At 60.8% G+C, this 114,063-nt stretch carries 107 protein-coding genes and 1 pseudogene (2 of these 108 cut by a window edge); 70 read left to right on the top strand and 38 right to left on the bottom strand.

The features are described from left to right. The 5 genes from DVJ77_RS11615 to DVJ77_RS11595 form a co-directional block, all read left to right on the top strand. Window positions 1-303: the 3' end of an NfeD family protein gene (locus DVJ77_RS11615; protein WP_318530917.1), read on the top strand. 1,110 nt of this gene lie to the left of the window's left edge; the window shows 303 of its 1,413 coding nt (coding positions 1,111-1,413); its start codon lies off the left edge, out of view; its stop codon occupies window positions 301-303. Window positions 304-323: 20 nt separating this feature from the next. Beyond that, complete coding sequence (locus DVJ77_RS11610) at window positions 324-1,112, top strand: slipin family protein (RefSeq protein WP_114845656.1); 789 nt, start codon at window positions 324-326, stop codon at window positions 1,110-1,112. A 768-nt stretch (window positions 1,113-1,880) separates the two neighbouring features. After that, window positions 1,881-2,435, top strand: a complete 555-nt coding sequence (locus tag DVJ77_RS11605; protein WP_114845655.1) for a YaeQ family protein — start codon at window positions 1,881-1,883, stop codon at window positions 2,433-2,435. 9 nt (window positions 2,436-2,444) lie between these two features. Then, complete coding sequence (locus DVJ77_RS11600) at window positions 2,445-3,701, top strand: TIGR03862 family flavoprotein (RefSeq protein ID WP_114845654.1); 1,257 nt, start codon at window positions 2,445-2,447, stop codon at window positions 3,699-3,701. An 87-nt stretch (window positions 3,702-3,788) separates the two neighbouring features. Continuing rightward, on the top strand, window positions 3,789-4,820 hold the full coding sequence (locus tag DVJ77_RS11595; RefSeq protein ID WP_114845653.1) for an HDOD domain-containing protein: 1,032 nt from the start codon (window positions 3,789-3,791) through the stop codon (window positions 4,818-4,820). Window positions 4,821-4,833: 13 nt separating this feature from the next. On the opposite strand, the gene DVJ77_RS11590 is transcribed toward DVJ77_RS11595, so the two are convergent. Then, on the bottom strand, window positions 4,834-5,832 hold the full coding sequence (locus DVJ77_RS11590) for an LLM class flavin-dependent oxidoreductase (RefSeq protein ID WP_114845652.1): 999 nt from the start codon (window positions 5,830-5,832) through the stop codon (window positions 4,834-4,836). A gap of 108 nt (window positions 5,833-5,940) precedes the next feature. On the opposite strand from DVJ77_RS11590, the gene DVJ77_RS11585 reads away from it, so the two are divergent. Next, a complete protein-coding gene (locus DVJ77_RS11585; protein WP_114845742.1) occupies window positions 5,941-6,663 on the top strand; it encodes an rRNA pseudouridine synthase in 723 nt (240 codons plus the stop codon). A 50-nt stretch (window positions 6,664-6,713) separates the two neighbouring features. Here the strand turns inward: DVJ77_RS11585 and DVJ77_RS11580 are convergent, their stop codons facing one another. The 4 genes from DVJ77_RS11580 to thpR form a co-directional block, all read right to left on the bottom strand. Continuing rightward, window positions 6,714-7,223: a DUF1993 domain-containing protein gene (locus DVJ77_RS11580; protein ID WP_114845651.1), complete on the bottom strand. Its 510-nt coding sequence runs from the start codon at window positions 7,221-7,223 to the stop codon at window positions 6,714-6,716. A gap of 523 nt (window positions 7,224-7,746) precedes the next feature. Then, entirely contained in the window at window positions 7,747-7,887 is a 141-nt protein-coding gene (locus DVJ77_RS11575; protein WP_114845650.1) for an oxidoreductase-like domain-containing protein, read from the bottom strand. A gap of 63 nt (window positions 7,888-7,950) precedes the next feature. Further along, window positions 7,951-8,751, bottom strand: coding sequence for a class I SAM-dependent methyltransferase (locus tag DVJ77_RS11570; protein WP_114845649.1), 801 nt, complete (start codon window positions 8,749-8,751; stop codon window positions 7,951-7,953). Window positions 8,752-8,810: 59 nt separating this feature from the next. After that, window positions 8,811-9,449, bottom strand: coding sequence for an RNA 2',3'-cyclic phosphodiesterase (gene thpR / locus DVJ77_RS11565; RefSeq protein ID WP_114845648.1), 639 nt, complete (start codon window positions 9,447-9,449; stop codon window positions 8,811-8,813). Window positions 9,450-9,696: 247 nt separating this feature from the next. On the opposite strand from thpR, the gene DVJ77_RS11560 reads away from it, so the two are divergent. The 5 genes from DVJ77_RS11560 to DVJ77_RS11540 all read left to right on the top strand — a co-directional run bounded on the left by DVJ77_RS11560 (window position 9,697) and on the right by DVJ77_RS11540 (window position 13,391). After that, window positions 9,697-10,122 (top strand): YciI family protein, encoded by a 426-nt coding sequence (locus DVJ77_RS11560; RefSeq protein WP_114845647.1) that lies wholly within the window; start codon window positions 9,697-9,699, stop codon window positions 10,120-10,122. 29 nt (window positions 10,123-10,151) lie between these two features. Then, window positions 10,152-10,571, top strand: coding sequence for a VOC family protein (locus DVJ77_RS11555; protein WP_114845646.1), 420 nt, complete (start codon window positions 10,152-10,154; stop codon window positions 10,569-10,571). Between the two features lie 75 nt (window positions 10,572-10,646). Next, on the top strand, window positions 10,647-11,171 hold the full coding sequence (locus tag DVJ77_RS11550; protein ID WP_114845645.1) for an SRPBCC family protein: 525 nt from the start codon (window positions 10,647-10,649) through the stop codon (window positions 11,169-11,171). Window positions 11,172-11,266: 95 nt separating this feature from the next. Further along, entirely contained in the window at window positions 11,267-12,550 is a 1,284-nt protein-coding gene (locus DVJ77_RS11545) for an RNA polymerase sigma factor (RefSeq protein WP_114845644.1), read from the top strand. 160 nt (window positions 12,551-12,710) lie between these two features. Further along, complete coding sequence (locus DVJ77_RS11540; RefSeq protein ID WP_114845643.1) at window positions 12,711-13,391, top strand: class I SAM-dependent methyltransferase; 681 nt, start codon at window positions 12,711-12,713, stop codon at window positions 13,389-13,391. Between the two features lie 38 nt (window positions 13,392-13,429). Here DVJ77_RS11540 and DVJ77_RS11535 read toward each other — a convergent pair whose 3' ends face one another. Both DVJ77_RS11535 and DVJ77_RS11530 read right to left on the bottom strand, forming a co-directional pair. After that, the gene (locus DVJ77_RS11535; RefSeq protein WP_114845642.1) at window positions 13,430-14,629 is read right to left on the bottom strand and encodes a multidrug effflux MFS transporter; all 1,200 of its coding nucleotides are present in this window, start codon (window positions 14,627-14,629) and stop codon (window positions 13,430-13,432) included. Window positions 14,630-14,822: 193 nt separating this feature from the next. Next, window positions 14,823-15,239 carry a hypothetical protein gene (locus DVJ77_RS11530; RefSeq protein ID WP_114845641.1) on the bottom strand — a complete coding sequence of 139 codons (417 nt, stop codon included), beginning with the start codon at window positions 15,237-15,239 and terminating at the stop codon, window positions 14,823-14,825. A gap of 277 nt (window positions 15,240-15,516) precedes the next feature. On the opposite strand from DVJ77_RS11530, the gene DVJ77_RS11525 reads away from it, so the two are divergent. Continuing rightward, a complete protein-coding gene (locus DVJ77_RS11525) occupies window positions 15,517-16,014 on the top strand; it encodes a hypothetical protein (RefSeq protein ID WP_114845640.1) in 498 nt (165 codons plus the stop codon). A gap of 96 nt (window positions 16,015-16,110) precedes the next feature. On the opposite strand, the gene DVJ77_RS11520 is transcribed toward DVJ77_RS11525, so the two are convergent. The 3 genes from DVJ77_RS11520 to DVJ77_RS21110 all read right to left on the bottom strand — a co-directional run bounded on the left by DVJ77_RS11520 (window position 16,111) and on the right by DVJ77_RS21110 (window position 17,433). Further along, window positions 16,111-16,647 carry a DUF2058 domain-containing protein gene (locus DVJ77_RS11520; RefSeq protein WP_114845741.1) on the bottom strand — a complete coding sequence of 179 codons (537 nt, stop codon included), beginning with the start codon at window positions 16,645-16,647 and terminating at the stop codon, window positions 16,111-16,113. Window positions 16,648-16,727: 80 nt separating this feature from the next. Beyond that, window positions 16,728-17,168 (bottom strand): glutaredoxin family protein, encoded by a 441-nt coding sequence (locus DVJ77_RS11515; protein ID WP_114845639.1) that lies wholly within the window; start codon window positions 17,166-17,168, stop codon window positions 16,728-16,730. A 46-nt stretch (window positions 17,169-17,214) separates the two neighbouring features. Then, window positions 17,215-17,433, bottom strand: a complete 219-nt coding sequence (locus DVJ77_RS21110; protein ID WP_162791466.1) for a hypothetical protein — start codon at window positions 17,431-17,433, stop codon at window positions 17,215-17,217. Between the two features lie 298 nt (window positions 17,434-17,731). Between DVJ77_RS21110 and DVJ77_RS11510 the strand changes: the two genes are divergently transcribed. From DVJ77_RS11510 to DVJ77_RS11500, 3 genes are read left to right on the top strand one after another with little or no spacing between them, the layout of a single operon-like run. Next, window positions 17,732-19,048, top strand: coding sequence for a serine hydrolase domain-containing protein (locus DVJ77_RS11510; protein ID WP_162791465.1), 1,317 nt, complete (start codon window positions 17,732-17,734; stop codon window positions 19,046-19,048). A gap of 52 nt (window positions 19,049-19,100) precedes the next feature. Next, a complete protein-coding gene (locus DVJ77_RS11505; protein WP_114845637.1) occupies window positions 19,101-19,562 on the top strand; it encodes a VOC family protein in 462 nt (153 codons plus the stop codon). A gap of 30 nt (window positions 19,563-19,592) precedes the next feature. Further along, entirely contained in the window at window positions 19,593-20,453 is an 861-nt protein-coding gene (locus tag DVJ77_RS11500; protein ID WP_114845636.1) for an NAD(P)-dependent oxidoreductase, read from the top strand. 17 nt (window positions 20,454-20,470) lie between these two features. Here DVJ77_RS11500 and pdxR read toward each other — a convergent pair whose 3' ends face one another. Next, window positions 20,471-21,940, bottom strand: coding sequence for a MocR-like pyridoxine biosynthesis transcription factor PdxR (pdxR, locus tag DVJ77_RS11495; protein ID WP_114845635.1), 1,470 nt, complete (start codon window positions 21,938-21,940; stop codon window positions 20,471-20,473). A 344-nt stretch (window positions 21,941-22,284) separates the two neighbouring features. Between pdxR and DVJ77_RS11490 the strand changes: the two genes are divergently transcribed. The 3 genes from DVJ77_RS11490 (at window position 22,285) to DVJ77_RS11480 (ending at window position 24,634) form a co-directional block, all read left to right on the top strand. Then, on the top strand, window positions 22,285-23,190 hold the full coding sequence (locus DVJ77_RS11490) for a transporter family protein (RefSeq protein WP_225427958.1): 906 nt from the start codon (window positions 22,285-22,287) through the stop codon (window positions 23,188-23,190). Between the two features lie 8 nt (window positions 23,191-23,198). Further along, on the top strand, window positions 23,199-23,819 hold the full coding sequence (locus DVJ77_RS11485) for a hypothetical protein (RefSeq protein ID WP_114845633.1): 621 nt from the start codon (window positions 23,199-23,201) through the stop codon (window positions 23,817-23,819). 62 nt (window positions 23,820-23,881) lie between these two features. Beyond that, complete coding sequence (locus DVJ77_RS11480; RefSeq protein ID WP_225427957.1) at window positions 23,882-24,634, top strand: class I SAM-dependent methyltransferase; 753 nt, start codon at window positions 23,882-23,884, stop codon at window positions 24,632-24,634. Between the two features lie 3 nt (window positions 24,635-24,637). On the opposite strand, the gene DVJ77_RS11475 is transcribed toward DVJ77_RS11480, so the two are convergent. Together DVJ77_RS11475 and DVJ77_RS11470 are read right to left on the bottom strand one after the other, a co-directional pair. After that, complete coding sequence (locus DVJ77_RS11475; RefSeq protein WP_114845631.1) at window positions 24,638-25,495, bottom strand: PA4780 family RIO1-like protein kinase; 858 nt, start codon at window positions 25,493-25,495, stop codon at window positions 24,638-24,640. A gap of 134 nt (window positions 25,496-25,629) precedes the next feature. After that, a complete protein-coding gene (locus DVJ77_RS11470) occupies window positions 25,630-26,865 on the bottom strand; it encodes a carbohydrate-binding protein (RefSeq protein WP_225427956.1) in 1,236 nt (411 codons plus the stop codon). Between the two features lie 654 nt (window positions 26,866-27,519). Here DVJ77_RS11470 and DVJ77_RS11465 point away from each other — a divergent pair. The 4 genes from DVJ77_RS11465 to DVJ77_RS11450 all read left to right on the top strand — a co-directional run bounded on the left by DVJ77_RS11465 (window position 27,520) and on the right by DVJ77_RS11450 (window position 30,531). Next, entirely contained in the window at window positions 27,520-28,077 is a 558-nt protein-coding gene (locus DVJ77_RS11465) for a VOC family protein (RefSeq protein WP_225427955.1), read from the top strand. Between the two features lie 153 nt (window positions 28,078-28,230). Further along, window positions 28,231-28,632 (top strand): ExbD/TolR family protein, encoded by a 402-nt coding sequence (locus DVJ77_RS11460; RefSeq protein WP_114845628.1) that lies wholly within the window; start codon window positions 28,231-28,233, stop codon window positions 28,630-28,632. 141 nt (window positions 28,633-28,773) lie between these two features. Next, window positions 28,774-29,055, top strand: a complete 282-nt coding sequence (locus DVJ77_RS11455; protein ID WP_114845627.1) for a GIY-YIG nuclease family protein — start codon at window positions 28,774-28,776, stop codon at window positions 29,053-29,055. A 27-nt stretch (window positions 29,056-29,082) separates the two neighbouring features. Then, entirely contained in the window at window positions 29,083-30,531 is a 1,449-nt protein-coding gene (locus tag DVJ77_RS11450; protein WP_114845626.1) for a phytoene desaturase family protein, read from the top strand. 58 nt (window positions 30,532-30,589) lie between these two features. Here the strand turns inward: DVJ77_RS11450 and DVJ77_RS11445 are convergent, their stop codons facing one another. The 3 genes from DVJ77_RS11445 to DVJ77_RS11435 all read right to left on the bottom strand — a co-directional run bounded on the left by DVJ77_RS11445 (window position 30,590) and on the right by DVJ77_RS11435 (window position 42,320). After that, entirely contained in the window at window positions 30,590-34,324 is a 3,735-nt protein-coding gene (locus DVJ77_RS11445) for a hypothetical protein (protein WP_114845625.1), read from the bottom strand. After that, window positions 34,321-41,079, bottom strand: coding sequence for a DUF7507 domain-containing protein (locus DVJ77_RS11440; protein ID WP_114845624.1), 6,759 nt, complete (start codon window positions 41,077-41,079; stop codon window positions 34,321-34,323). Before DVJ77_RS11440 ends, DVJ77_RS11445 begins: the two co-directional genes overlap by 4 nt. Before the next feature lie 545 nt (window positions 41,080-41,624). Next, window positions 41,625-42,320: a response regulator transcription factor gene (locus tag DVJ77_RS11435; RefSeq protein ID WP_114845623.1), complete on the bottom strand. Its 696-nt coding sequence runs from the start codon at window positions 42,318-42,320 to the stop codon at window positions 41,625-41,627. Between the two features lie 218 nt (window positions 42,321-42,538). Here DVJ77_RS11435 and DVJ77_RS11430 point away from each other — a divergent pair, with 218 nt between their 5' ends. Then, window positions 42,539-44,338 (top strand): ATP-binding protein, encoded by a 1,800-nt coding sequence (locus DVJ77_RS11430; RefSeq protein ID WP_162791464.1) that lies wholly within the window; start codon window positions 42,539-42,541, stop codon window positions 44,336-44,338. A 64-nt stretch (window positions 44,339-44,402) separates the two neighbouring features. Here DVJ77_RS11430 and DVJ77_RS11425 read toward each other — a convergent pair whose 3' ends face one another. Then, window positions 44,403-44,747 carry a zinc ribbon domain-containing protein YjdM gene (locus tag DVJ77_RS11425; protein WP_114845621.1) on the bottom strand — a complete coding sequence of 115 codons (345 nt, stop codon included), beginning with the start codon at window positions 44,745-44,747 and terminating at the stop codon, window positions 44,403-44,405. Window positions 44,748-45,051: 304 nt separating this feature from the next. Here DVJ77_RS11425 and DVJ77_RS11420 point away from each other — a divergent pair, with 304 nt between their 5' ends. After that, entirely contained in the window at window positions 45,052-45,639 is a 588-nt protein-coding gene (locus tag DVJ77_RS11420; RefSeq protein ID WP_225427954.1) for a 2OG-Fe(II) oxygenase, read from the top strand. 45 nt (window positions 45,640-45,684) lie between these two features. On the opposite strand, the gene DVJ77_RS11415 is transcribed toward DVJ77_RS11420, so the two are convergent. Next, a complete protein-coding gene (locus DVJ77_RS11415) occupies window positions 45,685-46,557 on the bottom strand; it encodes a helix-turn-helix transcriptional regulator (RefSeq protein ID WP_162791463.1) in 873 nt (290 codons plus the stop codon). 319 nt (window positions 46,558-46,876) lie between these two features. On the opposite strand from DVJ77_RS11415, the gene DVJ77_RS11410 reads away from it, so the two are divergent. Further along, window positions 46,877-47,602, top strand: a complete 726-nt coding sequence (locus tag DVJ77_RS11410; protein ID WP_114845618.1) for a hypothetical protein — start codon at window positions 46,877-46,879, stop codon at window positions 47,600-47,602. A gap of 218 nt (window positions 47,603-47,820) precedes the next feature. Here DVJ77_RS11410 and DVJ77_RS11405 read toward each other — a convergent pair whose 3' ends face one another. The 6 genes from DVJ77_RS11405 to DVJ77_RS11380 all read right to left on the bottom strand — a co-directional run bounded on the left by DVJ77_RS11405 (window position 47,821) and on the right by DVJ77_RS11380 (window position 52,879). Continuing rightward, window positions 47,821-48,984 carry a glutathionylspermidine synthase family protein gene (locus DVJ77_RS11405; RefSeq protein ID WP_114845617.1) on the bottom strand — a complete coding sequence of 388 codons (1,164 nt, stop codon included), beginning with the start codon at window positions 48,982-48,984 and terminating at the stop codon, window positions 47,821-47,823. A gap of 6 nt (window positions 48,985-48,990) precedes the next feature. Next, window positions 48,991-49,548, bottom strand: a complete 558-nt coding sequence (locus DVJ77_RS11400; protein WP_114845616.1) for a DUF1190 domain-containing protein — start codon at window positions 49,546-49,548, stop codon at window positions 48,991-48,993. Window positions 49,549-49,567: 19 nt separating this feature from the next. Beyond that, window positions 49,568-50,221, bottom strand: coding sequence for a DUF2491 family protein (locus DVJ77_RS11395; protein ID WP_114845615.1), 654 nt, complete (start codon window positions 50,219-50,221; stop codon window positions 49,568-49,570). Window positions 50,222-50,330: 109 nt separating this feature from the next. After that, window positions 50,331-51,038, bottom strand: a complete 708-nt coding sequence (locus DVJ77_RS11390) for a PspA/IM30 family protein (RefSeq protein WP_114845614.1) — start codon at window positions 51,036-51,038, stop codon at window positions 50,331-50,333. Between the two features lie 10 nt (window positions 51,039-51,048). Then, window positions 51,049-51,609 (bottom strand): YjfI family protein, encoded by a 561-nt coding sequence (locus tag DVJ77_RS11385; protein WP_225427953.1) that lies wholly within the window; start codon window positions 51,607-51,609, stop codon window positions 51,049-51,051. A 325-nt stretch (window positions 51,610-51,934) separates the two neighbouring features. Continuing rightward, on the bottom strand, window positions 51,935-52,879 hold the full coding sequence (locus tag DVJ77_RS11380) for an RDD family protein (protein ID WP_114845613.1): 945 nt from the start codon (window positions 52,877-52,879) through the stop codon (window positions 51,935-51,937). Window positions 52,880-53,119: 240 nt separating this feature from the next. Between DVJ77_RS11380 and DVJ77_RS11375 the strand changes: the two genes are divergently transcribed. The 7 genes from DVJ77_RS11375 to DVJ77_RS11345 all read left to right on the top strand — a co-directional run bounded on the left by DVJ77_RS11375 (window position 53,120) and on the right by DVJ77_RS11345 (window position 58,395). Next, window positions 53,120-53,533: a DUF2846 domain-containing protein gene (locus tag DVJ77_RS11375; RefSeq protein ID WP_114845612.1), complete on the top strand. Its 414-nt coding sequence runs from the start codon at window positions 53,120-53,122 to the stop codon at window positions 53,531-53,533. 29 nt (window positions 53,534-53,562) lie between these two features. Beyond that, window positions 53,563-53,901 carry a hypothetical protein gene (locus DVJ77_RS11370; RefSeq protein WP_114845611.1) on the top strand — a complete coding sequence of 113 codons (339 nt, stop codon included), beginning with the start codon at window positions 53,563-53,565 and terminating at the stop codon, window positions 53,899-53,901. A 103-nt stretch (window positions 53,902-54,004) separates the two neighbouring features. Next, entirely contained in the window at window positions 54,005-55,036 is a 1,032-nt protein-coding gene (locus tag DVJ77_RS11365) for a 2-dehydropantoate 2-reductase (RefSeq protein ID WP_225427952.1), read from the top strand. 86 nt (window positions 55,037-55,122) lie between these two features. Next, entirely contained in the window at window positions 55,123-55,806 is a 684-nt protein-coding gene (locus DVJ77_RS11360; RefSeq protein ID WP_114845610.1) for a formylglycine-generating enzyme family protein, read from the top strand. 178 nt (window positions 55,807-55,984) lie between these two features. Then, the gene (locus DVJ77_RS11355) at window positions 55,985-56,791 is read left to right on the top strand and encodes an MBL fold metallo-hydrolase (protein WP_114845609.1); all 807 of its coding nucleotides are present in this window, start codon (window positions 55,985-55,987) and stop codon (window positions 56,789-56,791) included. A 525-nt stretch (window positions 56,792-57,316) separates the two neighbouring features. Continuing rightward, window positions 57,317-57,625 (top strand): response regulator, encoded by a 309-nt coding sequence (locus DVJ77_RS11350; RefSeq protein WP_162791462.1) that lies wholly within the window; start codon window positions 57,317-57,319, stop codon window positions 57,623-57,625. Between the two features lie 14 nt (window positions 57,626-57,639). Further along, on the top strand, window positions 57,640-58,395 hold the full coding sequence (locus tag DVJ77_RS11345; RefSeq protein ID WP_114845607.1) for a hypothetical protein: 756 nt from the start codon (window positions 57,640-57,642) through the stop codon (window positions 58,393-58,395). A 137-nt stretch (window positions 58,396-58,532) separates the two neighbouring features. Here DVJ77_RS11345 and DVJ77_RS11340 read toward each other — a convergent pair whose 3' ends face one another. After that, window positions 58,533-59,192, bottom strand: coding sequence for a hypothetical protein (locus tag DVJ77_RS11340; RefSeq protein ID WP_114845606.1), 660 nt, complete (start codon window positions 59,190-59,192; stop codon window positions 58,533-58,535). 300 nt (window positions 59,193-59,492) lie between these two features. On the opposite strand from DVJ77_RS11340, the gene DVJ77_RS11335 reads away from it, so the two are divergent. Both DVJ77_RS11335 and DVJ77_RS11330 read left to right on the top strand, forming a co-directional pair. Beyond that, window positions 59,493-60,653, top strand: coding sequence for a Vgb family protein (locus DVJ77_RS11335; RefSeq protein ID WP_114845605.1), 1,161 nt, complete (start codon window positions 59,493-59,495; stop codon window positions 60,651-60,653). Between the two features lie 169 nt (window positions 60,654-60,822). Then, complete coding sequence (locus DVJ77_RS11330; protein ID WP_114845604.1) at window positions 60,823-61,578, top strand: M90 family metallopeptidase; 756 nt, start codon at window positions 60,823-60,825, stop codon at window positions 61,576-61,578. Window positions 61,579-61,736: 158 nt separating this feature from the next. Here the strand turns inward: DVJ77_RS11330 and DVJ77_RS11325 are convergent, their stop codons facing one another. Continuing rightward, window positions 61,737-62,003, bottom strand: coding sequence for a hypothetical protein (locus tag DVJ77_RS11325; RefSeq protein ID WP_114845603.1), 267 nt, complete (start codon window positions 62,001-62,003; stop codon window positions 61,737-61,739). Window positions 62,004-62,446: 443 nt separating this feature from the next. On the opposite strand from DVJ77_RS11325, the gene DVJ77_RS11320 reads away from it, so the two are divergent. Continuing rightward, a complete protein-coding gene (locus tag DVJ77_RS11320; protein WP_114845602.1) occupies window positions 62,447-63,283 on the top strand; it encodes a restriction endonuclease in 837 nt (278 codons plus the stop codon). A gap of 354 nt (window positions 63,284-63,637) precedes the next feature. Here the strand turns inward: DVJ77_RS11320 and DVJ77_RS11310 are convergent, their stop codons facing one another. The 3 genes from DVJ77_RS11310 to DVJ77_RS11300 form a co-directional block, all read right to left on the bottom strand. Next, entirely contained in the window at window positions 63,638-63,928 is a 291-nt protein-coding gene (locus DVJ77_RS11310) for a HigA family addiction module antitoxin (RefSeq protein ID WP_114845600.1), read from the bottom strand. Between the two features lie 16 nt (window positions 63,929-63,944). Beyond that, window positions 63,945-64,226: a type II toxin-antitoxin system RelE/ParE family toxin gene (locus DVJ77_RS11305; RefSeq protein ID WP_114845738.1), complete on the bottom strand. Its 282-nt coding sequence runs from the start codon at window positions 64,224-64,226 to the stop codon at window positions 63,945-63,947. Window positions 64,227-64,319: 93 nt separating this feature from the next. Then, the gene (locus tag DVJ77_RS11300) at window positions 64,320-67,781 is read right to left on the bottom strand and encodes a methylmalonyl-CoA mutase family protein (protein WP_114845599.1); all 3,462 of its coding nucleotides are present in this window, start codon (window positions 67,779-67,781) and stop codon (window positions 64,320-64,322) included. A gap of 371 nt (window positions 67,782-68,152) precedes the next feature. Here DVJ77_RS11300 and DVJ77_RS11295 point away from each other — a divergent pair, with 371 nt between their 5' ends. Beyond that, window positions 68,153-70,042, top strand: coding sequence for a beta-ketoacyl-[acyl-carrier-protein] synthase family protein (locus DVJ77_RS11295; protein ID WP_162791461.1), 1,890 nt, complete (start codon window positions 68,153-68,155; stop codon window positions 70,040-70,042). A gap of 144 nt (window positions 70,043-70,186) precedes the next feature. Here DVJ77_RS11295 and DVJ77_RS11290 read toward each other — a convergent pair whose 3' ends face one another. The 3 genes from DVJ77_RS11290 to DVJ77_RS11280 form a co-directional block, all read right to left on the bottom strand. Beyond that, the gene (locus tag DVJ77_RS11290) at window positions 70,187-71,257 is read right to left on the bottom strand and encodes a PepSY-associated TM helix domain-containing protein (protein ID WP_225427951.1); all 1,071 of its coding nucleotides are present in this window, start codon (window positions 71,255-71,257) and stop codon (window positions 70,187-70,189) included. A gap of 253 nt (window positions 71,258-71,510) precedes the next feature. After that, on the bottom strand, window positions 71,511-72,449 hold the full coding sequence (locus DVJ77_RS11285; protein ID WP_114845597.1) for an alpha/beta hydrolase: 939 nt from the start codon (window positions 72,447-72,449) through the stop codon (window positions 71,511-71,513). Continuing rightward, the gene (locus tag DVJ77_RS11280; RefSeq protein ID WP_114845596.1) at window positions 72,446-73,078 is read right to left on the bottom strand and encodes a TetR/AcrR family transcriptional regulator; all 633 of its coding nucleotides are present in this window, start codon (window positions 73,076-73,078) and stop codon (window positions 72,446-72,448) included. The genes DVJ77_RS11285 and DVJ77_RS11280 overlap by 4 nt, the downstream gene beginning before the upstream one ends. A gap of 108 nt (window positions 73,079-73,186) precedes the next feature. Between DVJ77_RS11280 and DVJ77_RS11275 the strand changes: the two genes are divergently transcribed. The 3 genes from DVJ77_RS11275 to DVJ77_RS11265 all read left to right on the top strand — a co-directional run bounded on the left by DVJ77_RS11275 (window position 73,187) and on the right by DVJ77_RS11265 (window position 74,917). Further along, window positions 73,187-73,984: a M48 family metallopeptidase gene (locus DVJ77_RS11275; protein ID WP_114845595.1), complete on the top strand. Its 798-nt coding sequence runs from the start codon at window positions 73,187-73,189 to the stop codon at window positions 73,982-73,984. Between the two features lie 121 nt (window positions 73,985-74,105). Continuing rightward, window positions 74,106-74,438, top strand: coding sequence for a YXWGXW repeat-containing protein (locus DVJ77_RS11270; RefSeq protein WP_114845594.1), 333 nt, complete (start codon window positions 74,106-74,108; stop codon window positions 74,436-74,438). A gap of 110 nt (window positions 74,439-74,548) precedes the next feature. Next, window positions 74,549-74,917 carry a YXWGXW repeat-containing protein gene (locus tag DVJ77_RS11265; protein WP_225427950.1) on the top strand — a complete coding sequence of 123 codons (369 nt, stop codon included), beginning with the start codon at window positions 74,549-74,551 and terminating at the stop codon, window positions 74,915-74,917. Window positions 74,918-75,066: 149 nt separating this feature from the next. Here the strand turns inward: DVJ77_RS11265 and DVJ77_RS11260 are convergent, their stop codons facing one another. Next, window positions 75,067-75,501: a DUF6326 family protein gene (locus tag DVJ77_RS11260; protein ID WP_114845735.1), complete on the bottom strand. Its 435-nt coding sequence runs from the start codon at window positions 75,499-75,501 to the stop codon at window positions 75,067-75,069. 248 nt (window positions 75,502-75,749) lie between these two features. Continuing rightward, a complete protein-coding gene (locus tag DVJ77_RS11255; RefSeq protein ID WP_114845734.1) occupies window positions 75,750-76,457 on the bottom strand; it encodes an AraC family transcriptional regulator in 708 nt (235 codons plus the stop codon). A gap of 123 nt (window positions 76,458-76,580) precedes the next feature. Between DVJ77_RS11255 and DVJ77_RS11250 the strand changes: the two genes are divergently transcribed. From DVJ77_RS11250 to DVJ77_RS11210, 9 genes are all read left to right on the top strand, one after another. After that, window positions 76,581-77,522, top strand: coding sequence for a 4-hydroxyproline epimerase (locus tag DVJ77_RS11250; protein ID WP_114845733.1), 942 nt, complete (start codon window positions 76,581-76,583; stop codon window positions 77,520-77,522). Beyond that, on the top strand, window positions 77,519-78,625 hold the full coding sequence (locus DVJ77_RS11245) for an NAD(P)/FAD-dependent oxidoreductase (protein WP_114845593.1): 1,107 nt from the start codon (window positions 77,519-77,521) through the stop codon (window positions 78,623-78,625). The genes DVJ77_RS11250 and DVJ77_RS11245 overlap by 4 nt, the downstream gene beginning before the upstream one ends. Next, window positions 78,622-78,885 (top strand): 2Fe-2S iron-sulfur cluster-binding protein, encoded by a 264-nt coding sequence (locus DVJ77_RS11240; RefSeq protein ID WP_380038295.1) that lies wholly within the window; start codon window positions 78,622-78,624, stop codon window positions 78,883-78,885. The genes DVJ77_RS11245 and DVJ77_RS11240 overlap by 4 nt, the downstream gene beginning before the upstream one ends. Beyond that, the gene (locus DVJ77_RS11235; protein WP_114845592.1) at window positions 78,882-80,204 is read left to right on the top strand and encodes an NAD(P)/FAD-dependent oxidoreductase; all 1,323 of its coding nucleotides are present in this window, start codon (window positions 78,882-78,884) and stop codon (window positions 80,202-80,204) included. Before DVJ77_RS11240 ends, DVJ77_RS11235 begins: the two co-directional genes overlap by 4 nt. Window positions 80,205-80,206: 2 nt before the next feature. Next, entirely contained in the window at window positions 80,207-81,112 is a 906-nt protein-coding gene (locus DVJ77_RS11230; RefSeq protein WP_114845591.1) for a dihydrodipicolinate synthase family protein, read from the top strand. 1 nt (window position 81,113) lies between these two features. Next, window positions 81,114-82,706: an aldehyde dehydrogenase family protein gene (locus DVJ77_RS11225; RefSeq protein ID WP_114845590.1), complete on the top strand. Its 1,593-nt coding sequence runs from the start codon at window positions 81,114-81,116 to the stop codon at window positions 82,704-82,706. After that, window positions 82,703-83,905 (top strand): M24 family metallopeptidase, encoded by a 1,203-nt coding sequence (locus tag DVJ77_RS11220; protein WP_114845589.1) that lies wholly within the window; start codon window positions 82,703-82,705, stop codon window positions 83,903-83,905. The genes DVJ77_RS11225 and DVJ77_RS11220 overlap by 4 nt, the downstream gene beginning before the upstream one ends. Window positions 83,906-83,928: 23 nt before the next feature. After that, on the top strand, window positions 83,929-85,701 hold the full coding sequence (locus DVJ77_RS11215; RefSeq protein WP_114845588.1) for a DUF885 domain-containing protein: 1,773 nt from the start codon (window positions 83,929-83,931) through the stop codon (window positions 85,699-85,701). Window positions 85,702-85,835: 134 nt separating this feature from the next. After that, window positions 85,836-87,248: an amino acid permease gene (locus DVJ77_RS11210; RefSeq protein WP_114845587.1), complete on the top strand. Its 1,413-nt coding sequence runs from the start codon at window positions 85,836-85,838 to the stop codon at window positions 87,246-87,248. Window positions 87,249-87,514: 266 nt separating this feature from the next. Here DVJ77_RS11210 and DVJ77_RS11205 read toward each other — a convergent pair whose 3' ends face one another. Next, the gene (locus tag DVJ77_RS11205) at window positions 87,515-89,575 is read right to left on the bottom strand and encodes a hypothetical protein (protein ID WP_162791460.1); all 2,061 of its coding nucleotides are present in this window, start codon (window positions 89,573-89,575) and stop codon (window positions 87,515-87,517) included. A 229-nt stretch (window positions 89,576-89,804) separates the two neighbouring features. Continuing rightward, window positions 89,805-89,954, bottom strand: a pseudogene (locus tag DVJ77_RS11200) (IS30 family transposase); the annotation flags it as partial. A 552-nt stretch (window positions 89,955-90,506) separates the two neighbouring features. Between DVJ77_RS11200 and DVJ77_RS11195 the strand changes: the two are divergent. Next, entirely contained in the window at window positions 90,507-91,607 is a 1,101-nt protein-coding gene (locus tag DVJ77_RS11195; protein WP_114845585.1) for a Glu/Leu/Phe/Val dehydrogenase dimerization domain-containing protein, read from the top strand. 210 nt (window positions 91,608-91,817) lie between these two features. Here DVJ77_RS11195 and DVJ77_RS21605 read toward each other — a convergent pair whose 3' ends face one another. Then, window positions 91,818-91,946 (bottom strand): hypothetical protein, encoded by a 129-nt coding sequence (locus tag DVJ77_RS21605; protein WP_263853824.1) that lies wholly within the window; start codon window positions 91,944-91,946, stop codon window positions 91,818-91,820. A gap of 268 nt (window positions 91,947-92,214) precedes the next feature. Between DVJ77_RS21605 and DVJ77_RS11190 the strand changes: the two genes are divergently transcribed. The 21 genes from DVJ77_RS11190 (at window position 92,215) to fabG (ending at window position 113,684) form a co-directional block, all read left to right on the top strand. Next, on the top strand, window positions 92,215-93,507 hold the full coding sequence (locus DVJ77_RS11190) for a TolC family protein (protein WP_114845584.1): 1,293 nt from the start codon (window positions 92,215-92,217) through the stop codon (window positions 93,505-93,507). Further along, entirely contained in the window at window positions 93,504-94,805 is a 1,302-nt protein-coding gene (locus DVJ77_RS11185; protein ID WP_114845583.1) for an efflux RND transporter periplasmic adaptor subunit, read from the top strand. The genes DVJ77_RS11190 and DVJ77_RS11185 overlap by 4 nt, the downstream gene beginning before the upstream one ends. Then, window positions 94,802-97,996 carry an efflux RND transporter permease subunit gene (locus DVJ77_RS11180; RefSeq protein ID WP_114845582.1) on the top strand — a complete coding sequence of 1,065 codons (3,195 nt, stop codon included), beginning with the start codon at window positions 94,802-94,804 and terminating at the stop codon, window positions 97,994-97,996. The genes DVJ77_RS11185 and DVJ77_RS11180 overlap by 4 nt, the downstream gene beginning before the upstream one ends. 68 nt (window positions 97,997-98,064) lie before the next feature. Then, complete coding sequence (locus DVJ77_RS11175; protein WP_114845581.1) at window positions 98,065-98,427, top strand: hypothetical protein; 363 nt, start codon at window positions 98,065-98,067, stop codon at window positions 98,425-98,427. Between the two features lie 504 nt (window positions 98,428-98,931). Further along, complete coding sequence (locus tag DVJ77_RS11170; protein WP_225427949.1) at window positions 98,932-99,201, top strand: acyl carrier protein; 270 nt, start codon at window positions 98,932-98,934, stop codon at window positions 99,199-99,201. A gap of 18 nt (window positions 99,202-99,219) precedes the next feature. Next, window positions 99,220-100,017 (top strand): glycosyltransferase family 2 protein, encoded by a 798-nt coding sequence (locus DVJ77_RS11165; protein WP_225427948.1) that lies wholly within the window; start codon window positions 99,220-99,222, stop codon window positions 100,015-100,017. Further along, window positions 100,005-100,631, top strand: a complete 627-nt coding sequence (locus tag DVJ77_RS11160) for a LolA family protein (protein ID WP_114845579.1) — start codon at window positions 100,005-100,007, stop codon at window positions 100,629-100,631. Before DVJ77_RS11165 ends, DVJ77_RS11160 begins: the two co-directional genes overlap by 13 nt. A gap of 8 nt (window positions 100,632-100,639) precedes the next feature. Further along, complete coding sequence (locus DVJ77_RS11155; RefSeq protein ID WP_225427947.1) at window positions 100,640-102,979, top strand: MMPL family transporter; 2,340 nt, start codon at window positions 100,640-100,642, stop codon at window positions 102,977-102,979. Window positions 102,980-103,070: 91 nt separating this feature from the next. Then, on the top strand, window positions 103,071-104,294 hold the full coding sequence (locus DVJ77_RS11150) for a beta-ketoacyl-ACP synthase (protein ID WP_114845577.1): 1,224 nt from the start codon (window positions 103,071-103,073) through the stop codon (window positions 104,292-104,294). Between the two features lie 11 nt (window positions 104,295-104,305). Continuing rightward, entirely contained in the window at window positions 104,306-105,580 is a 1,275-nt protein-coding gene (locus DVJ77_RS11145; protein WP_114845730.1) for a beta-ketoacyl-[acyl-carrier-protein] synthase family protein, read from the top strand. Beyond that, window positions 105,577-106,317, top strand: a complete 741-nt coding sequence (locus tag DVJ77_RS11140) for a beta-ketoacyl synthase chain length factor (protein WP_114845576.1) — start codon at window positions 105,577-105,579, stop codon at window positions 106,315-106,317. The genes DVJ77_RS11145 and DVJ77_RS11140 overlap by 4 nt, the downstream gene beginning before the upstream one ends. Continuing rightward, window positions 106,293-107,087 (top strand): lysophospholipid acyltransferase family protein, encoded by a 795-nt coding sequence (locus DVJ77_RS11135; protein ID WP_114845575.1) that lies wholly within the window; start codon window positions 106,293-106,295, stop codon window positions 107,085-107,087. The genes DVJ77_RS11140 and DVJ77_RS11135 overlap by 25 nt, the downstream gene beginning before the upstream one ends. Next, on the top strand, window positions 107,084-107,383 hold the full coding sequence (locus DVJ77_RS11130) for a phosphopantetheine-binding protein (RefSeq protein WP_114845574.1): 300 nt from the start codon (window positions 107,084-107,086) through the stop codon (window positions 107,381-107,383). The genes DVJ77_RS11135 and DVJ77_RS11130 overlap by 4 nt, the downstream gene beginning before the upstream one ends. Further along, the gene (locus tag DVJ77_RS11125) at window positions 107,371-107,940 is read left to right on the top strand and encodes a COG4648 family protein (RefSeq protein ID WP_114845573.1); all 570 of its coding nucleotides are present in this window, start codon (window positions 107,371-107,373) and stop codon (window positions 107,938-107,940) included. Before DVJ77_RS11130 ends, DVJ77_RS11125 begins: the two co-directional genes overlap by 13 nt. Then, window positions 107,941-108,345 (top strand): ApeI family dehydratase, encoded by a 405-nt coding sequence (locus tag DVJ77_RS11120; RefSeq protein ID WP_225427946.1) that lies wholly within the window; start codon window positions 107,941-107,943, stop codon window positions 108,343-108,345. 62 nt (window positions 108,346-108,407) lie between these two features. Beyond that, a complete protein-coding gene (locus tag DVJ77_RS11115) occupies window positions 108,408-109,304 on the top strand; it encodes a lysophospholipid acyltransferase family protein (protein ID WP_225427945.1) in 897 nt (298 codons plus the stop codon). Next, window positions 109,294-109,776 carry an acyl-CoA thioesterase gene (locus DVJ77_RS11110; RefSeq protein ID WP_114845571.1) on the top strand — a complete coding sequence of 161 codons (483 nt, stop codon included), beginning with the start codon at window positions 109,294-109,296 and terminating at the stop codon, window positions 109,774-109,776. Before DVJ77_RS11115 ends, DVJ77_RS11110 begins: the two co-directional genes overlap by 11 nt. Continuing rightward, window positions 109,773-110,495 (top strand): class I SAM-dependent methyltransferase, encoded by a 723-nt coding sequence (locus DVJ77_RS11105; protein ID WP_114845570.1) that lies wholly within the window; start codon window positions 109,773-109,775, stop codon window positions 110,493-110,495. Before DVJ77_RS11110 ends, DVJ77_RS11105 begins: the two co-directional genes overlap by 4 nt. 792 nt (window positions 110,496-111,287) lie before the next feature. Further along, window positions 111,288-112,484, top strand: coding sequence for a beta-ketoacyl-[acyl-carrier-protein] synthase family protein (locus DVJ77_RS11100; RefSeq protein WP_114845569.1), 1,197 nt, complete (start codon window positions 111,288-111,290; stop codon window positions 112,482-112,484). After that, window positions 112,481-112,963: a hotdog family protein gene (locus DVJ77_RS11095; protein WP_114845568.1), complete on the top strand. Its 483-nt coding sequence runs from the start codon at window positions 112,481-112,483 to the stop codon at window positions 112,961-112,963. The genes DVJ77_RS11100 and DVJ77_RS11095 overlap by 4 nt, the downstream gene beginning before the upstream one ends. After that, window positions 112,956-113,684: a 3-oxoacyl-ACP reductase FabG gene (gene fabG / locus DVJ77_RS11090; RefSeq protein WP_114845567.1), complete on the top strand. Its 729-nt coding sequence runs from the start codon at window positions 112,956-112,958 to the stop codon at window positions 113,682-113,684. The genes DVJ77_RS11095 and fabG overlap by 8 nt, the downstream gene beginning before the upstream one ends. Before the next feature lie 6 nt (window positions 113,685-113,690). Here fabG and DVJ77_RS11085 read toward each other — a convergent pair whose 3' ends face one another. Further along, window positions 113,691-114,063, bottom strand: partial view of a cytochrome c oxidase assembly protein gene (locus DVJ77_RS11085; protein WP_114845566.1) — the 3' portion only. The gene runs 509 nt beyond the window's last position; the window shows 373 of its 882 coding nt (coding positions 510-882); its start codon lies beyond the right edge, outside the window — the gene reads right to left on this strand; it ends in the stop codon at window positions 113,691-113,693.

The following is a 114,063-nucleotide window of genomic DNA, read 5'->3' as shown; positions in this document are numbered from 1 at the left end:
GGCGTCCCCGGCTATGCGGTCAATCTCGGCGTAATCGCCGGCATCGCCTTTTGCGCGATCGCCTTGCTCGCGCTGATCCTGCGCTGGGTGATGCGCAGCCGTCAGACACAGCTATTCAGCAGTGATGTATTGATGTTGCAAGCCACGGGTCAATTGCTGCAGGCAGTGACCGCCGGTGGCGAAAGCTGGGCACACGTTCAGGGCGAGCGCTGGCGTGTGCATTGCGAGGCGGCGCTTCCCGCCGGTGCGCGCGTGCGGGTGCTACGGCGCCAGGGCCTCATGCTCTGGGTAACACCGGCATAAAGGGCGCAAAGGAGACTCCCATGTACGGATTCTTTGGCATCGTGGTGGTAGCGGTAATGGCGTTGCTGTTTTTGTCGATCAAGGTGTTGCCGGAATATCAGCGTGGCGTCGTGTTGACCCTGGGCCGCTATACCGGCACCAAAGGCCCCGGCCTGGTGCTTCTGATCCCGATCATTCAGCGCATGATGCGGGTGGACCTGCGCGTCACCGTCATGGACGTGCCGCCGCAAGATGTGATTTCACGTGACAACGTGTCGGTACGCGTCAATGCGGTGGTCTATTTCCGCGTGGTGGAACCAGACAAATCGATGCTGCAGGTCGCCAATTTCTTTCAAGCGACCAGCCAACTGGCACAGACGCGATTGCGCTCGGTGCTGGGCCAGCACGAGCTGGACGAAATTTTGTCCCAACGCGATTCGATCAACCACAGCCTGCAGCAGATCCTCGACGAGGCCACCGACCCCTGGGGCATCAAGATCACCAATGTCGAAATCAAAGATGTCGACCTCAACGAAACCATGGTCCGCGCCATCGCCCGCCAGGCCGAAGCCGAACGCGAGCGCCGTGCCAAGGTGATTCACGCCGAAGGTGAAATGCAGGCCGCCGAAAAACTACGCGATGCCGCCGCCATGCTGTCGCAGCAACCACAAGCCCTGCAATTGCGCTATCTGCAAACGCTGGCCGACATGTCCAGCAACGGCAAATCCTCCACCATCGTCTTTCCGCTGCCGCTGGACCTTATCAGGCCGCTGCTGGACAACCTGCCCCATATCTCGGTACCACCCTCATCCCACGAATCACGGGGGTAGGTCTCACGGTCGACTCTAAATTCTAGGTTTTTGTCTTAAGGTGTACGCATCGGCGACCTGGATCGCCTGCGGCGGGCTTTCGAACCCCTGCCGGGGCCCGAGTCACTTTTCTTTGCTTGCTCAAAGAAAAGTAACCAAAAGAAAGAGCACCCCGATGCAGCGCTCTACGGGCATCCTGCCCTGCGAGTGCGTGAGGCTTGGCCGGGCTTTTCGACAGGGCTTCCTGCCCTGGCGAAAAGTGGCAGGCATCCATGCCTGCCACCCTACGGGCCTTGTCGTCCAAGCCTCACCGCTGCATAGGGGCCCCGAAGAGCAGCGCGCGTCCTGCGCGCACTCGGGAGCGACTGCAGGCAGTCGCCGATGAATGAGATGGTGAGGCAGCGTGGCTCTCCCCTGCTCGCAGGGTGAGGGGCAAAAGCTGCGCGAGCGGCGGCTTTTGATCTTGCTTTTGACCTTGGGGCCCCTGTGCGTCGGTGAGGGTCGGACGACAAGGCCCGCAGGGGACTCGGCATGGATGCCGAGTCCTTTTCGCCAGTGCATGGATGCACTGTCGAAAAGCCCGGCCGACCCTCACGCACCCGAAGGGCGACTCACCGGGGTAGCCTTCTCTTTGGTTACTTTCTCTTGGCCACTCAAGAGAAAGTGACTCGAGCCCCGGCAGGGGTTCGAAAGCCCGCCGCAGGCGATCCAGCTCGCGGCACCCCTAACACACAAGCACACAAACAAGAGACAGGTAGAATAAGCGGCTGCAATCACCTGGCTCCCCCCATGGCACTCAACGCCACCATCTACAAAGTCGAGCTACAGATCAGCGACATGGACCGGCACTACTACGCCACCCATGCGCTCACCCTGGCGCGGCACCCTTCCGAAACCGAAGAACGACTGATGGTGCGGCTGCTGGCCTTTGCGATGTACGCCGGTGAGCGACTGGAATTCGGCAAAGGCCTCAGCAACGACGACGAGCCGGACTTGTGGCGTAAGGCCTACACCGACGAAATCGAGCTGTGGATCGACCTGGGCCAACCGGACGAAGCGCGTATCCGCAAAGCCTGCGGACGCTCGCAAAGCGTCGTAGTCATCAACTACAGCGGTCGTGGCGCCGATATCTGGTGGGAAAAAATCGCCAATTCGCTTAGCCGCAACAAGAACCTCACCGTGCTGGACATCCCCGCCTCCACCGTCGAAGAACTCACCCATTTGCTGGAACGCGGCGTGCGCCTGCAATGCCTGATTCAGGACGGCCAAATTCAACTGATGACCGAGACTACTTCGGTGGCGATCGATCCGCAGCAGCGGATGACGGCAACGGTCCCGGCCTAAGCCCGCATCATGTCTGCGGTAACACGGGCTACTACGCAACTCGCCATCATCGGCGGCGGCCCGGCCGGGCTGATCGCCGCCGAAGTGGCGCGCGCGGCCGGCATTCAAGTCGACCTGTACGAAGGCAAGGGCTCGGTCGGACGCAAATTTCTGCTTGCCGGCAAAGGCGGCATGAATCTCACCCATGCCGAGCCCAAAGCTGATTTCGTACAGCGCTATGGCGCCCGCGCCAAAGAAATCGGCAGGTGGCTAGAGGATTTTGACGCCGACGCATTGCGCACCTGGGCACGTGAACTTGGCGTGGAGACCTTCGTCGGCAGTTCGGGCCGGGTATTCCCCAGCGACCTCAAGGCAGCGCCGCTACTGCGGGGCTGGGTACATCGCCTGCGCGAGAATGGCGTACGCTTTCATGTGCATCACCGCTGGCTGGGCTGGACCGATGACCAGGCCCTACGCTTCGCCACCGCCGACGGCGAGCGCCACGTCCAGGCCAGTGCCGTCGTGTTGGCACTTGGCGGCGGCAGTTGGCCGCAACTCGGCTCCGATGGCAGTTGGCAGCCATGGTTGGCTGCGCGGGGCGTGGACGTAGCCTCGATGCAGCCCTCCAACTGCGGCTTCGACATCGGCTGGAGCGAACATCTTGTCCGCCGCTTTGCGGGGGCACCGCTGAAACCTGTCGTCGCGCATTGGCAAGACGGCGCCCAAATCGAACATGCTCGCCAGGGCGAATGCGTGCTGACCGCTACCGGCATCGAAGGCAGCTTGATCTATCCACTGTCCGCCCATTTGCGCGATGCCATCACCCAACACGGCCACGCGACGCTACAGCTCGACCTGGCCCCCGATCGCACGCTGGAAAGACTGGAGCGTGAGCTGGCAAAACCGCGCGGCAGCCATTCGCTCAGCGATCACCTGCGTCGCCATACCGGCCTTACCGGTGTCAAAACCGCCCTGCTCCATGAGCTGTTGAGCAAAGAACAGCTTCACGACAGCAAGACCTTGGCCCGAACGATCAAGCGCCTACCGCTACGCCTGAAACAAGCGCGCCCGCTCGCCGAGGCCATCAGCAGTGCCGGTGGCGTGCGACTGGAGGCCATGAACGACTCGCTTATGCTGCGTGCCCTGCCGGGCGTGTTCTGCGCAGGCGAGATGCTCGATTGGGAAGCGCCCACCGGTGGCTACCTGCTGACTGCCTGCTTTGCCAGCGGCCGCCGGGCCGGTCTTGGCGCAGTGGATTGGCTTAAGAGCTTGATTACGACCCCATAAGTAGCTCGCGTTACGCCACGCTACATTTCTCCGCCACCCTGCCGATACAAAAGCAACGCGGGGGCGTGCGAGGGGAAGGACCGCAACATGATGGGCTTATGGCAGCGGCTGTTCGCACGCGAACGCGTACCTGATCGGCATGCGTGGCAACCGCATGAACCGATCCTCGCTGCACGCCCTGTACCCGCCGCGCCCCAGGGCCATACCCTCGCTAACGCGCAGCTAGAAGACCGCTTCTACCGCTTTGTGTTCGGTCTGCCTGCATCCAGCCAAACTACGCTCGACACCCAAGAACAGATGGCACTGGAACGCCTGGATGCGCTCTGCGGTGGCGACCGCTACGACGTCAGCGGCCTGCCGCGCATGCCCAGCGTATTGCCACAGCTACTGCGCGCACTACGCAACGACCATCTCAGCGGGGCCAAGCTGGCCGAGCTGATCGGCCGCGATCCGGTGCTGGTGGGTGAAGTGATGCGCGTCACCGGCAGCGTGCATTACCGCACCTTGCAACCCATCGCCAGCCTGCAACACGCGGTGGTGCTGCTGGGCCAAGAGGGTCTGCGCCATGTGGTATCGCTGTATGTGATGAAACCGATCCTGCTCGCCAGCGGTGGCGGGTTTGGTCAAATAGCCGGCCAACGGCTGTGGGATCACGCCGAACGCTGCGCACATGCCGCCGTATTTCTCGGTAAAGGACTGTGCGACCCGTTCGAAACGTATCTTGCCGGCCTGGTCTGCCATACCGGTATCGGCGCGGTCATCCGCACCCTGGACATCGAGTTCGGCGGTACCTTCACCGCCTATACCCCGCCATTTGTCGCCGGCATCGCGCGTGTTGCCGCCGAACTGACACTGCAAGCGGCTCGCTATTGGGAGCTGCCCGTCCACGTACTCGACACGCTGGCCGAGCGCATCGAGTACACCGCCTCTGCGCCATCTTCGCTGATGGGCCAGATACTGCATGCCGCCGACCATGCCGCGATGATGCAGTTGCTGACCGAACACCGACTGATCGATCCGTACACCAGCATGAGCGCTGAAGCGTCTCATCGCTTCAGCGCTCAGCAACTTGCTCGCTGCCAGCAAGATCTACAGCGAAACTTCAGCGCGAATCTTTAGAACTTGTTCCGATCTATGCGGCGGCAGCCAGGCTCTCGCGCGCCTGTGCTGCAATCTCAAACGAACGACAACGCGCCGCATGCTCGAATATATTCGCCGTCACCATTAATTCATCGGGCTGATGACGCGCGATGAACTCGGCCAGCCCTTGCTTCACCGTGTTGGGGTCCCCTACCACCGAGCAGGCCAGAGTCTGTTCCACAGCGAGCTTCTCCGCTGGTGTCCAATGCGACTCGATGTCGTCGATCGGCGGCAGAATAAGCCCCGGTCGGCCACGGAACCGGTTGAGAAAACTCTGCTGCTGCGTGCTGAACAATCGGCGCCCTTCGCGATCAGTTGCGCCGGCCATCACATTCACCCCGAGCATGGCGTAAGGCTTGGCCAGGCGTGCGGACGGCTTAAAATCACGGCGATACAAAGCCAGTGCCTCATCCATCGCATCCGGCGCGAAATGCGAGGCGAAAGCGAATGGCAAGCCCATCGCCGCCGACAAGCGGGCGCTGAATAAACTCGACCCCAGCAACCATACCGGCACATCCACACCGGCACCCGGTACCGCGCGTACCGCCTGCCCCGGCTTCACCGGCTCGAAATAACCCAGCAATTCATTGACGTCATTCGGAAAAGCATCTGCGCTGTCGAAATAACGACGCAGGGCGCGCGCGGTGGCCTGATCGGTGCCCGGTGCGCGCCCCAAGCCCAGGTCGATGCGCCCCGGATATAGCGAAGCCAGCGTGCCGAATTGCTCGGCGACCTGCAGCGGCGCATGGTTCGGCAACATGATGCCGCCCGAGCCGACACGGATGGTCTTCGTGCCACCGGCCACATGGCCAATCAACACCGCCGTCGCCGCACTGGCAATGCCGGGCAAATTGTGATGTTCGGCCAACCAATAGCGCCGGTAGCCTAGCCGCTCGGCGTGCCGTGCCAAGTCCAGGGTATTGGCGAATGTCTGAGTGGCAGTGCCACCCTCGGTAAGTGGAGCGAGATCGAGTACAGAAAATGGAATCATGCAAACGTCCTCAGTGGCAAATGCCCTATCTGGGGCCGGTCACGGCAATTGCCATCCCCAGCATCGCAGGCGCCTACAATGGCGCATCCCCATCTGCTGGCTACCCCGATGACCGAACCCGTTCGCCTCGCCAAGCGTGTCGCCGAATTGACACAATGTTCACGGCGCGAGGCCGAAATGTATATCGAGGGCGGCTGGGTTCGCGTGAATGGTGAAGTCGCCGAAGAGCCGCAACTGAAGGTACTCGACGAGCGGATCGAGATCGACCCGAATGCTCACCTCGAACCGGCCGAGCCAGCGACGATCTTGTTGCACAAACCGGTCAGCCACGATGCCGGTCCATGGGCCAGGTCCGCGCTGCCGATGGTGACGGCGGCAACGCGATCGGCCGACGACGCCTCGGGCATTCGCACACTCAAGCGACATTTCTCACGCTTGAGCGCCCCGATGCCGCTGGATCACGAAGCCAGCGGCCTGTTGGTGCTGACACAAGACTGGCGGGTGGTTCGCCGATTGAGTGAAGACGCCGAACGCATCGAGCAGGAATATGTCGTGGAAGTCGCCGGCGCCCTCGCCCCCGACGGCCTGCAACGACTGCAGCACGGACTTAGCTACCACGGCCGTCCGCTACCGCCCTGCAAAGTCAGTTGGCAAAGTGAAAACCGTCTGCGCTTCGCGATCAAATCCGTCCAGCCCGGACAACTGCGCCAGATGTGTACGGAGGTCGGCCTTACCATCGTCACGATCAAGCGCATCCGCATCGGCCGCATCCCGCTCAGCCGCATGGCGGTGGGTGAATGGCGTTACCTGCCGGCGAGTGAACGATTCTGATAACCGCTTACTGCGCTCTCCAGCGGGAGCGCAGTAAGCACAAAAGCGACTTAGTAAGCGCCCATATAGTCGCGCTTGCCGATCTCGATACCGTTATGCCGCAATAACGCGTACGCCGTAGTCACGTGGAAGAAAAATTGCGGCAAGCCATAGCTCAACAAATAACTTTGCCCGCTGAAACGACGCTCTTTCGGCGTGCCTTTGCGAGTGATGATCTCCCGTTGCGCACTGCCTTCGAACTGCGCCGGTGTGAAGCTATCGACATAAGCTGTCGTCTTGGCGATCAACGCGCGCAACTCTTCAAAGGTCTGCGCTTTATCGTCATACGCAGGCACTTCGGCACCAGCCAGACGCGTCGGCACGCTTCTGGCGAAATCGCAGGCGATCTGCACCTGGCGAACCAGCGGAAACATGTCAGGAAACAATCGCGCCTGCAGCAAGGCCTCCGGATCGATCTTCTTCTCAACGGCATGCGCCTCAGCCTTAGCCAAGACCACACCCAAGCCACCGAGCATCTGCTTGAACACGGGGATGGAAGTGTCATAGAGGGAGGTCGTCATGCTGTACTCGCTTATATAAAAGAACGCGCAGCTTACCGCAGCTAAGAGCCACCCCTTCCCCTACAAGCAGCCTGACTAGCGCCTAATCTCAGCCGATGTGGGTCGCTGCTGGGGAGGGGTGAATCTATAAGAAAGCGCATCAGGAGAGGTTTTCGCAAGTGTTCACCCCCTCCCAACCTCCCCCTACGACCGAAGGAAGTCCCCTTTTCGGGACAAGTAGGGGGAGGGGCAAAAGCGACGCTCGCTGCTTTTGACGTTGCTTTTGATCTTGCTCTTGACCTTGGGGCCCCTGTGCGTCGGTGAGGGGCGGACGATCAGGCCCGCAGGGGACTCGGCATGGATGCCGAGTCCTTTTCGCCAGGGCAGGAAGCCCTGTCGAAAAGCCCGGCCGGCCCTCACGTACCCGAAGGGCGACGCACCGGGGTGCTCTTTCTTTTGGTTACTTTTCTTTGAGCAAGCAAAGAAAAGTGACTCGACCACCGGCAGGTGGCCGAAAGCCCGCCGCAGGCGACCCAACTTGCGATCACATCAAATGCCGCTCACGCCAAGCCGCCAACGCAACCACATACCGCTCCAACGCCTCCTCATAAAGATCATAAATACAAGGCACACACCCCTCACCGCAGCAATCGGCAATATCAGGCTCGATCGGCCGTACCGGCATAGGGTCATCAGAGGGCGCCGGCGCGCCCCCATGTTCAGTCTCCACCGCGATCTAGCCCAGACATCATCCCGCTGGTTTGCGGAAACGATAGATAAACTGATCGGTATGCCCGCGTATCGCCTTGTCGAACACCTTGGCCGTATGCGTATCGGCCGGGTTACGCAGCGCATTGCTTTCGCCGTCGAAGACAAAGCCGGCCGCTTCCACTTCTTTTTTCACGATAGCCGGATCGATGCGATGCAGCGTATCGGTGTCCCGCAAGCCGGAGCCAGCCTCGGCCACGTGGTCGACAATGACATACACACCACCGGGCTTCAGCGCAGCAAATACCTGTTTGTTCAATACTGCCGGGTCCACCTTGCCCATAAAGGGGTCCGGGTAGTCGTGGTAGTTCTGCGAGGTAAACACCACGTCGACCGGTTCGGGCACGCTTAACTGCGCTGCAGGCTGGGCCAGTACGACAACGTTGGCGTAATGCGATTGAGCAACCAGCTTGCGCGAGCCCAGCACATCCGATTCGTCTTCTTTGGCGTACTCGTTCGGCCACAACACATACACATGCCCTTTGGCGCCGACGATGGCGCTGAACACGCGGGTGAAATAGCCGGCACCGGGAATCAGCTCCAACACCTTCTGACCCGGCTTCACTTGGGTAAAGGTCGCCACTTCTCCTGCTTTGCGCCGGGCATCGATGGCCTTGTCGGCCTGACGCTCGGAATCATTGATGGCCGCGGCGACATAGGGCGGCAACAGCGGCTGTGTCATGACGCCCGGAACCGAAGGGGTTCGCGCCGAAGTGGTCTGGGCCGACACCGACGAAACCAGGCTAAGCGCAATCAGTGCAGCAAGAACGGTAGTACGCATGACGAACTCCGTAGCTAGGGTTGGGTAGGCGATTGTGCGCCAAAATCGAAACCACTTGGCTATGACTTTTGGCGCTCGTCGGCCAAGTGCCACGCCCCCAGGGTCTCGTATGTCCGCTGGGAGTCGCCCGCCTGGCCGACGATGCTGTGAACCAGTTCAAAACCGGCCACCGACCATACGATGGGCTCGATCGCGGTGGTCCCGAGTACCGTGCCATGGCTATACGCGAGTGTGATATGCGGCGTGAAACTTCTTTCCATATGCCGGCCCTGCCCGGCCAGGGTCAGCGCGTGGCGCAAGTCTTGCCATAGCTGCTGCATCGGCGCGGGAGTCATTGAGCCACCCACTACGCACGGCGGTTGACGGCCGCGAAAGCCGCTGGCCTGATCCAACCTCCATTCAAACGACGGGCTGCGGACCTTGTCGGCGGCGGCCTTGGCGGCATTGACCAAGTCCATGCGCAACGACGGATGATCCCCGAGGAAATGCAGCGTCGCGTGGTAACGCGCTGGATTTACCCAGCGAGCTCGGATATTGGATGCGAGCCTGAGGCTTTGCGCCGCCCCGACCAATTGACTGCGCACGGCTTCATCGGGAATCAGGGCGAAGAATAACCGATGGATCTCGGTTGATCTCGCCTGCTCGCTGCCGAGCAGATCTAACTGTGGTGCATCGGGAACCGAACGTTTGATGGCCATGTTGCAGTGCAGCCGAGCCTTGCGGGAATACCGAACTATACGAAATAAGCCGCCGCTTCATCTCATAAGAACCGGCCTAAGAAAATCTTCACCACCGCAAAACGGAAAAAAATCAAACCCAGGCAAATACTTAAAAAGCCGTACAAAAAAAGTCGCTACGCATGTCGATCCGGCTTCCGTTCGTTCGTCGCTTTCATTAGAGACCACGCTTCGGCCTCGCATACCTAAGCCCAACGGAGATAACACCATGCGCTTCATCGTGATGATAAAAGCCAACAAAGATAGCGAAGCCGGCGTATTGCCAAGCGAGCAATTACTCACCGACATGGGCAAGTACAACGAGGAGCTGGTGAAAGCCGGCGTGCTGCTTGCCGCCGAAGGGCTGCATCCGTCCTCTAAAGGCGCGCGCGTTCACTTCTCGGGCAATAAGCGCACGGTTGTCGATGGCCCCTTCACTGAGTCGAAAGAGCTTATCGCCGGTTTCTGGTTGATCCAGGTCAAATCGATGGAAGAAGCCATCGAGTGGGTCAAGCGCTGCCCCAACCCGCTCGAAGGCGAGGCCGAGATCGAAATTCGCCAGGTATACGAAGCGGAGGAGTTCGGCACCGAACTCACCCCTGAATTAAGAGAGCGGGAAGAGCGCCTGCGCGCACAAATGAACGCATTGCGATAATCCACCGACACGGCTTTCTGGGGTACCTCATGAAAATCAATGCTTATCTAAACTTCAACGGCGACTGCAAGACTGCTTTCGAATGCTATGCGCAGTGTTTTCGCGGCAAGATCACCATGATCTCGCACTTTGCCGATGCGCCTGCATCGATGTGCGAGCAGATCCCAGCCGAATTTCACGACAAGGTCATGCATGCCCGCCTCGAAATCGGCGATCAGGTGTTGATGGGTTCGGACAGCGCACCTCCATGCCCATACGAAGGCATTAAAGGCTGCTCCATGGCCATCGCCATCGACGACCCTGCCGAAGCCGAACGCATCTTCAATACCCTGGCTGAAAACGGCACGGTACAGATGCCGTTGGATGAAACATTCTGGGCGAAGAAATTCGGCATGTTGACCGACCGCTTCGGCGTGGCCTGGATGATTAATTGCGGCATGAAGAGCTGATATCGCCTCAATCCCTGCCATTTGTTTATGGCGGGGACCGCAGCTCTCCCTCATAGAACATAACGGAGCCACCCTATGCTCAAGTTGCTTACCATTGTCGTGGCGCTCATCATCGCCCTGCTCGTCTATGCATCGACCCGACCCGATACATTCCGCGTTCAGCGTACGGCGACCATCAAGGCCGCGCCAGAGAAAATTTTCGCGCTCATCAACGATTTTCACGCATGGAGTTCGTGGTCGCCGTATGAAAAGCTCGACCCGAACATGACCCGCGCCATCGGCGGCTCGGCCAGTGGGCAAGGTGCGATGTACGAGTGGGACGGCAACAAGAAGGCCGGCAAGGGACGTATGGAAATCATCGAATCGTCGCCGTCGTCCAAGATCGCGATCAAGCTGGATTTCATCCGCCCGTTCGAAGGCCACAACACCGCCGAATTCACCCTGGAACCCCGCGATGGCGGCACTCAGGTGACCTGGTCCATGTACGGCCCAAGCCCCTTTATGTCCAAACTGATAGGCATCTTTATGAACCTGGACACATTGATCGGCAAAGACTTCGAAGCCGGCCTGTCCAACCTCAAGGCAAATACCGAAAAGTAAGTGCCGGCGCCAGAGGTTCACAGTGGGGGTTCGCACGCGGGGTTCGCACGCGGTCGTCTTGCGTCGCGCCAGCGGAGATGATCTGATCTCGCGCTGTGAGCGCAAACGACACTTACCGCAGCATCGACGCCGTCTGGAGAATCGAGTCACCGCGACTCATTGCCGGACTTGCACGCATCGTGCGCGATGTCGGCCTGGCCGAAGAGCTTGCGCAAGATGCGTTAGTGATCGCACTCGAACAATGGCCTAGCTCAGGCGTACCGGATCATCCGGGCGCCTGGCTCATGACCACCGCAAAACGTCGCGCGATTGATCTATTGCGCCGAAAGAAACTGCATCAGCGCAAAGAGGTCGAACTCACTCGCGAGATCGAAGCCCAGCTTGAAATGGTCACACCCGATCCAGATGCGTGGGCCGACGATCAGGTGGGCGACGACTTGCTGCGGTTGATGTTCGTCGCCTGCCATCCGGTACTGTCCACCGAAGCACGTGTCGCACTCACCCTGCGCTTGCTCGGCGGCCTGACCACAGTCGAGATCGCTCGCGCTTACCTGGTTCCCGAACCGACCATCGCGCAACGCATCGTTCGCGCCAAGCGTACGCTCAGCGATAAGCAGGTTCCGTTCGAAGTACCACGCGGGGCCGAACTCACTGCGCGGCTGTCATCGGTACTGGAGGTTATCTATCTGGTCTTCAACGAGGGCTACTCGGCCACCGTCGGCGACGACTGGATGCGACCGGCGCTATGCGAAGACGCATTACGACTCGGACGCGTGCTTGCCGAACTCAGCCCGCATGAGCCCGAGGTCCATGGCTTGGTCGCCTTGATGGAAATCCAGGCCTCGCGAGCCAACGCACGGACCGGCCCAACCGGTGAACCCATCCTGTTATTTGAGCAGGATCGCGGCCACTGGGACCAACTGCTGATCCGTCGCGGACTCAGCGCACTCGATCGTGCCGAAAAACTCGGCGGCAGCCAGGGCCTATATACCTTGCAGGCAGCGATTGCCGCCTGTCATGCGCGTGCAGCCGCGGCGACCGATACCGATTGGCCACGCATCGCGACGCTCTACGGCGCACTCGCCCAGCTCACGTTATCTCCCATTGTGGAGCTGAACCGCGCCGTCGCCCTGGGCATGGCATTTGGACCTGCCGCAGGTCTCGCCCTTGTCGATGCGCTGACTGCCGAGCCATCGCTGGTGAACTATCATCTCTTGCCCAGCGTGCGCGGCGACCTGCTAGCCAAGCTTCTTCGCTTTGATGAGGCACGCATCGAATTCGAACGCGCAGCCTCGCTCACACGCAATGCGCGCGAGCAAACATTGCTACTCGAACGCGCGGCGACATGCGCACGTTCGAGTGCCTCGATACCGGAATAGAAGCAGACCGGCTGCCGCGCCGCGACGAAAGCCGCTCGCGTGCGGGCAATCAGCGTAAGATGGCGTTCGCTCCATGTTTCGCCTGCTTGGCGGTTTTCGCGGTCCCGCTCCCTTCTCCGCATCCCGATCACTCGGGAACATTACCCTTCTGGGAGCGCGCATGCCGGGATATACCACCCGCCAGCTAACGGTTCGCCTTGGCGGCCACGATTACCACATACGCGCATTAAGCGACCAGCACCAGTTCGCCGACCCGCATCGCCTGGCTGCGCGATCGGGCATCTCGTCCGCACTGTGGAGTCTATTTGGCCAGGTATGGCCTTCGGGCCGCGTGTTGGCCGAAGCCATGAGCGCGTACGAGATCGGCGGCAAACGCATTCTCGAACTGGGCTGCGGCTTAGGCCTTTCCAGCCTGGTGCTGCAGCGGCGCGGCGCCGACGTTACGGCGACCGATCATCACCCGCTGGCGGAATTATTCCTGCGCCGAAATGCCGTGCAAAACGCACTGCCTCCTATCGCCTATCGCGATCTGCGCTGGGATATACCTAATACCGAGCTGGGCCTGTTCGACCTCATCATCGGCAGCGATGTGCTCTACGAAAGCAGCCATGCCGACACGCTGGCGCGGCTGATGCTTCGCCATGCCAAGCCCGATACCGAAATACTTATTACGGATCCGGGCCGCGGCAACAGCGCATCCTTTACTCGCGCCCTGGTCAACCAAGGCTACGGCGTGATCGAAAAACGCAGTCGCTTCAACGAGAGCGATGTCGAGCCGTTTCGCGGCCGGTTGCTGAGCTATCGGCGCGACCTCGTTTCAGCACAAGCGCAGGCTCATTGAGTCGTCGTATCGGCCGGCTTCTGCTGTCGCCATGTCGATCAATCGGCGACAGCCTCGCGATGCTTAGAGCGGAGCGTGATCTGTGCCAGCACAAACGCCACCACGGCGCATAGCGCGATACCCGCCACCATCGGCCGCGCCGTGCCATCGATGAACCGACCGATCACCGCAATGACGCCTGCGCCGGTCATGAATTGCATCGTGCCCAACAGAGCCGCTGCGGTACCGGCGATCTTTCCATGGTTATCCATCGCCAGCACCGCCGAACTCGGAATGACCAAACCGAGAAAACCATAACCGACGAACAGCAGCGTCATCAGCACATCGAGCCGATCGACACCAGCAAGATTAAGCAACAACAGCAATAGCATGGTCGCCACATACCCGGTCACCGCCGTCTTGACCAAGCGCGCCAGCCCATAGCGCGCGCCCAGCCGGCCGGTAAACTGCGCCGCACCGATAAAAGCCGCCGCGTTGATCGAAAAGGCAAAGCTGTAATGCGTCGGCGTCAAACCATAGTGGCTTATCAGCACGAACGACGAGTTCGCCAGATAGGTGAAGAAACTGGCGACCCCGAAAGAGCAGATAAGGACCAGGCCGACAAAGTGACGGTCCTTCAGCAAGGTCACGTAGGCAGCCAACGCGGTACGCATATTGCTATCGACCCGCTGCTCGCGTGGACGCGTTTCCTTGAGCATCGTCCCAGCCAGCACCAGGCCAAATACCGCCGCCCCCATCACGGTCCAGAAAATACCGCGCCAGCTAGCCAACTGAATCACCAGGCTACCGCTCAACGGAGCCAGAATCGGCGACACACTGAACACCAGCATCAACAGGGACATCAAGCGCGCCGCATCGTGGCCGGTATGCATATCCCGCACGATCGCGCGCGGTATGACCGTGCATGCGCAAGCGCCCAGGCCCTGCACAAAGCGCAATACGATCAAGGTTTGAATATCCGGCGCGAGCGCGCAACCGACGCTCGCCAGCGCGAACAAGGCCAAGCCGAAATAGATCGGCGGCTTGCGCCCCACCATGTCCGATACCGGGCCATAAATAAGCTGACCGATACCCAGCGAGATAAAGAAAGCCATCAAGCTGAGCTGCACCATACTTACATCGGTATGCAGGCTTTGCTCGATAGTCGGCAACGCAGGCAAATACATGTCGATAGCAAACGGACCGATCGCCGACAGTAAACCGAGAATGAGCGCCGCCCCTAAAAACCGGGATGTCATGAATGGATTCCTTGAGCGATAGAGCCGCGCTGGGCACATTGCCCCACGACTGCGCCGAACGTCGTCCAGGCGCAGCATGCGCGCGGGACCCGGCGAGAACTGTGAATTATTAAACCAATCAGTGCTAAAACTCAAGCCCAAAGTTCACAAGCCTAAAGTTCAACTGTCACCTGATAGCTCGCTCAGGCAGGCTCTAAGCGTGCGTGCTAATCATTCCCGTCTTGGCGCCCGCTTTAAGCATCAACTCGGCCAGAGCGGCTGTCGCATGCTGCAAGGCCCCCATGACAGAGGCCACCTGCGACTGCAGACTCATGACCCTGACTTGTGCCCCGTGGTCATCGGGCGACGCCTGGCGCGTGGCCTCCGCCAACTGCTTCTGCAACTCGGCCAACTGCTTTTTCAGCTTTTCGATCGAAGCCTTCAGTTGCTCGACCGCCGGGTCGGACGGGCCGTCGGCCGCTGCTGCGGGTGGGGAAACAAGGCTCTTGCTTACATCGGTAGAGTTCACCGCGTCATCGACCGCGTTTGCTGACGGCTTGGTTGCCGATGCCACGGCGCTCGCCGCACTGATACGCGCCACCGTCATCGATATTTCGCTGCCGATATTCATTGACTGGCGCCCTGCCTCGGAGGTGAGGATCGCTACTGTTATCGGCAACGGGATGAAAATCTGCAGCCACCCTGCGGAGATTCCCTGAAGCGTCGTATTCCAGCGTCTGGACAAGCTTCGCGCGACGTTCCATGAGCCTGTTTCGATAACAACAAGTTCACACACCGCCGACGCCACTGCGAAAAGATAGCGCCATGAACCGGCTTCACTAACGCAGCCCTTCTTCCGGCACGGTCGCACACAAAAGGTGCTGCACCCTTGGTCGAAGGAGCGCCTGATGAAAACCCGATGCGTCTTCAGTACCCCTGACATGACCTCTGCCCGAGCCGCGATGGAGGCGGCCAAGCAGGCCGGTATCGACGATAACGACATCTCGCTGATCGCCCGCGAAGATATCGAACTGAAGCAAATCCCCGATCACCTGATGCCAGGCCGCAACGACTTCTACCCCGCCGCCGTGCGCGGCGTTGCCTGCGGTGGCGGCTCTGGTCTATTGCTCGGCCTGATCGCTCTGTCGGTACCTCCATTGGGCGTAACGCTTGCCGGCGCCGGCGCGATGGTTCTGGCAGGCGCAACAGTAGGTTGCTGGACCGGCGCACTGGTCGGCTCCGAAGTACCCGATGTCATCAGCCGCAAGTTCAAGAGCGAAATCGCCATGGGCCGCATCCTGGTCGTCGTCGACGGCAACAAGGAGAAGCTTGCTATCGCCGAGCCGGCCATCGCCGGCACCGGCGCCACCCTGTTGCCGTTCCATGCGCATACGGCGCTGACTTGAAGCGATGACCAGAGTGCGTTGATCGAAAAGTCGGTCGTGGGGAGGTCGGGAGGGGGGTGCTCTTGGCTCTAGTAGCGAACGTGCTGACGTTGCCCACTACCAGGTCAAATCGTCCGGCACCTGAAATTGCTTGTAGTACTCGTCATCACTACCGCTATCCGTGGCTTGGTCGCGCGCATGATCGAGCACAATCATCGCGGCATCGCGGGCGTAAATCTTTTCCGCGGCGGCGCGCGGCAACAGCTCATAGCCTTCATCATGGCGTGCGATGACCAGGATGCCTTTGGCTAACTGGGCGCGCAGAAGGTCGTTGACCAACAGACTCTTGATCTTGTCGTTGTCGGTAAAGCGGTAATCGATCTCGCCCTCGCGCTTGACCTTGTTGGTCTCGACGATCTGGCGGATCTGCGCACGCAGCTCATTCACATGAGCCTGTGCATTACGCTCCGCCGCCAGCGCGCGATCGCGTTCGGCACGTTCGGCCTGCAATTGTTTCGCATCGACCTGCTCGGGATTGGCCGCTGCCGGGGCCTTGCCCTGGCGCTGCTTGGCCTGCTCACGCACCACTTCGGCGACCTTGCCTTTCTTGACCAGACCGGCCTTGAGCAGTTGTTCTTGCAAAGGATTACGCATACGAAACTCGGCGAAAAGAAAGTCGCTGGATAGCAGGACAAGCATTGTAGCGCCGTGAACAGGTCTAAGGCCCTTAAGCTCTAAGGCCCTTTAAGATCGGACGCACCGCCTAGGCGCTCGGCTACGCCGTCCTGCTTGAAAACATCGGCATAGGCTTGCGGATGGTAACCACGGACCTTATGCCCGGTGGTGAGTACCACGGGAACGCCCGGCTCGTTCAATGTCTCGAACTTTATCCGTGCATCTTCCGACTCATCGATCACATAGTCGGTATAGACGATGCCATGCGCCGCGAAGTAAGCCCGCGTATCCCGGCAATGCGGGCAGGTGGACAGCGAGAACAAGACCACCGGCTTACCCGCCGGCTTGATGTACTGCTCGCGGTAATCGCCGCTAGACACCAGTTGCGGCAGCGCTGCCGCTGGACGCACGAGCGGGATCACATAACGCCCCACTCCCACGCCCGCGGCAACGCCAACCACCAGAAACACCGCCATGAACAGCAGGCTTTTCAAGCGCATGACTTATCTCGCCCAATCGCCGGCATGGCGGAAGATCGGTACATCGTCAGTTAACGCCACCGGCCGGACACGGGCCGTTACCCCCTGTGTGCACACAACACGAAAAACAAGCGCTATAGGCAGACCCGCTCAAGCCGGTACACGAGGCGGCAACGCATGCGGCCATTTGCGGGGTGATACTCGGTGGTGGCACGCTGGCCACGGCGGCGGCGCCTAGACCCATGCCGAACAGAAACACGCAAGCAACGCGAAACTTCATGCTCATACACTTCCTCCTTCCAGAGTTGCCCCTAGCCGGGGCAGGGCTATAGCGCGGCCGAACCTACGCGCCCCCTGTTGGCAGCGTCAATAAGACAGGGTCATAGAAGTGACGTGGTCGAGCATAGACACGATCCAATGCTGCAATGCACGACTGCCAAGCACTGCGCTTTCCTTTATTACTATCGGTCGAAACCCAGTTTGTACGCGGAGAATTGAACATGCCCTTGCGTTCGTGTCTGGCTGTACTTATTGCTACGTGTTCAGCGGGCACGGCGCTTGCCTCGCCTCTTTCGAACATGACGATGGCACGACAAGCCCAGCAAGCGCTTGAGCGGGCGGCCAGCCCAGAGGCTCCCGGTGTCGCGGTACTGATTGCGCAAGGCGACACGGTGATATTCCGCGGCGCCCGTGGCCGCGCCGAGATCGAGCTGGGTGTTCCGCTTTCGGCCGACCACGTGTTCCGAATCGCCTCGGTCACCAAGATGTTTACGGCGGCGACAATCCTGAAGCTGGCCGAGCTGGGCAAGCTGTCGCTCGACGATTCACTGGCAAAGTACCTGCCCGACTTTCCCAACGCCACCGGCATCACCCTGCGCGAACTGCTAAGCCACACGGCCGGCATTTCGGACATCACGAAAGACCCGACGCCCGGATTTACCCGGCGCGACGCCGATACCGCCACCCTCATCGCGGAAATCCGCAAGCGACCGCCTAGCTTCGCGCCCGGCACCGGCTGGGCCTACTCCAATGCCGGCTTCATCCTGCTCGGTGCGGTCATCGAAAAAGTCACCGGCGAACCGTGGTACGACGCGCTGCAAAAGCAGCTACTCCAACCGCTGGGACTGAAGCACACGACGTATGGCGGCAATGCCCTGCTCATTCCAGGGCGTACCGCGGGCTACACCACAGACTCGTCGACACACCAAGTCAGCAACGCCAAGTTCATCAGCATGACCGTGCCTGCGGCGGCCGGTGCGCTGGTATCCACGGTCGACGATCTACGGCTGTGGATGCGTGCCCTGGCAGATGGCCGAGCCATCGGCAAACAAGGCCTGCAGCAGATGACGACGCCGGCGCCGGACCTGCCCGGCACGCCATCGGCTTATCGCTATGGCCTGGGCATGTATATCTGGCATATCCGGGGCAACACGATGGTCGGACACACCGGCCAGATCGACGGCTTCGCTGCCGTCGTGGCGTATCTTCCGAAGCAGGACATCACGGTCATCGCCCTCGCCAACGACGATAATTTCGATGCGCGATCCATGGGCCGGCGCCTCGCGGCGATCGCGCTGGGAGAGCCCTTTCCCGAGGTCGTCGCCGTACCTGCGTCCGATGAGACATTGCAGGCACTTGAGGGCACCTACCGGATCGACGAGAACACCATCGAGACGCTGTCCGTCAAAGACCACACGCTCTATGCACAACGTGGCAATAAAAACGTGATTCCATTGCAGATGACGGCCGGCCAGCAGCTTCACTTCATCCCCGATGAGCTGAGCTACTTCGTACCGGTTCGCGACACCGACGGCAAGATCATCCGGCTGGACTACTTCGCGGATGGAGACGGCCCTGCCCAAGCCCTGCCGCGCATCTTGAAAAACAGCACGGCCCCATAGCTCTCCAACCAGCTTTCCAACCAAGCATTGTCATCATCAGGAGTTCACTCAGATGCCTACCGAGAACAGCTTCTTGCACGGCCCGGACAATCAATCCATGCCGGCGGCGACGGTCATCCCGGTACTCCATTACCCGGATGTGATCGCAGCATCGAAATGGCTGTGCCGAACTTTCGGTTTTACCGAGCGCCTGCGCATCGGCAGTCACCGTATTCAACTCAACGTCGGTCACGCTGCGATTGTCGTCGCCGAGAGCCCCGATGCCTTCTTGCATCCTGGGACGGTCAGCCACTCGGTGATGGTCCGTGTCGCCAGTGTGGATCAACACTGCAAGAAAGCCAGGAGCATGGGTGCCAAGATCATCAGCGAACCCACCTCGTTTCCCTATGGCGAACGCCAATACAACGTCGCCGATATGGCGAACCACGTCTGGACATTTTCGCAAACCGAATCGAATGTCGATCCCAGCGCCTGGGGCGGTCAATGGGTTTCATCGAACGAAAAACCAGCCTGACCGGCCGGCCTATCCACACCAGGATTGTTTATGACGGTTGGCTTTATAGGTATTGGCGCGATGGGCCAGCCCATTGCACACAACATGCTCCGTGGCGGGGTTCCGTTGATCGTGTGGAATCGCACGATCTCGAAATGCGATTCGCTGGTCGCCGCCGGGGCAGTGCTCGCCGGCTCGCTGGATGAATTGTTTTCCAGCGCGGAAACCATCTTCCTCATGCTCGCCGACGAAAGTGCCATCGATAAAGTCCTCGACCGCGGCACGCCCCTGTTTCGCCAGCGTGTTGCGCATCGCACTCTGGTGCAGATGGGCACGACATCGACTGGTTTTTCCACAGCGCTCGCCGAGCAAGTGCATAGCGCAGGCGGCCACTATGTCGAGGCCCCGGTATCGGGTTCTCGCAAGCCGGCCGAAGCAGGCCGGCTCGTCGGTTTGCTCGCGGGAGCTCAATCGGACGTGGACCGCGTACTCCCCTTGCTATCGTCGGTCTGTCACGAAATCTTTTATTGCGGGCCGGTACCCGGTGGGCTTCGCATGAAACATGCCACCAATATGGTGCTGATTCCGATGATGGTATCGCTGTGCGAGGCGGCCCATTTCGCCCGGCAATCCGGCCTGGACATGCAAACTTTCAGCGATGTTTTGCTAAGCGGACAAATGGCAAACGACCTCATGCGGGCCAAGCTGCCCAAACTGGCGACACTGGATTTCGCGCCACAGGCTGCGGTAAAGAATGTACTCGACAGTGCGTTGGCCGCTGCCGGTGCCGCATCGAATGCCGGCTGCCCAGCCACGCTCCTCGCTGCCTGTCGTGAGCTCTTATCGAACGCGGCTAAAGAAGGCTTGGGCGAAGAGGATGTCATCGCGCTCGTGAAAACCCTTCGGGCATGAAGGGCCTGACCCGGCTCTCACAGGCACAGCTTGAGCTTGCGTATGCCGTCCTGAATCTCGCGCGTGCTCGCGCCTCCATAACCAAGAATCAGCCCGCCTCGCGCAGGCGGGCTCACATAGCACAGCGACAACGGCCTGGCTGAAACACCTCGCCGGGCCGCTGCTATCGACACGGCCACATCGTCAACGCCGGGCGGCAGCAATGCCACCAGTTGCATCCCCGCTTCGGCGCCAATGACTTCGAGCTTGCCTGCCATCTGTTGATGGATCGCCTCCAGCAATACCGTTCGCCGCTCCATATACAGCGCACGCATTTTGCGGATGTGCCGTGCGAAATGCCCCTCGCGAATAAAGTCGGTCATGGCGACTTGATAAAGCGTGGAGGAAAAAGTGTCGGTGGCATGTCTCACGGCGGAAAACGCCGGCAGCAAATCTTTGGGAACCACCACATATCCCAAGCGCAAAGCGGGAAACATCACTTTGCTGAATGTTCCTACGTAGATGACCCGGTCGTCCGTATCCAATCCTTGCAGCGATGCAATCGGACGGCCCCCGAATCGGTATTCGCTATCGTAGTCATCCTCGATGATCCAGGCGCCGTTGCGCACTGCCCAACTCAATAGCTGCATCCGTCGCGTGGCACTCATCGTCATACCCAGAGGGAATTGATGCGATGGCGTGATGTAAACAGCGCGTGCGCCGCGCCCTCGCCGAATACCCTCGGCCACGTTCAAGCCTTCCTCGTCGACCGGAACCGCAATGGCCCGCGCCCCGGCGGTCATCAACGCCTGATGCGCACCGGGATAGCCGGGCTCTTCCATCCAGACACGTTCTTTGGGGTCCAACAAGGCATGGGCACAAATCTGCAAGCCTTGCTGCGATCCTGTCGTCACCAAAATTTGCGACGCCTCGCAGCGTACGGCGCGAACCGTGCTCAGGTACTCCGCGATGGCTTCGCGAAAGGGCAGATACCCCATGGGTTCGCCATAAGCCATCATCTCGATGGGTGGCTTGCGCGAATGTCGATTCACCAGCTTCGACCATACCCCGACAGGAAAGTGGTCGAGGGCGGGTAGACCCACTCGAAACGCGCCTTGGTTATCCAACCATGTTTGTGCAGGCTCGCACATCAAGGTCGCACGCCGGGAGACCCTGCGCGGAGCTCCATGCTGATGAATTTCCAGCGACGCGTTTCGCGCCGGCTTCAATGTCTCGTCGGGTATCGATCGGGCGACACAGGTGCCGGCACCCACGAAAGTCTCCAAGTAACCTTCGGCATACAACTGCTCGTAGGCGCTCAGGACCGGTATGCGGGAAATTTTCAGCTCATGGGCGAGATTTCTGGTTGACGGCACCCGCTGCCCCGGCCGCAACTGACCGTCGATGATCGCCCGCCGGAACCAGTCCGACAGTTGGTGGTACATCGGCGTCTCGCTGCGGACATCGAGCGCAATCGGCGGCAGAAAGCTGGCAGCAGTGCGTTTCATTCCGGGCGCGCCTTAAGTGGTTATATCGAATCGTAGCAAAGTGGCTATTTCAGCGAACCACTATTTGACTTACTTTCCCTCAGCGCAGTCAGGCATTCAAAAGCCGCTCGGACATCACAACGAACTCGTATCGCTTTGAATAAACATTTTTCGGATGGCGGAGGCAAGGCTTGGGAAACAAACTGGATCGTAACGGTGACACGAGAAAAGCAATGCACATGAATCTGACGAAGACAATGATCCCGCTTCGCCATGCCAAAACCCTTTCCCTGCTGTGCCTGCTTGGGTGTTTTTCGCACTCACTTCCAGCATGTTCACAAACAGCCTCGGCGGCATCCGCCAACGTGGCCGCAGAGCCACCGGCGCCGACAGTCGGCCAGTCACAAGGCGACCCATGGTGGACCGGCCCCATGCTGGCGAACTCGGCTGCGACATTGCCGCGCGGACATTTCTTGATTGAACCATATCTCTACGATGTGACCGCCACTCATTCGAACAGCTTCGGCTCGCTCACCTATATGCAGTACGGACTCGCCGACAGGCTCACCGTCGGGCTGATTCCGGTTTTTGGCTACAACAAGGTAAGCGGCGGCCCCAACAGCTCCGGTGTCGGGCTGGGCGATATCAGTGTGCAGGCTCAATACCGGCTGACCCAGTTTCATGAAGGTAGCTGGATTCCGACGATCGCGTTCGAGCTGCAGGAGACCTTCCCCACCGGCAAGTACGACCGCCTGGGTAACCGACCGAGCGACGGCCTCGGCAGCGGTGCCCATACCACCACGTTGCAGCTCAACACGCAGACGTATTTCAGGCTTGCCAACGGCCGCACTTTGCGCATGCGCTTCAACGTGTCGCAAGCCTATTCCAACAAGGTGAGTGTCGAAGATGTCAGCGTCTACAACACGCTTGAAGGGTTTCGCGGCAACGCCAAGCCAGGCAGCTCTTTCCTGGCTAACGCGGCGTGGGAGTACAGCATGACGCAGCGCTGGGTGCTGGCACTCGATGTCACCTACCGCCATAACCGCAACACCCGCGTCAGCGGATACAACGTACTCGATCCCCACGGCATGCAAGAGCCGCCAAGCATTCGGCACAACTCCGGCCCCAGCGTAGCGTTCGGCTTCGCGCCGGCGCTCGAATACAGTTGGAATGCCAACGTCGGCGTACTCCTGGGCACCCGCGTGGTGATGGGAAACCGTCGCACGGCATCCACGATCACCCCGGCCATCGCAATCAACTACGTCCACTGAGAGATGAAATGAACGCACTCAAGCCTATTCGGACTTATCTCCTGCTGTGCCTGCTGGCTGCCGGCTTGTACCCGCTTGCGGGTTTCGCCGAGGAAACCTCGAACGCATCGGCATCAAGCCCTCAACAGGCCCCGGCGGCACGTGACGGCCAGCACGATTTCGATTTCAACATCGGCACCTGGAAAACCCACATATCCCGTCTGCAACACCCCTTGACCGGCTCCACCACCTGGGTCGACTACGAGGGCACTCACATCGTGCGAAAGGTGTGGGATGGTCGCGCCAATATCGGCGAGCTGGAGATCGATGGCCCCGGCGGTCATATCGAAGCACTGTCACTGCGCACTTACAACCCGCAATCCGGCCAATGGACCCTCCATTTTGCCCGCAGCAACGACGGCACCCTGGGCGTGCCGATGTTCGGCGAGTTCAAAAATGGACGCGGCGAATTTATCAATCAAGACACGTTCAACGGCCGAGCCATTCTGGTTCGCAATGTCTGGTCGGATATCACTCCCGATTCGTGCCGTTCCGTCTGGTCGTACTCCACCGATGGCGGCAAGACTTGGGAAGAGAATTGGATTGCGACGGATACGCGCGTGAAGGACGAGCCCGGCAAAGCACACTGAACTACCCCCAACGCTGATAGATCGAAACATCCCTATGAGGCCAGCCCATGAAATTCCGTAGCTTGTTGATCGTTGCTGTTGCTCTCGTTGCATGGACCAACGTGCCGGCGAAATCCGCCTCGGGAGTGCCGACCTATATCGCTTCAGCCGTCACCGACTCCGCCCGGCCGCCCGACGACAAGGCGCAGGATGCCAAGCGCAAGCCGGACGAAGTACTGGCCTTCGCAGGGATCAAACCGGGGGACAAAGTGGTAGATCTGATGCCGGGGTCCGGGTACTACAGCCGCATCTTCGGCAAGATCGTCGGCACCACGGGCACGGTATACGCGTTGCAGCCCACCGAGATGGACAAGGCCGCACCCAAGGGGCTGCAGAGCCTGAAAACCTTTGCCGGCACGCCTGCCTATCCGAATGTGACGGTGCTGGTTCAGTCAGCCGCGGCCATCGCGATTCCCGAGCAGGTCGACATGGTGTGGACATCTCAGAACTACCACGACTTGCACGATCCGTTTATGGGTTCGCCGGACATGGCGCGCTTCAACCGATCAATCTTCGACGCCTTGAAACCCGGCGGCATCTTTCTGGTGCTCGACCATGCCGCCGCCGAGGGCAGCGGCCTCTCCAGAACCGATGACCTGCATCGGATCGATCCCGCTGCGGTCAAGGCGGAAATAACCGCGGCCGGCTTCGAATTCGTTGGTGAGAGCAAGGTCTTGCGCAACGCCGAGGACAAACACTCGCTGTCGATTTACGACCCATCGATCAAAGGCAAGACCGATAAGTTTATCTACAAGTTTCGCAAGCCATTGTCCTAACGCCTATGCGTTGCTTTCCGCCTCTTCACGCCCACGCTGACGGCGCATCGCTTCATCGCGCGCTTCGTTGATGGCCAGCGTGACGCTGTCGACATCGGCGGGAGTTTCATCGGCGACGAAAAGCCCGCTAAGCGCGCTGTCCGGACGTAGCTCGCTTTGTTCGAGCAGCGCCCACATTTCCTCGGCGTAGCGTGTGCTTTCCAGCTCGGGCGCAAAACGGGCCAGCGTGGTGGTGATGTTGTTGACGTCACGCTGCAGCATGGCGCGGGCGGCGTTGTTGCCTGCCGCATTGACCACCTGGGGAAAGTCGATGATGACCGGGCCATCCGCCGCGACCAACACGTTGTATTCAGAGAGATCGCCGTGAATAAGCCCGCTGCATAGCATCAGCACGATATTGCGAATCAGGAACCGGTGATAGTCGCGGGCCTGCTCGGGCGATAAATCCACATCGCCCAGGCGCGGCGCGGAAAACCCTTCGGCATCGGTAATCAACTCCATCACAAGCACGCCGTTGAAATAGCCATAGGGCTGCGGCACGCGCACGCCGGCGTCTTTCAATTGATACAGCGCATCGACCTCGGCGTTTTTCCAGGCGATCTCCTGCTCTTTGCGGCCAAAGTTGGTGCTTTTACCCATCGCACGCGCTTGGCGGCTGCCGCGAACCTTGCGCCCTTCCTGGTATTGGACGCGGGCCTGGAAGCTGCGTTGGGCCATGTCTTTGTAGACCTTGGCGCAACGAACATCCTCGCCGGATCGCACGACATAGACCGAAGCTTCTTTGCCGCTCTTGAGCGGTCGAATCACTTCGTCGATGACACCGTCATCGATCAGGGCTTGTAAATCCTTAGGTGCTCTCATGAATTCCGGGAGTATATGAATCAGCACGCCCGCATTCGCGGGCGTGCTGATTGCAACTGTGTCGTCGTGTACGTGGCCTCATATATTACGCTGATCCTCCTCTCAGCGTCTTAACAAGGCCCAGCACCCGCGTTTTAACGGCCTAGATCATGCAGAAAACGGTTGGTATACCCTAGCACCGCGCTATTGCTGACCGAGTTACAGGTCGGGGAGGCCGAACTGTTGCTACAGGGCGTATCGCGATCGAGCGACCAGAAATGCAGGCCGACCAGGCCCTGGCTCACCGCATAACTGGTCATGGTGTCGACATCGGCGAGGCTGAAGACCTCGCTGGATAAATCGTTCATGCCGATCATCGGGGTCAGCTCGATACGGCTGGCTGGAATGCCATAGGTGTGCTCAAGATTCTGCACTGCCTGAATGGCGGTCTGGCCCATATTGCATACGCCGTTCGACACCACGCACACCGTTGGGCTGGCCGCGCCGTAGTCCATCACCATCAGGTTGATGGTGTAGTTCTGCAGGCCCGAACTCTTCACCGCCCTCACCACCATATCGCCCAGCGTGTTCACGCCACCGTAGGTGCCGTCCGATGAGCCCAGCGTCGCCAGCGTGAAGGAGAAGCGCAGCTTCGGATACAACCCCTGCGCGTAAACCGCCGTGGATACCAGATTGTTGATATCGGACTGCGACTGGCCACCCTCGATATCAAAGTCCACTCCCAGCATGTAGGGCGAGGCATAGGTCGAAATGAATTTGCTCATGCCTGCCGGCGTCGAGCAGGTGAAGGCGCCCGCTGCACCACCGGTGGAAACCACATAGCTCAAGCCCGCATTAGCCAACGCTTGAATGTTGGCACTGGCAAAGCTTGCCGGCGGCACCCCGCCCCAGTTCTCGCTGCCGCACTCTCCGGTAGCAAAAGCCAATGTGACCGCCCCCAGCTTGGGTACATAGTTGGAAACCAGGCTGCCACTGCCGACCAGCGGAATCGCCGAACCGGTCACGGCCGTCTGCATGACATTCGTATTCCAGTTCATATTGACGGTGACGTCCTTGTAGGGACTGAGCAACAAGCTTCCCGGCGGCGGCGGCGGGGGTGGCGGTGGCGGTGGCGGCGGAGGGGGCGGCGGAGGGGGCGGCGGCGAGACACCGCATGCACCTTGCGAGGTCCAGGGTTGACCCGAACCGCTACCGCCGTTGTTGGTGGCCGGGTCATTGCCCTGCGTCCACCAATTGGCTTTGTAATTCACGCCGTTTTCACTGACCGTGTTACCGCCGGTGTAAACCGTCGCCGCACTCCAGGCCGGGGCGCAGCTAGGGGGCGTCTGCGCATGTAGCGCTTGTACCGGTAGCACCGCAAAAGCCGTCATCGATATAACGGTTCCCACCGCACTGCTCAAAGCACTTAAAACCACGCGCGGCCGTATAACCAATCGCTTTACAGACATTGGCTGTCTCCAGGTTGGATACATCGTTACAAGTGGATTTCAAAGACGATTCAACAGCCGCCCGTCGATCGACATGTAAGGACAGCCGTCTTGTCGCATCCCTGCACGCTAGCGCTTGCCATCGGGCAGGCCGGTGCCGTATTAGACCTGGATGACAACGTTGTCTATAAGACTATTTCCAAACTGTGATGCTCACTGGCGATTTGCCTGCGGCACGGTCAGGAACGCGGCATCATCACATAAAAATCACGACCTATATGCAGATCAATAAGTGATTTTTTACGCACCTAATGCATTAATCGCATGACTTCATCTCTACGATCAGGCGGCGAAGAAATCATTAGAGAACGATGCATGGCCGAGCGCCGATATCGCCACCAGGCAGCAACCAGGCAAGCCGATGAATGGCCGACAGCAAGTCATCTAATGACAACGTTGTCCATCATCGCTCCGCCCGATACGCCACGTTGCTATTCAATATTTGCGATCACACGATCATCCTCAGCCGATCCGGGTCGTGTCGATTTTTCGAACCTCGTTCGTCTAACTACTGAAGGAAGCCGAAAGAAACCCACCATGGATAACTCGCAGCCCTGTTCAACTGTCCGCGAAAGCGACGCTATGAGGAAAAGTCCGATGAACGCCAAATTTCAGCGCATCACCCCCTTCTTATGGTTTGACGACCAAGCCGAAGAAGCCGTCAATTTCTATATCTCGGTTTTCGATAACGCCAGGATCTTGAGGGTTGCCCGCTACAGCGATCAAAGCGCCAAAGCCACCGGCAAATCCGCAGGTGCAGTGATGACGGTCGACTTTGAGCTCGACGGGCAAAACCTCACCGCATTGAACGGTGGCCCGATCTTCAAATTCAACGAAGCCCTTTCGCTCGTCGTCCATTGCCACTCGCAAGACGAGGTGGACCATTACTGGGCCAAGCTATCTCAAGGCGGCGACGAGAAAGCACAACAATGCGGCTGGCTGAAAGACCGCTTCGGCGTGTCCTGGCAAATCGTGCCCTCGCTGCTGATCGAACTATTGACCGACCCGGATCCTGAAAAAGCGCGCAAGGCTACAAACGCCATGATGCAAATGAAAAAGATCGACTTGGAAGCATTGCGGCGGGCGGCGGCATAAATCGTCAGCGTCCCGCATCCACGATAATGCGAGGCGGCCCCTTGTAGTAAATCGCATTTGAACGAGAGTAAGCTGGCCTCGCCCCGGTTCCCCAGAAACACGCCGGGCCATTGAACCCATCACATCATCCACGCTGGTCCAGGAGGAAGATTCATGGCTTTCACTACGCGCGCTTCCAGCACTGCCATTTCCACCATCAATGTCACGCCGCTCGTCGACGTGCTGCTCGTACTGCTCATCATCTTCATGATTACCGCACCGGTGATAACGCATAAGGTGAAGGTCGACCTGCCGCAATTCAGCCAAGAAGCAAAAGCCGACGTGACCGAGCCTGTTCGCCTGGCCATACGTTCAGACGGCTCGATGTACTGGAACGACACGCCGGTCAACCAGATAGAGCTCAACGCTCAACTGGCGATTGCCGCGCTACAAAAGGCACAGCCTGCGCTGCAAGTCGACGCGGCCGATGGCGCCTCTTACGAGGTCGTGGCACGCGCGCTATCGAGTGCCAAGGCGCAGGGGCTGTCCAGGATCGACTTCGTCGGAAACCACTGACTCGCACGCGGCCTTGCCCTCGCCTCCTGACGAAGGCAGGGCCAGGCCGCGCTGCCGGGCAACTGAACCCAATCGACCGATAACTGACTACACTTCAGCAATCCATAACTCGACCCATCACCGTTTCGCGTGAGAACAGCTTTGTCCGTCAGCGATAGCCCGTGGTGCCTGTACCTGATCGAATGCCGTGACGGCTCGTACTATGCAGGCATCACCAATCATCTCGATGCACGCTATGACGCCCATGTCGCTGGCCGCGGCGCCCGCTATACGCGCTCGCATCCGCCATTGCGGCTGATCGGTGCCAAGCCCTATGCCGACCGGGCAGCGGCATCGCGCGCCGAATGGGAAATCAAGCGGTTGCCGAAGCATCGCAAGATCGCCTTTCTAATGCAGCGCGATGCAGTCGACGACAAAAAATAAGCCTCCCCTCCCCCTTAGAGACACAGCATGAAAGCGAACCATGTCGCCATCATCGGCGGCGGCGTATCTGGTCTGGCGGCCGGCATCCATCTGGCCCGCAAAGGCATCCGGGCCAGCCTGTTCGAGGCGAACGACAGGCTCGGCGGATGTTGCTCTACCACCGAAGTGGACGGCTATACCTTTAACAACGGCGCGATGTTCATCGCCGTTCCGCGCCTGCTCGATCACGCCTTCGCGCGACTGCAGCTTGATCGCGCCTCGCTACTGCCACTGCGCCGCATCGCCACGCCGCAGGCATCGCAGTTGCCCGGCGGCACCTCGATTACCCTCGGCGATCGGCAGCATGTGCGAATCGACGGCGACGATGGCGATGCACGCACCGCAAAGCTGCAGGCCGAGATCGAGCGATGTGTCGAGAAATGGAATCCGCTGCTGAAGATCTTCACCGACGATCTGCTCACTCACCCGATGTCGCTGCCCCGCGTGATCGCCAAAGCATGGCGTCATCTGCCCAAGCTCCGCGGTAATCTCGCCGACGAGCTGAAGCGGAACTTCAGCGACCCCGAAGCACGCGCGGCCCTTGCCGCGGTAACGCTTTACACCGGCCTGCCCATCGAGCGCACACCGGTGTTTCTGATTGTCGGGCTGATCTCGATGCTGCAAGACGGCCTGCACCTCCCCGAAAGCGGCATGGGTGCAGTCAGCGACGTGCTGCACACCACCTTCCGCGAACTCGGCGGCCAAGTGCATACCAGCACGCCCGTCGCGAAAATCCGCATCGAAGACGGACGTACCCGCGGGCTCATCCTCGAAAATGGCGAGAGCGTCGCGGCCGATGCGGTTATCTCGACTGTCGGCGGCATGACCACCTTCACGCATCTGCTCGACCCCAGCCAAGTGCCCCGCGCCATGCAGCGCCGAGTACAACGCGCGCCACTGTCTCACCGCACTCTTGGCATCCAACTGGGCTTGCGCAACCGCATACAACCGATGGCCCACTCGGTGAACCACATCCCATTGATGGATCAGCAACAACGTCTGCTGGCGCCGCAGGCAGGCGGCATCGAATGGTTCAACTACACCGTGCCGACCTTGCCCATGCCCGAACTGGCACCGCCGGGCGGCAGCATTGTCGAGATGTTTACCGCCGTGGACGAACGCCTGCCGCTGGATGCATGGACCGAACAAGCCAAGACAGCCGCCGCCGAAGCCGCCATCGCAGCACTCGCCAGGCACCAGCCGCTGGAGATTGTGGTCAAGCGCATCAGCAGCCCGAAAGACTATGCCGAGCGCATGCATCTGTTCGCCGGCTCGGTCTATGGCCTGTCACCTGCAGCACGCCCCGACCAGCAGTTTCCGCACGCCACGCCAGTGGATGGTTTGTACCTGGCGGGCCAGACGACCTATCCGGGATTCGGCGTGGCGACATCGGTGTTCTCGGGCGTATTCGCGGCCGAAGCACTGGTCGGACCATGATCGGTAAAGCTGCTGTGGCCGCACGATGCTTTGCATGTGCGGCCACAGCAGGGCTCGATCAGTAGTAACCCACCGCATTAACGAACCAGCCGCGATAGCGGTAGCCCAGCTTGGTCATGTCGTCACTGAAGTCGGTCATGTTGTAGCCGACGCCCATGCGGAAATGTTTACCGATGTCGTAGTCGACGCTGGTCAGCCAGCCGTGTCGCGTGCCGCCCTCGTCGGCGTGCAATACACGGTACTCACCCATCACACTGAGACCGCCGTAGACATAACGACGCGCTTGCACGCCGGCCAATGTGGCTCGATTGTCGAACCATGCGCCGGTGCCTCGGCCCAGCCGCGCTTCGCCGGTGCGACTGGCCAGCTTGGCGGAAAACTCCCACACGGTATTCAAGCGGTACACGCCTTCGAGCGAGTAGACGGTAGAACGTTGATCGTAGAGCGAGTCGGACTCCACCTGCCCCGGCGACGACAAGTCGTAGAGGTAGGTGTATTTGCCTAGCACGGTCCAGCGCACGCTGTTCCACGGACGCCAGGAGAAGCCGATATTGGACTCCACGAAGCGCGCGTTATTGGCCGGATCGATATCGTCTCGCGTGGTTGACCAATTGACGCGCGCTGCCACCCGCCAGGATTCGTCAATCTTGTAGCTGAAATTGTGCGTAGTCACCCACTGCTTGCGCTGCTCGGCACCTTCATCGCGACGGTACTCAAGTTTGCTCGACCAATTGGTATCAGGTGTGGTCAAGCCACCGCTGATGCTGCCGGCGTGACGGTTGACCCGACCACCACCGATCGCATCGAGCTTGCCATCCTGCAGGGTGAAGCCCGCGGTCCACCCAACGGACGGATAGAAGTCCATGCCGAAGGTGTGGCCGATACCCGTGGCCGGCCCCGTCTTCAGCCACTGGCTTTCGTTGAACAAATTGGCCTGGTTGGACAGCCGCCAGCGCTGACCCATGGTCAAGCCGTCAGGTTGCTGCGACAGCAAGGCGGAGTCGTTGTAGGGCGCGGTTGAGTCCACCGTGTAGGTGTAGGCGCCATATAGCGAATGATCCTGATTCAGCCGGTACTCGCCATTGACCTGAGCCGCATTGCCACGATCGCCGCCGGTGACTTCGGCACCGACAGTGGACAGATCGCCGAACAGGTACTTCGCACCCACGGTGGCGGCGTTGTTCTTGGGGTAGGCGCCGCCATCGTCGGCCAAGGTCACCTGCCCGGTGCCGTAGACATCCAACGAATTGCCAAGGCGGCGGGTATAGCCCAAGGCTGCCAGCGTGCCGGTGCCCTTATGGGTTTGATACGTCTCGGTGACGCGACGCAACTCGGCGATCAGATTCGAGTTTTCGGCCAACTGCCAGTCGAGCTGCAATTGCCCCTGTTCCAGCGCGTCGGCACCCTGCTCCGCCTTGCTGTAACGGCCGGACAATTTCAGGTCGCTGCGCAATTCGCCGGAGAACTCGGCGCCGTATTCGCGAATCGCCCGACCGAGATCGGCACGGGCCACCGAGTATCCGGCGGTCACATCGCGCCACCAACCGCCGGCGTTCCATTCCTGCGCCGTCCAGCCCAGCTCCTTGAAGTTGGCTCGCGCATCGACCGCCGTTGCATTGCCGCTGCTCGCTCCCTGCCTATTGCCGTTGGTGCGGAAGAAACTCAAGCCACCGTTATCGGAATAGAAGATCGGCGCTACCGCCTGATTGCTGTGGGAATGCTCGACCTTCAGATACGTGCCGCGACCGGCTTGCAAGGTCACGTCAGCGCCCTTGAGCGTGTAGTCGTCACCGGCCCGCCCTTCGTCGACATAGGTACCGCCCACGGCAACGTGCTCGCCAAACCAATGTTTTGCACGCAAGCCTGCCGCGACATCATTGCTGTCGAAGCCACTGGGTACGTATTCGTAGTCGGCCAACAAGTGGTTTTCAAAGCCGCTCAAAGGACGATCGCGAATCAGGCTGCTCACGTTGTCGCGCGAAATCTGCGCCAGCGGTCGCGTCAACAAGATGCGCCCCTGCATCTCATTGATCTGATAATCGGCGCCGCGCACCAGATTGACCCGAGTAACCACACTACCCGTCGTCGGGTCGCGCACTTCAAGCACGATCTGGTCCGAACCCGGCAGCAGGTCGGTATGCCGCAGGTAATAGAGGCTGCCGCCGGTGCCGAGAAACTCGCTATGCCCGAGTACCGTCTGCGCTTGCGAGGCAAACGCCTTCACCAGCGTATTGGGATCGCCCAGCGGCGTGCTGGCGCGACTACGCCAGTCCACGGCGGCGCCGTACAGACTGCGTACGTACTGGCCGTATTGCGTGCCGGTAAAGCCGGTCTGGTAATTGCCCCACAGCGCCTGGCTCTTGTCCCAGTCCAGTCGGGCATAAAGCTTGCCCTGCGTATCGATATCGCGATACGTGGTCGAATCGTCGCCATACACCGGGTAATACATGTTCGGGTCCAGGCGGCGGAATACGTCGCGCGGGTCGGCTTTGAAGAAGCCGTCGAACAAGCTACCGGTGCTCCGCTCGGTGGTATCGGCCTGGGCCGTCAGCAGATAGCGGCCATCCAGCTTTCCTTTCATATAGAAGGCCAGACGCCCTTCATCGAGGAAACCATCCTTGTAACGCGAATCGACCGTAAGCGACGAAGCGCCAGCACCGCTGACCGAACTTTTGGATGCAGTGACATCGGCGATGGCCACGGCGAACAGATAGTTGTCGCGGACGTTGACCGCCAGCGGATAATCCATCTTGGCGCCGGCCGGACCTTGCAGATTCACATCCAGCGTATGCAGGCCGCTGGGCAGCAGATACTCGGCGACGAACTTGCGCTGCTGGTCGATCGGCACGGTCTGGCCGCCGATATTCACGCCATAGCCGTCCGGCACGTTCTGCCCGAAAATGCGCACGCGCGAACCGCGGATGGTGATGTTCTGCTGACGCAAGGCGTTGGTGCCGAACGTACTGTCGAGCAACTGGCGATCTTCGAGCTGACTGCTGCTCAAGCCGCGCAAGGTTGTGCTTGCGCTTTGATGCATCTGGTCAAGCCCGCGCTGGCGGTCTATCGGCCGCACGAGTTGCAGCGTGCGCGAATAGGTTTCGTCAAGGCTGCCGTCGCTACTCCAGGCACGCAACACATAGCGAAGCTGATCGCCTTGATGTAGCTGCACGCCGGCCGGCAACTGTCCATCCCAAGCCGCATTGATAACGGCACCCGGCTTGACGTCGATCTGTGCCAGCGGGGTCACCAGGTCGGTGTCGCTGGCCTTGTAAACGCTCACCCTCATCTGCTGGATGAAGGCATCGTAGTTGCTGTAAATCTGGAAGCGCACCGGTTCGACGATACGACCGTCCTCGAATGCCGCCATCGAGCTGCTCTGAATATTGAGCACCGGTGTGGTCAGCGTTGGATCTTCGGTAGCCCAGATCAGTCCGCCGTTGGGCAGATCGATATTGAAACGCGCGCGCGCCAGCGCCTTGCCGGGCTCGGCCACTGGCGCAGTCACCGTCACGCGACGATCAGGCGCCAAAGCGGCGTCGGTTGTCGCGGCGCTGTCGGTCACCGGCATGGTTGTGCCGAGACTGCGGATGCGCACAACAACCTGGCCGTCCTGGCTGCACTGTTGTGCATCGCATACCGGCTGGGCCGCTGTGGTTGACGTTGTTGACGACTGCGCGAGCGCGGGTGTGTAAACGCCCACCAGCAGAATCGCGACGATGGCGGCGTCCAAGCGACGGATACGCATAGGCTTGTTGTTGGCCTTGAGGTAACGAGAAGAGTGCACAGCGTTCATGGCGTGCCCTCCTGTCCGGCGGATACTTGGGTGGCGGCATGCTCCGCATCGGTTGGCTCTATTTCGACACGCACGTGTGTGCGTTGCGTGGCATCCAACCGCGCGACGATGGCGTCGTAAACCGCACGCGCACGTTGCAAACCCAGCGCTTCGTTATAGGCGGTACTGGCACGGCGATCGGCATAGCCGGTCAGGTAGATACGAGTGTGCTCAGGGTGCGCGGCGATCAGCTTGGCCAATCGATCCAACAGACCCGCGTATGCCGGCTTGATCTTGGCGCTGCCGGTATCGAACAGCACCGAGCCCAGGGTCACGCTGTCATCGGATACCGATGCCAACGGCTGTTGCTGCTCGTGCAGCACTACGTGAATTTGCGCCCGTATCGTTGCCGGCGCCATATCCAACAAGGCGTCGCGCAATGCAGTGGCACGCGCCAGGGCAAGATCCTTATCGCTGGCCTGGCCAAGAATGCTGACATCCCCACCGCCGTGTTCGACCAGCGTCTGCGCCATGCGCTTAATAACGTCCTGATAGGCCGACGCCATACGCGCACTGCCTGGCTCGAACACCACTTCGCCCAGTTCCATCTCGACTTGGCGGGCGTCCCCCTGAATGACTTGTTCCGGCAATTTCACCCCGAAGTCGAAGCGTGCGGGCAGACCTTGCGTAATGCGCTTGACCAGCGGGTTGGGCGTGGTGAAGGTGATGTTAGGCGGCAAGGTGGCAGGGTCGACCTTCATGATGAAGTTACGGCCGCGCGCCATGTTCGGCACATCGATGCCTTCAAGATGGAAACGACCGTAAGCATCGCTTTCCATCACCAGCCCCTCGACCGTGCCGATGCGCACGCCGGGAATACCGCGCTCGTCGACACCTTGATTGACGATCACGTAATCCACACGAACATGGCCGTCTTCGGCCGGTGACACATGCCGCTCCACGGTCAACGCCTGCGCCGACATGCCTTTGGCCGCATCGCCGCTAAGAGTGGTTGTGACGTTGCCGTCGGCGCGCATGCGCAAGGTGGTGCCTTCGCTGCTGGTCAATACAAAATCGTCGGTGAAATCCGCCTGGTGCAGCAGTTGCGAAACCACAATGCGATGCGAGTTCTGCGGCTGCGCCACGGTGAGGCGGCCAGCCAGATCGCCCAGTGCGATGCCATGCAACATCGGCGCACTGGCATCCGCTTCGGGCTTTGGCCCGGTGCCTTTGTCTACCGTCGTGGAACCGGCAACATAGGCCGCCGCACTGAAACCGCCTTGCACATGTAGATGGCCCGCAGTAGCGCTCGCTTGCCAGCCATCGCCATTGCGATCGTCGAACACGGTGCCGAATACACGGCTGTCTTCGAACAGCGGATCGGCACTGCGCTGCACCGACGCCTGCGCGACATTGCTGGTCTTTACGCCGTTAAGCAGCATCTGCGCCGTATTGACGTAAGTACCGCGCGCGGACGCGCCCGGCCCGACACGCAACAGGTAGACCACGGTGGCACGCTTGCCTGCGCCTACGCCGATGTTTTCAACACGAACCGGACTGGTGCCGGCGAGCTGGCTCTTGCCATCGCTGTCGCTCACCGTCAGTGAGTTGGCGACGAGCGTGAAACCAGCAGGTGGCGTGTCGGCGAGTACCGCACCGTGAACAGCGGCCTGGCCCACGTTTTCGACCGTCAAGGTGTAGCGCACCACATCGCCGACTTTTACTGTCTGCGGCGTCGCCTGCTTGGTCAGGCGCAGCAGTTGGGCATCGCTCACCGCGAGCTTGATTTGCGCGGTGCTGCAGTTGCTGGGGTCCAGCGCATCGCAGATGCGATACGACAACGTGTAATTGCCCGTCGGTGTGCCTGCAGGTACGACGATGGTGCCGTCGGGGTTGATCGTCACGCCGGTGAGTCCGCCACGGCTGACCACGCTAATAGTCACGCTGTGGGGATCAGTGATGGTCTTGCCGCCCGCGGTGTCGTTGCCGAGCACGCTGCCCGGCGAACCACCTGTTGCGGCATTGATCGGGGTCTGCTGATAGTCGTCGGGCACCGCCTGCAGTGGCAGTGATGTGACCACGACAGTAATGCTGGCGTTGGCGCAATTACTCGGATTGAGCTTGTCGCAGATCTGATAGCCGATGGTGTAGCTGCCCGCCGGCGTACCCGCTGCCACCGAGACCTGGCCCGTCGCCGGGTTCAGGCTCACGTTCGGATTGCTGGCCGGCGTGGTCACGGCGATGGTCACCGTAGCCGGTGTCACCTTCACGCCATTGAGCGTGTCGTTATCCAGCGCATTGCCGACATTAGGGTTGCCCGCACCGCCGTCGATACCGCTGTAGTTGTCATTGCCGGCAACGATCTTGCCTGCGACCACCGTGACCGTGGTGACTGCTGTGGCGCAATTGCTCGGGTTGAGCTTTTCGCAAATCTCGTAGCCGATGGTGTACGTGCCTGCCGGCGTCCCCGCCGCTACCGAGACTTGGCCCGTTGCCGGGTTCAAGCTCACATTCGGATTAGCGGACGGCGTGGTGACTGTCATCGTCACGGTACTCGGCGTAGCCGGCGCACCGTTGAGGGTGTCGTTGCCCAATACATTACCGACGCTGGGATTGCCCGCACCGCCATCGATACCGGGATAGTTGTCGTTGCCGGCGGCGATCTTGCTTGCGGCCACGACGACCGTGATGGTGGCGCTCGCGCAGTTGCTCGGGTTGAGCTTTTCGCAGATCTGATAGCCGATGGTGTAGCTACCCGCTGGCGTACCGGGAGCCACCGAGACCTGACCGGTCGCCGGATTCATGCTTACGTTTGGATTGCTCGCCGGCATGGTCACCGTGGCGGTTACCGTGGCTGGAGTCACTTTCACGCCATTGAGCGTGTCGTTGTCCAGCGCATTGCCGACATTCGGGTTGCCCGCACCGCCATCGATGGCGCTGTAGTTGTCGTTGGTCGCAATGATCTTGCCGGCGACCACCGTCGTAGTCGCCACCGCCGTAGTGCAGTTGGCAGGGTTGAGCTTTTCGCAAATCTGATAACCGATGGTGTAAGTACCCGCTGGCGTATTGGGAGCTACGGAGACTTCGCCTGTCGCCGGGTTCAAGCTCACATTCGGGTTACTGGCCGGTGCGGTGATCGTTGTTGTGACCGTACTCGGCGTCGCCGGCGCACCGTTGAGCGTATCGTTGCTCAGCACGTTGCCGACGCCGGCATTGCCTGCGCTACCGTCGATACCGGTGTAATGGTCGTTGCCGGCGACGATCTTGCCCGCATCGACGATCACCGTAACAGTGGTGGTCGCGCAGTTGCCCGGATTGAGCTTTTCGCAGATCTGATAACCGATGGTGTAGGTACCCGCTGGCGTACCCGGCGCAATGGAGACCTGGCCCGTGGCCGGGTTCAAGCTCACATTCGGGTTGCTGGCCGGCGTGGTCACCGTCAGCGTCACCGTGGCGGGTGTGGCCGGCGCGCCGTTGAGCGTGTCGTTGCCAAGCACGTTGCCGGCATTGGCATTGCCGGTACCGCCATCGATACCGCTGTAGTTGTCGCTGCCCGCGGTAATGGCGCCGACCACGGTTGTAACTGTCGCGATCGCGCTGGCGCAATTGGCCGGATTAAGCTTTTCGCAAATCTGATAACCGATGGTGTAGGTGCCGGCCGGTGTGCCCGGCGCCACCGAAACCTGACCGGTGGACGGGTTCAAGCTCACATTTGGATTGCTGGCCGGCGCGGTAACCGTGGTGATTACCGTGCCGGGCGTGGCCGGCGCGCCGTTGAGCGTGTCATTGCCAAGCACGTTGCCCGCATTGGCATTGCCCACGCTGCCGTTGATACCGGTGTAGTTGTCGTTGCTGGCAACGATTTTTCCCGCCACTACCGTAACGGTGACGGTGGCTGTCGTGCAGTTGCCTGGGTTGAGCTTTTCGCAAATCTGATAGCCGATGGTGTAGCTGCCTGCTGGCGTACCCGGCGCCACCGACACATCGCCGGTACTCGGATTCAGGCTCACGTTCGGGTTGCTGGCCGGTGTGATGACACTGACGGTAACCGTGCCCGGCGTGGCCGGCGCACCGTTGAGGGTGTCGTTGCTCAGCACGTTACCGGCGCCGGGGTTGCCCGCACCGCCGTCGATGCCACTGTAGTTATCGTTACCCGCGATGATCTTGCCCGCGATCACGGTGACCGTCGCGGTAGCCGACGCACAATTGGCCGGATTGATCTTGTCGCAGATCTGATAACCGATGGTGTAAGTACCCGCTGGTGTACCCGGCGCTACCGATACTTCTCCGGTCGCGGTGTTCAAGCTCACATTCGGGTTGCTGGCCGGCGCGGTGACCGTCGTGGTGACTGTGCCCGGCGTCGCCGCTGCCCCGTTGAGCGTGTCGTTGCCCAGTACGTTGCCGGCGTTGGCATTGCCCGCGCCGCCGTCGATACCGGAGTAGTTATCGTTGGTTGCCGCAATCGGGCCAGGCGTAACCGTTATGGTGGCGGTCGCGGTCGCGCAATCGGCGGGCCGAATAGCATCGCAAATCGTGTAAGGCACTTTATAGGTGCCCGCCGTAGTACCCGGCTTCACGGTGATGGTGCCGTCGGCATTGAGCGTGAGGCCGCCCGCAGCCGGCGACGAAGCAGGACTGCCCCAATTCAGAGTGACGTTGCCTTTGGCCGCGCCGATGGCCGGGCCGGTGACCGTGCCCAATATATCGTTGGCGACGACATTGCCGGTGCTGCCGCCGGTCGCACCGCTCACGCCGGGATAGGTATCGTTATTGGCGCTGATCGCCGGTGTGCCGATGGGCGTATCGGTGGTGCCGGTCGAGGTGGCGGTGCCGCCGCCTGGTGACGTACCGCTGACCGTGGCGACGTTATGAATCGGATTGCCGGCATCCACGTCGGCTTGCGTAACGGTATAAGTGAAGCTGCCGCAATTAGCGCTTTTGCCGGGATCGATCGAAACCGGCGCGCAAATCAGCGTAGTGGCACCCGCCATCGGATCGGATACGGTAAGGCCATTGAGCGTGACGTTGCCGTTGTTGGTGGCGGTAATGGCATAGGTAATGACCTCGCCGACATCCGCTTTGCCGTTGCCGTTGGTATCGGCCAGGTTAGCCGTCTTGCTCACCGTCAGCGACGGCGTGCTTTGCACGGTGGTTTGCCAGGACGAGGTGTTATCGGCCAGCTTGCTCGCCGGCTCGCCAACCGTAGTGTCGGTAGCGGCAAGTTGCACAGAGGCTGTGTTGGTAATGATGCCGCTGATGGTCGTCGGTGCGGTCGCATTGATCGTAATGACCACGCTGCCGCTGCCCGGCAAGCTCTGCACGGCGCCGGTCACCGTATAACCGACACTGTCGCTGCCGGTCACCGTGACACCCGATCCACATACCGCGCCACCCGTAGCACTCCCGCAGGTAACGCCGGCAGCAGTAACGCCAGTGATGCCGACAGGTAACGTGTCGGAGAAAGTCGGGCCTGTGGCGGTGTAGGTGCCGTTGTTGCGAATGGTCAAGGTGTAGCTGAGCGGCTGGCCGGCCAGCACGGTAGCCGGGCCTGACTTGAGCAGGTTCAGATCGACCACGCGCGGAATATTGCTGAGCGTGCAGTCGACATGATCGCCAAGCTGCTGCAGATCAATCGTGGGCAAGCTGTTGGGGTCGTAGGTGCCGTTCGGCAGCACGGTGGTCGAGCCCACGTTACCGTTGCTGCACGCGATGGTTTTGTCGTACTGGGCAAGCGTGGATTTACTGCCCGGTGCCATCTCTTCTTTAAAGGTGAGCACATTGCCCGGCATCACCGCCTGACCGCTGATGAACGGATAATTTCCGCTGACTGCGCCGGTCGTGCTGGTGTTGATGATTTCCTGATTCTGGACATTGAAGACGCGATAAGTCACCTGATCCGATGGATCCATGCGTCCCGCAGGCAACGCTTTGCGCAAACGCGCGCCACCCCAGCGCACACCGAAGGCAAAGCCCTGCAAGCTGCCGCCATTGGTATGCACTTGGCCGACGACCGTAAACGGGCTGCCGGTCTTGGTGGTGGAAAACACCGCCGCATTCGCGGTACCCGATTTACCCACCAGGCGCTGGCAGTCGATCATGCCGGCGCAGGCAGAGGCGGGCGCAGCGGGAACAGAGCCCGTGCCAGGCGCACCATAGGTAAGGTTATTGCCAGGCTGAGTGGCGCCAAGCCACTCCACCAGATGCAAGGTACTGCCACCGGAGACGACACCAAAATCGAGCAGCTCGCCGTTGTTGGTGCTCTCGCCATCGGCCATCACCAATTCAAAACTATTGGTGGCCTCCACCCCGTTGGGGTTGAACAGGTGAATGTCCTGCAGGGTGACCGAAGTATCGTTGCCCTGCGCGCCGCTGTTCGTATAGAGCACAGCCTTGTTCGGCTTGTAAATCGTGTAGTAGCCGCTGCCGCCGCTGAACTGCGAGCCGCTCCAGCTCGGCGCCTGCACACCACTCAGGCCAGCACTGCTGCCGACGTTGCCGACCACCGCCGTGAAAGTCATGGTGGAGCCATCGGGCAGCGTAAATGTCTGCAGCGTCGAGCCGTTTGCATTGAGCGTAACGCCTTCGAGCTGCAACCAGCAGATCTCATCGACATGCTGCCCCTTGGAGTTGGGGTCGGCCATGCGACAGGTGTTGCTCGCCGCGGCAGATGTACCGAAGCCGAGCAGCAGCAAAGCGATGAATGCATAAATCCAGCGGCGCGCATAGGCATACCGCGGTGCGTCGCATACGCGACGGCGAACGAACTGAGTGAGCATATGTACGAGTCCCGCTGCCTTTGTGCAGCAGGCGCGCAGGCCTGCCGTGGCAAATCCAATGCATCGCGCGGAGTGAAGAAAAGAAACACTCGACCATGCCCACCGCCGAGGAAAATCAGGCACAAGCGCACCCGTTCCCCAGCAAGCAGGAAAGCATTCAACGAATAAATGTTTAGCAGGCGTCCATCGAGAACGCTTCTGCAACTGTCGTTGTTACGTCGTCGCTTCTAGTCTCAGCCTCGTGCGATTGCCCCACCCCTGAGAGCAGCTCATACCTCCAGGTATGGGCTTCTAAGCGTTTGCCAGGGGTAGCGCCATCGACGTCTATTAAGAAATAGGCGAAGGCCATCGTCTGCGGTTATTGGGCCGACATAGACAGCGAATGGATGGAATTAGACACTCGCCTCCCTCCGTGTCCATACCGGACGCGGCGGGAAGCAAGTGGACTCCCCCTGAGCGGCGCGACTTTAGTTCTAGCGGCGAGGCGCGCGCAATCTCATATCCTTTCGCAATATTTCAAAATATTGCAATCGCCACAGCGGCTTCTAGTCGAAAGCCAGCATGTAGCCCACGCGTCGCACTACGGTCAGCGGCAATTCGTGGCCGGCCTTGAGGGAAATCTTGCGTCGCAGCCGATGAATCAGCATTTCCAATCGGCTTGCATCGAAGTCTTCGACATGAAGAGCCAATTCGTCGATCAGCACATCGCGCGCGACCGGTTCGCCGGGCGATACCAACAGACGCTTGACGATCAACCGCTCCGCCATCGATAGCGCGATCAAGACACCATTAGGCGCCAGCAATCGCCACCCGCCACCTTCCAGACGCCAGCTTTGCGGCGCGGATGCAGGCGACCGTGCGTCATCGATGCGGCGCGCCAGGCTGTGCAGCGAAGCGGCAAGCACCTCGACATCGATCGGTTTGGTGAGATAGATATCCGCGCCTTCTTTCAGGCCACGTATGTGATCCGCGGTGGAATCGAGCCCGGTAAGCATGACGATGCCAAGGTTCGAGATCCTGCGCAGATGATTCGCTACCGTGAAGCCATCTTCATCGGGCAGGCGGACATCCAAAACAATCAACTGAAAACGATTGCCGACGATGGCGCGATAAAGCTCGGCAGCCGTGCCCACGCCGACCACGTCGAACCCAAATGCCATCAGACCAGGTACCAGCACCTGATCGCGCAGCTCCACATCGTCTTCGACGACGAGTACGCCGCGCTTACTGCTGTCATCCATATTGCCCCCCGACTTTGTGAGCGCTCCGCTCAACGGCGCAACCGTGTGGCCCGTGCCCACCAGAACGCGAACTTTAGCAAATCCCAATGGCGTCATCGCATCCCATACCAACAGATCCATTGCCGGCCATCCGCACATGCGCCATCCTTTGGACTGATCGCATCAACTCGACCGCAACAGGTCAATCACATCAGATCGATCCGCCCAGGGAAAAACCAGTGCCAGAAATCACGCCATTTCACGCGGCGCACGCGGCCGAACTGTTACCGCGCACACTCAATCCGTTTCGCTGGTTCGCGCGCTGGCTGCGCAACGTTCCGATCGATGATCCGCTGGAATGGCGCAATGCGCCGATGCTGCAGATTCTTCTGCTGATCTTATGTATCTTTTTTCCGCTGTCGATCATTCCGCACTGGGTCACTCGGGGCAATCAGCCCATTGACTGGCCGTCTGAAGTACGCAACCTGTTCACCATGAGCCTGTTCTGGTTCTGCTTCTGGTTGGTGCGCCGTGGCCGCTTCAAGTTTTCGACTGGGCTTTTCATCGCCGGCACCCTGGTACTGATGTCGATCAGCTATCGGCATCACGGCCTGAAGGCTGAACTGGCGCTTCAAGCCACGCAAATCTATCCGCTCGTGCTGGGTGGCCTGTTAATGGGGCGTCGCGCCTTATGGGGGATCACCCTGGCAATGCTGGCCATGCTCGGCATGGGTGCCCTGGTGGATAACTACGAGGGTGACGGCAATACCACCATGGCGATCATCAACTTCATCCGTTGTGGTCTGGGCTTTGTGATTGTCGCCGTGATTCTTGATCGCTCGGTATCCGCGCTGCGCGAAACCTTGAATCTGGCCAACTTGCGCGGTGAGGACTTGCTGCGCATACAAAAGACACTGCAGCAGGAGATTCTTGAAAAAGAACGCTCGCAAGCGCAGTTAATTCAATCGCAGAAAGTCGAAGCGGTCGGCCGTATATCCAGCGGCATCGCACACGATTTCAACAATATTCTCGGCGTCATCATGGGCTATGCGAGTCGACCCGATGCAAGCGATAGCTTACCCGTTGCCACCGATTCTCTGGACGGCATCAAATTGGCGGCACAACGCGGCGCCATGGCGATTCGGCGCATCCTCAGCCTGGGTCGCAATGAAAGCAGCACGCTGGAATTAATCGACACGCGCACAGTGGTCGGCGACATGCTGCCGCTGATCCAGCAGATCTTCGGCAAGCGTGTGGTACTGCGTACTCACCTGACCGACGACGCACTGCCAGTGCATATCAATCGCAGCGAACTCGAACTGACTCTATTGAACATCGCCACCAACGCGCGCGACGCCATGCCCGATGGCGGCACGTTCACCATTGCGGCGACCGCCGAAGGCGAGCATGCACTTATCAGCTTGACCGACAACGGCCTTGGCATGAGCGCCGAAGTGCGCGAACGCCTGTTCGATCTGTTCTACACGACCAAACCGGAAGGGCTCGGCTCGGGTATCGGCCTGGCCGTGGTAAAGCGCTTTGTCGACGATGCCGGCGGCCGTATCGAGGTTCTCGGCGAGCAAGGTCAAGGTACGTCGTTGCGCATCTATCTGCCGCTTTTCGACGGCCAGAATGAAAGCTCGGCTATCGTGTCCATCGACGGCTTGCATGTATTGCTGGTGGAGGACGATGAAGCGCTACGCGCGTTGCTGGCCGAAGCGCTACGTGCCGCCGGTGCCAGCGTACTAGCGGCGGGCAGCAACAAAGAAGCTATCAAACTCGCGCGGCAATCAGAACAACTCGATGTGCTGATTAGCGACTTTCACCTTCCTGATGCGACCGGAAACGATGTGATCGAGCAGGTGACCAGCATGTACCCCGCACTGCACTGTCTCATTATCTCGGCCAACGAAAGCCTTACCGCCGTTCGCCCAGCCCATGGGCTTATCACGCAAGTGCTGGCCAAACCATTTGCACCGGCTCGGCTCGTCGATGCAGTGGGAGCTATGGTTTCGAGCAAACTGGAGCGCATCGCATGATGCCGCTCCAGCTTGCGTAAGAAGCGATGGAGCAGCAAGCCTGCCTCCATCAAGCCGGCCGCTATCAAGCCTTCTTCAGAAAGCAGACCTTCAGCACCAGCCCTTTGATCTTGTCCGAGTTACCTTCGATATGCTCGTCGTCGCCGTCGACCAGGCGAATATTCTTGATAACAGTGCCCTGCTTCAACGGAATCGAAGAGCCCTTCACTTTGAGGTCTTTGATGACTGTCACCGTGTCGCCGCTATGGAGCACATTGCCGTTGACGTCCCGCACGGTCATTGCGGCGCCAACCGTTTCCGCGCCGGCTGCCATCGGCCATTCGTGACCGCAATCGGCACACACGTAGTTGTCGCCATCGGGATAGGTGTTTTCCATGGCGCATAGTGGGCAAGCGGGGATATCAGACATCGATGGGTCCGGCAAAATCAGTCAATAAGGCGGCCATTATAGGAGCCTGTTCGATCTACTGCTGAAGCGGTAGCCGTTCACCGCAACAGCTTGCCCGAACGGCATTCCCACGGCGGCGCCGTGTTTCAGCGTATGCTGCGACAGCAATCTAACGGTTTACCTTACATGTGCGCCCGTACGGCGCCTGCCCCAGGGTCATCCTCTTTATTGCTTTCAGTCGAGAGTGTCCTGTGCTGATGGGACGGCGGCGTGATTCCATGCACGACCAAGGCCTCCAATGAATGCCCAGCCCCATGAGTTCGATATGGCAACGAACGCACTCGCCGCCCACGGCTGGTGTGTTGTGTCGAACTTGCTGTCGCCGGCCCAGACGCAAGCCTTGGCGACCGAGTGCATGGTCATGCACGACGCGCGGCTGCTGATGCCAGCCCGCGTAGGCGCCGATCACGCCGCCACACTATTGCGCGGCGACCATACTCGTTGGTTTCTGCCTGAAGCGCTGAGCGCGCCGCAACAGGCGTTCGCCGATCGCATCGATGTGTTGCGGATTGCGCTCAGTCGCAACTTGCTGCTCGGCCTGGTCGATAGCGAATCGCATTACGCGGTATATACGCCGGGCGCCGGCTATGCGCGCCACCTCGACTGCCTGCGCAACAACGATGCCCGCGTGATCTCGGCGGTGTTCTATCTCAATGATGCGTGGCAGGACGCTGAGGGTGGCGCATTGCGGCTCTACCTTGCCGATCAGTCGTATCAAGACGTTTTTCCGCGCGCAGGTACGCTGGTGCTGTTTCTCTCCGCGCAGTTCGAACACGAAGTGCTGCCGGCCACGCGTCATCGCATGAGCATTGCGTGCTGGATGCGGCAGCGGATGATCGGCGCAACCTGCTGAGGGATTTAAGTCAGACAGGCTCGAAGGTCTTTGCGAGCATAGGCGCTACATAAGCATCGGCGCACGTCGCTCCGCGTATAGACGTCTCTTCAAACGCCGCAGGTCGCTATGCCGCAACTCCTCGCGCAGCTCTCTCGGCGACTTTCCCAAAGCCAGACGAAACGCGTCGGTCATATGGCTGTGGCTGCTGAAGCCCACGTCGCAGGCGAGCGCGGCCAGATCCTCCTCACCCTCGCCCAAACGCCCCACGGCCGTACCCAGTCGTTGCTGCAGTCGAAACTGCCGTAACGACTGCCCGGTGCTGCTGCGAAAGATCCGGCATAAATGAAACGGCGAGCAGCCAGCCAACTTGGCCAGCTCGTCGATACTCAGATTCTCCCCGGTATGACCGATGATGGCTTCTTCGACTCGCGCCACCTGCCGCGCCATTCCCGCGCATCGCGGATGCGGGCGGGTGGACGCCTGCGAGTGCAACAGATGGTCGAGCGTGTCCAGCAATACTTCTTCGGCGTCTTGCGCGTCATTAGCACTGTGCTGAAGACCCAGCAGCATCTCGACATGGGTTTTCTGAAACTGCAGATCGTGAGCGAACTCCTGGCATGGTTGAGTCGCAGCGACGGCCATGCCGAGCGAGTCCAACATTGCGTCGTCGACTAATACATCGGTGCAGCAGTCGCAGCCGACAGCGTCCGGGTGTGAGACGTAGTACTCGACGTTCTTCTGCAACAGGATCGCCTGGCCCGGTCGCGCGAAATAGGTCTTGCCTTGCGCATGCATCGCAAACGAGCCGCGCCGAGTAAACAGAAAACGGGCGGACTCGCCGCCTTGAACGTAACCACAGTCGACGCGCGGATACTTGCAAATATGGTCGATAACCATGAAGTGCGACGATCGCAACACGGTCTGCATGATCGACATACGTGTGCCCCCCAAAGAGCGCCGGTGTCCGCCGCCGATCATACGCCGACGCGCCGCCCATGGAACTCGCCGTGCAACGGTAGCAAGAATCTGGAAGCGGCCAGGGCCATGTTGTGACAAGAAAGCGGGTTGCCCCGTCGTACGCCCCCCCATAAACACGCCCATGCATTTGCACGTTTATGGAAGCGCCCCATGCCATGCATGCGCAAAGCTGGACTCACTTGCCGCAAGAGGAGTCGCGACAAGACGAAACGGCGCCGCCCCCACACCTATTTCCCCGTCGGTGTTTCCTTCGCTTCACTTCAACATGGAGGATCGTATGTACAAGACACTCTGCACCCTGCTTATGGCCTGCTTCACGATGACAGCAGCGAGCGCAACCGAACCCCAATCGCTCGACTTCGATCATGGCGACCACAACCCCATGCTCTACCCGAAACATTCGCGTCCGTTCGACAAAAGCATCGTCGGCTGGGGCGACCGCTCCGTGCAATGGATATATGCGCAGCCTGTAGGCAGCAACCCCTATATGGACCCCACCGGCGCCAACTGCGCGGTCGATCAACACGGACCGGTGTGGTTCCTCGCGCCGATCGCCTCGATGATGGCCGGTAGCTTCGTGCGCTCTTGCACCATTCCGCGCGATAAGGCGATCTTGCTCGACATCCAGTTCGTCAGCGACACCTACCCCTGCCCCGACCCGAACTTTGGCCCGAAGCCGGGTCAGTCGCTGTACGACTTCCTCGTCGCCGACAGCAAGACTTATCTCATGACGATGACGCTCGACGTGTCACTGGATGGCGTACCGATCCACGACGCGCTGGACTATCACTATGTTTCCGAAAACCTCTTCTCCCTCAAGGGAGACCCCAGCCTGCAACCGATGTTCGACACCTGCATCACCGGCTCATGGCAACCGGTGATCTCCAACGCCTGGTACATGATGTTCCGTCCGCTCTCGCCCGGCATGCATACCATCGTGCGCAAGACGACCAGCGCCATGGGCGTGACCAATACGTTCACCTACTACCTGACGATTCAGTAACCCACAGGCTCCCTCCCAACATCCCCCTGCGACCGAAGGAAGTCCCTTCTCGGGACAAGCAGGGAGAGGAGCAAAAGGCTCGCCCCATCATGCCCCTCCCCTGCTTGCAGGGGAGGGTTGGGGAGGGGTAAAGCTCCGCGAAAAGCCCCCCCTCCCAGCCTCCCCTACGACCGAAGGAACTCCCTTTTTCGGGACGAGCTAAGGGGAGGAGCCACTGTTTAGGCAAGAATGACGTGCGGCAGGAAACGGGATGTGTCCCGCGTAATCAAGCCGCGATCCTCACGAATGCCCATGCCTGCCGGACGATCGGCAATGACCCAACTGCCGATAAGCGGGTAACCACCGCTGTAACGCGTCAGTGGGTGGTAGGCCTGCCGGATGCAAGGCGCATCGTTATAGGGGCCGTCCGAACTGAGCGATTCACCGTCCGGCAGCCGCATCTCGATATTCGCACCTTCGCGCGACAGCAAAGGCTTGCGTACCCAGCCCGGCGGCAGCTCATCGGCCGCAGTGGTATCGAAGAATGCCGGCAACAAGTTGGGATGCCCGGCATGCCGCTCCCACAACAGTGGAAGAATGCCTTTATTGCTCAGCACCGCCTTCCACGCCGGCTCAATAAGTTGCAGGTTGGACGCCGGCAGATCGCGACCGTAACGGTCTTCGAACATGTGCTCCAACGGATACAGCTTGAACAAGGTACCAATGACCGTGCTTTCGAGATCGGTAAAGGCGCCGCGTGTGGACAGGCCGATATCTTCAACCGCGATCAAATCCGAATCGAGGCCGGCCTGATGGGCGCAATCTCGCAGGTAGGCAATGGTGCCCTGATCTTCGGCGCTGTCCCTGACCGCACTGAAGTACAGCGGACGCGGCAGCACTTTGGCGATCGCGCCGAAGGATGCCACCAGCAACTCCTGGATCAGGTTGTACTGATCCGTGCCGGCAGGTAACGCGCCGCGCTGCTTTTGCTCTTCCAGCCACACCCACTGAAAAAACGCGGCCTCATAAAGCGAGGTCGGCGTGTCGTAATTAAGCTCGTAGAGTTTCGCCGGGCCGCTGCCGTCGTAGGCCAGATCCATGCGCCCGTAAAGATGCGGGTGACCCTCGCGCCAGCTCCGCGCAATCCAATCCCAATGCGTGCGGGGAATGGCCAGACGGGTCAGCAGCGTTTCGCTTTTGACCACCTCGGAGACCAGGCTCATCGCCATCTCGTGAATCTCGCCGGTCGGCGCTTCGATGTCCTGCTCGATCTGTTGCAGCGTAAATGCGTAATACGCCGACTCGTCCCAATAGGGCTCGCCGTCGATCACCGAAAACGTGAAACCGTAACGGTCGGCGGTAGCCCTCCAATCCGCCCGAGGCGCGATAGCGATACGTTGCACGATCGCTTAGCCGCCCCAGCCGCCGCGCGCGGCCGATACCGAACCGAAGCCACCGCGACTGGCGGTAACCGCCCGGCTACCCGCCGCGTCAGTCGAACCGCCGACGCTACCGGTTCCACTCCGGCTCGAACCAAACGATCCGCCGTAGCTACCCGGAGACGGCCGGTAGTCCTGGCCATCGCGCTGCCGATACAAAGGTTCGGCGCCGTAATAACGCGAAGAGCCGCCATCGAACATCCGCCCCAGGATAAAACCGGTCATCACCGGCCCCCAGAAACTGCCTTCGTGCGCATCGCTGCGCGGCTGGCACATGTCCGGCCCGAACTCCTTGAGGCAGTCTTCGCGGGTCTTGTAGTGCGGTGCCGCCGCGTTCGAATTTTCCTGTGCCTGGTCGAACGCACGCTGGCAATCCGCCTGCGGGTTACCGGCAGCGGCGCAATAGGCGATGTTGGCGTAGCTCTGTTCCTTGATCGCCGCCGCCGGATGGCTATCGCCGCCGCAAGCAGTCAGCATCAGTGGCGTCACCCCCATCAGCAACAGGGCCGCCGTCGATGATCGTTTCATGGAATCCCCGTGTGCAAGATCAGGTGATTGTGAGGTCGGCGCTGGTTACGTCAACCCCAAGCGAGTAGACGACGCAGAATTCCTCTGGACCGTAATCCTCGGCGGTGACAAACAGATATTCAAAGCGCCCCGGCAACTCCGGGACCTCACGCTGATACAGCATCGAATAATGGGTGAGGTCGAAGTTCGCCTCGCCGCCAACGGGATGCTCCACCGACTCGTCGTAGGCGACCGGTGGCGTCCACGACGCCGCAGGCGAATCGCCCCAAACCCGCGCGTAGCTCTTGCCTTCGAAAATCACCTGCGCCGAGCCGATCTGCGAACCCGGCTCCGTCCAGCGCACAAACTCCGCCTTCGTCGGCGGATTTTTCGTTTCCGCATAAACGAACAGCTTGATGTCGTCAATGGACGCGCCGGTCGTGTTGACCTGCAACCAGGCATCGTCGGTCAGATAAAACCGGTACAAGTGCGAACCCGCACCAAGATCGACTTTACCGAGCGCCTCGATCATCTGGTTGCCCTGCGGCGCATCGAAACCCAGCACGCCGGCGTTGGCCTTGAACATGGTGTCGTCATACGCCACCGCACCGCCCAGCCGTAATTTCAGCGGCAAATCATTGACTGGCGCGGGGGCCGCATCATCGCCCCCGAACAACTTTCCAAATAAGCTCATGTGACTTTTCCTAAGCCATGAATGCCCGGCACGTCACCCGATGGCACTGCCGTGACAGGCCATCGGGATAGCGAGGTAACAAGTGCAGGGGTGATAGGTGCGGGGGCGATTAGCTCGGGTTGCCAGTCGGCGAGGCCGGCTTCTCGAAACGGGCAAGAATATCTTCAGCCGCCTGGCCACCCGGCACAATGCCGGCCGCCTGCAGCTTCTGCTCAAGCTCGCCGCCATTGGCTTGCGAATCCAACTGATTGGCCGCATCGATCTGTGCCGATTTCAGCGCCTGCTGCTCTTTGATCCGGTCAAGCGAATCCACCGCCGTGCGCAGCCGTGCATTGGAGCCGGAGGCCTTGGCCGCGATGGCTTCTTGCGCGCGCTGCACCGATGCCGTGGCCTTGACGGTATCGACCTGACGCTTCAGCCGATCGATGGTCATTTCCGCCTGCTTGATCGACGCCTGCAACTTGGCGATGTTCGCGTCCATGTCGCCGATAGTTTTTTGATCTTGTGCGATATCGCCTTCCAGCGCGGCGATCTTGCCCGATACCTCAAGGGCAAGGTCACGCTGGTTCTTGGCTAGCAACTGCGGGATATAGCTATTGTTTTCTTGCAGTTTGGCCTGCTTGTCCAACAGCTTGCTATGGGTGACTGTGCGCTCGGCCATCAGCTTGGTCAGATCGACCCGCGATGCACGCAGTGCGTTGTCCGCGTCGCGAATTTCCTGATCGAGAATGGTCAAGGCATTGGCGTCGACGATGGACTGACCCGCCTCAGTCGCCGTACCACGGACCAGGGTGAACAGCTTGTCGAAGATTGTCATGGGGTTCGTCTCAGTGAATAAAGGATTTGAGTTCGTGGGCCGCGCGAATGGTGTTGTGCGCGAGAACCAGGATCTCTTCGATGATGTTGCTCAAGGGCGAGCGCGAGGAAAGCTCGCCGAAGATGGTGTAGACGTCCTCGTCCCCCACCGTAGTAATGCCGATATTGGATAGCGGGTTATGCGGGTTGAGCCGAAGGCAGGCGTCATTGAAACCGGCGCGGTCGTCCACCTGGTCGGCATGGCACAACACCGTCGACACAAAGACCTGCTCACCGGAGGCGGCCAGGTGCACATGCAGGTCGCCGTAAGACGCTAGCTCAAGACTGATGGAAGGATCGGTGCCGTGTTCAAGGGTAAGCGTGAGGTGCTCTCGATGAGGAAATTCCTCGGTTGCATTGATGGCGTCATACAGCGCTTTCGTCGTCCACTGCTGGCTCATTGCTTCGTTTTCCATGGCTAGGATGTCGGGAGGAAGCACCAGTTGGCGCAAGGCCTGCTCAAGCAAGGCCAACGTCTCTTTGTGTTCCTTACGGATATAGACCTGCTGCGGCACCAACCCCTTCTTTCTCATGCGCTCACGGAAGTCCCGTTGCGCCTGGGCCCCGCTCTTAGGCCCTCTGGGGGGCGCAGTAGTCTTGAAGTTCGTCATTACTTGTACATTACACGTAATCACACCCTGTTACACAATCACAGCGCCGTCACTAAGTGGAAGAGCCCTTCACGGCTGTCGTCACGAGACAGGCCCGCAACGATCGACCACGGTGAAGCTTTGCGTCCGGGTTAAAGGGGCCATCTCCAGAACCAGGCCCCGCCTCCACCGCTCAATGCCGGCATATCCACGGTTTTCAACGGCTCTATCCATATGCCTATCGGCATATCTCCTGCCCCCGCCCTACTTAGCGCAACTCTTGAGGCGTGAACGAATAACGGTGCACCTTGCGCGCTGAAGAGATGCCAATGTTGTAGCCGTAGATCAGATCGACCACCACCGCGTCTTTCGAGGCTATGTCGGGATAGTTGGCTGCCATCAGATGCGCAGCGTTATTTGCCAATACGTCGTAGTCGATCTGCGATGTGTCGAGCACCAACTGGGCCGACAAGTAATGGCGCGCCGCCTGACCATTCATGGATACCCAGCCATTGGTCACCATGACATTCACGACGTGGGGTTGTTTTAATAGCAAGGAGTACGCGGGAAGCAAGCCGGCAAGACCCTGGCTATGCGAAACCCGCTCCCCCACCACCGGGGCAGCCAAACCGGCCACGGCCAATAGAGCCAGCACGACGAAATGCCCCTGCCATAACGATGCCAGCGGCTTGACCGGCAGCCTAGGCTCCACGCGCACCACATAGGAGCCAACGGCCAAATCATGCAGCGATTGGCGCGTGCGGCGATTAAAGATGTAGAGGTAAATGATAGATAGCCCGCCGCCGATGAAAATCAGCGCCACCAAGTAGACCAGCCACGGCATGGGCCGTTGCGGATCGATAGACATCCCGTTGAGAAAAAACGGTAAGCCAAGCACCGTGTAGCGGCAAAGGGAACGCGACAGAGAAAGAAGCTGACCGTGCACATCGACAACCCGCACGCTGAGTACCTTCTTGCCAAACGTTTGCCCGCCGTTGATGCGGCTGTTGCAGATACCAAAATAGGCTAGCGCAATCGCGAAACCAAGCCAGGTTCCGTAGCCCCCTAATCGCGCGAGTTGGCCGAACAGAAGTTGTCCGAGTATGGAGCCGACCATGCCAAGCAAGACGCAGTCGATTGCGAACGCACCCAGCCGGCGCCAGAACCCGGCCAAATCCAATATCGACTCACCTTCCCCGTGCACTGTGTCCATGACTTCCCCCTGAAGTTAGCGGGCATCTTGCCGCAACACAGCAGTCGTGGCGAATCGCCCTGCCGAAAGGGCAAACAGTTAGGCCATGGCTTTTGCGCTAGCGGCTATGCCAAGATCGCCACGCCATTCGTACAGGGGGAATGGCACCCACCACACCTAACTATGAGCGACGCGTCACGCGTGGCGTCATGGCGCCCCTGAGATCGAGAAACTGGATTTTTATCCTTTGAGGGGAAAGGAATGATTCGCAAAGTATTCGTGGCCGCAGTCTTGATAGGGACATTGGCCGTGTCTGGCTGTGCCCATGTAAAGATGGCAAGCAAAGACTCAGATGCGCAGGCAAAGTTGTTTACGCCGACCGCCGATAAGGCAACGCTTTATATCTATCGCGACGAAATCATGGGTGCGGCGATCAAGATGCACTTATTGATCGACGGCGTTGCAGCAGGCGACACCGGACCAAAAACCTATGTCGAACAAGTGCTGCCTCCAGGCACCCACGAAATCACCTCAAAGAGCGAGACAGACGCGACACTGACGCTCACCATGAAAGCCGGCCAGACGTATTACGTATGGCAAGAAGTAAAAATGGGCCTGCTCTATGCGCGCAGCGCACTACACGCCGTTAGCGAAGCCACCGGCGTGCGGGCGTAGGCAAGTGCAGCCTGGTCGAGACCAACAATATGCCGCAGCTCGCCAGCCAAGCCGAGCAACACACTGCGACCACCACACCCGTAGCCGAACCAACGGCAGACGCCACACCCACAGCCGTAGCAGCAACATCCAGCGCGCCGATTAAAACGAGCGCCCCACAAGCCAGTGACCTGGCGAGCCTGGACACGCGCATCAGCTCCCCACTGTTTAACGCGGCCCAGAATGTCGCCGCGGCGCAACAGTGCGATCGAACGATCCATGTCTCGACCGTCGACGGCGGACACACCCAGTTCTACACGCAGTGCTATGGCGATCATCCGCCCTTGCATATCGATTGCGACGGCGTGCATTGCGTGCCGCAATCCTGAGCATGACGTCATCGCGGCAGCGGGTACCTCCCTGCCGCGAATAGACGCAGCTTGCTACGCTGTGCCGGCAAACCCACTGCAGCGTGCACCCGAGGGTTACATCGTGAAGATCTGCATCTACGGCGCGGGCTCCGTCGGCTGCTACATAGGCGGGCGGCTGCAAGCTGCGGGTAGCGACGTCTGTTACATAGGGCGCGAGCGCATCGGTAAAGAGATGCGTCAGCACGGCCTGCAACTTTCCAGTTATCGAAACGAGCGCTGGCAAGTGCCGCCTACGGCGATCCATTTTTCATCCGAAGCCATCGCCGCCGCAGCAGCCGACCTGATCCTGGTCACCGTAAAGTCCGCCGCCACACCAACTGCCGCCGCGGAATTGGCAGGCATACTCAAGCCCAGCGCCATCGTCATCAGTTTTCAGAATGGCCTGGGCAATTCCGATGTACTGCGCGCATCGTTACCGCAACACACGGTGCTGGAAGGCATGGTGCCGTTCAATGTCATCGCATATGGACCAGGCGCGCTTCATCAAGGCTCGCAAGGCGAGCTTGAAGTCAAAACATCTCCGGGCCTGCAGGCTTTTATCCAGGACTTCAGCAACGCGGGCCTGCCGCTGATCCAGCATGCCGACATGCTGCCGGTGCAGTGGGCCAAACTGCTGTTCAATCTCAACAATGCGATCAACGCACTATCAAACCGGCCATTAAAAGAAGAACTCTCACAACGGGTCTATCGACACTGCCTCGCCCTGGCACAAGCCGAGGCACTCGCACTGCTCGCGCAGGCCGGCATGCAACCGGCAAAACTCACCCCGTTACCGGCCACCTGGATTCCTGCTTTTCTGCGATTGCCAGACGCGCTGTTCGAGCGACTAGGCAGCAAGATGCTGGCGATCGATCCATTGGCACGCTCCTCCATGTCCGATGATCTGGCTGCGGGGCGTATCACGGAAATCGATTGGATCAACGGCGAAGTCGTGCGCCTGGCGGAGCGGCTTGGACAGCAAGCACCGGTGAATGCGCATCTGTGCAAGCTGATCCGCGCCGCCGAACAAAGCGCGCAGCGACCCTCGTGGTCAGGAGACGATTTACTGACGGAGCTTGCCGACGCCAAGCGTCGTGGTGGCGCAACCCACTGAAAAGCAGACCGTGCAGTTGCGCCTCGGATTGCATGGATGAATCGTGACGTTTACTGTTCGCCCCGCCATATGAACCTCGAAGAATCATGCGCGTCAATCAAACCCTTGCAACTCTTGAAACGCACATGGTTGCAATCTCTGCCGGCACGATTGCGCTGCGGGACGACCGCACCGCTCGGCAATGGCTGGTCGATCTGTCGCCGTTCCTGATCTGCCGCCATCCCGTTACACAAGCCCTCTATGCCGAACTGGCAGGAAAGTGGCCGTCGTCTAAAACCGAGGCGGATAACCCTGTCGAAAACGTATCGTGGTTGGATGCGATTCAATTCTGCAACCTGCTTTCGCGCTTATCCGGCCTCGCTGAAAGCTACCTTCTTGATGAGAACGGCACAGACGCTACCCTCATTGATGGCAGCACCGGCTATCGCTTGCCTAGCGAAGCCGAATGGGAATACGCCTGCCGCGCCGGTACGCATGGCCCGCGATATGGCGACCTCGACGACATCGCCTGGCATCAGGGCAACTCGGGCGGTCAAGCCCGCCCGGTCGGCCAGAAGCAACCCAATGCGTGGGGGCTTTACGACATGCTGGGAAACGTCTGGGAGTGGTGTACGGATGTCTATGATCCTGCCGTCTATGGCCGGTATCGAATTTTTCGAGGCGGCGGCTGGGCCGATTCCGAACGCGGTTGCCTGGCGACAAATCGGCGGCGAAGTCACCCGACCTTTGCCATCGATGACCTTGGCTTTCGGATTGCCCGCTCTATGTGAGAAGACCATCTTCTGCCCTATTGTCCGCCCCGATAGGTGCCCGTAACCTCACAGACCCAGCCTCAACCACGCTCAATCTGCAGCCTCGAACGCAGTTGGGCTTACGCACATCCGGTAAGGTCACTTGTCTTTCAAACACGCTGCATTCCTCCATCGAATCCATTCTTAGTGGTCAAACATGTCCTTTCCTATTTGCGCAACTTGTGGAACGCAATTCGCCGAATCCATCAGCCCGCCGGCAGCCTGCCCCGTCTGTGAAGACGAGCGGCAGTATGTTGGCTGGGCCGGCCAAGCCTGGACAAGCCACGAAGAGCTGAGCGTCAAATACAAGCTCCGCTTTGACGAAGAACAGGGCCTGCTGACCATTGGCCTCGAACCTGCCTTCGCCATCAATCAACGCGCGCTTCTGCTGCCGACAGATGCAGGCAACATCCTGTGGGAATGCCTGAGCATCGTCACGCCCGAAGCCGTTGCGGCGATCAAAGCTCGCGGCGGGCTGGATTACATCGTGATCTCGCACCCGCATTTCTACGCATCAATGGTCGAATGGAGCGAGGCCTTTGGCGGCGTGCCTATCTTGCTGCACGAAGCCGACAAGGCGTGGGTACTAAGGCCATCGCCGCACGTCCAGTTTTGGAGCGGCGACGAGCACAAGCTTTCAGACACAGTCACGCTGATTCGTTGCGGCGGTCATTTCGACGGCAGCACAGCGCTTCATTGGAAAGGCCAACCCGGTGAAGGCGGCGCGCTGTTTCCGGGCGATGCATTGCAGGTGGCCATGGATCGCCGCCACGTCACCTTTATGTATAGCTACCCCAACTACATCCCGATGCGGCCAGCCGCCGTCAGGCATATCCAGTCACGCATGCTCGGCTACGAGTTCGCCGACCTGTTCGGCTACAGCGCCAAAAGAAACATCATTGGAGGCGCGCGCGAGGCAGTGAACCAATCTTTCGAGCGCTACTTCAAAGCTATTTCGGAGTAGTTGCGAAGCGCGGCATGATGGTGCTCGCCGACCCTGTCGAATCCGCCGGGTGAGGTCGCTTGCCTCGCTGATTATGGTTCGCGTGCCGGCAGTGTCCGCGACCCGTAGTGAACATTGCTCGCAAGAGCTTAGCTAATCAGGGTGATGGATGCATCAAGCGATCGTTGGCCTATACATCGCCTCCTTGACAGTCTTCGTGACCTGTTGGCTCGTTGGGATCTTGAGCATCCTTCGAATGCAATCAACGATTCGCGTATCCAGAGAGTCCAAGCCAACCCTTCGGGAATTATTTGGTGACGAAGACACCCGCCATCCCGCACGCGCAGACGCAAGGAGGTTCCTTGGCGCTATGCTCTTTGGAGCACTGCGTTGGTGTGCCGCTCTAGCCGCTGGGCTGGGGGCTGACATCCTGCATTAGTGTGTCGCACATTTGATTTGTCTACTTTCTACGGCAGCCTCAACCGGTCGATGATCGTGGAATAGACAACGCATAATGTGGCTGGGCTGAAGGGGCGAGTAAAGGGTATGACGATAACCGGGGAATCCATCGACATGGTGCCGGCGTTGATCGTCGAGGACGATCCCGAAATGCAGCGGCGCCTTGTGCGGCTACTGGCCGATCTGCTGGGGCACGACGCACAGGTTGGCACGGCAGGCGATATCGCCAGTGCGAAGGCGCAGTTCGGCGAGCATTCGGCCACCCTCGCCCTGATCGATATCAGTTTGCTCGATGGCATCAGTACCCCCCCGAAATCAGGGGTGGCCGACTCATACAAACTCGGGTCAACTCACGCTGATTCCTTATTTTTTATCCATGACAGAACCGACCGTTGAACTGGAACAGGACTATGACAAGGAACATCTCTCTCTTCGCATCCCTGGCTTTGTTGTTCGTCACCTCGCAGGCCAGCGCCGGCTGGTACGAGATCAAGAACTACGTCGGCACGGTCGGCAAGGTGCCGGTGCACGTTTCGCTGCAAACCTACGATTACCTCAATCACGATGGACCATCGCGATGGCGCGTCGAAGGCAGCTACTACTACGACGCGCATCGCATCCCGATCCCGTTACAAGGTAAGCGCCAGCCAGACGGCAACATGGTGCTATGCGAGGCGGCACCGCCGCGCTCAGTGGCTGACTCACCCGTCGTGCCTGCACGCTCGGCAGCACATCCGGTGCCCTGCCCCATCGCACTGAAAATCGCCGATGACAGCGCCATCGGCGAATGGAACGACGGCAAGAAAACACTGCCGATGACCCTGCATCAGGTCGGCAGCCTGGACGACACCGGCGGTACCGAGCGCCCACACCCACTCACAGGCATTGTCGAAATTCCCATGTGGTATCACACCAAGACGCACCTGCTGCTCGGTGTCTACGAGTCATCCAAGGATTGCCTCGCATCAATGCGTCACCTGCGACTGGTCAACATAACTACCGGCCACATCGATAACGACATAGCGCTCGACTGCGAAGCCGGGATGATAATGACCCCCATCTACGCCAACGTCACACCCGGCGAAACGACGCACAGCGTCACGGTAGGATTCCAGGGCGGCAGGATGGGGCATGACGAGGATGTCGATATTCGGCCGAGGAAATAAACGGCAGGCATAAAGGATGCGAACGACTGTTCTTGTTGCGCCGGAACCCGCAAACAACGCAGCTAATCGTAGGTTGGGGTGAGCGCATGCGAACCCCAACGTTGCGCAACGTTGGGCATCACTTCGTTCAGCCCAACCTACCGCTCTTCCGTTATCGCTGCTTCTGCTAGCAAAGCCTCATAGATATCGATGCGATTCCGCAGACCGACCAACCACCACGCACTGAGGTAAGCCAGAAACAGCAGCCAAAGCAGTAACCCGCCAAGCAAATGCACTTTGCCAAGAGACTGCCAATCGCCAAACTCCCAGTCCTTGAACTGGAGATAGAGAGCAATAATCACCGGCAGAAAACCAAACCGCTCCATGCCACCGCTGAATAACCCATAGCGATAAATGAAAGACGCTTTGCGATCCCGTATATAGCGAAGCCGCCTTGCAATATCCCGTGCAGGATATCCACGTAACCAGCCCACCAGTTTGCGATAGTCGCCGAAATCCCGATCAAGCTCGCGCGTGAATTGCACATGCGGACGACGAAAGGTATTCCGCTCTCGTCGGATCATGCAGACTCCACTCACTCCAAACCCAATTAGCTCCGCCGCCAGACCCAATTGCGCCAGACGCAAGCCCAACATCCCTCCAATCAGTACGCCACACAATGCTCCCGCACCGGCGCACAGCAGCCCAAACGCGAACGCCCCACGTTCCAGCAAACTCGGCTTTTTGTCCTCTACCTCTTTGACGTACTCGCCAACACGCTCTTCGAGCAAGGCGTAACTCAGCGGCGGCATCGACATAGGGCATCCCAGCGGTGTGAGTTATTGGATTGGATCACATCTTGGTTGCTGAGGTGAGCCTAGGCGAGCCTAAACGTTGCGTAACGTTGGGCATCACTTCGTTCAGCCCAACCTACTTGCTAGCTTCCGATGCGTCAGATTGAGCAAGAAAAACTCAACCTGACACCGCCATCCCCAACCTATGCCGTTATTTCTGGCACTTCATCACCCTGCGTTCTCATACCTCCCCACGATAATTCACCAGGGCTATGACCCCGCTCGTATCGCTATCGAATCCGCAAAATCACAAGGAGCTACATGATGAAACGCATCCTGTACCTAGCCGCGCAGGCCATTGTGAGTACGACTCTCTTTGGTATGCCGGCACACGCGTCGACCGCCAAAGCCACGATTGGTGAATTCGCGACCCCGTCCCCCTCCAGCTCTCCGCAGGGTATCGACGTCGCCGGCGATGGCAGCGTGTGGTACGCCGAGACCGCTGCGGGAAAGATTGCGGTGCTGCATCCCGATCACACCTCGTCCGAATTCCCCGTGCCCAACGGCGGACAGCCTTTTATCCTCAAGGCGAGTAGAGACGGGATCTGGTTTACCGATAGCGCGACGCATGCCATCGGACATCTGGACCCTGGCACTGGAAAGATCGACGAGTATGCAATTCCCTCCGGGGCGTCGCCGTTCTTTATCCAGATCGCTGCCGATGGCAGCAAATGGTTTACCGAGACCGCAGGTATCGGCCGACTCTCTCCGCGCGGCGAGATCACGGAATGGCCGGTGGCGCTGGAGCATCCCGATGACAACATGGAACAGCTAAGCCTGGATCTATTCGGCAATGTCTGGTTCGTGGAGCGCAACTTCGATGGCGTCGGCGCGGCCGGTACGAACAACGTTCGCCGCCTCAATCCATGGACGAACGTGATTAGCACCTACACGGTGCCGACGCTTGGCGGCACACCTTCCGGCATAGTCGCCAATGCCAACGGTACAGTCTGGGTATCGGAGTACTACGCCAATGCCTTGGCCCTGCTCGTGCCCGTTGCAGCCCCTCACAGCGATGCCGTTGTCGTACCCAATATCCACACGGCAAGCAGTCAGGTCACACCCGTAGCGCGCACCGTGACAGCGCGCGTACCCAGTACGAACACACCCGTGCCTCCCAGTATCCATACCGTCCGGCCGTCCGTGACGCAGGGGTGGATCGAGTATCCCATCCCCACGGCCAACGCCGAAGCGGAGGACATGCGTGTGGATCGCCATGGGCGCGTCTGGTTTGAGGAAGACGCCGGATTGCTCGGCCGCCTCGATCCGTTTGAAGCCCGATTTACCGAGTACGCGATTCCTTCGCCCCATAGTGGCTACTACAACATCGCGCTGGATAAGAAGACGGACTTGCTCTGGTTCACTGAGGCCGGCGTCTTCGCTCCTGTGACTACCAAGATCGGGTATTTGAATACGCAGTATTGAGGGAAAATGCAGCGGCGCTATCCGTGCCACTCGTGCACAGTGAAAGAGGCAGAGTGCGTTTCTATCTTGAAAAACACTCTGCCCCTGTTTTGCGACGCAAGGCCGCCGCGCCTAGAGAAAATCCACCCCCACCCCTTGCTTTCGCCAGTGCGCCCTCCAACATCTGGGCATGTTCAACAAAATCAGAAACTGGCGCATACGACGCATCGTCGCTCGGCACCCGATCGCCGAATCGCTCTGGCGAGACGCGCTGCAGCGGTGTGGCCCAGCGCGTCGGCTGGGCGCTTCCGACCAGGCCACACTACGCGTGCTGGCAACGCTATTCCTGGAGAGCAAGTCGCTGGAGCCAACCAAGGGTTTGCAACTTGACGACGCCGACCGGGTTTTGCTCGCGGCGCACGCTTGCATACCCATCCTGAAACTGGGCCTCGACTGGTACGACGGTTGGCACAGCGTCATCGTGTACCCGGATGTGTTCGTTCCACGTCGTCCAAAAGTCGACGCAGCGGGGGTGGTTCATCAGACCAACACCGTGATGGCCGGCGAGGCGTGGGGACGCGGTCCGGTGATCGTGTCATGGGCGGATGTGCTGAATGCCGGGAAGAAACCGGGGCACAACGTAGTCATCCACGAAATGGCACACAAGCTCGATATGCTCAACGGGGACGCCAACGGCTTTCCGCCATTACACCGGCGTATGGACCGCCGCGTGTGGACACAAGTCTTCTCAAGTGCGTGGGACCGCCTGCAGGATGAGCAACGCAACGGGGCTGACTTGCCGATTGACCCGTATGCCCTTGAAAGCCCGGCCGAGTTCTTTGCAGTTGCCAGTGAGCAATTTTTCGAGGCGCCGGCAACATTGCGCCAGCATTTGCCGGACGTCTATCGGCAGCTCGAACAATTTTACCGGCAGCACCCGTTCTAAGCGCGCAGTATTCAAGATCGAACCTCAGCGGATGCGACAGGCAGCATGACACCGGGACGTAGGTTGGGGTGAGCCTGTGCGAACCCCAACGTTTCGCCACGTTGGGAATCACTTCGTTCAGCCCAACCTACTCGCTGACCCCTGCCTTGTGTTTTGGGTTAGTTTTGCTCCGATTTTCCAGCCGCCTCAGTCTCCGCCGCCTTCTGCGCGAGTTCCTTGATCTTGAGAACACGCAACAGTTCCGACTTCTTGAGTCCTTCGCGGGCCTCTTTAATCACTTCGTGGGCCAGATTGTGGCTAGTGTGATGCCGCTTCGCGTCGATAGCCGCATCCAGCCGTAGCTGGGCTGCCTGAATCGCTTTATCGACACGGTAGAGGGGTGCATGCGGGTTCGTGGTCAGCGGCGGGTCGTAGCTTTTCGTCATGGCATTTCTTCGTGATCAGGACGGCACGATAGCCCGGTTGGCCCCGCTTCGCTCGTGTATCGCCGTTACCCGTTTGGACCAACGATCCAAAGCGGGGTCAGAGCGGACCTTCCCGCATGCGCAGCCGATATTCGCTGACAGACGCTCTAGCGAGAAGGCTGCAAGCTAAAAAGTGCGCGTCGAGGAATCAAAGCGGAATCAAGGCGGGTCAGAGTGAGCTGAATCCGAGCAGCACGACAGGCAGCATGACACCGGGAGGTAGGTTGGGGTGAGCCTATGCGAACCCCAACGTTGCGCAACGTTGGGCATCACTTCGTTCAGCCCAACCTACTCGCTGGCTCTTCCGTGGTCGCTACCGCGAAGTCTCATAGCCCGGCCATAGTGTCTTCGCCACTTATTCGCAGTATGGTTCGCAAGCCATGCGGCACTCAGGGGGAGGAACTATGGCAAGGCGCAAGGGAAGTGGCATCGACACGGTTGCTTCAATGCCGTGGCCGGTCGGCATCATGCTCGGCTTGATTGGCTATATCGCCATCCGCTACGGCATTGGTTGGGCCCTCGGTATAAGCACCAATCCTTATCTCTCGGGCATGGGCAAAATCTACTCCAGTGGAGTTCTTGCCCCGCTTGCGTGGCTCGTCCTGGTTCTTTGCTGGGCCGCAGCACTCGGCTCTTATTTAAAGAGCAAACGACGAAAAAGCCTGCTGGAAACGCAGACCGGGCTGGACAGCCTACGCGCGATGAACTGGCGCGAGTTCGAGATGCTGGTGGGCGAGGCGTTTCGTCGTCGCGGCTACACCATCCATGAAACCGGGCTGGGCGGCGCCGATGGCGGCATTGACCTGATCCTGCACAAGGAGGGCAAAACCACACTCGTGCAATGCAAGCAATGGAAAACACAACGCGTTGACGTCAAGGTCGTGCGAGAGATGTTTGGTCTATTGGCACATCACGGTGCGGCTGCGGTGAAGATCGTCGCAGTAGGTGACTACACCGTGGACGCACAGCGCTTTGCACAAGGCAAGCCTATTGAGCTGATTCATGGTGAGGCGTTGCTTGCGATGGTGCGTGAGAGTCAAACACCGCCGCTAGCAAAAGCAACAACAGCAACGGCCAAACCTGTGGCTGTGGCTACGCCTCCACCCGATCCGACGCCGTCAACCAATCCAGCCTGCCCGAAATGCGGTGCAGATATGGTTCAGCGCTCAAATCGAAGTTCAAAAGATCGCTTCTGGGGTTGCGCGAAGTATCCGGCTTGTCGAGGGACGAGAGCGGCATGATCGCAATAGACCTCTACTCCCCTATGCATCTGGAATGCTATGCGAGTACTAAGTTTGACTGCGATTGTTTTGGCGCTTATCGCCATACAAACATTGCTTACGTACTCTCCTGGCATAAGCGCATTTGAAGTACCTAAACTTTCGCTGGAAGAGAAGGATGCAAAGTCCACCATTGTCTTCATCGGAACAATGAAAGATGCTGACTATCAGGATCTACGCCGCACTCGTAACGAATTCGTGGCGCAGGTTCGGATCGACACCACGCTTAAGGGTACGACCCCCTCTATTCCTCGGTCGCACGGATGACTTCGATCACGGTGGCGATTTCGCCACTATGCCCCTTGGACGGGAAGATCACGCCGCAATCCGCTCAATCAGCTCAATAGCTTTGCCGAGTGTACGGTGAGCTTCCTCCAGATCGTAGTCCGCCTGGAGCCCCAGCCAGAAGCGTTCGCTGGTCCCCAAAGCCACGGCCAGACGCACCGCGGTATCCGCCGTGACACCACGCTTGCCAAGCACGATCTCGTTGATACGTCGCGGCGGCACGCCAGCAGCGCGCGCCAAAGCGTTCTGGCTGATGCCCAGGGGGGTCAGAAACTCCTCAAGCAGCACTTCGCCGGGATGGATATTGGGCAGGCTCTTCATGATCGACTCGTTGGTGTCAGTGGTAATCGACGATTTCCACGTCGTAAACATCGCCGTCAATCCATCGAAAACAGATACGCCATTGATCGTTGATCCGAATGCTGTACTGGCCTTTGCGATTGCCCTTGAGGGCTTCGAGCCGATTGGCTGGTGGAACACGCAGATCATCTAGCACGGAGGCATTTCCGAGCATACGCAGCTTGCGACGCGCCACGGTTTGGATATCGGCAGGCAGACGCCGCGAGGGCGTTCCGCCCCAGATCTTTTCCGCCTCCTTGTCGGCAAAGTTTCTGATCACGAGCAAACCATAACGTCAACCGTCATATGACGCAAGTCGTCATAAGAAAAGGGCCGCCAGACAGCGGCCCTTTTCTTTCAATGATCCAATGGATCACATATTCCTTCGATACTCCCCACCCACGTCATACAACGCGTGGCTAATCTGCCCCAGCGAGTTGTACTTCACCGCTTCGATCAACTGCTCAAACACATTGCGACGATCACGCGCCGTATTCTGCAACACCTTCAAGCTCTCCGGCGCCAGCGCATTACGCGCATCGCCATAGCCTTTGACATTAGTAATCTGCTGACCCTTCTCCTCTTCGGTCGAACGAATCAGCTCGATCTCAGTGGCAATCTCACCGCCATGATCTTTCGGCAAGAAGGTATTAACGCCGATCAGCGGTAGCGAGCCGTCATGCTTCTTATGCTCGTAGTACATCGACTCTTCTTGAATCTTGCCGCGCTGGTACATGGTGTCCATCGCGCCGAGTACACCACCACGCTCGCTGATCGCCTCGAACTCTTTGTACACGGCCTCTTCCACCAGGTTGGTAAGCGTGTCGACGACGTAGCTGCCCTGCCAGGGGTTCTCGTTGAAGTTCAGGCCTAGCTCTTTGTTGATAATCATCTGAATCGCCACGGCGCGACGCACACTTTCTTCGGTGGGCGTGGTGATGGCTTCGTCGTAGGCGTTGGTGTGCAGGCTGTTGCAGTTGTCGAACAGTGCGTACATGGCCTGCAGGGTGGTGCGGATGTCGTTGAACTGGATCTCTTGCGCGTGCAGTGAGCGACCGGAGGTCTGGATGTGGTACTTCATCATCTGGCTGCGCGCACTGGCGCCGTAGCGCTCGCGCATGGCGCGGGCCCAGATGCGGCGGGCGACGCGGCCGATCACGGTGTATTCCGGGTCCATGCCATTGGAGAAGAAGAAGCTGAGGTTGGGCGCAAAGTCGTCCACGCTCATGCCGCGCGCGAGGTAGTACTCGACGATGGTGAAGCCGTTGCTCAGGGTGAAGGCGAGCTGGCTGATCGGGTTCGCGCCGGCTTCGGCGATGTGATAACCGGAGATGGATACCGAATAGAAGTTGCGCACTTTGTTGTCGACAAAGTACTGCTGGATGTCGCCCATCATGCGCAGCGCGAATTCGGTGCTGAAGATGCAGGTGTTTTGCGCCTGGTCTTCTTTAAAGATGTCGGCTTGCACGGTGCCGCGCACGCTTTGCAAGGTGTGCTGCTTGATGCGCTGGTAGGTCTCGGCATCGACCAGCTCGTCGCCGGAGACGCCGAGCAGACCCAGGCCCAGCCCATCGTTACCAGCGGGCAGTTCGCCGTGGTATTTCGGGCGCGGCACATGCTTGTAGATCTCCGCGATCTTCTCTTCGGCGGCGGCCCAGCGGGCGTCGTCTTCGCGCAGGTATTTCTCGACGTTCTGATCGATGGCGGTGTTCATGAACATCGCCAGGATCATCGGCGCGGGGCCGTTGATGGTCATGGAGACGGAGGTGCTGGGCGCGCTGAGATCGAAGCCGGAGTACAGCTTCTTCATGTCGTCCAGCGTGGCGATGTTGACGCCGGAGTTGCCGATTTTGCCGAAGATATCCGGGCGCGGCGCGGGGTCTTCGCCATACAGGGTGACCGAGTCGAACGCGGTGGACAGGCGCGTGGCGGCACCGCCCTGGCTGAGGTAATGGAAGCGGCGGTTGGTGCGCTCGGGCGTGCCTTCGCCGGCAAACATGCGGGTCGGGTCTTCGCCGCTGCGGCGGTACGGATACACACCGCCGGTGTAGGGGTAATGGCCCGGCAAGTGCTCGCGACCGAGGAAGCTGACCAGCTCGCCCCAGTCTTTCGACTTGGGCGGCGATACTTTCGGAATCTTCTGGTGGCTGAGCGAGTCGCGGTAGTTCTCGACGCGGATGACCTTGTCGCGCACTTTGTATTCGTTGACGTCGGCGGTCACCGATTTGTACAGCGCCGGCCAATCGCGCAGTTGGTGGATCGCCTCGTGGCTGAGTTCTTTCAAGGCCGCGTTATAGCGTTGGCGCAGGGTGATGAGCGAGCGGTCGCCTTCGGCGTGCAGGTCAACGCTGTGGTAGAGGTCGAGCGCGCGCGGCAGCTTTTCGTCGCCCAGCTCTTTCAAGGCTTCGTAGTAGTGCTGCGCCTTACTGGCATATTCGGCCTGATGCACGATGGCGCTGTTGATGGCGCGGCCCTGCTCGGCAATCTCGGCGAGGTAGCGCACGCGGCTGCCGGGAATCAGCACGGTGGCGCGCGGCGACTTGAGCGAGGTGTCGAGCTGGGGCGACCATTTCTCCTCCGGCAGCTTGAGCTTGTCGCACATCAGGCGGCACAGATTGGAGAACATCCAGGTCACGCCCGGATCGTTGAACTGGCTGGCGATGGTGGGGTACACCGGCACGTCTTCGTCTTTGAGCGAGAACGCGGTGCGGTTGCGCTTCCACTGCTTGCGCACGTCGCGCAGCGCATCTTCGGCGCCGCGCTTGTCGAATTTGTTGAGCACTACCAACTCGGCGAAGTCGATCATGTCGATCTTCTCAAGCTGGCTGGCCGCGCCGTATTCGCTGGTCATGACGTAGACCGGGAAATCGACCAGATCGACGATCTCCGAATCGCTCTGACCGATGCCAGCGGTTTCCACGATGACCAGGTCGTAGGGCTGGCTCTTCAGGAAATCGATGCAGTCGTGCAGCACGATGCTGGTGGCGGCGTGCTGGCGGCGCGTAGCCATGGAGCGCATATACACGCGATGGCTGCGTAGCGAGTTCATGCGGATACGGTCGCCGAGCAAGGCACCGCCGGAACGACGGCGGGTCGGGTCGACCGCTAGCACAGCGATGCGCATCTGCGGAAACGCGTGCAAAAAGCGCAGCAGCAACTCGTCCACCACCGACGATTTGCCCGCGCCGCCGGTACCGGTAAGGCCAAGCACTGGCGTCTGTTTGCCGGCGAGCTTCCACTGCTTGCGTTGCGATTCAAGCTCGGCCTCGGACAGCCTGCCCTCCTCGATGGCCGAGAGCATGTGGCCGATGGAGATCTCGTCGTTGATGTCCACCTTGGGCACGGCGCTGGTTTCGCCCTGCTCACGCTGTACGGCGGCCTTGCCGGCGCGCTGCATCACGTCTTCGATCATTTCGGTGAGGCCGAGCTTCATGCCGTCGTTGGGGTGGTAGATACGCTCCACTCCATAGGCCTGCAGCTCGCGGATCTCTTCGGGCGTAATGGTGCCGCCGCCGCCGCCGAACACGCGGATATGGGCCGCCCCGCGCTCTTTAAGCATGTCCACCATGTACTTGAAGTACTCGACGTGACCACCCTGGTAAGAAGACAGCGCAATCGCGTCGGCATCTTCTTGCAGCGCAGCACGAACCACGTCTTCTACTGAGCGGTTATGGCCCAAATGAATGACTTCGGCGCCCTGCGACTGAATGATGCGCCGCATGATATTGATCGCCGCATCGTGCCCATCGAACAGGCTGGCTGCGGTAACGAAACGCAGCGGGCTGTTTTCTTGCTGGGCCGCACTGGCGGGGACGTGCTTGGCGGTCGAACTCATGACGACTCCGGGACTTCGATTCAGGGAGAGGGAATTGGGCAATTGTAGCGCGAGCGCCAGACTCCTCCCCCGCCGGCCCCGCTGCGCCGCCTGTCTCGGTTACGCCTTGACCATGGGGTGACTGCAAACTGCCTATATCGCCCGATAAAGCGCGCCGTCACGCCGTCACGACACGACTACAGTGTCAACCGCTAGCATCACTGGCCCGGCTTCGGTAAGTTGCCCTTTTTAACAGCCCGTTCAGATGGGGCAGATGCAGTCAGTGCCAGGGTCGCTGCCACTGATATGACGCGCTTGCTTTCACCGACCTTGGGCCCTACGGGAATTACAGTGCAATCCATTTTTGCGGGCGCTACGCGTCTGACCATCAGTTGTCACCCACAGACACGGTATCCGTCGTGCTGAGCGGCCATCAGGTACTCGTAACCATTGGCACGCCGTGCACGATGTCGGCGGTAGGCAGCACGGAAACCTATCAGGCAAAAGTCCGCGGCGAAGCGGATTTCATCGCCATGGCGGCGTTCGATGCCGGGCTGATCGCCTTCGACGACCCCGCTGATGACATCTCAAGCATGCGCTGGGTCGGCGGCGAGCAGGCCGGCCAGCCGGCCACCCTGGCCGAGATCGAGACTCGCTATGGCAGCCAGTTGCGCGCCAACCTGGGCATTCGTCGCATCGATCCGAACCTGCTGATGCCCAGCCAGACGGTGACCGATATTGCCGCCTGCCTGCCGCACGACCTGGAAAACGGCGGCCTGCGCCGCCTGGCCGGCATTCGCTACGACGACGTGCGCGGGTCGGCACTGAGAGACATGTACGGGCTGTTTCAGGACGAGCCGCTGTTGGGGCCGTCGCTGCAGTCGCAATTATTCGCCTATGGCGCACTGGGTGCCCTGGCCGGTTTGCCGACGCCGTTGTCGGAACTGGTCAGCAACCCGTATGGCTTTCGCGTCGCCGCCGCCACCGCGTTTGCCGGCATGGATGCACTAGGACAATGGCTGCGCCCGGATGCACCGCCCCCGCCCGAAGGCAAGCCACGCGATCGCTTTGCCGTGCAGTTGGCGAGTTCGCTGGGTTCGCATGGCCCGGCACTGGTATCGACCATGCTGGCACCGGCCTATAGCCTGAGCCGCACCCTGAAGAATCCGGCATTGCGCGACTCTCTGCGCTCTGACGACCCCGGCTACTTGCGCGTACCGCAAACACCGATGACTGCCGTTGGCGCTTGCGCATCGAGCCTGGTCGCCCTGTGCGATATCGCGCCGCAGCTATTGTTCGACTATCCCGGTTTTCAGCGACCCAAGATGGTCTTGCTGACGGCGGCCGATGCCTCGCTGCAGCCACGCTTCGGCCTGCTCGACGCATTTGGTGGCGGCGCCTTGATGACCAGCGAAAAGCTGGACGCGATCAATGCCGCCCACGGCCCCGACGAGCAACGTGCGGTGAGCGACTCGCTCGCTCCGTTCGATGTCGATGCCAACGGTACGGTGGTGGGCAACGCCGGCTCCGGCCTGCTGATAACCACACTCGATTTCGCCCTGCGCCATTTTCTCGACATCACCTCGATCATCGTCGGCTGGGGTCAAAGCGGCGAAGCCGGCGGCAAGGCGCATTTCGCCGGGGTCGGCTTTGGCGGCGAGAATGCCATGGTCCACGCACTGGATATGGCGCATAAGGCTCACGGCTATGGCGTGGCCGATTTCGAATACCTGGTGGCGCACGCCACCGGCACCCGCACCAATTCAAAAAGCGATCTCACCACCGCCTCGGCCGGACGAACCGGTGCCGCGCTGCGCCAGGGTTTCAGCGGCCCCTTGCCGCCAATGTTCGTCGGCACCCCGAAGGCGCTCGGCGATGGCCACACCATGGGCGAAACCGGCCTGAAGGCCATCTCGCAAGCCTTGCAATACGTACTCGGCAGGCTCGCACCGGGTGTGCCGACCCTGCGCCAGCTCGACCCCGAACTGGAATCCACCGCTGCGGCATTTACCCTGCAAAAAGCCCCGCTGCAAGGCCATCTGGATAGCGGCGCCCTGTGTGCCACCCAGGGTTTCGGCGGCTATAACGGCGCGGTGGCGCTGCGCTCGGCAAACCCCGCTGCACTCGCTCGCTACGAAATAGACCCCCAAGTGCTGGCCGCCTATTTGGAACGCTGGCCGCAGTTGCGCAAAGAACGCGAGCGACGCGAACGCGCGTTCCGCCGTGGGCCGCGACTTGCCTTGACGATGGTGGAGCGCCATCGCTGGCACGGTGAGGAGTAACCCCCTCCCCCCTCCCAACCTCCCCCTGCGCGCAGGGGGAGGGGCAAAAGCTCGCCCCAGTCAGCCCCTCCCTGCGACCGCAGGGAGTCCCCTTTTTGGGACTTGCAGGGGAGGGTTGGGGAGGGGCCAACCTAGCGACAAAAATCAAGCCTTCTTGCGACGAGTACGCGCCCACCAAAACAAGAACCCGGTAGTCACAAAAAACGCCGGCAACAACCCGACAAACGCGATCACCAGCCGCCAAGCATTACCACCCACCACACCCGCATGCAGCGGATAAATACCATCGCTGACCAGGCCACCGCTGCCCTGCTTTTCAGCGTCATATACGGCCATCACTTTCGCCGTATACGGATCGACCACAATCAGACTGCGACCGACCACATTCCACTCGCTGGGACCACGTGCGCGCACCATCAAGGACGCATTTTTCGCATCGGGCATCGATACTCGGCTCAGCTCCGCCTGCGGCAATGCGGCTTGCGCGGCGGCCATCGCTTCAAGCCAACGGATAGGTGCCTGTTGCAAAGCCATCGACGGCGGCTTCGGCGGCTCCGCCTGGCGATCAGCAAACAGAATACGCAGCGCGGCTCGTGCCGGTTCTTTATAAATCAACGCCACGCCAGTCACCGTACTCAGCAATAGCAACGGAAATAACGCAGCACCCAAGCTTTGATGCCAGCTACGCCACCGCCGCGCCGGCGGCTGCGCATGCATACGCACTGCGTTGCGCCACTGGCCTCGACGCGGCCACCAGATGATCGCGCCGGAAATCAGCAGCAACAGCTCGATCACGCCGATGACACCAAGCACCTGCTCGCCCACCTTGCCGCCGAGCAAGTGCGTGTGCAGCAAACGCAACCAGAGCAGCCAATCCGTCTGCGGCGTACGCACCAACAACGGATGTCCATCCGCCGGGTCCAGATAAACCCGCGTATCGCCACCCAAAAACAACTGCCACACCGGCAACTCTGCGTCAGGCAGGTCGGCGCTGCGCAATGGCGTGGGCCATGGCGTTTGATAGATGTGCTGCAACATGGCCGCGTTCTGTGCCGGCGTCGGCAGCGTATGACCGGTCAACTGCGGATGCTGCCACTTCAGCAGATCCGACTGAAACGCGAGCAAGGTGCCCGACAACGCAAGCACCGCAAACATCACACCGATGCTCAACCCCATCCACAGATGCAACTTGCGCAGCACATCACGCAACCGCAAGCGCGGACGAGCCGGGATCAGCGACGAAGCTGAGGGGCGCGAGGTCACTGGACAGTCGCGGTGCGGGAAGCGATCAGGTTCATGCGAGAGCAAGCAGGCGCAGAAAGTCGGCGAGCCTAACACGAATCGCTAATGGGAACTATTTGCATTGACGTAGGTTGGGTTGAACGAAGTGCTACCCAACGTGGCGGATCGTTGGAGGCAAATCGTTGGGGTTCGCTTCGCTCACCCCAACCTACCGATTAGTCACCGATCAAGCCAAGCCAAACGGCAGATTCGGCGAAGCAATCACGCGCTCGCCTACTGCCTTGCCATGCAAGAACGCAAACGCGGCATCGACTACTTCGGTGGCATCGAGCACTTTGTGGTGCCCCAGCCCTTGGGTGGTCAACAGGCGGGCGCCGCTCCAGTGGCGAGCGTAACGTTCACCTTCTTCCCACGGCACTTCGCGATCGTCCAGGTCATGCACGATCAGCGCGGGTTGGCCCATGCGCGGCAAATGGCGATGTACTTGCAGGTCGTGGATGGAGACGCCGGATATGGCCTTGAAGCGATCGTGCAACCGTTCGCTGAGGTGTTCGCTCAAATGCACGAAATGGGTGAAGCGCCTGGTGGCTGCGACCGGGTCGGCTGCGGGGGCGATCAGGATCAAGCGCTGGGCATGCCAGTTTTCGTCTTGCGCCAAGGTCACTGCCGTACCGCCTAGCGAGTGCCCCACGGCTAATGCTGCGGTGCCGTAAACACGGCCTATTTCACGCACGGTGTTTACGAAATCGGGCAGCGTGCAATAGCGTCCCCCGCTGTCGCCGTGGCCTGGTTGATCGAAGGTGATAACGGCCAGGCCCATGGCGCGCAATTGCTTTATCCAAGGCTGAAAACGCAGACCGAAACTGGACCAGCCATGCACGAGCAAGGCATAGGGCTGTTTCGCCGGGTCGCCCCAGGTATAGGTGGCTATACGGGTGCCGTCAACGATTATCTCGCCACGTTGCGCGTCGGTTTGCGACAACGCCGACGCGGCACGTTTGCGACTGCTGGCGAACGGTGTGCTAAATAAACGAGCCGCGCGATTTACGGTGCGTGTCGGCGCGATTCGGCTGCCTAGGGCAAAGCCTGCGCGCACCGCGCTCAGCTTGAGCAAGGCCGCGGCGCCGTGACGTTTTGATTCCACCTGACGACGGGTACGGTTCATGAGCGTGCTCCCTCGATAAGATCGGCTTTCTTTGGTGCTACGCCGAGCAAACGTTCAACACCTCGACGCGCTCGGCGAATCGCGTCTTCGTAGCCAAACAGGCCGGCGTCCTGATGCAAGGCCAGCGCCAGGGCATGGATTTCAAAAGCCACTTGCGCCGCATCGGTGCCGGCCGGCAGCTCGCCGTTGGCGATGGCGTAATCAACGGCTCGGATCATCGCCTGCCGCCACCCTGCTTGCTGGTATACCACGGCATCGTGCAGCGCACCATTTTTGCCGTCGTATTCACTGGTGGCGGCCAACAGCACGCAACCGGACTGATAGCGATGCACCCACTCAAACCAGTTGTGCACGATGGCCTGCAGCCGTGGCAACCCGCGCGGCAGCTTCACCGCCGGTAGCAGCACGTGGTCCAGAAACCGGCGCCTGCCCGCCTCCAGCACGGCCAGTTGCAGCTCTTCGCGCGAGCCAAAATGGGCGAATACGCCGCTTTTGGACATGCCGACCTGTTTGGCCAACAGGCCTAGCGACAGCCCTTCCAAGCCATCGTTGCGGGCGATCTCGTAGGCGCTATCGAGAATCAACTCGCGAGTGGCTTCGCCCTTACTGGCGACTTGTTGAGTATTCATGGCGCGAATAAATAGCACGACCGTTCGTTCTATTTCAAGTGCGGCGATGCGGTAAGAACCTGCGCCCAGGGGTATGCTGCGGACGGGGTTCAACAGGGAGATTCACCCATGAAAGTTCGCTACTTGCCGACGCTGCTCAGTGCGATGTTGTTGAGTGCGTGCACCACCTCGCCCACCGGTCGCTCGCAATTGATGATGGTGTCGGATAACCAGATGAATCAGATGGGTTTGACCGCCTTCGACGGCATGCGCAAGCAAGGCAAGTTTGTCGATGCACCGCGCGAACGCGCCTACGCCACCTGTGTTTCCCAAGCCTTGATCTCGGTCTTGCCCTCGCCATGGAGTACCCAGCCATGGGAAGTACAAATCGTCGATGACGACAGTGCCAATGCATTCGCCCTGCCCGGCGGCCGGATCGGCGTGAACCGGGGCATGTTCAAACTGGCCAGCGATCAGAATCAATTGGCGGTGGTGCTGGGCCATGAGTTGTCGCATGTGGTTTCCCGCCACGGTGCCGAGCGCGTTTCGGACAATATGGCGGCGCAGGCGGTCGTGGTCGCCGGCAGTGCTTATGCCGCCAGCCGTGGCACCAGCGCCGGTTATACCGCCGCTGCGTTGGGCCTGGGTGCGGAAGTAGGCATCTTGCTGCCGTTTTCCCGCACACAGGAAAGCGAGGCCGATACGCTCGGCCAACGCTACATGGCGCAAGCCGGTTTCGACCCGCGCGCCGCGGTGGCGCTGTGGCAGAAGATGGGGCAACAAAGCGGCACCAAGCCACCTGCCTTTCTCTCTACCCATCCCAGTAGCTCGAATCGCGCAGTCGCCCTGGGCCAGCAGGCTGAGCAATTGATGCCGGTATACGAACAAGCCCGCGCCAGCGGACATGCGCCGGACTGCCGACTCTGACGCGACGTTCTATATCGCCCGGCTCGAACCTGAACGCGCCAAACCATCATAGTCAACAGACATCCGTAGCCAACGTTTTTCGTCTTGCGCCGCTTATCACGCGGCAGGGACGGAGAACGACATGAACCTACGCAGCACTCGACCATGGGCTCTGTTTGCCGGGCTGGGTATCGCGCTTGCTGCTATCGCCTACACACCCCCATCCGCTGCGGGCACTTATGTAGCGGTCAATATCGGCGTGCCGCCGCCGGCGCGCATCCGCGAAGTGGTACCGCCGCCGCGCCGTGGCTATGTCTGGGCACCGGGGTACTGGATCTGGAATGCGCCGGCCCATCGCCATGTCTGGGTTCGCGGCGATTGGATTCGGGTCCGTCCCGGTTATGTCTATCGCCCGCCACAATGGATTCGCTACGGCAATAACTGGCGTTTCCGCGATGGCTATTGGGGCCGCTGAATGCACAACAACCTACGATTGAAAGCCGCTTGTCGTTAAACCTTGCAAAAGTAACGCTGCGACCCGTTACAGGGCGCGTACCACTCAACCTCTTCCATCAAGGCATTCCTATGTTGTCCATTCGTTTTGTCGCTCTTACCGGCTTGATCGTGCTTGCCAGTGGCTGTGTCGAGGAGCGCGTCGTGCATGATCGTCCGCGCCCGGTGGTTCGCGAAGTCATTGTCGAGCGTCCGGTGCAACGCGAATACGTGGAAGTCGTTGCACCGCAACCGCCGCCGGTTCGCATTGTGGAAGTGGAGCCGCAGCCACGTCCTGGCTACATCTGGTCGCGCGGCCACTGGTACTGGAACGGCAATGCCTACGTCGCCGTACCAGGTCATTGGGAAGTCGTGCGTCCCGGCTATCGCTACGTGCATCCGCATTGGGATCGCGGCAACGACGGCTGGCATTTCCGCGTAGGTGCGTGGATTAGTGGCTGATTCAATCAGACTGATTCGATTCGATTGATTCAATCGAACTGGCGCCGCGAGTCATTTCGACTTGTGGCGCCAATCGGTCGCACGATCAAACGGCCGGGGCATTCACTGCGCGCACCTTTGCGCCATCATCAAGAGCCGCAACATAAAACCTATGGCGTTTGCTGCCTGGGCCATTTCAACGCGTACCAGACAATCAGCAGCGTGAGTGCCATCTCGATTACCCCAAAGAAAATATAAAACACCCAAGCTCCCGGCATCGAAACCAGCATGATGATTGTGTAGATCGCGCCCAAAACAATATTCGCCACGCGATTCACCGTGGGTTTCAACACCAGGGAAAGGAAAATCATGACACTTGGGACGGCCATAAAGGCCGCCGTTCCCAGTAGCACTCCTTGGGTTGTCGGCCCTAGAGGCCCCATCTGCCCCTGTAGCATGCTTTGCAGGTTGCCAGGCTGGAAGAGCCCGAAATAGTCGCCGTAGATGTAGCAGAACATCAAGCTCGCCCATAAGGCGGAGAGCTTGAGTTTCACAGAGATCTTGACGTCCTCAAGAGCAGGCTGGTCGGCCGTTTTCGAATTCATATACTCCCCCTTGCTTCGGATCAACGACATGGGCGAAAGGAACGACAGTCAAACCGAGCAGTCAACAAGCCTGAAATTTTACCTGCCGGGCAGAAGCGACCTTAAGCGTGGCGGCAATCTCCAGCGTGTGCCATTTGACACGTTTATGGAGGGAGCGCACTCGGGGAGTTAAGTTGCAGCGGTACCGTATCGGTATGGCACGAAGCCATTCGCGGCCATGGCATTGTTTTCCTACTGCTCCGCTAACGCTACGGCACCGAAACCATGCCGCGATAATCGCGTGGCGTCATGCCTACGGTCGCCTTGAACTGGCGCGCGAATGCGCTTTGATCGGCAAAACCGCAGGCCAGGCCGATGGCCGCCACGCTGTCGTCTCCATGCAGCAGGCGCATGGCCGCTTCGATGCGCAGTTTGGTCTGTACCTGCTGCGGAGTGAGTTGAAATACGCGGCGAAAGTGGCGCTCCAATTGCGCGACTGATACATCGGCCAATTCAGCCAAGGTGCGCACACGTACGCTTTGCGCGTAATGCTCTTGCAGATAAGCCAGCACGCGACGCAAGCGAACATAGGTGGGATGGCGGCCATCCGGTTTGCCCAGATCGCGCGAAATACCGATCACACCGCGAATGTCGTTGCGAACTCGCAGCGGACGTTTGCAAGTCAGGCACCAGCCGGGCGTGCGGTTGGAGAAAATGTGTACTTCAAGCTGGTTCTCAATCACCTCACCTTCGAGTACGCGGCGGTCTTGCGATGCGTAAGAACCGCCCATGGCGTCAGGAAACAATTCGGTGACGGTGTGGCCGATCACCTGACTGCGCTGTTTCAACCCCAGTCGGCGCACCAAGGTGAGGTTGGCGTGGGTGTAGCGGCCTTCGATGTCTTTCACAAAGAACACGACATCTGGCAAGGCGTCGAACAGCGCCTCTAGTTCATCGGCTGAAATTTGCATGCTCATCGAACGTCCCCAACGGCTTTCGTGAATGCTGCAGCGCATTTGGACGCATTATGCCGATTTCCGCATCGATGGGCGGCAAGCCTTGCTAGACGCCCAGGCGGCTGCAAAGCGAGCATGGTTGCCATGAAAACCATTGACGTCATTGACTCCCACACCGGCGGCGAACCGACTCGCGTCGTCATCGCCGGCTTTCCCGATCTTGGCTCGGGTACGCTCGCCGAACAACGGCAACGCTTCGCCGATCACTATGACCGCTGGCGCAGCGCGATCGCCTGCGAGCCGCGCGGATCGAGCACCGTCGTAGGCGCTTTGCTGCTGCCTGCGCAAAGCGCGGATGCCTGTGCCGGGGTGATCTTTTTCAATAACGTCGGTTATCTGGGCATGTGCGGTCACGGCACCATCGGGGTTATCCGGACCCTCGCTCATATGGGCCGTATCGCCAGCGGTCATCATCGGCTGGAAACGCCGGTGGGCACGGTGGGCGTCGATTTGCATGAGGATGGCCGCGTCTCCATCGATAACGTGGAGAGCTATCGCCATGCGGCTGATTTGCGCATCGACGTGCCCGGCTACGGCAGCGTGCACGGTGATGTGGCCTGGGGCGGCAACTGGTTTTTCATCACCAAGGATTCGCCGCTACCGCTGAAAATCAATCATCAGCGCGAACTGACCGTTTACACCGAAGCGATTCGCCGGGCGCTGGTCGCCGGTGGCATCACCGGTGCCGATGGCGGCGAGATCGACCATATCGAGATCAACGCACCCTCGACTGCGCTGGGTAACGGCGGACGCAATTTCGTGCTTTGTCCGGGGCTGGCTTACGACCGCTCGCCCTGCGGCACCGGCACCAGTGCCAAGCTGGCCTGCCTGGCGGCCGATGGCAAGCTTGCGCCCGGTGAGACCTGGCAGCAGGAGAGCATTCTCGGCAGCGTGTTCGAGGGTAGCTACACGCCCAGTGCGCGCGGCGTGCTGCCACGAATTACCGGTACCGCCTACGTGGTTGCCGAATCGAAGTTGCTGATCGACGAAACCGATCCTTTCACCTGGGGCAGCGGCGCGGAATGAGCGGTCGCTGTTATGACTTGATCGTGATCGGCGCAGGCATCATCGGCGCCAGTTGTGCGGATGCGGCGGCGGCAGAAGGCTTGCGTGTCGCCATGGTCGAACCCGGCCCGATCGGCGGCGGCGCTACCGCGGCGGCGATGGGTCATCTGGTGGCGATGGACGATGATCCGGCCGAGCTGGCGTTGGCACGTTATTCGTTGCAGCAATGGGAGTCGTTCGCGGAGCTGCCCGAAGCCGAGTTCAGCCGTTGCGGCACGCTATGGGTCGCACGCAATGAAGCCGAAGCACGCGTGATACCTACGCGGATCGCGCGTCTCGCCGCCGCGGACGTCGAAGCACACGCCATCGATGCACAAAACCTGTACGAACTTGAACCGTCGCTGGCCCCTGGCCTGCATGGTGGCTTGCTAGTGCCGCGCGAAGCGGTGGTCTATCCGCCGCGCATGGCCCGTTATCTGGTGCAACGTGCGCAATCGCATGGCGCGGTGCTGTTTGCCGGCCGCACCGCCAAACAGCTTGGGCGCGGCACCGCAACGCTGGACGACGGCACACAGTTGTCCGGCCCGGTGCTGGTCGCTACCGGCTGTGCCCTGCCCGCACTGCTGCCGCAATTGCCGATGCGCGCGCGCAAAGGGCATCTGGTTATCACCGAGCGTTATCCCGACGTGCTGCATCACCAGTTGCTGGAACTGGGCTATGCCGACAGTGCCCATGGCGATGCCGACAGCAGCGTCGCTTTCAATGTGCAGCCGCGCCCCACGGGGCAGATTTTGATCGGCTCGTCGCGAGAATTCAGTGCCACGGATGCCGCCGTTTCCCCGGCGATGGTGCAACGCATGTTGGCGCGCGCCTTTGAATTCATGCCGGTGCTGCGCGATTTGCAAGCACTACGGACATGGACCGGCTTTCGACCCACCACACCCGACGGTCGTCCCTATCTTGGCGCGGTGCCCGGAGAAGCCGAGCAGTGGGTTGCCGCAGGTCACGAAGGTCTGGGTGTAACCACCGCGCTCGGCAGCGCAGGCTTGATGCTGGATCTGATACTCGGCCGTACACCAGCGATCGACCCGGCGCCGTATGCGCCATCGCGGGCGGTGATATGACCGGCCATCGCATGAATGTCATTCACGTCGATGGTCAACGCGTCGAAGTGCCGGCCGGCGCCAGCGTGGCTGCCGCCATCGCGCAAGTGACGATATTGTTCCGTCGCTCGGTGACGGGCGAGGCGCGTGCGCCGCTATGCGGCATGGGCGTGTGCTTTGAATGCCGCGTGACGATCGATGGCGTCGCGCATGTTCGTTCGTGCATGACACCGGTGCTCCATGGCATGCAGGTGCAGACCGACGCAGGTGCCGCGCCATGACGGCACGATTCGACGTGCTGGTGGTCGGTGCGGGCCCAGCCGGGCTGGCGGCGGCGCAAGCGGCGGCCAGTCATGGCGCACGCGTCGGCCTGCTCGATGCGCAGCCCAGACCAGGCGGCCAGGTATGGCGTCACGATGTGCGCAAACAGGCGCCGCGAGCGGCTGTCGCAGCGATGCAGCAAACCGCTGCGGCAGGGGTAGAGTTTCTCGCTCAGCACCAAGTGGTTGCCGCCGAACCTCATGGCTTGCTGGTCGAAACACCGCAAGGCGCCAGACACGTGCATTACGGCGCACTGATATTAGCCAGCGGCGCGCGCGAACTGCTGCTGCCCTTTCCCGGCTGGACGCTGCCCGGCATTACCGGTGCGGGCGGATTGCAAGCGCTGGTAAAGCAAGGCTGGCCGATCGCCGGCAAGCGCGTCGCCGTAGCCGGCACAGGCCCACTGCTGCTTGCCGCTGCCGCCACGCTACGCGCGCATGGCGCGCAGGTGCTTGGCATTTTTGAACAAGCGCCCGCCGCCGCCGTGAACGCATTCGCCAGACAGTTACTGCATTGGCCGGCGCGGGCCGTGCAGGCGATTAGCCTGCGCGCGCGGCTGGCGGGTGTGCCTTATCGTTTTGGCTCCATCGTGCGCAGCGCGCATGGCAGCGAACACGACAACCACAAGCTATGCGCTATCGAGATCGAGGACACGCGCGGCCGGCATCGACTCGAATGCGATCATCTGGCGGTCGGCTATGGCTTGCTGCCCAATGTCGAATTGGCGCAACTGCTTGGCTGTGCACTGGCCTATGGCACGCCCGAATATGCCAGCGCGCATCCGCACGTCATTGTCGATGGCTTGCTGCGAACCAGCGTTGCAGACGTCTATGCGGCCGGCGAAGCCTGCGGTATCGGCGGTTTGGCCGCTGCACGCGTCGAAGGCCTCATCGCCGGCCACGCGGCGGCCGGCGCCACCGATGCGGCAATCGCGCTACAGCCACGACGCGCGAAAGAACGGCGCTTTGCCGCGTTGCTGGCAAAGCACTTTGCGCTCGACTCGCGCGTGCATGATCTGGCCGCGCCACAAACCATGATTTGCCGTTGCGAGGATGTATCGCTGTCTGCGCTGGACGGCTTTATCGATGCCCGCGCCGCCAAGCTGGCGACGCGTTGCGGCATGGGTGCCTGCCAGGGCCGTATTTGCGGCAGTGCCTTGGCCGAAATCGGCCGGTTTACGCGCAGCGGCGCACGCCCCCCTCTATTTCCCATCCGGCTGTCCACCCTGGCCCAGGCCGAAGTGGCGCCACCCCTTTCCGACGAATACCGAGGACATTGAATATGAGCAACGCATCTTTCTGGAACGGCGTTATCCCCGCCATCACCACGCCGTTCACCGCCGATGGCCAGGTCGATCACGTGTTTCTCGCCGAACACGCACGCAGCATGATCGACGCCGGCTGTACCGGCATCGTGCCGCTGGGCTCGCTGGGTGAAGCGGCCACGCTGAGCTTTGAAGAAAAGTTGGCGATCATGCGCACCCTGGTCAAAGCGCTCGATGGCCGTGCGCCGGTCATCCCCGGCATCGCCTCCCTGTCCACCGATGAAGCGGTGCGCTTGGCCAAAGAAGCCAAGGCCATCGGCTGCGGCGGCTTGATGGTGCTGCCGCCGTATGTCTACTCCACCGATTGGCGCGAGATGGGCGCGCATCTCCGTGCGGTCATCGCCGCCACCGATCTGCCATGCATGGCGTACAACAACCCGGTCGCCTACAAAACCGATTTCACGCCCGAGCAGATTGCCGCACTCGCCGCCGAATTCCCCAACCTGCAAGCCGTGAAGGAATCTTCCGGCGACGTACGCCGCTTTGCCGCCTTGAAGACGTTGCTCGGCGATCGGCTGGTGCTGCTGGTGGGTATGGACGATGCCATCGTGGAAGGCGTGAGCATGGGTGCCACCGGCTGGATCGCCGGCCAGGTCAATGCTTATCCGCGGGAGTCGGTGAAACTATTTGAGCTGGCTCGCGACGGCGGCGCCAAAGCGGCTGCGGAACTCTATGCCTGGTTCCTGCCTCTGCTGCGCCTGGACACCGTACCGAAATTTGTACAGTTGATTAAACTGACCCAGCAGAAGGTCAATATGGGCAGTGAGCGCGTGCGCGCACCTCGCCTGGAGATGGATGGCGCCGAACGCGAAGCGGCGCTGCGCGTGATCGACCACGCCATCAACACCCGTCCGGTGCTCTGAGATGTCGATACAGCCTCTGCTTATCGGCGGCGACTGGCGTGCGGCCAACGAGCCGCGCGGCAGCTTTCGCGCTGAAGACCCCACGTGCGGCGAAGCCATCGGCGCGGAGTTTCCCATCTGCGGTGCCGCCGATGTGCAAGCTGCGCTGGCGGCGGCTGTCGCCGTCGCCGAAGAATTGGCCGCCGCCCCTGCAGAGCGCATCGCGGCCTTTCTCGATGCTTATGCCGATGCCATCGATGCCGATGCCGACACCTTGGTTACGCTGGCCCATGCGGAAACAGCATTGCCGAAAGAGCCGCGCCTGGCCAAGGTGGAATTACCGCGCACCAGCGGCCAACTGCGCCAGGCCGCGCAAGCGGTGCGCAACTATGCATGGACCCAGCCGGTTATCGACACGAGCGCCGGCTTGCGCGCGCATTACGCACCGCTGGGCAAACCGGTATTGATCTTTGGGCCGAACAATTTTCCGTTCGCCTTCAACGCCATCGCCGGCAGCGATTTCGCCTCGGCCATCGCGGCACGCAATCCGGTCATCGCCAAAGCGCACCCCTCACACCCGGCGACCAGCGAACGACTGGCTCAACTGGCCCATACCGCTTTGCGCCAAGCCGGATTGCCTGCCGCATCGGTGCAGATGCTTTATCAATTCGATCGCACGCTGGGTGTCGCGCTCGCCGGCGACGCTCGGCTTGGCGCGATTGGTTTTACCGGCAGCCGGGCCGCTGGCCTGGCCTTGAAGGCTGCTGCCGATGTCGCCTGCATACCGGCATACGTCGAGCTGTCCAGCGTCAACCCGGTGTTTCTGCTGCCGGGCGTATTGGCCGAACGCGGTGCAGCGCTGGCGCAAGAGTTTTTCGCCTCGTGCACGATGGGCAGCGGCCAGTTCTGCACTAGCCCCGGCATCGTCGTGGTGCCGGCGGGTGCGGCAGGCGATGCTTTTGTGGATGCAGCTACCGCGCACTTTGCGGCGGCGGCTCCGAACGTATTGTTCTCACGCGCGGTGCTTGAGCATCTGGAACGTGGCGTAGCCACGCTGCGCGCAGCCGGTGCGGCTTGCCTGACCGGCGGTGCGAGCGCCGGCCCAGGTTATCGCTACCAGCCAACCTTGCTAAGTGTCGATGGTGAGCAGTTTCTGCGTGAGCCACTCGCCTTGCAGACTGAAGCCTTCGGCCCGGTCAGCCTGGTTTTGCGTGCCGCCGATACAACTCAAATGGCGGCACTGGCGCGCGTCTTTGAAGGCAATCTCACCGGCACGTTGTACAGCGCGCAAGACGGCAGCGATAACGCGGCATGGCAGCAAGTTGCGCTGGCCTTGCGTCCACGCGTCGGCCGCCTGATCCAGAACAAGATGCCGACCGGCGTGGCGGTAAGCCCGGCGATGAATCACGGTGGCCCTTTCCCCAGCACCGGCCATCCCGGCTTTACCGCCGTGGGCATGCCGGCGGCGATTCGTCGCTTCGCCGCGCTGCATTGCTACGACAACGTAACGCAATCGCAATTGCCACCCGAACTACGCGATCACAACCCAGGCACGGTCGCGCGCTTGATCGACGGCGAGTGGCGCACCGGCAACATCGGAGACAGCAAGTCATGAGCAAACAGATCGGCGGCCTCGATTTCGACCAGGCCCACGCCGCATTGACCCCATGGCTGAATCGGGCGCCGCCCATCAATGCCAACGAATACCAGCGCCGGCTGGAACACGCACGCCGGCTGATGCGTGAGCAACGCGTCGATGCGCTGCTGATTACCGCGGGTACTTCATTGCGTTATTTCACCGGCATCGGCTGGGGCGCCAGCGAACGCCTGGTCGGCATGTTGCTGACCGCGCAAGGCGACCCGATCGTGATCTGTCCGGCCTTTGAAGCGGGTTCGCTGACGCACGCTTTGCTTATTCCCGCCAATGTGCGTTTGTGGGATGAACACGAAAGCCCGTACTCGCTGGTAAGCAGCAGCATGAATGAACGGCATGCCGGCAGCCTTGCGCTCGACCCGGCGGCATCGTTCGCCGTGTTCTCGCGCTTGCGCAATGCACTCGGCGCGAAAACCATCGTCGATGCCAGCGCTATCGTCGATGGCTGCCGCATACGAAAGTCATCGGCCGAACTGGCATTGATGAAACAAGCCACCGCGATGACCTTGCAAGTACATCGCCTGGCCGCCGGCCTGATCCACGAAGGCATCAGCAGTTTCGAGCTGACACGCTTTATCGATACCGCCCATCGGGCACTGGGTGCCGACAACGGCTCGACCTTCTGCATCGTGCAATTCGGTCAGGCCACCGCTTATCCGCATGGCATACCGGGTGAACAACGGCTCGCCGAAAACGAATTGATCTTGATCGATACCGGCTGCACCGTGCAGGGCTATCACTCCGACATCACCCGCAGCTATATCTACGGCCAGCCCAGCGCAGAACAGGCCGCCATCTGGACGCTGGAGCAAGCCGCGCAACAAGCCGCCTTCGATGCGATACGCCCTGGTGTCTCCTGCGAAACGGTGGACGCCGCCGCACGCGCGGTGGTGGAGCGCGCCGGGCTTGGCCCGGATTACCGCCTGCCCGGTATTCCACATCGCACCGGCCACGGCTGCGGCATGAATATCCACGAAACGCCATACCTGGTGCGCGGCGATGCCACCGTGCTGCAGCCGGGCATGTGCTGCAGCAACGAGCCGATGATCGTCGTGCCCGAACAATTCGGTGTGCGCCTGGAAGATCACTTCTATGTCACCGATGAAGGCGCTGCCTGGTTCACCCCGCCGTCGCCCGCTATCGATCAGCCGTTTCTGTAATCGCCCATCGCCGGAGTAGCGTCATGAATGCATGGATCACCCGCCTGACCTGTGCCGCCGGCATCGCCGTCTGTGCCATCCAGGCACATGCCAGCGACGATGCCGGCAAGCGCTTTCATGCGATCTATACGCAGGAATGGGCCTGGCGGCAAACCCAGTTCAGCGGCGAAGACGACGAGAATCAACAAGGCGAGCAGGCCGATCATCTGCCTCAGGTAGACGCCGCTACCCAGGCGATGCGCGAACGGCATTGGGCCGATGTGCTGCAGCAGCTCGATGCGATTTCAGCAAAGGATCTGCACGGCGACGATCCGATCAACTACGCGGTATATCGCAACCAGATCGAAACCCTGCTTGCCGCCCAGCGCAACCGCATGTGGCAAATGCCGTTCAACAGCGATACCGCGTTCTGGACCAACCTGGGCTTCACCGCACGCAAACCGATGCGCGATGCCGCCAGCTATCGCCGCTACATTCAACAACTGCACGACATTCCGCGTTATTTCGACGAACAGATCGTCAATATGCGCGCCGGACTGGCGCGCGGTTTCAGCCTGCCTCGCGTAACGCTGACCGGGCGCGACCAATCCATTGCCGATGTGATCGACGCCAAGGGCGACGGCAATCTGTTCTATACGCCGTTCAAGAAAATGCCGGACATCATCCCGGCAGCCGAGCAAACCAAACTGCGTATTGAGGCGCGCGATGCGATTCAAAACGCGGTGATTCCGGCCTACGTCAAATTGCTCGGCTTTATCCGCAACGAATACATGAAGCAGGCGCGTACCACGCTCGCCGCGGAAGCGATGCCGGATGGCAAGGCGTTCTATCAGTCGCAGATCCGCGAATACACCACGCTGGACATGACCCCGGAGGCGATCCACAGCCTGGGCCTGCAAGAGGTCGCGCAAATTCACTCCAGCATGGAGCAGACCATTCGCGACACTGGCTTTAAAGGCAGTTTCGCTGAGTTTCTGCACTACCTGCGTACCGACCCTAAGTTTTATCCCAAAAGCGCCGACGAGTTGCTCAAGAATGCGTCTTGGCTGGCTAAACGCGTGGACGGAAAAATAGGTCAGTACATCGGCCGACTGCCGCGCCAGCGTTTCGCGATCGAGCCCGTGCCACCGGACCTCGCACCGTTTTACACCGGTGGCCGTGGCGGCCCCGGCCTTTACATGCTCAACACCTACGACCTGCCATCGCGACCGCTGTATTCACTCGCCGCACTGACCTTGCATGAGTCGTCGCCGGGCCATGCCCTGCAAATGCCGTTGGCCGCCGAGCACCAGGGCCTGCCGGATTTTCGCCGCTACACCTATATCTCCGCTTTTGGCGAAGGTTGGGCGCTGTACTCGGAAAAGCTGGGCGTGGAAATGGAGATGTATGACACGCCCTACGACCGCTTCGGTTATCTCAGCTATCAAATGTGGCGGGCCTGTCGCCTGGTGGTCGATACCGGCATCCATCATCTCGGCTGGAGCCGCGAGCAGGCGCAGACCTATATGCGCGAAAACACCGCATTGAGCGAACACGAGATCGAAACCGAGGTGGATCGCTATATCGCCTGGCCTGGGCAAGCGTTGTCGTACTACCTCGGCGAACTCGCCATCGTCGATGCGCGTGCGAAAGCGGAAAAAGCTTTAGGCGAAAAATTCGACCTGCGCGCGTTCCACGACACCGTGTTGTCGCTCGGCTCGGTACCGCTGCCGGTGCTGCAGCAACGCGTCGATCGGTTTATCGCCGAGGATGGTGTATCGCCTTATGCCGATGACGGCAAAGGTGAGAGGGAATGAACCTTGGTCGTGGGGTTTACCCCCTCCCAGCCTCCCCCTACGGCCGTAGGGAGCCCCCTTTTCGAGACCAGTAGGGGGAGGAGCAAAACCCCGCCTCTCTCAGCCATCACCGCACCAGCCACACGGAAAAGCCCATGAGTATTATCAACGACATGACCCGCCGTAAATCGGTGGCAAGCCTGCAAAACGAGGCGGCCAAGGGCGGTAGTGGATTGCGTCGTGTGCTTGGGCTATGGCAACTCACTGCGATCGGTCTGGGCGGCATCATCGGCGTGGGCATCTTTGTACTGACCGGCACCGTGGCCGCGACGCAAGCAGGCCCAGCGGTGTTGCTGTCGTTTCTGATCGCCGGCATCGCCAGTGCGGCGGCAGGACTATGTTATGCGGAGTTCGCCGGCTTGATCCCCGTGTCGGGCAGCGCCTACACCTATGGCTATGCGGTTCTCGGTGAATTCGCCGGCTGGATCATCGGCTGGGATCTATTGCTGGAATACGCGCTTATCGCCGCCGTAGTAGCCGTGGGCTGGTCAGGGTATGCCCAAGCCTTGCTGGAAGCCGCCGGCATTCCGCTGCCGCTATGGGCGCAAGGCGCCTGGGGCAGTGCGCCAGGCCGCGTGGTCAATCTTCCGGCGATATTGATTTCGATAGCCATCACTGCCCTGCTCGCCATACGGATGGAATGGGGCGCGCGCTTCAATACCCTGATTGTTGCGATCAAGGTCGCCGGCGCGGCGTTGATCGTGATCGCCGGCGCCGCTTATGTGAAACCCGAACGCTGGCACCCGTTCATGCCGTTCGGCATGCATGGCGTAGTCACCGGCGCAGCCGTGGTGTTCTTCGCGGTGTTCGGCTACGACATGCTGACCACGGCAGCCGAAGAATCCAAGAACCCGCAGCGCGATCTACCGCGTGCGGTGCTGTTGTCCCTGGGCATTGCGATGTTGTTGTACTTCGCCATTTGCCTGGTGCTGACCGGCATCGTGCCCTACACCACGCTCAATAACGACGCCCCCGTCGCAGGCGCATTCACTCGCATTGGCTTGCCCTGGGCGATGGTGGTGATTTCGCTGGCTTCGGTTTGCGGCATCACCAGCGTGATCTTCGCCAACTTGATGGCGGGCGCACGCATCGGTTTCAGTTTAGGCCGCGATGGTCTGCTGCCAGCCTGGTTTGCCGACGTGCATCCAGTCTGGCGCACACCGCATCGCGCGACTGTTTTGCTGGGCAGCGTGACCGCCGTGGCGGCGGGACTGTTTCCGTTGAACGAACTGGCCAAGCTGGTGAATATTGGGGTGCTTGGGGCTTTCATCGTCATCTGCACTGCGGTGGCGGTGTTGCGTATACGCCAGCCTGAATTGCATCGTCCTTTTCGCACGCCTTGGGTACCGCTGATTCCGCTGATTGGGGTTGGCTTTTCTTGTTGGTTGATTTGGGGGCTGCCGTTTATCACTTATGTGCGTTTCACGTTGTGGTTGGTGTTGGGCTGTGTGGTTTATTTTGGTTATGGGCGGAGGCGTAGTCGGTTGGCTGTGGGCGCAGCGCACTGAGCTTGTCGGCGATTGTGCGGTGAGCTGGTTCGCCTGCGGCGGGCTTTTGGCCACCTGCCGATGGCCGAATCGCTTTGCCAAGAGAAAGTGACCAACGAAAAAGGCCACCCCGATCCGTCGCCCACGCCGAGTCCCCTGCGGGCCTTACCGCCCCTTGGCGAGCGGGCGGAAGCAGCGGAGCGCTTTGCCGGCATCCTGCACCAGCGATGGGCTACCTGCCCCCCATCGCGGCCCGGATGGCGGTGTGAACGGCAACGCGCGCGGCGTCACTTCACCGCGACCGTCGCCATCCCCGTCACCAGCGCCATCGGCCGCTGCTCTGTATCGGCAAAGCCCCCCACATCAAGGTCGCGCAAAGTGATCTCAAAGTTGCGCCCGGCGATGCCGGCCTTGATCGTGGGAAGGCTGTAGAGCGTGAACGATCTGCCGCGCAGATAGTCGGACGCTACCTTGCCGGTGGCTACACCGAACGCAAGCGTCACGTCGGGGTACACCTCGCCGGCAACGCTCCAATCGAACACGATGGCGTCGATCGATTCCACCACGACCTCGATCGTTTTATCGTCCTTGACGATAAGGCGGCCGCTGCAATTGACGTAGCCGTCGCTCCAGACCCGCGGGTTGAAGTCGTCGCGGATTTCGAAGACGCCGTCGCCGCGCAGATCGATGCGCAACCGGCACTGGTTACCGGATGACGGAAAGATGCTGAAGTGCGGGTTGCCGAGGCGAATCCGATAGTAGACCCGCAAGTCGAAGCTGCGACCGGGATCCGTGTACGTCCACGAATCGTAGACCTCGATGCCTGCAAGCGTTTCGCCCAGCACCGTATCCAGCGTGGACGTGCCGATCCCTGTCAACACCCTGCCGAACGGCCAAGCGGTGGGGCGAGGCGCAATGGTCGTATGGGGCGCCTTGGCGAAGGCTGCTGTCACGCAGGGAGGCTGCACGGTCACCACCGGCGCGCTGAACTGATTGCCCGGCAGTCCAACCAGAGGTATACGCAAGGGGGCAAAAATCTGCAGATTGAAATGCGCGATCAGCCAGGGCATGAGCAACTCGTTGAGGCGTGCCTCGGCCTCGGGATGCCGTTCCACCCGCAGCCAGCCTTTCAGCAACTCCAACGTCATCATGTAGACCGGCGACGACCCATAGGTCTGGAAACGAACTCTCGCCAGCATCTCCAGGGAAGCCGTGGCTGTCCACGCTCCATCCGCCCCCTCGACCGTAAGCTCGATGCCTTCGAACGCCACGACGAAAGCCGCCAGGGACGAAGGATCCGCCGGGTCCATGGGGATCTCGGAAAACGGGACGCCGACCATGGGAGCGCAGGCGAAATCGAAGGCGATCCTGCTGATGTCGGATGACTGAAACGTCAACGCGCCCTTGAAAAGATCGGGATAACAACTCTGATGGATGGCGCGCAGGATGTCGCCAGTGGCAACGGCGTCGGTGCCGGCGATCAGATCGCAGCCGAGTTTCCTTGATTGCCACAACTCGTTCGCCGCCGCGCGCGACCAGGGGTGGACGATCAAGGCATTGCCCTGGTCGGCATAAGGCGGATCGCCGCGCATGTTGAGCTTGAGTTCGAGATCGGTCTTCGAACGGATCGCGTTCCAATCGCCCGGAACGGTGTCGTCAAGCCAGAGGCAGTGGTCGTTCGTATCGATTTCCGACACGTGCTTGAGCACGGCCTGCGGGCCCGGGCCGCGCGCGATGCACATATTCGGCCTCGCCCGATTTATCAGCGCATACCCTTCCGCGCCGCACACCGGGCGACGGTCCCACGTTTGCAGATCGCTGCCGTCCAGCGCCGAGACCACCACGTCCGCGCTGCGGGGCGATCCCGAGGCCGTGATCGCCAGCGGCTTGCCGTTGCGTGAGGCCGCCTTGGAGACCAGCACCCTGTAGTCTGGCCTGCGCGGCATGATCCTGATCGCCAGACCGTCGATATAGCGCCCCTGTCCGCGCAGGCCGCAATACTCGCCGTTGGCCAGCCACTCGGTGTCGCCGCCACCGCTGATGTTCGCCATATAGAGCACGTCGTAGTCGGCCAAGCATTCGCCGCTCAGTTCGACGCGGAAACCTTCGAGCGCCCGGCCCTGTCCGCGGGTACCGACGAACAGGCCGCCTGCCACCCAGCCGGTATCGCCTTGCCCGCGGAGATCAGCCCGATAGCGCAGCCCCAGGCCGCGCGTCCATGGCTCCAGCGTGATGGCGAAACCTTCCAGGCGCTGGCCGGTGCCGCGCGTTCCAACGTATTCGCCGGGTCCCGCATGCACGTCCCCCTCATTCTGGATGTGAGCAAGCACATCGAAGCGCACCGTCATCCTTGCCTTCCCCCTGATAGCCGTCACTAGTGCAACCGCCTCACACGGTTGCTCGAACTTTCCCATTATGGGTCGCCACACCACAGTCGGTTGACCCAGTGTCTCAATCGGGCAAGCAGGCGTGAACGCACCCGTTCGCTGCGTCACTCCGCCATGCGTGCCGTCTGCACATTAACCACCCGCCACACACCGCCTTTGATACATGAAGTGTCCGCATTGGGTGGCGACTTCAGTCGGTCGTTGCAACACCTTGCTGGAATCGTTCGGCCGATGTTTCAAAGTTGAGCGTTTGCCTTGGTCGTTCATTCAACTCTTGAGCTGCGGCATCGAGTTTAGCTTGGGAGTAGACCGAGAGGTCCGTGCCCTTGGGGAAATATTGAGGCCAATGCCAGATGGACGTCATCGCTACCCTTCCCCTTGGGTGAAGTCGCAAGCGTCGCAGCCGGGTCCCGCCAGAGCCATCCGAAAGCTTCGGGGTAGGTAGTTAGCACGCTCTCCCGTTTCCGGCAGCCATAAAGTGACTCGGACCCCGGCAGGGGTTCGAAAACCGCCGCAGGCGACAACCTAGCGACACCCCACCGCCTATGCCTAATTCCGCACAGACAACAAACAATAAGCACAAGACGCAACTTGCCCACTTCTTGCAGCATGCATAAAGGCCCGTGTACGTCCCAAGCCGCCGCACCCCTCCCTGCGCGCCGACCACCGCGTACACGGGCCTGCTTTTTCTCATCCCCCTGATCCGGTTAGAGAGCGGGCTGAAGCCCTTAAATGCTGCGCCGCAATGTAGCCATCGAGCGCCAAGTACTAAACTACGCCGTCCAACCGCCGCTTCTGCCCCACAAGAAGCGGCGGTTTTTCCGTTTTTTCAGTGCCTTGGCCGGATCGTCACTCGACGTACCCGGCGCCCCCTCACGGAGTCAAGCGTTCCATGATCTTTGAAACCATCGCCCAGACCGGCCACGAAGAAGTGGTCTTTTGCCACAACAAAGATGCCGGCCTGAAAGCCATCATCGCTGTCCATAACACTGTGCTTGGTCCGGCCCTCGGCGGCCTGCGCATGTGGCCGTACAAGAGCGAGCAGGATGCCGTGAACGACGTGCTGCGTCTGTCGCGCGGCATGACCTACAAGAACGCGGTGGCCGGCCTGAACCTGGGCGGCGGCAAGGCGGTCATCATCGGCGATCCGAGCAAGGACAAGTCCGAGGCGCTGTTCCGCGCTTTCGGCCGTTTCGTCAACTCGTTGAACGGTCGTTACATCACCGCCGAAGACGTCGGTATCGACGTCAACGATATGGAATACGTGTTCCGCGAAACCGAATACGTCACCGGCGTGCATCAGGTGCATGGCGGTTCGGGCGATCCGTCGCCGTTCACCGCGTTCGGTACCCTGCAGGGCCTGATGGCTGCACTGCAGTTCAAGCATGGCAATGAAGACGTCGGCAAATACAGCTACGCCGTGCAAGGCGCGGGCCATGTCGGCAGCGAGTTCATCAAGCTGCTGCGCGAACAGGGCGCCAAAGTGTTCGTCACCGACATCAACAAAGACGCCGTGCAGCGTTGCGTCGATGAGCTGGGTTGCGAAGCGGTCGGCCTGGACGAAATCTACGACGTCGACGCCGATGTGTATTCGCCGTGCGCGCTGGGCGGCACGCTCAACGAGCAGACCATTGACCGCATCAAGGCCAAGATCATCTGCGGCGCGGCCAACAACCAGCTCGCCACCGACGCGATCGGCGACGAACTGACCCGTCGCGGCGTGCTTTACGCGCCCGACTACGCTGTCAACGCCGGCGGCGTGATGAACGTGTCGCTGGAAATCGACGGCTACAACCGCGAACGCGCGATGCGCATGATGCGCACCATCTACTACAACCTGGGCCGCATCTTCGAAATCTCCAAGACCGAAGGCGTGCCGACCTACAAGGCCGCCGACCGTCTGGCCGAAGAGCGCATCAGCGCCATCGGCAAGATCAAGCTGCCGCACATGGGCAATGGTCCACGTTTTGCCGGTCGCATGCGCGGGCAGTAAATCCCGCTGGCGCAGGTGTTTCATCAAGCAAAGGCCCCCTGGTGGGGCCTTTGCTATTTGTCGACAAAAAGCCCTTGACAGGACCCGCATCCAGGTGCGTTATCATGCGCGCGCCATGTCCAAGCGCCACCACCTCAGCCGCCGTCGCCGTATCCTCTGGATAGGTACCGTGCTGTTTTGCCTGTTGTTTCAACAGATGGCCATGGCGAGTTACATCTGTTCGCTACCGACGGTACCGGCAAATACAGCCTTGACCGGTGACTGTGCCGTCATGGCTGCGGCCTCCAAAGCGCCGTCCGCATCCAAACAGGTCCATTCGAGTTCGGATCCTCGTTGCACGGAGCACTGCAGCAGCAACACGACATCGACACAAGATGCGCGTGTGCCGGTGGTCCCACCGCTCCTGTTGCCTCCCTCGCCGCCCGCTCTATTGGGAACGATCGTGCATGCACCTGAGCATGTCGCGTTGCCAGACCTTGCGTTGCGCCGACCTGATCTACCGCCCACGTTGCGGTTCTGCACCCTATTGATTTAGCCCTCGATCGCTAGCCACTCGGTGGTCGTGCCTGCGTGCATGGCCCATATGGTTTTGTGACCGGAGCTTTCCATGTTTTCGTATCGAATCTGTACGCGTGCCTTCCCGGCACGCCGCTGGCTGTGCCCGTTGTCGGCCGCCATGTTGCTCTTCGCTGCCCAGGCTTGGGCGGATGACCCCGCGATAGCCCTGACACTTGAGGCCGCGACACGGCAGGCCGTTGCACAAGCACCGTTGTTGGAGGCGCGACGCACCCAACAGACGTCAGCCCACGAGGAGGCCGCGCGGGCCGGCGCCTTGCCAGACCCTCAACTCACAGTCGGTATCGACAATCTAGCCATCCAGGGACCGGGTGCGTTTACGGCCGGCGGCGACAGCATGACCATGCGCACCATTGGGCTTAGCCAGGTGCTGCCGTCGCAGGCCAAACGACAGGCCCAGCGTGACGCTGCCGGCGCAAACGTCGAACAAGCCGCGTCGACCACGGCGATGACCCGCTTGGCGATAGAGCAACAGGTGGCCGCCGCCTGGATCACCGCATGGGGCGCTCACCATGAAGGCCAGATGCTGCAGGCCATGCGGCGCGAGTGGACGGTGGACGTGGTGGTGGCTGAAGCGCGGTTACGCGGCGGTACCGGCTCCGCGGCCGACGTACTCGCCATGCGCATGGAGGCGCTCGATCTGGAAAATCGCATCGACGACGCGACCTCGCGTGAAACCCAGGCGCGAGCGGCCCTGGGACGATGGTTCGGTGGTCCGGTCAACGCGTCACTCGCCGACGCGCCGGACTTCGCCGTGCTCGCCCATGACGAACCCACCTTGCTGGCCAGCCTGGATCGGCAAGGCAACCTGCTGGACTGGCCGGCACGCGAACGCGCCGCCGAAGCTGCACTTGCGGCAGCTCGGGCCGAGAAGCATCCCGAGTGGAGTGTCGGATTGAATTACGGCTCCCGTGTTCGAGGGCTGTCCGACATGGTGTCGCTGCAGGTCGGCGTGAGCTTGCCGCTGTTCACACGCAATCGGCAGGACCGCGGTATCAGCGCGCGTGCCGCCGATCTCGATGCCGTGCATGCCGAACACGATGATGCAAGGCGGCAGCAAGCCGAAGCCGTGCAAGCGGCCTGGGCGCAATGGGACGCGCTAGGACGGCAAGCGCGCCGGCATCGCGACGCGCTGCTACCGCAAGCCAGCGACCGCGCCGCGTTGGCCTTGGCTGCCTATCGCAGCGGCGGCGATATCCAGCCCTTGCTGGAAGCACGTCGCGATGAAATCACTCACCACACCGACTATGCCCGCATGCTGACCGAGTACGGCCGTGCCTGGGCAGCGTTGACTTACCTGCTGCCTGAAGGGGATACCCCATGAAACGCGCACTGTTGATCCCCTTCATTCTTGTGGGGTTGCTTATTACCGCGGCTGGCGCTTATTGGGCAGGCCGTCATCATGGCAGCGCTCCGACAGGATCATCCGCAGATCATCCTGATAGCACCGAATCGCCAACGCCTGCGGCAAGCGCCAAGGTGCTCTATTGGTACGACCCGATGGTGCCGGCGCAGCATGCCGATAAGCCAGGGCTGTCGTCGATGGGCATGCAGATGGTGCCCAAATACGCTGATGGCGGCACCGACACAAACACTGTGCGCATCGATGCGGCGACGGTGCAAAACCTCGGCGTACGCGCGGCGCCGGTGGAGCGCCGCGCGCTGGCAGCAACGGTACAGGTGCCCGGCACGATCGGCTGGGACCTGCGTCAAGCCGTGATCGTCAGCGCTCGCGTGGATGCGGTGGTAAGCAAGCTGTATGTGCGTGCCCCGTATACGACCATCGCCGCAGGCGCTCCGTTGGCTGACGTACTCGCGCCGCAGTGGAGCAGTGCCGTGGCCGAATCCCAGGCATTGCAGCAGGTGCAATCGGCCGAGGCCAAAGCCTTGCGCGGTGCCGCGCAACAACGCCTGCAGGTGCTAGGCCTGTCTTCGATGGATGGCCGTGCGATAGGGCGCGGCGGCCAGATCACCTTGCATGCACCTCAAGCTGGCGTGATCGGCACGCTGGATGTGCGCGAGGGACAGCGGGTCAATGCCGGGCAGACGCTGATGACGATCAACGGGCTGTCCACGGTGTGGGTCGAAGCGGCCTTGCCGCAGGCTGTGGCCGGCACGGTGCATGCGGATACGCCGGTCACCGTCCATGTCGATGCGTTGCCGGGTCAAGTCTTTCGCGGCCACGTGGAAGCGTTGCTGCCCGATATCGATATGACTACCCGCACGCAGCGCGCACGCATCGTGCTTGCCAACCCGGAAGGCGCGTTGAGCCCCGGCATGTTTGTCACCGTGCAGCTCGACCCGGTGCCGGGTAAGGCCGTGCCGGTCGTACCCGACGATGCGCTGATCGCCACCGGCGATCACACCCGAGTGATCGTCGCCGAAGACGGTGGACACTTCCGCGCCGTCGCGGTGCGCGCCGGGCGTGCGGCGGGAGGCTATACCGAAATTCTCGATGGCCTCGCCGGCGGCGAGAAGGTGGTGGTGTCCGGTCAGTTCTTGATCGATTCGGAAGCCAGTCTTTCCGGTGCACTGGATCGTTTGAATGACCCTGCCGCGAAGCCAGCATCCGCCGCCAGCGCGCCGATGCCAGGCATGACCATGCAGGGAGACCGCCCATGATCGCCGCGCTTATCCGTGCAGCGATCGCGCACCGCGTGTTCGTGCTGCTGGCTGCATTGGCGCTGGCACTGGCTGGTGTATTCGCCGCGATGCACACCCCCATCGATGCGCTGCCTGATCTATCCGACACCCAGGTCATTATCCGCACCAACTGGCCTGGTCAGTCGCCCCAGGTCGTCGAGGATCAGGTGACCTATCCGCTGGCGACCACCATGCTCTCGGTGCCCGGAGCCAAGACGGTTCGCGGCTACTCGTTCTTCGGCGACTCCTACGTCTATGTGCTGTTTGACGACAGCACGGATCTTTACTGGGCGCGTTCGCGCGTGCTGGAGTACTTGAGCCAGGTACGCGATCGCCTTCCGGCGGGAGTCAGTCCGACATTAGGGCCGGATGCGACCGGTCTGGGCTGGATCTACGAGTACGCCCTGATCGATCGCACCGGGCAACACGATCTGGGTCAACTGCGCAGCCTGCAGGACTGGTTCCTGCGCTACCAACTCAAGACCGTACCGGATGTCGCCGAAGTGGCGAGTCTCGGTGGCATGGAGCGCGCCTGGCAGGTCGTGCCTGACCCGCACCAACTCGCCGCCCGCAACGTCACTGTGACGCAACTGGTCGATGCGATCCGCGCCGCCAACGGTGCGAACGGCGGCTCGGTGATCGAACAAGGCGAAGCCGAATTCATGGTGCGCAGCGAAGGCTATCTGCGCAGCCGCGAAGACTTCGAGCGCGTACCGATCACGGCTAACACCGGTGGCGTGCCGGTACTGCTGCGCGATGTCGCCACGGTGCGGCGTGGTCCGAGCTTCCGCCGTGGCATCAGCGAATTGGACGGCCAAGGCGAAGTCGCCGGCGGCGTGATCGTGTTACGCACGGGCAAAAACGCCAAGGCGGCGATTGCCGCCGTCAAGGCCAAGCTCGCCGAGCTTAAACACAGCCTGCCGGCCGGGGTGGAGATCGTGCCGACCTACGATCGTTCGCAACTGATCGATGCGGCGGTGGAGAACCTGTGGGGCAAGTTGTTGGAAGAGTTCCTCGTCGTCGCGCTGGTCTGCGCGCTGTTTCTTGGTCATCTTCGCTCGGCGCTGGTGGCGGTGATTACCTTGCCATTGGGTGTGTTGGCCGCCTTCATCGTGATGCATCTGCAAGGCGTCTCGGCCAACCTGATGTCGCTTGGCGGCATCGCGATCGCGATCGGTGCGATGGTCGATGCCGCGGTGGTGATGATCGAAAACACCCACAAGCATCTGGAACATTGGCGCGACACGCACGATGGGCAGGAACCCCAAGGCGCCGCGCGCTGGGCGCTAGTAGGCGAGTCGGCTGCCGAGGTGGGGCCAGCGCTGTTCGTCAGTCTTTTAATCATTGCGTTGTCGTTTGTGCCGGTGTTTGCGCTGGAAGGCCAGGAAGGCAAGCTGTTCAAACCACTCGCTTTCACCAAGACCTATGCGATGGCGGCGGCGGCCGGGCTCGCCGTGACCCTGGTGCCGGTATTGATGGGATATCTCGTGCGCGGACGCATCCGCGCCGAACACGACAACCCACTCAATCGCGGCCTGATTGCGTTGTATCGGCCGATCCTGAATGCCGTACTGCGCTATCCAAAGGCGACCTTGGTGATGGCCGCTGTCCTGTTACTCAGTGCCGTGATTCCCTTGAGCCGACTAGGCAGCGAATTCATGCCGCTGATGGACGAAGGTACGCTGCTGTATATGCCGACCGCCTTGCCGGGTTTGTCCGCGGGCAAGGCGTCGCAGCTATTGCAGCTCACCGACCGCATGATTAAGACCGTGCCCGAGGTCGATCACGTGTTCGGCAAGGCTGGACGCGCGGAGACCGCCACCGATCCGGCACCGCTGGAGATGTTCGAGACCACCATCACGTTCAAGCCGAAGGATCAGTGGCGACCAGGCATGACGATGGCCAAGCTCAAGGTCGAGCTGGACAAGGCCGTGCACGTACCGGGACTAACCAACCTGTTTGTGCCGCCGATCCGCAATCGCATCGACATGCTGGCGACGGGCATCAAAAGCCCGATCGGCATCAAGGTGCTGGGACCCGATCCATCCTCCTTGCAGACGGTGGCCGATCAGATCGAAACCGTCGCCAAGAAGGTACCCGGAGTCAGCTCGGCGATTGCCGAGCGCGCCGCGGGTGGCCGCTACGTCGATGTGCGTATTCGCCCCGATGACGCAGCCCGTTATGGGCTGACCCAACAGCAAGTGCAAGAGCTGATCGCGACGTTGGTGGGCGGCGATCCGATCGGTCAGACCGTCGAAGGGCGCGAGCGTTATCCGATCGTGGTGCGCTATCCGCGCATCGAACGTGATTCGGTGGCGGCCTTGCGGCAGCTACCGATCGTCGCTGCCAGTGGCGCACAACTGACGCTCGGCCAGGTCGCCGATATCACAATGGCCCTGGGACCGCCGATGCTGAAGAGTGAGAACAGCCAACTGGCCACCTATGTCTACATTGATACCAACAGCGGCGATACCGGCGGCCGTGATCTCGGTGCCGTCGTTGCCGATCTGCAACGGGCCGTCGCACAGCAAGTGACGTTGCCACCTGGCATCACGGTAGCGTGGTCGGGGCAGTTCGAGTATCTGGCCAGCGCCATGGAGCGCCTCAAGCTGGTGGTGCCGATCGCGCTGGTCATCATTTTCGGGCTGATCTATGCGGTATTTCGCCGTGTGAGTGAGGCCGCCACAATCATGGCCAGCGTACCGCTCGCCCTCGTCGGCGGGTTGTGGTTGATCTGGTGGCTGGGACACGCCGTGTCGGTAGCAACCATGATCGGCTTCATCGCCCTGGCCGGTGTCGCCGCCGAGTTCGGCGTCGTGATGTTGCTCTACCTCGATCAAGCCTGGCAGCGACACCTCGCGCTTGATCCGCAGGCCGGCCCCGCTGCGCTGGACGACGCGATTCGCGAGGGGGCCGTGCAGCGCGTGCGGCCGAAAGCGATGACTGTCGCGGTGATCCTCGCCGGTCTCTTCCCGATTCTTCTAGGCCACGGCGCGGGCTCCGAAGTCATGCAGCGCATCGCCGCGCCGATGATCGGCGGCATGGTCACCGCGCCGTTGTTATCCATGCTCGTCATCCCCGCGGCGTTTCACCTGCTGATCTCGCATCGCTTGCGCAAGGCCAGCGAAGCAAACGTCGCACTCACCTCAAACCAGGGAACACCTCCATGAAAAAGTACCTTCTCGCCATCGACTAAATCCCAAGTAGTACTTACAAACCGCACTGAGAGGATTCACCTATGTGGCGCACAACCAAGTTACTCATCATGCTCGGCATCGTCGCGACAACACTCGCGGGCTGCGCTAGTTCAACGGTGCAGCACGCCCCGCTTGTTGTTCAAGGACATGTTCTGGGGCCATCGGATCACGCGGTGCTGATTGATGTCGGGTCCGCGGACCACGTCACCATCGGCGATGAGTTTGTCGCGTACCGCGTGACACGCTTCGGCGACCCTGCCTATAAGGGAAAACCGCATTACAGTGAAAGGAGAAGTGGGTCTATTCGGATCGATGAGATCCTCACCGCTCATTCGGCACGTGCCACCCTGGTCGACGGTTTAGCTTCGACGGGTGAGATGGTGGAATTTCGTCACTCGCGATAATCGTCGCGATGTATTGGCTTGAACTCAATTGGCACAAAGCGAAGCCACCCCCGACACCCCGGCGACCCAGGTCGCCGGGGTGTCGGGGACCGCAGCCGATGATCCGCCGCTAACGAAAGCCTCTTGTAGGCCATTTCCTACATGCTGAATCGGCATTCAGCCAAGCCACATCCGGGGCAGTGCGAGCGCAGTTCTGCTACACTCCGCGCCCGGACTTAAATGGATGTAAGGCCTTGGCTGGAAAAGCAAAGCTGTCATGCGGGGGCTCGCATCACAGGGGATTGTCTACGTAATTATTACGCCCCCCGTCACACCTGGACGCCGTCGTTCCTGTCGCGTACCTGAGTACGGGAGATAACACCTGCCCGGCTCGGCCGTGCGGGGCGATACCGTGTACGGCGTAAAACGCACGCGAAAGCTACGAGTGCACACTGACATTAAGGTCAGGCTTGATAAGTTCAGGCTTGATAAGAATTAACTGGATTAGGAACAAGCAGGAAAGTTATGAGCGCGATCATGGCCACCGGAATCAGTGACGAAGACATCCTGCTCAGGCTCAAGGATGTATTGCGCGATACCTTTGAAATCGACCCGTCGCGGGTCACCCCGGATACCCATTTGTTCAGCGATCTGGAGCTGGACAGCATCGATGCCGTCGATCTGGCGATCCAGGTGCAGGACATGACCGGGATGCGGATCAAGCCTGAGGATTTCAAGAACGTGCGCACCGTGAGCGATGTAGTCGCCACGGTACGCGCGCTGCTCGATCGTTGACGGGGAATGGTTTTGTCGATGCCGCTAGCCGCAGAGTCGCCCGCCCCATGCTTTGCGCCCTGCGCGCTGATTCCGATCTATAACCACAAGGACACTATTGCGCGCACCGCGCATGCGCTGCGCGCGCACGGCTTGCCGGTAATGATTGTCGATGACGGCAGCGACGCCGCCACGCGGGCGGTGCTGGATGCGCTAGTGCATGACCTGCCGGAGATTCAACTGCTGCGCCTGCCGCAGAATCAAGGCAAAGGGCGCGCACTGACCACCGGCTTGTTGGCCGCCCACGCAGCAGGCTACACACATGCCCTGCAGATCGATGCCGATGGTCAGCATGACGTGGCCGACGTGCCGCGCTTTCTTGCCGAAGCGCGCGCCGATCTACAAGCACTGGTCTGCGGCCAACCGATTTACGACGACAGCGTGCCGCGTGCGCGTCTGTACGGACGCTATTTGACTCACGTCTGCGTCTGGCTGGAAACGCTCTCGCTGACGATCCGCGATTCAATGTGCGGCTATCGCCTGTATCCCTTGCCGGCAACCTGCGCGGAAATAGCCCGTGCACCGATGCCCGCGCGGATGGATTTCGATACCGAGATCGCGGTGCGGCTGGTATGGCGCGGCGTGCCGGTGCGCAATCTGCCGACGCGGGTGATTTACCCGGAAAACGGCTTATCGCATTTCCGCATGCTGCGCGACAACGCGCGCATCACCGCCATGCATACCCGGCTCTTGCTCGGCATGCTGGTGCGCGCGCCACGACTGCTATGGCGGCGTATTCGACCCAACCGTCGCCGGAGCGAAGCATGCGCTACCTGACCCGCTCTTGCCTGGCCTGGGTGTTGTGCCTGATCGGCTTGGGTGTGCACGCGCAAGGCGATGACCCAGCCTTGCTCAAAACCATTCTTGCGCAGTTGAGCAGCCACCCCACGGTGCGCGCCGAATTCAGTCAGAGCCGCGAGAATCCCGCGTTGGCTCAACCACAGATAAGTCGTGGGCAACTGCTGTTTGTGATCGGCCACGGCATGCTGTGGCAGATCCGCGAGCCTTATCAAGAGAGCCTGGCATTGACCGGCTCGCGCACCGCGCGCATCGATGCGCAGGGCCAATTGCAAACCGTGCGTGGCGGCGAACGCGGCGTGTCGCAGGTATCGCAAATGCTGCAATCGATGCTGGCCGGCAAGCCCGACGATGCGTTGCGCCAGTTCGATGTACAGGCGCAGGGTACGGCAGCGCAATGGGTGCTTCGCTTTGTACCCAGGCAATCGCGCATGGCGCGCGTGCTCGGCGGTATCGAACTCAGCGGCGGCAGTTTCCTCGAAGGCATCCGCATCGATCTGCAAAACGGCGAAAGCACCCGTATTCGCTTTACCGATACCCGCGACGCCGGCCCACTTAGCGCGCTGGAAACACACGCGCTCTCGATGCCATGAAAGCGCCTATGCGTGCCGTCTGCTTTGCCATCGCCGCGTTGGCCATCGCGCTGCTCGGCGGCTGGCTGCTGTTCGGACGCGGCGGCGTACCGATCCAGACCGATCTTTTAGCGATGCTGCCGCGGACCGAGCGTCACCCGCTGGCCGAAATCGCGGTGGAACGACTGACCCACGCCAATGGCGATCGCATGGTGCTGCTGGTCGAGCACGCCGACGACGCTACCGCCAAAGCAGCCGCACGCACGCTCGGCGCGGCGCTGGCGCATGATCCCGCCTTCAGCTCGGTCACCGCCGAACTGCCGCCGTTCGATCTGAACCAGATCCTCGCCCCCTACCTCGCTCATCGCTTCAGCCTGCTGTCCGATGCGGATCGCGCGGCACTGACCGCGCCGGGCTACGATCCGGCGCAAGCCTTGGCGCGGCGCCTCAACGAGCCCTTCCTCGCCGGCATCGGCACCAAGCTGCAAGACGACCCTTTCGGCTGGCTGCAGCATTGGCTCGATCAACAACCGTGGAGCCGTTCACCGCTGACCCCAGAGGACGATCTGCTCACCGCGCATCGCGATGAACGCACTTATGTGATGGTGACCGCCGCGTTGAATGGTTCGTCCTATGACGACACCGTGCAGCACCAGGCCCTCGATGCGCTGAACCGGGCCGAGCGCACGATGCGACACGACCACCCAGGCACGCACTTGCTGCGCGCCGGCGCGGTATTTCATGCGGCGGCCGCGCGTGCCGGTGCCGAACGCGACGTGCACGTGGTGGGGCTGATCTCATCGCTGGGTATCGCACTATTGTTGCTGTGGGTGTTCCGCTCACCCGGCCCGCTGCTGCTGGCGTTTTTATCTACGGCCATCGGCATTGCCGTTGCGATCACCGCGACCTTGCTGGTCTTCGGCCAGATGCACTTGCTCACCCTGGTGTTCGGCGCGGCCTTGTTGGGCGAGGCGGTGGATTACTCCATCCAATATCTTTGCGCGCGCGCCAACGCAGGGCCTGCATGGCAACCCAATACTGGATTACGGCAGGTACGGCCTGCGCTGAGTCTGGCACTGGGCACCTCGCTGCTGGGCTATGCCCTGCTCGGCTTGTTGCCTTTCTCCGCGCTGCGTCAGATGGCCTGCTTCGCCATGGCCGGCATGTCGGCAGCCTATCTGAGTGTGTTCTGGCTGTTGCCGGCGTTGTTGCAGAAGCCGGCAAAACCGCTGTCGCCGCGATTGGTGTCGTGGGCTCGCGCGCTGCAAGTGATCGGCGCCCGGCTGGGTGCCGGCAAGCGCGGCGCTTTCGCTTTCGCACTCCTATCGCTCGCGGCCCTGCCCGGCTGGTGGATGCTCAGTCATGACGACGATATTCATCTGCTGATTTCGCCGCCCGCCCATCTGGCGGCACAAGAAATACGCATCCGCGACGTGACCGGTCTTGGCAATAGCACGCAGTTTTATCTGGTGCAGGGCGATAGTGCCGAGCAGACCTTGCAGCGCGAGGAGGCACTGGAAGCGCGCTTGCAGACACTGACCGAACAAGGTCGCTTGCAAGGCTGGATCGGCGTGGCCGGCATGCTGCCTTCGGCACAACGGCAACAGGCCAATCAAGCTGCACTGGCACCATGGTTCGCACAGCGGGCACGCATGCAAACGTGGTTGGCCGATGCCGGTTTTCGCGCGCCGGTGGTCACGGCGTATCTCGATGCCTGGCCAGGCACTTCGCTCACGCTGGAGCAGTGGCTGGCTATGCCGATCTCCACTCCGTTCCGCTATCTATGGATGGGACATAGCAAGCACGGTTATGCCTCGCTGGTGCTGCCACAAGGCCAGGACGATGTCGCACTGTTGCGCACCGCCGCCGAAGGTCTCGCCGGCGTAGAGCTGGTCGACAAACCGGCCAGCGTGTCGGCGCTGTTCGGCCGCTATCGCCAGTACGCCAGCCTGTGGTTGCTCGCCGCCATGGTGCTGATCGTGCCGCTGTTCGCGTGGCGTTATGGCTTGCGCATGGCCCCTCGCGTATTGGCGCCGCCGGTGCTCGGCATCGGCCTGACCCTGGCGATGCTCGGTTATCTGGGCCAGCCGCTGACCTTGTTTCATTGGATGGCCTTGATGCTGGTGCTCGGCATCGGCGCCAACTACGCGGTGTTCCTGCAGGAGGGCGAACCGCATGCGGCGCATCGGCCTGGCGCGGCTTATGCCGGCGTGCTGCTGTCGGCGGTTACCGCCCTGCTTTCCTTCGGCCTGCTGGCGTTGAGCTCGATGCCGGCGCTACGCCATTTCGGACTCACTCTATTGCTGGGCATCGGCTTCACCGCATTGCTGGTGCCGATGAGCCTGATTGTTCGCGAGAAAAACACCTGATGATTCTGTTGAGCGCGACCCAAGCGTTTACCCCCTCCCAACCTCCCCCTGTGAACAGGGGGAGGGGCGCACTGCAGCGTAGGGTGTCGCGATGAAACGTGTCGTGATTACCGGCATGGGCGGCATTACCCCGCTTGGACATGATTGGACTCAGATCGAGCCGCGTCTACGCGAATACCGCAACGCCGTGCGGCGGATGCCGGAGTGGGATTACTTTGATGCGTTGAACGGCCGCCTCGGCTGCCCGGTGGATGACTTCAAGACACCGCATTGGCCGCGCCAGCAACTGCGTTCGATGGGTCGGGTAGCGCAATTGGCGGTGGCGGCCAGCGAGCACGCCTTGCGCGATGCCGGCCTGCATGGCGACGCCAGCATCCGCGATGGCCGCATGGGCGTGGCTTATGGTTCATCCGGTGGCAGCGTCGAGCCGGTACGGGTGGTGGGGCGCATGCTCGAAACCGGCTCGATGCAAGGGGTGACCGCCACCAGTTATATCCAGATGATGGCGCATACCACGGCGGTAAATGTCGGCGTGTTCTTTGGCCTCAAGGGACGTATCGTGCCCACGTCCAGCGCGTGCACGTCGGGAAGCCAGGCGATCGGCTATGGCTTTGAGGCGATTCAACAGGGCAAACAAAAGTTGATGCTGTGCGGCGGCGCGGAGGAATTGTCCGGCCCTGGCGCGGCGGTGTTCGACACTTTGTTCGCCACCAGTACGCGCAACGACGAGGCACCGCTGACGCCGCGGCCGTTCGATCGCACGCGCGATGGCCTGGTGGTCGGCGAAGGTGCGGCCAGCCTGGTGCTGGAAGAATACGAACATGCCCGCGCGCGCGGCGCGACGATTCACGCGGAGATCGTCGGCTTCGGCTGCAACTCCGATGGCAGCCATATCACCCAGCCGACGCGTGAAACCATGGCGGTGGCGATGCGGCTGGCGCTTGCAGACGCAGGCCTACCGCCCGCCGCCATCGGCTATATCAGCGCGCACGGCACCGCTACCGATCGCGGCGATATCGCCGAGAGCCATGCCACGGCCAGTGTGCTTGGCGCCCAGGTGCCGATCAGCTCGATGAAAAGCTATGTCGGCCACACCCTCGGCGCTTGCGGCGCACTGGAAGCATGGTGGGCGATTCGCATGATGCGCGCGCGCTGGTTCGCTCCCACCATCAACCTCGCCGAGCCCGACCCGAACTGCGCCGAGCTGGACCATATCGTGGGTCAGGGCCGGGCGATCGACACCGACTGCGTGATGAGCAATAACTTTGCTTTCGGCGGCATCAATACATCGCTGATCTTCAAGGCCTGCGATTGATGTCGGCGACGATGCCAGCGGCACTTCTACGGCCGGCACTTCTACAGCCGGCACTTCTACAACGTGTCGTCGTGACCGGCATGGGTGTCGTCTCGTGCCTGGGCCATGGCCGTGCGGCCATGCTCGATGCGCTGCGCAGCGGACGCAGCGGCATTCGTCATATGGCCGACTTTGCCGCGCTGGGCATGCGCAGTCAGGTCGGCGGCCCAGTAGATAGCACCGGCCTGATGGAGCTGCCGCGCAAATTACGCCGCTTTCTTCCGCCGCACGCGCTATATGCCTGGCACGCCACACAAGAAGCGATCGAACAAGCCGGGCTTTCGCAAGATCAGTTGCGCGCAGAGGACTGCGGCTTGGTGATCGGCGGCGGCAGTGCCATGAGCGAACATCAACTCGCGCTGGAAAATTTTCACGCCAAAGGCATCGACAAACTCTCACCGTTTCTGGTGCCGCGCGGCATGAGCAGCGCGCTATCGGCCGGTCTGGCGCACGCCTTCGATATCGGCGGCCACAGTTACACCATGAGTTCGGCATGCACCAGTGCGACGCATGCCATCGGCCATGCGATGGAGCTGATTCAGCTAGGTAAGCAACAAATCGTGCTTTGCGGCGGTAGTGAAGAATTGCACGACACCACGGCACTGTGGTTCGACGCGATGGGGGCGTTATCCAGCGCAAGCAACGATAACCCTGCCCGCGCTTCGCGCCCGTACGACAGCGCGCGCGACGGCTTTGTGCTTGCAGCGGGCGCCGGCATGCTGGTGCTTGAATCGCTGGCGCATGCGCAGGCGCGCGGTGCAACGATACTGGCCGAACTTTGCGGCTACGGCGCCTGCACCGACGCTGCCAGCATGGTCGCCCCCGGCGCCGGCGGTATCGCCCGCGCCATGCGACAAGCACTGCATCAAGCCGACGTAACACCCGACTACATCAACACCCACGCTTGCTCTACCGCGCAAGGCGACCTGGCCGAATGGCAGGCTATCGATACCGTGTTCGCCGAACGCGGTGCGACCGTGCCACCGATGTCTTCGATCAAGGGCCAGTACGGCCACGCGCCCAGTGCGGCCGGTGCGCTGGACGCGATCGCCAGCCTGTTGATGATGGAGCACGATTTCATCGCGGCGAATACGCCTATCGATATGCTTGAGCCGGCCTTTGCGCAGGCGCCTCTGGTGACCGCCACACGGACACAGCGCATCGATAGCGTGCTGTCGAATAATTTCGGTTTTGGCGGTAGTTGTGTGGCCCTGCTCTTCCGTCGCCATGCGGAGTCGGCGAAATGATTGATGTGCGCATCGAACAATGGCGTGCCTGGGCCCCCGGCCTCGACAACGAGGATGCATGGCGTGCCTGGGCTGAGGCTCCGCACAAGTTGCCCGATAACGGTGAGCAACCCAACTGCGATTTTCTGCCGGCCATGCAGCGACGTCGATTGAGTCGGCTGGCACGTATGACTTTGGAAGCCGCGTGGCCTTTGTGCGACGAGCAAGAGCAATTGCCGCTGGTCTTCGCGTCGCGTCACGGCGAGTCGCCGCGCACCTACGCCTTGCTCAGCGATCTGGTTGCCGAAGAACCGCTGTCGCCGACCCAGTTCGGCCTATCGGTGCACAACGCCATTGCCGGGCAATGGTCGATGCTGCGCGGCCAGCGCGGCGAGTCGGTGGCTATCGCCGGTGAAGCCGACACGTTCGAGCACGCCATGCTGGAGGCCGCGATGTTGCTGACCGAGGGCGCGCCCGCGGTGATCGTGGTGATTGCCGAAGAACGCCCGGCGCAAGCCTACGAGCCATGGATTCACGATGTGCCGTTCTCATATGCTCTCGCTCTGCGGCTTGGGGGAAGCGCCGGTCGGCACTGGCAGCTACGTCTTGAACGAAACACGGGCGATACACACGCTGGTGATCCATCTATCGGAGCATGGCCGCATGCGCTCGATTTTCTGCGCGCGCTACATACAGGCAGCGCCTCACTGGAACATATCTGGAAGACACGGCGATGGATCTGGCAGCCACTACCGTAAAGCCACAGCGCGGCGATTTTTATGCCTGGCGACTGCTGGCGACCAGCCTCAGCTTTGCGCTGTTCGGCCTTGGCGGCCTGGTACTGCGCCTGCTGATTTTGCCGTTGCTCGGCCTATGGCCCGGCGACCGGCCAGCCCACCGCCGTCGCACCCGCGCGGCGATCAGCCGTGCATTTCATTGGCATGTGCAATTCATGTCGCGCAGCGGCGTACTAACGTATCAGGTCGAAGGCGCCGAGCGCCTGGGTCGTCCTGGACAAATGATTATTGCCAACCATCCCTCGTTGATCGACGTGGTATTTCTGATCGCGCAGATCCGCGACAGCAATTGCATCGTCAAGCAAAGCATGTGGCGCAACCCATGTACACGCGGCGCGGTCCTTTCGGCGCAATACATCAGCAGCGACGGTGGCCCGGACATGCTGGAGCAAGCGGCCGAGGTGTTGCGCGAGGGTCAAACGCTGATTATTTTCCCCGAGGGCACGCGCACCGCGGCGGGACAGCCACCAGTGTTTCATCGCGGCGCCGCGGCCATTGCCTTGCGCGGCGCGCGCGTGGTCACGCCGGTATTCATCTCGGTCAAGCCCACCACCTTGACCAAGGCCGAGCCCTGGTACCGCATCCCCGATCGCCGCGTCCACGTATCGCTGCGCGTCGGCGAAGACATTGCGCTCGAATCTTTCAACGCAGGCACCGCCATGCCGATCGCATCGCGCCGGCTCAACGAACATCTGCATCGTCTTTATCTCAAGGAACTCGCATCGTCATGAATGACTTGTCACAGCACGTTTCGTCGCCACAGAAATTACAGTTGGAAATCGCCCAACTCATTATCGATACCTTGAATCTGGAAGACATCGCCGCTGCCGATATCCCCGCCGACCAGCCGCTATTCGGCGCCGGCCTGGGGCTGGACTCGGTAGATGCCTTGGAACTGGCCCTGGCCCTGCAGAAACGCTACGAGATCCGAATTGCCTCGGACTCCAAGGATGCACGCCAGCATTTTTCCACGATAGCCAGCCTGGCTGCCTTCGTCCAAGCGCAGCGGACCGCATGCGTCGCCTGACCTCCATCCTGCTGCCGCTCGCCGGCGTGCTCTATCCCTTCGTCGTGTATTTCGGCATGGATAAAGTATCGCCGCCGATGTACGCCCTGGTGCTGGGCGCGATCTGGCTAGTTCGCGCACCTGCACTGCTGCGCCAGCCCGGCGGACGCTGGATGGTCGGCGCGGCATTGGCTTATTGCGCCCTGCTAGGCTTCAGCGGCAATGAGGCTTTGCTGCATTGGTATCCCACCCTGATAAGCGCCCTGCTGTTATGCGCATTTGGGCTGAGCCTGAAATACGGCCCACCCTTAGTCGAACGCATCGCCCGCGTAAGCGAGCCCGAGCTGCCGCCGCATGCCGTGCGCTATACGCGCAAAGTCACCTGGGTCTGGGTCGGCTTTTTCATATTCAATGGCGTCACTTCGGCGCTGCTCTCGTTGTACGCCTCGCTGTCGTGGTGGACGCTTTACAACGGCTTGATCGCTTACTTCATCATGGGTGCGTTGTTCGGCGGCGAGTGGCTGTTTCGCAAACGGCTGCGCCGCATGTATGAAGAGAACGGGCATGAGGGGGCCTGAGTGAATTACTCACCGCCGGATGACTTTGCCGTTCTGCCGCAACCGCGTAACGCTACGCTTTTGGCGGAGCGAGAAGAAGATGGTGTATGGACGCTGGCGTTGCATATACCGCCCGAGCTGATCTATTTCGCCGGCCACTTCCCTGGCGCGCCGGTGCTGCCTGGTGTCGTGCAAATAGGCTGGGCTTTGGAACTGGCCGCCACGCGGCTAGGTACACCCAAGGCATGCCGAAACATGGAAGCACTCAAATTTCAGCATCTGTTGCGACCGGGCGACCGCGCCGACCTTACCCTGCGCGCGGATGCCGCACGCGGCAAACTACACTTTGCTTACCGCTTCGGTGCGCATCTTTATTCTTCTGGCCGGCTACTGCTGAGCCCGAAGCCATCGGATATCCATAGATGACTGGCACGCAGACGAAGGAACGTCACTGGGCGTTACACAAGGAACGCGGCAGTTTTTTGCTAATGAAATTCACCGCCTTTGCGGTACGCGTGCTTGGCCGCCGAGCGTTGGCGCCGGTGCTGTATCTGATCGTGCTGTATTTCTTTGTCTCCGGCCGCAGCGCGCGACGTAACGTGCGGCAATACCAGCACCGCCTTGCCCACTGGAGCGGACGTAACGAACTGCGCCCCCACCTGCGCAGCGTATTCGGCCAGTTCATGGCCTTCGCCGAAAGCCTGCTCGACCGCCTCGACGTATGGCGCGGCAAGCTGCGGCTGGAGCAGGTACAACTGGTGGACCCCGGCGGCATCCGCGCACAGTTGCTGCAAAGCCGCCACGGTGGTCGCGGACAAATCCTGATCGGCACGCATCTGGGCAATCTGGATGTCTGCCGCGCAATGGCCGAGCTGGGCGAACAAGTGCCGCTCAACGTGCTGGTGCATAACCGCCATGTCGAGCATTTCAATCGCCTGCTCGACGAAGCCGGCGACCGTGGCCTGCGGCTGATCCAGGTGAGCGAACTGGACACCGCGATGATGATGGATTTATCGCAGCGGATTGAACGCGGCGAGTGGCTGGCGATTGCCGGCGACCGCGTGCCGCTGCATGGCGGCCGGCATGCCATGGTGAACTTTCTCGGCCACCCGGCCGCTTTCCCGCAAGGCCCCTGGCTGCTCGCCGGCCTGCTGCGTTGCCCGGTAAATCTGATGTGCTGCCTGAAGATCGAAGGCCGTTACCGCATCTATCTGGAGCCCTTTATCGACGCCCCGGCATGGGAGCGCGGCCAGCGCGATGCCGCCATCAAGGCCTGGATGCAGCGCTACGCCGACCGATTAGCGCAACAATGTCTGCAAGCACCGCAGCAATGGTTCAATTTCTACCCCTATTGGCAAACGATCGAGGCATCCGATGCGCACTGACGGTGTTTTGAAAATCGAGACCGAGGTCGTTGTGCCTTTCTTCGACGTGGACTCCATGGACGTGGTCTGGCATGGCCACTACGTGAAGTATCTGGAAATCGCCCGCTGCGCCCTGCTCGACGATATCGGTCACAACTACACGCAGATGAAAGCCGCCGGTTACGTCTGGCCGGTGATCGATCTGCAGTTGCGCTACGTGCGCGCGGCGCAATTCGGTCAACGCCTGCTGGTGCGCGCCGACCTGATCGAATGGCAGAACCGGCTCAAACTCAACTATCTAATCAGCGATGCACAGACCGGCGTCCGCATGACTCGCGCCAGCACCGTGCAGGTCGCCGTAGATATGGCCAGCGGCGAGATGCAACTGGTCTCGCCACCGATCTTTGTCGATGCGGTCGAACGCCGGCTGCTTAGCGCAACCCACTCCGCGCATAGCGGCGTACCTCACCCCCACGCACCCCATACTTCATGAATTACGCCAGCGACACCTACGTCGAAGAAACCCGTTTAGGCTTCCATTTCTTGCGCAGCCATACCTGGCAGCATCATGTATTGCGTGTAGCCATCAATGATTTAAAACGCCTGACCGGTGCGCAATTACCGCAAGGCGGGGTCTTGCTCGATGTCGGCTGCGGCCAGGGAAAATCGTTCCGCATGCTGCAGCAAACGTTTCAACCCGACCGCATGATCGGCCTCGATGCCGATCCGCGCAGCCTGGAGTTGTCCCGTAACGAAGCGCAGCGCGAAGGCCTCACCGTCGACTTGCTTGCCGCCGATTGCGCGAAGATCGAGTTGCACGATGCCAGCGTCGATATCGTGTTTTGCCACCAGACTTTTCATCACCTGGTCGAGCAAGAACGCGCGCTGGATGAATTCTGGCGTGTACTCAAACCCGGCGGCCTGTTGTTGTTTGCCGAATCGACTAAGGCCTACATCGATACCTGGGTAATCCGCTGGTTTTTTCGTCACCCGATGGAGGTGCAGAAAACCGCTGAGGAGTATTTGGAGATGCTGCGTCAGCGGGGGTTTGTCTTTGCTGAGCAGAATGTTTCTTTTCCCTATTTGTGGTGGAGTCGGTCGAGTGATTTTGGTTTGTTGGAGCGGTGGGGGTTGCGGGCGGCGCCGCTGCCGGGGGAGCGGGAGGAGACTTTGATTAATGTGGCGGCGTGGAAGCCGGCTGGGTGCGTTTGACGTGTTTGCTCAATGGCACTTTCCTAGTGTTTCCGCGAGCAGGTTCGCCTGCGGCGGGCTTTCGCCTGTTGGTGATGTTGGGGGGACTGGTCGCCTGCGGCGGTTTTCGAACCCCTGCCGGGGTCCGAGTCACTTTTCTTTGCTTGCTCAAAGAAAAGTAACCAAAAGAAAGAGCACCCCCATGCAGCGCTCTACGGGCATCCTGCCCTGCGAGTGCGTGAGGCTTGGCCGGGCTTTTCGACAGGGCTTCCTGCCCTGGCGAAAAGGGCTCGACATCCATGTCGAGCCCCCTGCGGGCCTTGTCGTCCAAGCCTCACCGCTGCAAAGGGGCCCCGAAGAGCAGCGCGCGTCCTGCGCGCACTCGGGTGCGACTGCCAGCAGTCGCCGATATATGGAACGAAACGCACACCACAGGCTCCCTCCCCTGCTTGCAGGGGGAGGGGCAAAAGCGCAGCGCTCGCTGCTTTTGACGTTGCTCTTGATCTTGCCCTTGACGTCGGGGCCCCTGTGCGTCGGTGAGGGGCGGACGACAAGGCCCGCAGGGGCATCGACATGGATGTCGATGCCTTTTCGCCAGGGCAGGAAGCCCTGTCGAAAAGCCCGGCCGACCCTCACGTACCCGAAGGGCGACTCACCGGGGTGGCCTTCTCTTTGGTTACTTTCTCTTGGCCACTCAAGAGAAAGTGACTCGACCACCGGCAGGTGGCCGAAAGCCCGCCGCAGGCGATCAACCTCGCCACAACCCAACCAAAATTTGGCAAAAATAAAGCCAATGCAATGCCCCCTTGCCCCATGAATACCTACCTAAACGCCCTCGGCGTCACCTGCACCCTAGGCAGCGGCAAAGCCGCCATCGCCGAAGCCCTCTTCGCCGGCGACCACAGCGGCATACGCCAAGAACACGGCTGGATCCTCGACCGCGCGCTGCCGCTTGGCGCCGTGCGCACGCCGCTGCCCCCCACACCAGCGGGCCTCGCCGACAACCGCAACAATCGCCTGCTGCTCGCCGCCGCGCTGGAAATCGAAACCGAGATTCGCGCCGCAATCGCACGCTACGGCAGCGAACGCATCGGCGTCATTATCGGCACCAGCACGGCTGGTATCGAAGAAGCCACCCAGGGCATCGCTGCCTACCAGCGCGATGGCGTCTGGCCGGCGGATTACGATTATGCGCATCAGGAGTTGGGCGCACCTGCGACCTTTCTCGCCGAATGGCTGGATCTGGCTGGTCCGTGCTATGGCATTTCCACCGCCTGCACTTCCGGCGCGCGTGCCCTGCTCAGTGCGCAGCGGTTGTTGCACATGGGTATCTGCGATGCGGTGTTGTGTGGCGGTGCGGATACGTTATGCCGATTGGCGATCAATGGCTTTTATTCGTTGGAAGCGGTGGACGAAGTGCGTTGCGATCCGTTTTCGCGCGATCGCCGCGGCATCAATATCGGTGAAGCGGCGGCACTGTTTTTGATGACTCGTGAACATGGCCCGGTGCAATTGGTGGGCGGTGGTGCTAGCTCGGATGCGTATCACATGTCCTCACCCGATCCACAGGGGCTGGGGGCGCAACAGGCGATGCGCGCGGCGCTGAAGCATGCGGGGCTGAGTCCTGCGCAAATCGACTACATCAACTTGCATGGCACCGCGACGGAACATAACGACAGCATGGAAAGCCTCGCGGTAAGCGGATTGTTCGAGCACGGTGTGCCTTGCTCATCCAGTAAATCGCAGGCCGGTCATACGCTGGGTGCGGCCGGTGCGCTGGAGGCTGCGTTCTGCTGGCTCAGCTTGATGGACGACCGCACGGAGCGACGCTTGCCGCCGCATGTCTGGGATGGTCAGGCCGACCCGGCCCTGCCGCCGCTGGAATTCACAACCGTGGGTAGCCACCTGCCCGCTGGCGGCCCGCGCTATCTGATGAGCAACTCTTTCGCCTTCGGCGGCAATAATGCCTGCCTGATTCTAGGAGATACGACCCTGGGTGATGGCGCATGACGCCGGCTATCGCCGAGGTGGTGCCGCATACGGGCGAGATGATTTTGCTCGACGACGTCGTGGCGTTCGATGCGCAAAGCATCGTGTGTTCGCTGACGGTAAAACCGGGCGGTTTATTCAATGCGCAGGACGGCAGTCTGCCGGCATGGCTCGGCGTCGAGCTGATGGCGCAAAGCATCGCCGCCTGGGCCGGCTGCCAAATGAGCACGGAGCAACCGCGTCTGCTGCCGGTGGGGGTTTTGCTTGGCAGCCGCCACTACGTTTGCGATGTCGACTTTTTCCCGTTGGGCAGCGAACTACGTATCGCAGCGACGCGCGAGTTTCATGACGAACAGGGCATGGCTGTTTTCACTTGCCGCATCGACGCCCCAGGCATTCATGCCGAGGCGCGTCTTACCGTTTTCAGCCCGCCCGATGCACGGGCCTTTTTCGAATCATCGACCCATGAATCATCGAACCTTGAGCAGCCCCATGTCTGAAACGATTCTGGTCACCGGCTCCAGCCGCGGCATCGGCCGCGCTATCGCACTGCGTCTGGCACAGGCCGGATACGACCTGGTGCTGCACTGCCGTTCACGCCGCGATGAAGCCGAAGCTGTGCGCGAGGCGGTGCAAGCCTTGGGGCGCACGGCGCGCATCGTGCAGTTCGATATCGCCGACCGCACCGCGTGCGCGACCGCGCTGGAAGCGGATATCACCGCATATGGCGCTTATTACGGTGTGGTTTGCAATGCCGGGCTCGCTCGCGACGGCGCCTTTCCGGCCTTGAGCGGCGATGATTGGGATCAGGTGCTGCGCACCAACCTGGACGGCTTCTACAACGTCATCCATCCGCTCATCATGCCGATGATTCGTCGCCGCGCTGCCGGCCGCATTGTCTGCATCACGTCGGTGTCGGGACAGATCGGTAATCGCGGGCAGGTCAATTACAGTGCTTCCAAAGCCGGCATCATCGGCGCAGCCAAGGCGCTGGCGGTGGAGTTGGCCAAACGCAAGATCACCGTCAATTGCGTGTCGCCGGGTTTGATCGATACCGACATGATCGACGCCGATCTTCCGCTGGAAGAAGCACTCAAGATGATTCCCATGCAACGCATGGGTACGCCCGAAGAAGTCGCAGCGGCCGTGCAATTTCTAGTCAGTGCGGAAGCCGGCTATATCACGCGCCAAGTGTTGGCCGTCAATGGCGGTCTGTGCTGATAGCGCTTAACTCTCGCGCGATTGCGCTACCGAGGGCAGCGCCCTCGTGCGCCGCGTTGGCCAGGGCTTACGCCGAATGCGCCCACTGCGCGATAAGCGCAGCCATTGACGCATCGCCAGCAGGCCGCCGACGGTTTCGATCATCGCCGCCGGCACCCACATGATGACGCCGCCGGCCAACTGGCCGGTGAGTACGTTGAAGGTGAAGGCGCGGCCGCAGATTTCGAAGATCGGATAGAGATCGGTCTTGGAGAAAGTGACGATGGCGCCGGCAAGAATCTGCGGCGTCATGGTGATGCCGGGCGACAGCACGCGCAGGCCCGGCGTCATCCGGCCTGGCGGCCGAGGCCGATGGTCGAGCACCAGCCACCAATAAATA

Source organism: Dyella tabacisoli (assembly GCF_003350925.1).
GTDB lineage: Bacteria > Pseudomonadota > Gammaproteobacteria > Xanthomonadales > Rhodanobacteraceae > Dyella_C > Dyella_C tabacisoli.
Note: the sequence above shows the minus strand (reverse complement) of the source record. Positions and strands in the feature narration are given on the sequence as shown.

What these genes read in the sequence shown, in the direction of transcription:
- DVJ77_RS11410 (WP_114845618.1), top strand. Translation starts at nt 46,877, where the DNA reads ATGTACAAGACACTCTGCACCCTGCTTATGGCCTGCTTCACGATGACA.
- DVJ77_RS11595 (WP_114845653.1), top strand. Translation starts at nt 3,789, where the DNA reads ATGATGGGCTTATGGCAGCGGCTGTTCGCACGCGAACGCGTACCTGAT.
- DVJ77_RS11280 (WP_114845596.1), bottom strand. Translation starts at nt 73,078, where the DNA reads ATGAATACTCAACAAGTCGCCAGTAAGGGCGAAGCCACTCGCGAGTTG.
- DVJ77_RS11245 (WP_114845593.1), top strand. Translation starts at nt 77,519, where the DNA reads ATGAGCGGTCGCTGTTATGACTTGATCGTGATCGGCGCAGGCATCATC.
- DVJ77_RS11100 (WP_114845569.1), top strand. Translation starts at nt 111,288, where the DNA reads ATGAATACCTACCTAAACGCCCTCGGCGTCACCTGCACCCTAGGCAGC.
- DVJ77_RS11320 (WP_114845602.1), top strand. Translation starts at nt 62,447, where the DNA reads ATGGCAAGGCGCAAGGGAAGTGGCATCGACACGGTTGCTTCAATGCCG.
- DVJ77_RS11285 (WP_114845597.1), bottom strand. Translation starts at nt 72,449, where the DNA reads ATGAACCGTACCCGTCGTCAGGTGGAATCAAAACGTCACGGCGCCGCG.
- DVJ77_RS11115 (WP_225427945.1), top strand. Translation starts at nt 108,408, where the DNA reads ATGAAATTCACCGCCTTTGCGGTACGCGTGCTTGGCCGCCGAGCGTTG.
- DVJ77_RS11375 (WP_114845612.1), top strand. Translation starts at nt 53,120, where the DNA reads ATGATTCGCAAAGTATTCGTGGCCGCAGTCTTGATAGGGACATTGGCC.
- DVJ77_RS11135 (WP_114845575.1), top strand. Translation starts at nt 106,293, where the DNA reads ATGGATCTGGCAGCCACTACCGTAAAGCCACAGCGCGGCGATTTTTAT.
- DVJ77_RS11510 (WP_162791465.1), top strand. Translation starts at nt 17,732, where the DNA reads ATGGCACGACAAGCCCAGCAAGCGCTTGAGCGGGCGGCCAGCCCAGAG.
- DVJ77_RS11260 (WP_114845735.1), bottom strand. Translation starts at nt 75,501, where the DNA reads ATGAATTCGAAAACGGCCGACCAGCCTGCTCTTGAGGACGTCAAGATC.
- DVJ77_RS11460 (WP_114845628.1), top strand. Translation starts at nt 28,231, where the DNA reads ATGGCTTTCACTACGCGCGCTTCCAGCACTGCCATTTCCACCATCAAT.
- DVJ77_RS11600 (WP_114845654.1), top strand. Translation starts at nt 2,445, where the DNA reads ATGTCTGCGGTAACACGGGCTACTACGCAACTCGCCATCATCGGCGGC.
- DVJ77_RS11535 (WP_114845642.1), bottom strand. Translation starts at nt 14,629, where the DNA reads ATGACATCCCGGTTTTTAGGGGCGGCGCTCATTCTCGGTTTACTGTCG.
- DVJ77_RS11465 (WP_225427955.1), top strand. Translation starts at nt 27,520, where the DNA reads ATGGATAACTCGCAGCCCTGTTCAACTGTCCGCGAAAGCGACGCTATG.
- DVJ77_RS11575 (WP_114845650.1), bottom strand. Translation starts at nt 7,887, where the DNA reads ATGCCGGTACGGCCGATCGAGCCTGATATTGCCGATTGCTGCGGTGAG.
- DVJ77_RS11530 (WP_114845641.1), bottom strand. Translation starts at nt 15,239, where the DNA reads ATGAATATCGGCAGCGAAATATCGATGACGGTGGCGCGTATCAGTGCG.
- DVJ77_RS11540 (WP_114845643.1), top strand. Translation starts at nt 12,711, where the DNA reads ATGCCGGGATATACCACCCGCCAGCTAACGGTTCGCCTTGGCGGCCAC.
- DVJ77_RS11355 (WP_114845609.1), top strand. Translation starts at nt 55,985, where the DNA reads ATGTCCTTTCCTATTTGCGCAACTTGTGGAACGCAATTCGCCGAATCC.
- DVJ77_RS11370 (WP_114845611.1), top strand. Translation starts at nt 53,563, where the DNA reads ATGCCGCAGCTCGCCAGCCAAGCCGAGCAACACACTGCGACCACCACA.
- DVJ77_RS11445 (WP_114845625.1), bottom strand. Translation starts at nt 34,324, where the DNA reads ATGAACGCTGTGCACTCTTCTCGTTACCTCAAGGCCAACAACAAGCCT.
- DVJ77_RS11250 (WP_114845733.1), top strand. Translation starts at nt 76,581, where the DNA reads ATGAAAACCATTGACGTCATTGACTCCCACACCGGCGGCGAACCGACT.
- DVJ77_RS11550 (WP_114845645.1), top strand. Translation starts at nt 10,647, where the DNA reads ATGCTCAAGTTGCTTACCATTGTCGTGGCGCTCATCATCGCCCTGCTC.
- DVJ77_RS11325 (WP_114845603.1), bottom strand. Translation starts at nt 62,003, where the DNA reads ATGACGAAAAGCTACGACCCGCCGCTGACCACGAACCCGCATGCACCC.
- DVJ77_RS11515 (WP_114845639.1), bottom strand. Translation starts at nt 17,168, where the DNA reads ATGCGCTTGAAAAGCCTGCTGTTCATGGCGGTGTTTCTGGTGGTTGGC.
- DVJ77_RS11330 (WP_114845604.1), top strand. Translation starts at nt 60,823, where the DNA reads ATGTTCAACAAAATCAGAAACTGGCGCATACGACGCATCGTCGCTCGG.
- DVJ77_RS11180 (WP_114845582.1), top strand. Translation starts at nt 94,802, where the DNA reads ATGATCGCCGCGCTTATCCGTGCAGCGATCGCGCACCGCGTGTTCGTG.
- DVJ77_RS11095 (WP_114845568.1), top strand. Translation starts at nt 112,481, where the DNA reads ATGACGCCGGCTATCGCCGAGGTGGTGCCGCATACGGGCGAGATGATT.
- DVJ77_RS11440 (WP_114845624.1), bottom strand. Translation starts at nt 41,079, where the DNA reads ATGCTCACTCAGTTCGTTCGCCGTCGCGTATGCGACGCACCGCGGTAT.
- DVJ77_RS11175 (WP_114845581.1), top strand. Translation starts at nt 98,065, where the DNA reads ATGTGGCGCACAACCAAGTTACTCATCATGCTCGGCATCGTCGCGACA.
- DVJ77_RS11145 (WP_114845730.1), top strand. Translation starts at nt 104,306, where the DNA reads ATGCCAGCGGCACTTCTACGGCCGGCACTTCTACAGCCGGCACTTCTA.
- DVJ77_RS11270 (WP_114845594.1), top strand. Translation starts at nt 74,106, where the DNA reads ATGAACCTACGCAGCACTCGACCATGGGCTCTGTTTGCCGGGCTGGGT.
- DVJ77_RS11110 (WP_114845571.1), top strand. Translation starts at nt 109,294, where the DNA reads ATGCGCACTGACGGTGTTTTGAAAATCGAGACCGAGGTCGTTGTGCCT.
- thpR (WP_114845648.1), bottom strand. Translation starts at nt 9,449, where the DNA reads ATGGCCATCAAACGTTCGGTTCCCGATGCACCACAGTTAGATCTGCTC.
- DVJ77_RS11450 (WP_114845626.1), top strand. Translation starts at nt 29,083, where the DNA reads ATGAAAGCGAACCATGTCGCCATCATCGGCGGCGGCGTATCTGGTCTG.
- DVJ77_RS11390 (WP_114845614.1), bottom strand. Translation starts at nt 51,038, where the DNA reads ATGACAATCTTCGACAAGCTGTTCACCCTGGTCCGTGGTACGGCGACT.
- DVJ77_RS11385 (WP_225427953.1), bottom strand. Translation starts at nt 51,609, where the DNA reads ATGAGAAAGAAGGGGTTGGTGCCGCAGCAGGTCTATATCCGTAAGGAA.
- DVJ77_RS11230 (WP_114845591.1), top strand. Translation starts at nt 80,207, where the DNA reads ATGAGCAACGCATCTTTCTGGAACGGCGTTATCCCCGCCATCACCACG.
- DVJ77_RS11335 (WP_114845605.1), top strand. Translation starts at nt 59,493, where the DNA reads ATGAAACGCATCCTGTACCTAGCCGCGCAGGCCATTGTGAGTACGACT.
- DVJ77_RS11520 (WP_114845741.1), bottom strand. Translation starts at nt 16,647, where the DNA reads ATGCGTAATCCTTTGCAAGAACAACTGCTCAAGGCCGGTCTGGTCAAG.
- DVJ77_RS11220 (WP_114845589.1), top strand. Translation starts at nt 82,703, where the DNA reads ATGAGCAAACAGATCGGCGGCCTCGATTTCGACCAGGCCCACGCCGCA.
- DVJ77_RS21110 (WP_162791466.1), bottom strand. Translation starts at nt 17,433, where the DNA reads ATGAGCATGAAGTTTCGCGTTGCTTGCGTGTTTCTGTTCGGCATGGGT.
- DVJ77_RS11105 (WP_114845570.1), top strand. Translation starts at nt 109,773, where the DNA reads ATGAATTACGCCAGCGACACCTACGTCGAAGAAACCCGTTTAGGCTTC.
- DVJ77_RS11585 (WP_114845742.1), top strand. Translation starts at nt 5,941, where the DNA reads ATGACCGAACCCGTTCGCCTCGCCAAGCGTGTCGCCGAATTGACACAA.
- DVJ77_RS11590 (WP_114845652.1), bottom strand. Translation starts at nt 5,832, where the DNA reads ATGATTCCATTTTCTGTACTCGATCTCGCTCCACTTACCGAGGGTGGC.
- DVJ77_RS11415 (WP_162791463.1), bottom strand. Translation starts at nt 46,557, where the DNA reads ATGTCGATCATGCAGACCGTGTTGCGATCGTCGCACTTCATGGTTATC.
- DVJ77_RS11605 (WP_114845655.1), top strand. Translation starts at nt 1,881, where the DNA reads ATGGCACTCAACGCCACCATCTACAAAGTCGAGCTACAGATCAGCGAC.
- DVJ77_RS11130 (WP_114845574.1), top strand. Translation starts at nt 107,084, where the DNA reads ATGAATGACTTGTCACAGCACGTTTCGTCGCCACAGAAATTACAGTTG.
- DVJ77_RS11225 (WP_114845590.1), top strand. Translation starts at nt 81,114, where the DNA reads ATGTCGATACAGCCTCTGCTTATCGGCGGCGACTGGCGTGCGGCCAAC.
- DVJ77_RS11395 (WP_114845615.1), bottom strand. Translation starts at nt 50,221, where the DNA reads ATGAGCTTATTTGGAAAGTTGTTCGGGGGCGATGATGCGGCCCCCGCG.
- DVJ77_RS11210 (WP_114845587.1), top strand. Translation starts at nt 85,836, where the DNA reads ATGAGTATTATCAACGACATGACCCGCCGTAAATCGGTGGCAAGCCTG.
- DVJ77_RS11345 (WP_114845607.1), top strand. Translation starts at nt 57,640, where the DNA reads ATGACAAGGAACATCTCTCTCTTCGCATCCCTGGCTTTGTTGTTCGTC.
- DVJ77_RS11555 (WP_114845646.1), top strand. Translation starts at nt 10,152, where the DNA reads ATGAAAATCAATGCTTATCTAAACTTCAACGGCGACTGCAAGACTGCT.
- DVJ77_RS11300 (WP_114845599.1), bottom strand. Translation starts at nt 67,781, where the DNA reads ATGAGTTCGACCGCCAAGCACGTCCCCGCCAGTGCGGCCCAGCAAGAA.
- DVJ77_RS11190 (WP_114845584.1), top strand. Translation starts at nt 92,215, where the DNA reads ATGTTTTCGTATCGAATCTGTACGCGTGCCTTCCCGGCACGCCGCTGG.
- DVJ77_RS11570 (WP_114845649.1), bottom strand. Translation starts at nt 8,751, where the DNA reads ATGCGTACTACCGTTCTTGCTGCACTGATTGCGCTTAGCCTGGTTTCG.
- DVJ77_RS11420 (WP_225427954.1), top strand. Translation starts at nt 45,052, where the DNA reads ATGGCAACGAACGCACTCGCCGCCCACGGCTGGTGTGTTGTGTCGAAC.
- DVJ77_RS11435 (WP_114845623.1), bottom strand. Translation starts at nt 42,320, where the DNA reads ATGGATGACAGCAGTAAGCGCGGCGTACTCGTCGTCGAAGACGATGTG.
- DVJ77_RS11525 (WP_114845640.1), top strand. Translation starts at nt 15,517, where the DNA reads ATGAAAACCCGATGCGTCTTCAGTACCCCTGACATGACCTCTGCCCGA.
- DVJ77_RS11235 (WP_114845592.1), top strand. Translation starts at nt 78,882, where the DNA reads ATGACGGCACGATTCGACGTGCTGGTGGTCGGTGCGGGCCCAGCCGGG.
- DVJ77_RS11185 (WP_114845583.1), top strand. Translation starts at nt 93,504, where the DNA reads ATGAAACGCGCACTGTTGATCCCCTTCATTCTTGTGGGGTTGCTTATT.
- DVJ77_RS11380 (WP_114845613.1), bottom strand. Translation starts at nt 52,879, where the DNA reads ATGGACACAGTGCACGGGGAAGGTGAGTCGATATTGGATTTGGCCGGG.
- DVJ77_RS11500 (WP_114845636.1), top strand. Translation starts at nt 19,593, where the DNA reads ATGACGGTTGGCTTTATAGGTATTGGCGCGATGGGCCAGCCCATTGCA.
- DVJ77_RS11265 (WP_225427950.1), top strand. Translation starts at nt 74,549, where the DNA reads ATGTTGTCCATTCGTTTTGTCGCTCTTACCGGCTTGATCGTGCTTGCC.
- DVJ77_RS11215 (WP_114845588.1), top strand. Translation starts at nt 83,929, where the DNA reads ATGAATGCATGGATCACCCGCCTGACCTGTGCCGCCGGCATCGCCGTC.
- DVJ77_RS11360 (WP_114845610.1), top strand. Translation starts at nt 55,123, where the DNA reads ATGCGCGTCAATCAAACCCTTGCAACTCTTGAAACGCACATGGTTGCA.
- DVJ77_RS11350 (WP_162791462.1), top strand. Translation starts at nt 57,317, where the DNA reads ATGACGATAACCGGGGAATCCATCGACATGGTGCCGGCGTTGATCGTC.
- DVJ77_RS11485 (WP_114845633.1), top strand. Translation starts at nt 23,199, where the DNA reads ATGAACGCACTCAAGCCTATTCGGACTTATCTCCTGCTGTGCCTGCTG.
- pdxR (WP_114845635.1), bottom strand. Translation starts at nt 21,940, where the DNA reads ATGAAACGCACTGCTGCCAGCTTTCTGCCGCCGATTGCGCTCGATGTC.
- DVJ77_RS11255 (WP_114845734.1), bottom strand. Translation starts at nt 76,457, where the DNA reads ATGAGCATGCAAATTTCAGCCGATGAACTAGAGGCGCTGTTCGACGCC.
- DVJ77_RS11150 (WP_114845577.1), top strand. Translation starts at nt 103,071, where the DNA reads ATGAAACGTGTCGTGATTACCGGCATGGGCGGCATTACCCCGCTTGGA.
- fabG (WP_114845567.1), top strand. Translation starts at nt 112,956, where the DNA reads ATGTCTGAAACGATTCTGGTCACCGGCTCCAGCCGCGGCATCGGCCGC.
- DVJ77_RS11240 (WP_380038295.1), top strand. Translation starts at nt 78,622, where the DNA reads ATGACCGGCCATCGCATGAATGTCATTCACGTCGATGGTCAACGCGTC.
- DVJ77_RS11340 (WP_114845606.1), bottom strand. Translation starts at nt 59,192, where the DNA reads ATGTCGATGCCGCCGCTGAGTTACGCCTTGCTCGAAGAGCGTGTTGGC.
- DVJ77_RS11475 (WP_114845631.1), bottom strand. Translation starts at nt 25,495, where the DNA reads ATGAGAGCACCTAAGGATTTACAAGCCCTGATCGATGACGGTGTCATC.
- DVJ77_RS11275 (WP_114845595.1), top strand. Translation starts at nt 73,187, where the DNA reads ATGAAAGTTCGCTACTTGCCGACGCTGCTCAGTGCGATGTTGTTGAGT.
- DVJ77_RS11205 (WP_162791460.1), bottom strand. Translation starts at nt 89,575, where the DNA reads ATGACGGTGCGCTTCGATGTGCTTGCTCACATCCAGAATGAGGGGGAC.
- DVJ77_RS11610 (WP_114845656.1), top strand. Translation starts at nt 324, where the DNA reads ATGTACGGATTCTTTGGCATCGTGGTGGTAGCGGTAATGGCGTTGCTG.
- DVJ77_RS11160 (WP_114845579.1), top strand. Translation starts at nt 100,005, where the DNA reads ATGCGCTACCTGACCCGCTCTTGCCTGGCCTGGGTGTTGTGCCTGATC.
- DVJ77_RS11470 (WP_225427956.1), bottom strand. Translation starts at nt 26,865, where the DNA reads ATGACGGCTTTTGCGGTGCTACCGGTACAAGCGCTACATGCGCAGACG.
- DVJ77_RS11560 (WP_114845647.1), top strand. Translation starts at nt 9,697, where the DNA reads ATGCGCTTCATCGTGATGATAAAAGCCAACAAAGATAGCGAAGCCGGC.
- DVJ77_RS11170 (WP_225427949.1), top strand. Translation starts at nt 98,932, where the DNA reads ATGAGCGCGATCATGGCCACCGGAATCAGTGACGAAGACATCCTGCTC.
- DVJ77_RS11195 (WP_114845585.1), top strand. Translation starts at nt 90,507, where the DNA reads ATGATCTTTGAAACCATCGCCCAGACCGGCCACGAAGAAGTGGTCTTT.
- DVJ77_RS11310 (WP_114845600.1), bottom strand. Translation starts at nt 63,928, where the DNA reads ATGAAGAGCCTGCCCAATATCCATCCCGGCGAAGTGCTGCTTGAGGAG.
- DVJ77_RS11505 (WP_114845637.1), top strand. Translation starts at nt 19,101, where the DNA reads ATGCCTACCGAGAACAGCTTCTTGCACGGCCCGGACAATCAATCCATG.
- DVJ77_RS11165 (WP_225427948.1), top strand. Translation starts at nt 99,220, where the DNA reads ATGCCGCTAGCCGCAGAGTCGCCCGCCCCATGCTTTGCGCCCTGCGCG.
- DVJ77_RS11400 (WP_114845616.1), bottom strand. Translation starts at nt 49,548, where the DNA reads ATGAAACGATCATCGACGGCGGCCCTGTTGCTGATGGGGGTGACGCCA.
- DVJ77_RS11425 (WP_114845621.1), bottom strand. Translation starts at nt 44,747, where the DNA reads ATGTCTGATATCCCCGCTTGCCCACTATGCGCCATGGAAAACACCTAT.
- DVJ77_RS11140 (WP_114845576.1), top strand. Translation starts at nt 105,577, where the DNA reads ATGATTGATGTGCGCATCGAACAATGGCGTGCCTGGGCCCCCGGCCTC.
- DVJ77_RS11125 (WP_114845573.1), top strand. Translation starts at nt 107,371, where the DNA reads ATGCGTCGCCTGACCTCCATCCTGCTGCCGCTCGCCGGCGTGCTCTAT.
- DVJ77_RS11155 (WP_225427947.1), top strand. Translation starts at nt 100,640, where the DNA reads ATGCGTGCCGTCTGCTTTGCCATCGCCGCGTTGGCCATCGCGCTGCTC.
- DVJ77_RS11580 (WP_114845651.1), bottom strand. Translation starts at nt 7,223, where the DNA reads ATGACGACCTCCCTCTATGACACTTCCATCCCCGTGTTCAAGCAGATG.